113 protein-coding genes and 1 pseudogene (2 of these 114 only partly in view) are annotated in these 109,752 nt (G+C 60.2%); 52 read left to right on the top strand and 62 right to left on the bottom strand.

The features are described from left to right. Positions 1-327: the beginning of a flagellar brake protein gene (locus tag EDC28_RS14170; protein WP_123422036.1), read on the bottom strand. It extends 417 nt beyond the left edge of the window; only the first 327 of its 744 coding nucleotides appear in the window; the start codon lies at positions 325-327; its stop codon lies beyond the left edge, outside the window. A gap of 209 nt (positions 328-536) precedes the next feature. Here EDC28_RS14170 and EDC28_RS14165 point away from each other — a divergent pair, with 209 nt between their 5' ends. Continuing rightward, complete coding sequence (locus EDC28_RS14165; protein ID WP_123422035.1) at positions 537-1,604, top strand: peptidase M42; 1,068 nt, start codon at positions 537-539, stop codon at positions 1,602-1,604. On the opposite strand, the gene EDC28_RS14160 is transcribed toward EDC28_RS14165, so the two are convergent. Then, the gene (locus tag EDC28_RS14160; protein WP_123422034.1) at positions 1,601-1,864 is read right to left on the bottom strand and encodes a DUF2164 domain-containing protein; all 264 of its coding nucleotides are present in this window, start codon (positions 1,862-1,864) and stop codon (positions 1,601-1,603) included. The two genes, EDC28_RS14165 and EDC28_RS14160, sit on opposite strands and share 4 nt — an antisense overlap. Positions 1,865-1,952: 88 nt before the next feature. Here EDC28_RS14160 and EDC28_RS14155 point away from each other — a divergent pair, with 88 nt between their 5' ends. Both EDC28_RS14155 and EDC28_RS14150 read left to right on the top strand, forming a co-directional pair. Then, positions 1,953-2,378, top strand: a complete 426-nt coding sequence (locus EDC28_RS14155; RefSeq protein WP_050659514.1) for an EF-hand domain-containing protein — start codon at positions 1,953-1,955, stop codon at positions 2,376-2,378. Between the two features lie 96 nt (positions 2,379-2,474). Beyond that, entirely contained in the window at positions 2,475-2,864 is a 390-nt protein-coding gene (locus EDC28_RS14150) for a glutaredoxin family protein (protein WP_123422033.1), read from the top strand. A gap of 31 nt (positions 2,865-2,895) precedes the next feature. Here the strand turns inward: EDC28_RS14150 and EDC28_RS14145 are convergent, their stop codons facing one another. From EDC28_RS14145 to EDC28_RS14090, 12 genes are all read right to left on the bottom strand, one after another. After that, complete coding sequence (locus tag EDC28_RS14145; protein WP_123422032.1) at positions 2,896-3,537, bottom strand: SDR family oxidoreductase; 642 nt, start codon at positions 3,535-3,537, stop codon at positions 2,896-2,898. A gap of 78 nt (positions 3,538-3,615) precedes the next feature. Next, positions 3,616-4,107 (bottom strand): GNAT family N-acetyltransferase, encoded by a 492-nt coding sequence (locus tag EDC28_RS14140; RefSeq protein WP_123422031.1) that lies wholly within the window; start codon positions 4,105-4,107, stop codon positions 3,616-3,618. A gap of 59 nt (positions 4,108-4,166) precedes the next feature. Beyond that, positions 4,167-4,742, bottom strand: coding sequence for a DUF1287 domain-containing protein (locus EDC28_RS14135; RefSeq protein WP_123422030.1), 576 nt, complete (start codon positions 4,740-4,742; stop codon positions 4,167-4,169). Positions 4,743-5,035: 293 nt separating this feature from the next. Beyond that, positions 5,036-6,787, bottom strand: a complete 1,752-nt coding sequence (locus EDC28_RS14130; protein ID WP_050659519.1) for a DUF885 domain-containing protein — start codon at positions 6,785-6,787, stop codon at positions 5,036-5,038. 94 nt (positions 6,788-6,881) lie between these two features. Further along, positions 6,882-7,508, bottom strand: coding sequence for a TetR/AcrR family transcriptional regulator (locus EDC28_RS14125; RefSeq protein WP_050659520.1), 627 nt, complete (start codon positions 7,506-7,508; stop codon positions 6,882-6,884). 62 nt (positions 7,509-7,570) lie between these two features. Then, positions 7,571-8,923 (bottom strand): amidase family protein, encoded by a 1,353-nt coding sequence (locus EDC28_RS14120; protein WP_123422029.1) that lies wholly within the window; start codon positions 8,921-8,923, stop codon positions 7,571-7,573. 24 nt (positions 8,924-8,947) lie between these two features. Continuing rightward, positions 8,948-9,667 (bottom strand): proteasome-type protease, encoded by a 720-nt coding sequence (locus tag EDC28_RS14115; protein WP_050659521.1) that lies wholly within the window; start codon positions 9,665-9,667, stop codon positions 8,948-8,950. Between the two features lie 10 nt (positions 9,668-9,677). After that, the gene (locus tag EDC28_RS14110; protein ID WP_050659522.1) at positions 9,678-10,496 is read right to left on the bottom strand and encodes a transglutaminase family protein; all 819 of its coding nucleotides are present in this window, start codon (positions 10,494-10,496) and stop codon (positions 9,678-9,680) included. Then, positions 10,496-11,437 (bottom strand): alpha-E domain-containing protein, encoded by a 942-nt coding sequence (locus EDC28_RS14105; protein ID WP_050659523.1) that lies wholly within the window; start codon positions 11,435-11,437, stop codon positions 10,496-10,498. The genes EDC28_RS14110 and EDC28_RS14105 overlap by 1 nt, the downstream gene beginning before the upstream one ends. Before the next feature lie 14 nt (positions 11,438-11,451). Continuing rightward, positions 11,452-12,843, bottom strand: a complete 1,392-nt coding sequence (locus EDC28_RS14100; RefSeq protein ID WP_050659667.1) for a circularly permuted type 2 ATP-grasp protein — start codon at positions 12,841-12,843, stop codon at positions 11,452-11,454. 160 nt (positions 12,844-13,003) lie between these two features. Then, on the bottom strand, positions 13,004-14,572 hold the full coding sequence (locus tag EDC28_RS14095; protein WP_050659524.1) for a DHA2 family efflux MFS transporter permease subunit: 1,569 nt from the start codon (positions 14,570-14,572) through the stop codon (positions 13,004-13,006). A gap of 3 nt (positions 14,573-14,575) precedes the next feature. Next, positions 14,576-15,580 carry an HlyD family secretion protein gene (locus EDC28_RS14090; protein ID WP_123422028.1) on the bottom strand — a complete coding sequence of 335 codons (1,005 nt, stop codon included), beginning with the start codon at positions 15,578-15,580 and terminating at the stop codon, positions 14,576-14,578. Between the two features lie 137 nt (positions 15,581-15,717). Between EDC28_RS14090 and EDC28_RS14085 the strand changes: the two genes are divergently transcribed. Further along, on the top strand, positions 15,718-16,746 hold the full coding sequence (locus EDC28_RS14085) for a LysR family transcriptional regulator (protein WP_050659526.1): 1,029 nt from the start codon (positions 15,718-15,720) through the stop codon (positions 16,744-16,746). Here the strand turns inward: EDC28_RS14085 and EDC28_RS14080 are convergent. After that, positions 16,743-18,956, bottom strand: a complete 2,214-nt coding sequence (locus tag EDC28_RS14080) for a DUF6351 family protein (protein WP_244946596.1) — start codon at positions 18,954-18,956, stop codon at positions 16,743-16,745. The genes EDC28_RS14085 and EDC28_RS14080 overlap by 4 nt on opposite strands. Before the next feature lie 259 nt (positions 18,957-19,215). Here EDC28_RS14080 and EDC28_RS14075 point away from each other — a divergent pair, with 259 nt between their 5' ends. The 3 genes from EDC28_RS14075 to EDC28_RS14065 all read left to right on the top strand — a co-directional run bounded on the left by EDC28_RS14075 (position 19,216) and on the right by EDC28_RS14065 (position 21,335). Next, positions 19,216-19,521, top strand: a complete 306-nt coding sequence (locus tag EDC28_RS14075; protein WP_050659527.1) for a hypothetical protein — start codon at positions 19,216-19,218, stop codon at positions 19,519-19,521. Positions 19,522-19,645: 124 nt separating this feature from the next. Further along, entirely contained in the window at positions 19,646-20,302 is a 657-nt protein-coding gene (locus EDC28_RS14070; protein ID WP_050659528.1) for a cupin domain-containing protein, read from the top strand. Between the two features lie 40 nt (positions 20,303-20,342). After that, positions 20,343-21,335, top strand: coding sequence for an MASE2 domain-containing protein (locus EDC28_RS14065; protein WP_123422027.1), 993 nt, complete (start codon positions 20,343-20,345; stop codon positions 21,333-21,335). A 50-nt stretch (positions 21,336-21,385) separates the two neighbouring features. Here EDC28_RS14065 and typA read toward each other — a convergent pair whose 3' ends face one another. Beyond that, positions 21,386-23,227 (bottom strand): translational GTPase TypA, encoded by a 1,842-nt coding sequence (gene typA, locus EDC28_RS14060; protein WP_123422026.1) that lies wholly within the window; start codon positions 23,225-23,227, stop codon positions 21,386-21,388. A gap of 331 nt (positions 23,228-23,558) precedes the next feature. Between typA and glnA the strand changes: the two genes are divergently transcribed. Both glnA and EDC28_RS14050 read left to right on the top strand, forming a co-directional pair. After that, entirely contained in the window at positions 23,559-24,968 is a 1,410-nt protein-coding gene (gene glnA / locus EDC28_RS14055) for a glutamate--ammonia ligase (protein WP_050659531.1), read from the top strand. 160 nt (positions 24,969-25,128) lie between these two features. Continuing rightward, the gene (locus EDC28_RS14050) at positions 25,129-25,674 is read left to right on the top strand and encodes a DUF4124 domain-containing protein (protein ID WP_123422025.1); all 546 of its coding nucleotides are present in this window, start codon (positions 25,129-25,131) and stop codon (positions 25,672-25,674) included. On the opposite strand, the gene EDC28_RS14045 is transcribed toward EDC28_RS14050, so the two are convergent. Beyond that, positions 25,671-26,414: a MipA/OmpV family protein gene (locus EDC28_RS14045; RefSeq protein ID WP_123422024.1), complete on the bottom strand. Its 744-nt coding sequence runs from the start codon at positions 26,412-26,414 to the stop codon at positions 25,671-25,673. The genes EDC28_RS14050 and EDC28_RS14045 overlap by 4 nt on opposite strands. A 185-nt stretch (positions 26,415-26,599) precedes the next feature. On the opposite strand from EDC28_RS14045, the gene glnL reads away from it, so the two are divergent. The 4 genes from glnL to EDC28_RS14025 are packed head-to-tail and all read left to right on the top strand — an operon-like array spanning position 26,600 to position 31,034. After that, positions 26,600-27,619 (top strand): nitrogen regulation protein NR(II), encoded by a 1,020-nt coding sequence (gene glnL / locus EDC28_RS14040; protein ID WP_123422023.1) that lies wholly within the window; start codon positions 26,600-26,602, stop codon positions 27,617-27,619. Further along, positions 27,619-28,983 (top strand): nitrogen regulation protein NR(I), encoded by a 1,365-nt coding sequence (gene glnG, locus EDC28_RS14035; RefSeq protein ID WP_123422022.1) that lies wholly within the window; start codon positions 27,619-27,621, stop codon positions 28,981-28,983. The genes glnL and glnG overlap by 1 nt, the downstream gene beginning before the upstream one ends. Before the next feature lie 60 nt (positions 28,984-29,043). Further along, positions 29,044-29,712 (top strand): response regulator transcription factor, encoded by a 669-nt coding sequence (locus EDC28_RS14030; protein WP_050659536.1) that lies wholly within the window; start codon positions 29,044-29,046, stop codon positions 29,710-29,712. Next, positions 29,709-31,034: an ATP-binding protein gene (locus tag EDC28_RS14025; protein WP_123422021.1), complete on the top strand. Its 1,326-nt coding sequence runs from the start codon at positions 29,709-29,711 to the stop codon at positions 31,032-31,034. Before EDC28_RS14030 ends, EDC28_RS14025 begins: the two co-directional genes overlap by 4 nt. Here EDC28_RS14025 and fieF read toward each other — a convergent pair. Both fieF and EDC28_RS14015 read right to left on the bottom strand, forming a co-directional pair. Further along, positions 31,018-31,920 (bottom strand): cation efflux pump FieF, encoded by a 903-nt coding sequence (gene fieF / locus EDC28_RS14020; RefSeq protein ID WP_050659538.1) that lies wholly within the window; start codon positions 31,918-31,920, stop codon positions 31,018-31,020. The two genes, EDC28_RS14025 and fieF, sit on opposite strands and share 17 nt — an antisense overlap. Then, complete coding sequence (locus EDC28_RS14015) at positions 31,913-32,371, bottom strand: Spy/CpxP family protein refolding chaperone (protein ID WP_123422020.1); 459 nt, start codon at positions 32,369-32,371, stop codon at positions 31,913-31,915. The genes fieF and EDC28_RS14015 overlap by 8 nt, the downstream gene beginning before the upstream one ends. A gap of 84 nt (positions 32,372-32,455) precedes the next feature. On the opposite strand from EDC28_RS14015, the gene trmL reads away from it, so the two are divergent. After that, positions 32,456-32,920 (top strand): tRNA (uridine(34)/cytosine(34)/5-carboxymethylaminomethyluridine(34)-2'-O)-methyltransferase TrmL, encoded by a 465-nt coding sequence (gene trmL / locus EDC28_RS14010; RefSeq protein WP_123422019.1) that lies wholly within the window; start codon positions 32,456-32,458, stop codon positions 32,918-32,920. Here trmL and EDC28_RS14005 read toward each other — a convergent pair. From EDC28_RS14005 to EDC28_RS13985, 5 genes are all read right to left on the bottom strand, one after another. Beyond that, positions 32,917-33,390 (bottom strand): hypothetical protein, encoded by a 474-nt coding sequence (locus tag EDC28_RS14005; protein WP_123422018.1) that lies wholly within the window; start codon positions 33,388-33,390, stop codon positions 32,917-32,919. The genes trmL and EDC28_RS14005 overlap by 4 nt on opposite strands. 120 nt (positions 33,391-33,510) lie before the next feature. Then, complete coding sequence (gene gpsA, locus EDC28_RS14000) at positions 33,511-34,527, bottom strand: NAD(P)H-dependent glycerol-3-phosphate dehydrogenase (protein ID WP_050659542.1); 1,017 nt, start codon at positions 34,525-34,527, stop codon at positions 33,511-33,513. A 9-nt stretch (positions 34,528-34,536) separates the two neighbouring features. Next, positions 34,537-35,019, bottom strand: coding sequence for a protein-export chaperone SecB (gene secB, locus EDC28_RS13995; protein ID WP_050659543.1), 483 nt, complete (start codon positions 35,017-35,019; stop codon positions 34,537-34,539). A gap of 47 nt (positions 35,020-35,066) precedes the next feature. Then, entirely contained in the window at positions 35,067-35,327 is a 261-nt protein-coding gene (gene grxC, locus EDC28_RS13990; RefSeq protein ID WP_050659544.1) for a glutaredoxin 3, read from the bottom strand. A gap of 11 nt (positions 35,328-35,338) precedes the next feature. Next, complete coding sequence (locus tag EDC28_RS13985) at positions 35,339-35,770, bottom strand: rhodanese-like domain-containing protein (protein WP_050659545.1); 432 nt, start codon at positions 35,768-35,770, stop codon at positions 35,339-35,341. A gap of 138 nt (positions 35,771-35,908) precedes the next feature. Here EDC28_RS13985 and gpmM point away from each other — a divergent pair, with 138 nt between their 5' ends. From gpmM to EDC28_RS13960, 5 genes are read left to right on the top strand one after another with little or no spacing between them, the layout of a single operon-like run. Continuing rightward, a complete protein-coding gene (gene gpmM, locus EDC28_RS13980) occupies positions 35,909-37,435 on the top strand; it encodes a 2,3-bisphosphoglycerate-independent phosphoglycerate mutase (RefSeq protein ID WP_123422097.1) in 1,527 nt (508 codons plus the stop codon). Then, on the top strand, positions 37,432-38,553 hold the full coding sequence (locus EDC28_RS13975; protein WP_123422017.1) for a murein hydrolase activator EnvC family protein: 1,122 nt from the start codon (positions 37,432-37,434) through the stop codon (positions 38,551-38,553). Before gpmM ends, EDC28_RS13975 begins: the two co-directional genes overlap by 4 nt. A 15-nt stretch (positions 38,554-38,568) precedes the next feature. Continuing rightward, complete coding sequence (locus EDC28_RS13970) at positions 38,569-39,777, top strand: S41 family peptidase (protein WP_050659547.1); 1,209 nt, start codon at positions 38,569-38,571, stop codon at positions 39,775-39,777. Positions 39,778-39,791: 14 nt separating this feature from the next. After that, positions 39,792-40,523, top strand: coding sequence for a divergent polysaccharide deacetylase family protein (locus tag EDC28_RS13965; protein WP_123422016.1), 732 nt, complete (start codon positions 39,792-39,794; stop codon positions 40,521-40,523). Positions 40,524-40,534: 11 nt separating this feature from the next. Further along, on the top strand, positions 40,535-40,912 hold the full coding sequence (locus EDC28_RS13960) for an acetyl-CoA sensor PanZ family protein (RefSeq protein ID WP_123422015.1): 378 nt from the start codon (positions 40,535-40,537) through the stop codon (positions 40,910-40,912). 35 nt (positions 40,913-40,947) lie between these two features. Here EDC28_RS13960 and rpoH read toward each other — a convergent pair whose 3' ends face one another. The 4 genes from rpoH to ftsY all read right to left on the bottom strand — a co-directional run bounded on the left by rpoH (position 40,948) and on the right by ftsY (position 44,929). Next, positions 40,948-41,799 (bottom strand): RNA polymerase sigma factor RpoH, encoded by an 852-nt coding sequence (gene rpoH, locus EDC28_RS13955; RefSeq protein WP_050659550.1) that lies wholly within the window; start codon positions 41,797-41,799, stop codon positions 40,948-40,950. Positions 41,800-41,880: 81 nt separating this feature from the next. Beyond that, positions 41,881-42,861 (bottom strand): permease-like cell division protein FtsX, encoded by a 981-nt coding sequence (gene ftsX / locus EDC28_RS13950; protein WP_050659551.1) that lies wholly within the window; start codon positions 42,859-42,861, stop codon positions 41,881-41,883. Further along, positions 42,858-43,532: a cell division ATP-binding protein FtsE gene (gene ftsE / locus EDC28_RS13945; RefSeq protein WP_123422014.1), complete on the bottom strand. Its 675-nt coding sequence runs from the start codon at positions 43,530-43,532 to the stop codon at positions 42,858-42,860. The genes ftsX and ftsE overlap by 4 nt, the downstream gene beginning before the upstream one ends. Further along, positions 43,529-44,929 (bottom strand): signal recognition particle-docking protein FtsY, encoded by a 1,401-nt coding sequence (gene ftsY, locus EDC28_RS13940; protein ID WP_336391545.1) that lies wholly within the window; start codon positions 44,927-44,929, stop codon positions 43,529-43,531. Before ftsY ends, ftsE begins: the two co-directional genes overlap by 4 nt. Positions 44,930-44,999: 70 nt before the next feature. Between ftsY and rsmD the strand changes: the two genes are divergently transcribed. Both rsmD and EDC28_RS13930 read left to right on the top strand, forming a co-directional pair. Beyond that, positions 45,000-45,575, top strand: coding sequence for a 16S rRNA (guanine(966)-N(2))-methyltransferase RsmD (gene rsmD, locus EDC28_RS13935; protein WP_123422012.1), 576 nt, complete (start codon positions 45,000-45,002; stop codon positions 45,573-45,575). Continuing rightward, positions 45,575-45,823, top strand: a complete 249-nt coding sequence (locus EDC28_RS13930; RefSeq protein WP_050659555.1) for a DUF1145 domain-containing protein — start codon at positions 45,575-45,577, stop codon at positions 45,821-45,823. The genes rsmD and EDC28_RS13930 overlap by 1 nt, the downstream gene beginning before the upstream one ends. Before the next feature lie 5 nt (positions 45,824-45,828). Here the strand turns inward: EDC28_RS13930 and EDC28_RS13925 are convergent, their stop codons facing one another. The 4 genes from EDC28_RS13925 to EDC28_RS13910 all read right to left on the bottom strand — a co-directional run bounded on the left by EDC28_RS13925 (position 45,829) and on the right by EDC28_RS13910 (position 47,766). Further along, positions 45,829-46,428 (bottom strand): YhgN family NAAT transporter, encoded by a 600-nt coding sequence (locus EDC28_RS13925; RefSeq protein ID WP_123422096.1) that lies wholly within the window; start codon positions 46,426-46,428, stop codon positions 45,829-45,831. A gap of 158 nt (positions 46,429-46,586) precedes the next feature. Next, positions 46,587-47,156: a YjaG family protein gene (locus EDC28_RS13920; RefSeq protein ID WP_050659556.1), complete on the bottom strand. Its 570-nt coding sequence runs from the start codon at positions 47,154-47,156 to the stop codon at positions 46,587-46,589. A 55-nt stretch (positions 47,157-47,211) separates the two neighbouring features. Further along, positions 47,212-47,406 carry a hypothetical protein gene (locus EDC28_RS13915; protein WP_148049857.1) on the bottom strand — a complete coding sequence of 65 codons (195 nt, stop codon included), beginning with the start codon at positions 47,404-47,406 and terminating at the stop codon, positions 47,212-47,214. Between the two features lie 111 nt (positions 47,407-47,517). Beyond that, positions 47,518-47,766: a GlsB/YeaQ/YmgE family stress response membrane protein gene (locus tag EDC28_RS13910; RefSeq protein ID WP_123422011.1), complete on the bottom strand. Its 249-nt coding sequence runs from the start codon at positions 47,764-47,766 to the stop codon at positions 47,518-47,520. A gap of 296 nt (positions 47,767-48,062) precedes the next feature. On the opposite strand from EDC28_RS13910, the gene EDC28_RS13905 reads away from it, so the two are divergent. The 3 genes from EDC28_RS13905 to EDC28_RS13895 all read left to right on the top strand — a co-directional run bounded on the left by EDC28_RS13905 (position 48,063) and on the right by EDC28_RS13895 (position 50,256). Further along, positions 48,063-48,593 carry a dihydrofolate reductase family protein gene (locus tag EDC28_RS13905; RefSeq protein WP_123422010.1) on the top strand — a complete coding sequence of 177 codons (531 nt, stop codon included), beginning with the start codon at positions 48,063-48,065 and terminating at the stop codon, positions 48,591-48,593. 3 nt (positions 48,594-48,596) lie between these two features. Then, entirely contained in the window at positions 48,597-49,934 is a 1,338-nt protein-coding gene (locus EDC28_RS13900; RefSeq protein ID WP_050659560.1) for a DNA recombination protein RmuC, read from the top strand. 118 nt (positions 49,935-50,052) lie between these two features. Continuing rightward, positions 50,053-50,256, top strand: a complete 204-nt coding sequence (locus EDC28_RS13895; RefSeq protein ID WP_050659561.1) for a DUF1107 family protein — start codon at positions 50,053-50,055, stop codon at positions 50,254-50,256. An 11-nt stretch (positions 50,257-50,267) separates the two neighbouring features. Here the strand turns inward: EDC28_RS13895 and epmA are convergent, their stop codons facing one another. Together epmA and EDC28_RS13885 are read right to left on the bottom strand one after the other, a co-directional pair. Continuing rightward, complete coding sequence (gene epmA, locus EDC28_RS13890) at positions 50,268-51,248, bottom strand: EF-P lysine aminoacylase EpmA (protein WP_123422009.1); 981 nt, start codon at positions 51,246-51,248, stop codon at positions 50,268-50,270. 37 nt (positions 51,249-51,285) lie between these two features. Next, the gene (locus EDC28_RS13885) at positions 51,286-52,080 is read right to left on the bottom strand and encodes an RMD1 family protein (RefSeq protein WP_170164132.1); all 795 of its coding nucleotides are present in this window, start codon (positions 52,078-52,080) and stop codon (positions 51,286-51,288) included. Positions 52,081-52,132: 52 nt separating this feature from the next. Between EDC28_RS13885 and add the strand changes: the two genes are divergently transcribed. Next, positions 52,133-53,125, top strand: coding sequence for an adenosine deaminase (add, locus tag EDC28_RS13880; protein WP_123422007.1), 993 nt, complete (start codon positions 52,133-52,135; stop codon positions 53,123-53,125). A 24-nt stretch (positions 53,126-53,149) separates the two neighbouring features. On the opposite strand, the gene hemN is transcribed toward add, so the two are convergent. The 5 genes from hemN to EDC28_RS13855 form a co-directional block, all read right to left on the bottom strand. Then, positions 53,150-54,508: an oxygen-independent coproporphyrinogen III oxidase gene (gene hemN, locus EDC28_RS13875; RefSeq protein WP_123422006.1), complete on the bottom strand. Its 1,359-nt coding sequence runs from the start codon at positions 54,506-54,508 to the stop codon at positions 53,150-53,152. A gap of 67 nt (positions 54,509-54,575) precedes the next feature. Continuing rightward, positions 54,576-55,016, bottom strand: coding sequence for a DUF2489 domain-containing protein (locus EDC28_RS13870; RefSeq protein ID WP_050659566.1), 441 nt, complete (start codon positions 55,014-55,016; stop codon positions 54,576-54,578). Next, positions 55,013-55,516 (bottom strand): Der GTPase-activating protein YihI, encoded by a 504-nt coding sequence (gene yihI / locus EDC28_RS13865; RefSeq protein ID WP_170164131.1) that lies wholly within the window; start codon positions 55,514-55,516, stop codon positions 55,013-55,015. Before yihI ends, EDC28_RS13870 begins: the two co-directional genes overlap by 4 nt. A gap of 15 nt (positions 55,517-55,531) precedes the next feature. Then, the gene (locus EDC28_RS13860) at positions 55,532-56,164 is read right to left on the bottom strand and encodes a class I SAM-dependent methyltransferase (RefSeq protein ID WP_050659568.1); all 633 of its coding nucleotides are present in this window, start codon (positions 56,162-56,164) and stop codon (positions 55,532-55,534) included. Positions 56,165-56,662: 498 nt separating this feature from the next. Beyond that, a complete protein-coding gene (locus EDC28_RS13855) occupies positions 56,663-57,286 on the bottom strand; it encodes a c-type cytochrome (protein ID WP_050659569.1) in 624 nt (207 codons plus the stop codon). A gap of 200 nt (positions 57,287-57,486) precedes the next feature. On the opposite strand from EDC28_RS13855, the gene yihA reads away from it, so the two are divergent. Next, positions 57,487-58,143, top strand: coding sequence for a ribosome biogenesis GTP-binding protein YihA/YsxC (gene yihA / locus EDC28_RS13850; RefSeq protein WP_050659570.1), 657 nt, complete (start codon positions 57,487-57,489; stop codon positions 58,141-58,143). Between the two features lie 538 nt (positions 58,144-58,681). Here yihA and polA read toward each other — a convergent pair. Then, positions 58,682-61,447 (bottom strand): DNA polymerase I, encoded by a 2,766-nt coding sequence (gene polA, locus EDC28_RS13845; protein ID WP_123422004.1) that lies wholly within the window; start codon positions 61,445-61,447, stop codon positions 58,682-58,684. 420 nt (positions 61,448-61,867) lie between these two features. On the opposite strand from polA, the gene elbB reads away from it, so the two are divergent. The 4 genes from elbB (at position 61,868) to EDC28_RS13825 (ending at position 67,515) form a co-directional block, all read left to right on the top strand. Continuing rightward, the gene (elbB, locus tag EDC28_RS13840; RefSeq protein WP_123422003.1) at positions 61,868-62,518 is read left to right on the top strand and encodes an isoprenoid biosynthesis glyoxalase ElbB; all 651 of its coding nucleotides are present in this window, start codon (positions 61,868-61,870) and stop codon (positions 62,516-62,518) included. Positions 62,519-62,565: 47 nt separating this feature from the next. Next, positions 62,566-65,067, top strand: a complete 2,502-nt coding sequence (locus EDC28_RS13835; RefSeq protein ID WP_123422002.1) for a diguanylate cyclase domain-containing protein — start codon at positions 62,566-62,568, stop codon at positions 65,065-65,067. Between the two features lie 225 nt (positions 65,068-65,292). Further along, positions 65,293-65,907: a helix-turn-helix transcriptional regulator gene (locus EDC28_RS13830; RefSeq protein WP_336391539.1), complete on the top strand. Its 615-nt coding sequence runs from the start codon at positions 65,293-65,295 to the stop codon at positions 65,905-65,907. Positions 65,908-65,925: 18 nt separating this feature from the next. Further along, a complete protein-coding gene (locus tag EDC28_RS13825; protein WP_123422001.1) occupies positions 65,926-67,515 on the top strand; it encodes an EAL domain-containing protein in 1,590 nt (529 codons plus the stop codon). Here the strand turns inward: EDC28_RS13825 and EDC28_RS13820 are convergent. Next, the gene (locus EDC28_RS13820) at positions 67,430-68,071 is read right to left on the bottom strand and encodes a 7-cyano-7-deazaguanine/7-aminomethyl-7-deazaguanine transporter (protein ID WP_050659576.1); all 642 of its coding nucleotides are present in this window, start codon (positions 68,069-68,071) and stop codon (positions 67,430-67,432) included. The two genes, EDC28_RS13825 and EDC28_RS13820, sit on opposite strands and share 86 nt — an antisense overlap. 101 nt (positions 68,072-68,172) lie before the next feature. On the opposite strand from EDC28_RS13820, the gene EDC28_RS13815 reads away from it, so the two are divergent. The 3 genes from EDC28_RS13815 (at position 68,173) to EDC28_RS13805 (ending at position 70,901) form a co-directional block, all read left to right on the top strand. Next, a complete protein-coding gene (locus EDC28_RS13815) occupies positions 68,173-68,856 on the top strand; it encodes a phosphatase PAP2 family protein (protein ID WP_123422000.1) in 684 nt (227 codons plus the stop codon). Between the two features lie 103 nt (positions 68,857-68,959). Then, positions 68,960-69,946, top strand: a complete 987-nt coding sequence (locus EDC28_RS13810; protein WP_123421999.1) for a response regulator — start codon at positions 68,960-68,962, stop codon at positions 69,944-69,946. Between the two features lies 1 nt (position 69,947). Then, a complete protein-coding gene (locus EDC28_RS13805) occupies positions 69,948-70,901 on the top strand; it encodes a GGDEF domain-containing protein (RefSeq protein WP_123421998.1) in 954 nt (317 codons plus the stop codon). Between the two features lie 10 nt (positions 70,902-70,911). Here EDC28_RS13805 and EDC28_RS13800 read toward each other — a convergent pair whose 3' ends face one another. Both EDC28_RS13800 and EDC28_RS13795 read right to left on the bottom strand, forming a co-directional pair. Beyond that, on the bottom strand, positions 70,912-71,187 hold the full coding sequence (locus tag EDC28_RS13800; RefSeq protein ID WP_123421997.1) for a DUF3630 family protein: 276 nt from the start codon (positions 71,185-71,187) through the stop codon (positions 70,912-70,914). A 19-nt stretch (positions 71,188-71,206) separates the two neighbouring features. After that, a complete protein-coding gene (locus tag EDC28_RS13795) occupies positions 71,207-72,640 on the bottom strand; it encodes a protein adenylyltransferase SelO (protein ID WP_123421996.1) in 1,434 nt (477 codons plus the stop codon). A gap of 147 nt (positions 72,641-72,787) precedes the next feature. Here EDC28_RS13795 and EDC28_RS13790 point away from each other — a divergent pair, with 147 nt between their 5' ends. After that, positions 72,788-73,468, top strand: a complete 681-nt coding sequence (locus tag EDC28_RS13790; protein ID WP_050659582.1) for a pirin family protein — start codon at positions 72,788-72,790, stop codon at positions 73,466-73,468. A 44-nt stretch (positions 73,469-73,512) separates the two neighbouring features. Here the strand turns inward: EDC28_RS13790 and EDC28_RS13785 are convergent, their stop codons facing one another. Together EDC28_RS13785 and recQ are read right to left on the bottom strand one after the other, a co-directional pair. Continuing rightward, entirely contained in the window at positions 73,513-74,415 is a 903-nt protein-coding gene (locus EDC28_RS13785) for an FAD-dependent oxidoreductase (protein WP_244946595.1), read from the bottom strand. A 374-nt stretch (positions 74,416-74,789) separates the two neighbouring features. Beyond that, positions 74,790-76,616: a DNA helicase RecQ gene (recQ, locus tag EDC28_RS13775; protein WP_050659671.1), complete on the bottom strand. Its 1,827-nt coding sequence runs from the start codon at positions 76,614-76,616 to the stop codon at positions 74,790-74,792. Between the two features lie 116 nt (positions 76,617-76,732). Here recQ and EDC28_RS13770 point away from each other — a divergent pair, with 116 nt between their 5' ends. Then, complete coding sequence (locus EDC28_RS13770) at positions 76,733-77,212, top strand: thioesterase family protein (protein ID WP_050659584.1); 480 nt, start codon at positions 76,733-76,735, stop codon at positions 77,210-77,212. 49 nt (positions 77,213-77,261) lie between these two features. Here the strand turns inward: EDC28_RS13770 and EDC28_RS13765 are convergent, their stop codons facing one another. Then, entirely contained in the window at positions 77,262-77,522 is a 261-nt protein-coding gene (locus tag EDC28_RS13765; RefSeq protein WP_123421993.1) for a RebB family R body protein, read from the bottom strand. Positions 77,523-77,779: 257 nt separating this feature from the next. Here EDC28_RS13765 and EDC28_RS13760 point away from each other — a divergent pair, with 257 nt between their 5' ends. Further along, complete coding sequence (locus EDC28_RS13760) at positions 77,780-78,517, top strand: sulfite exporter TauE/SafE family protein (RefSeq protein ID WP_336391538.1); 738 nt, start codon at positions 77,780-77,782, stop codon at positions 78,515-78,517. A 37-nt stretch (positions 78,518-78,554) separates the two neighbouring features. Here EDC28_RS13760 and EDC28_RS20470 read toward each other — a convergent pair. From EDC28_RS20470 to EDC28_RS13745, 3 genes and pseudogenes are all read right to left on the bottom strand, one after another. Next, positions 78,555-78,923 (bottom strand): annotated as a pseudogene (locus tag EDC28_RS20470) (phosphatase PAP2 family protein); the annotation flags it as partial. 146 nt (positions 78,924-79,069) lie between these two features. Continuing rightward, entirely contained in the window at positions 79,070-79,447 is a 378-nt protein-coding gene (locus tag EDC28_RS13750) for a diacylglycerol kinase (RefSeq protein ID WP_050659588.1), read from the bottom strand. An 87-nt stretch (positions 79,448-79,534) separates the two neighbouring features. Further along, positions 79,535-80,302, bottom strand: a complete 768-nt coding sequence (locus EDC28_RS13745; protein ID WP_123421991.1) for a class I SAM-dependent methyltransferase — start codon at positions 80,300-80,302, stop codon at positions 79,535-79,537. Positions 80,303-80,394: 92 nt separating this feature from the next. On the opposite strand from EDC28_RS13745, the gene EDC28_RS13740 reads away from it, so the two are divergent. Next, positions 80,395-81,171, top strand: coding sequence for an MmyB family transcriptional regulator (locus EDC28_RS13740; RefSeq protein ID WP_050659590.1), 777 nt, complete (start codon positions 80,395-80,397; stop codon positions 81,169-81,171). Between the two features lie 24 nt (positions 81,172-81,195). On the opposite strand, the gene ftn is transcribed toward EDC28_RS13740, so the two are convergent. Beyond that, positions 81,196-81,660, bottom strand: a complete 465-nt coding sequence (gene ftn, locus EDC28_RS13735; protein WP_050659591.1) for a heteropolymeric bacterioferritin subunit Ftn — start codon at positions 81,658-81,660, stop codon at positions 81,196-81,198. 250 nt (positions 81,661-81,910) lie between these two features. On the opposite strand from ftn, the gene EDC28_RS13730 reads away from it, so the two are divergent. Then, the gene (locus EDC28_RS13730; protein WP_050659592.1) at positions 81,911-82,462 is read left to right on the top strand and encodes a cytochrome b; all 552 of its coding nucleotides are present in this window, start codon (positions 81,911-81,913) and stop codon (positions 82,460-82,462) included. Positions 82,463-82,574: 112 nt separating this feature from the next. Here the strand turns inward: EDC28_RS13730 and EDC28_RS13725 are convergent, their stop codons facing one another. From EDC28_RS13725 to EDC28_RS13700, 6 genes are read right to left on the bottom strand one after another with little or no spacing between them, the layout of a single operon-like run. Further along, positions 82,575-83,879, bottom strand: a complete 1,305-nt coding sequence (locus tag EDC28_RS13725; RefSeq protein ID WP_050659593.1) for a sensor histidine kinase — start codon at positions 83,877-83,879, stop codon at positions 82,575-82,577. Next, the gene (locus EDC28_RS13720) at positions 83,869-85,206 is read right to left on the bottom strand and encodes a sigma-54-dependent transcriptional regulator (RefSeq protein ID WP_123421990.1); all 1,338 of its coding nucleotides are present in this window, start codon (positions 85,204-85,206) and stop codon (positions 83,869-83,871) included. Before EDC28_RS13720 ends, EDC28_RS13725 begins: the two co-directional genes overlap by 11 nt. A 9-nt stretch (positions 85,207-85,215) precedes the next feature. Next, positions 85,216-86,418, bottom strand: coding sequence for an ABC transporter permease (locus EDC28_RS13715; RefSeq protein ID WP_123421989.1), 1,203 nt, complete (start codon positions 86,416-86,418; stop codon positions 85,216-85,218). A gap of 10 nt (positions 86,419-86,428) precedes the next feature. Further along, entirely contained in the window at positions 86,429-87,760 is a 1,332-nt protein-coding gene (locus tag EDC28_RS13710) for an ABC transporter permease (RefSeq protein ID WP_123421988.1), read from the bottom strand. A gap of 9 nt (positions 87,761-87,769) precedes the next feature. Then, complete coding sequence (locus tag EDC28_RS13705; RefSeq protein WP_050659597.1) at positions 87,770-88,459, bottom strand: ABC transporter ATP-binding protein; 690 nt, start codon at positions 88,457-88,459, stop codon at positions 87,770-87,772. Between the two features lie 11 nt (positions 88,460-88,470). Continuing rightward, positions 88,471-89,739: an efflux RND transporter periplasmic adaptor subunit gene (locus EDC28_RS13700; protein WP_123421987.1), complete on the bottom strand. Its 1,269-nt coding sequence runs from the start codon at positions 89,737-89,739 to the stop codon at positions 88,471-88,473. A 298-nt stretch (positions 89,740-90,037) separates the two neighbouring features. On the opposite strand from EDC28_RS13700, the gene EDC28_RS13695 reads away from it, so the two are divergent. Continuing rightward, positions 90,038-90,454 (top strand): DUF4431 domain-containing protein, encoded by a 417-nt coding sequence (locus EDC28_RS13695; protein WP_123421986.1) that lies wholly within the window; start codon positions 90,038-90,040, stop codon positions 90,452-90,454. Positions 90,455-90,501: 47 nt separating this feature from the next. Here the strand turns inward: EDC28_RS13695 and rimK are convergent, their stop codons facing one another. From rimK to EDC28_RS13670, 5 genes are all read right to left on the bottom strand, one after another. Beyond that, positions 90,502-91,377 (bottom strand): 30S ribosomal protein S6--L-glutamate ligase, encoded by an 876-nt coding sequence (gene rimK / locus EDC28_RS13690; protein ID WP_123421985.1) that lies wholly within the window; start codon positions 91,375-91,377, stop codon positions 90,502-90,504. A 63-nt stretch (positions 91,378-91,440) separates the two neighbouring features. Continuing rightward, a complete protein-coding gene (locus tag EDC28_RS13685; protein WP_050659600.1) occupies positions 91,441-91,797 on the bottom strand; it encodes a MaoP family protein in 357 nt (118 codons plus the stop codon). 91 nt (positions 91,798-91,888) lie between these two features. Beyond that, positions 91,889-92,755 (bottom strand): DUF3014 domain-containing protein, encoded by an 867-nt coding sequence (locus EDC28_RS13680; protein WP_123421984.1) that lies wholly within the window; start codon positions 92,753-92,755, stop codon positions 91,889-91,891. 9 nt (positions 92,756-92,764) lie between these two features. After that, entirely contained in the window at positions 92,765-93,502 is a 738-nt protein-coding gene (locus EDC28_RS13675; RefSeq protein WP_123421983.1) for a ferredoxin--NADP reductase, read from the bottom strand. A gap of 9 nt (positions 93,503-93,511) precedes the next feature. Continuing rightward, entirely contained in the window at positions 93,512-93,898 is a 387-nt protein-coding gene (locus tag EDC28_RS13670; protein WP_050659603.1) for a SirB2 family protein, read from the bottom strand. Positions 93,899-94,051: 153 nt separating this feature from the next. On the opposite strand from EDC28_RS13670, the gene EDC28_RS13665 reads away from it, so the two are divergent. From EDC28_RS13665 to EDC28_RS13640, 6 genes are all read left to right on the top strand, one after another. Next, complete coding sequence (locus tag EDC28_RS13665) at positions 94,052-95,992, top strand: hypothetical protein (RefSeq protein WP_123421982.1); 1,941 nt, start codon at positions 94,052-94,054, stop codon at positions 95,990-95,992. A 13-nt stretch (positions 95,993-96,005) separates the two neighbouring features. Further along, on the top strand, positions 96,006-96,566 hold the full coding sequence (locus EDC28_RS13660; protein ID WP_123421981.1) for a lysophospholipid acyltransferase family protein: 561 nt from the start codon (positions 96,006-96,008) through the stop codon (positions 96,564-96,566). 75 nt (positions 96,567-96,641) lie between these two features. Then, positions 96,642-97,613 (top strand): DUF4382 domain-containing protein, encoded by a 972-nt coding sequence (locus EDC28_RS13655; protein WP_123421980.1) that lies wholly within the window; start codon positions 96,642-96,644, stop codon positions 97,611-97,613. A 58-nt stretch (positions 97,614-97,671) separates the two neighbouring features. Continuing rightward, on the top strand, positions 97,672-98,829 hold the full coding sequence (locus tag EDC28_RS13650; protein WP_123421979.1) for an RsmB/NOP family class I SAM-dependent RNA methyltransferase: 1,158 nt from the start codon (positions 97,672-97,674) through the stop codon (positions 98,827-98,829). Between the two features lie 148 nt (positions 98,830-98,977). Next, on the top strand, positions 98,978-100,204 hold the full coding sequence (locus EDC28_RS13645; protein ID WP_050659608.1) for an MFS transporter: 1,227 nt from the start codon (positions 98,978-98,980) through the stop codon (positions 100,202-100,204). Positions 100,205-100,278: 74 nt separating this feature from the next. Then, entirely contained in the window at positions 100,279-101,025 is a 747-nt protein-coding gene (locus EDC28_RS13640) for a head GIN domain-containing protein (RefSeq protein ID WP_050659609.1), read from the top strand. A gap of 6 nt (positions 101,026-101,031) precedes the next feature. Here the strand turns inward: EDC28_RS13640 and EDC28_RS13635 are convergent, their stop codons facing one another. Beyond that, complete coding sequence (locus EDC28_RS13635; RefSeq protein WP_123421978.1) at positions 101,032-101,460, bottom strand: YybH family protein; 429 nt, start codon at positions 101,458-101,460, stop codon at positions 101,032-101,034. Between the two features lie 65 nt (positions 101,461-101,525). Between EDC28_RS13635 and EDC28_RS13630 the strand changes: the two genes are divergently transcribed. From EDC28_RS13630 to EDC28_RS13600, 7 genes are all read left to right on the top strand, one after another. Further along, positions 101,526-101,969, top strand: a complete 444-nt coding sequence (locus EDC28_RS13630; protein ID WP_123421977.1) for a hypothetical protein — start codon at positions 101,526-101,528, stop codon at positions 101,967-101,969. After that, positions 101,966-103,981 carry a tetratricopeptide repeat protein gene (locus tag EDC28_RS13625; RefSeq protein ID WP_050659612.1) on the top strand — a complete coding sequence of 672 codons (2,016 nt, stop codon included), beginning with the start codon at positions 101,966-101,968 and terminating at the stop codon, positions 103,979-103,981. The genes EDC28_RS13630 and EDC28_RS13625 overlap by 4 nt, the downstream gene beginning before the upstream one ends. A 72-nt stretch (positions 103,982-104,053) precedes the next feature. Further along, positions 104,054-105,238: a YjgN family protein gene (locus EDC28_RS13620; RefSeq protein ID WP_123421976.1), complete on the top strand. Its 1,185-nt coding sequence runs from the start codon at positions 104,054-104,056 to the stop codon at positions 105,236-105,238. Then, a complete protein-coding gene (locus EDC28_RS13615) occupies positions 105,238-106,275 on the top strand; it encodes a M48 family metallopeptidase (RefSeq protein WP_123421975.1) in 1,038 nt (345 codons plus the stop codon). Before EDC28_RS13620 ends, EDC28_RS13615 begins: the two co-directional genes overlap by 1 nt. Before the next feature lie 296 nt (positions 106,276-106,571). Next, entirely contained in the window at positions 106,572-107,858 is a 1,287-nt protein-coding gene (locus tag EDC28_RS13610) for a cation:proton antiporter (protein ID WP_123421974.1), read from the top strand. A 119-nt stretch (positions 107,859-107,977) separates the two neighbouring features. Further along, a complete protein-coding gene (locus EDC28_RS13605; RefSeq protein ID WP_148049856.1) occupies positions 107,978-109,081 on the top strand; it encodes a PepSY-associated TM helix domain-containing protein in 1,104 nt (367 codons plus the stop codon). Positions 109,082-109,136: 55 nt separating this feature from the next. Next, on the top strand, positions 109,137-109,752 hold the 5' portion of the coding sequence (locus EDC28_RS13600; protein WP_050659617.1) for a glycerol-3-phosphate dehydrogenase/oxidase. It continues 461 nt past the right edge of the window; only the first 616 of its 1,077 coding nucleotides appear in the window; it begins with the start codon at positions 109,137-109,139; its stop codon lies beyond the right edge, outside the window.

Below are 109,752 nucleotides of genomic sequence, written 5' to 3'. Positions count from 1 at the left end.
CTGGCTGCGAAAGTGCAGCTCGGCCCCTTCGCCACGGGGCGAGATGGCCCGTACGTTTATCCAAAAGCCGTCTTGGAAGAAGTAGTTGAAGTCGTCGGCGGGAATATCCGGCACTTCCAGCAGCAGGCAGCGGGTACCGTGTTTGCCAATCAGCACCGTGGAGCAATGGTATTGGCTGCCCACCGGGGTGGTGATGTGCAAATCCAGCGCGCCGCCGTGCTCAATCATGGCAAAGGCGTCGGTGCTGTTAACGGTGGTAACGGTGGCGTTTTGTATAAAGGCCTGGCCCGCATTGCGCCGGGGTGACCCTGTGGCTGCTTGTGGCATCTTCCTGCTCTATTCCCTGATGGCGCCAGCGCGCCTTCTAACTACATGATTTATCAAAGCCTGAATCAAAAGAAAACCGCCAAAGGCCAATTTTTTGACGCACCGTGCATAGCGCCTTGCCACCGCGGCGCTGGCGCTAAAAAGTCGCTGGCAAAAAGGCGCCGGCTGCTTATGCTAGAGGCACCTTTTTCCGGCAGCAGGCAGCCCTTGTGAACCCATCCGTGCAATTGAATGACGTTTTTGACTTGCTCAAGGTGCTGATCCGCGAGCCCAGTGTGGTGGGCGCCGAGCATGCGTTTTTCAGGGTGCTACAGCGTGAGCTGGAAGAGCGGGGCGCCAAGGTGACTTGGTATGAGGGGCTGCTGGTGGCTCAGGGTAGCCGGCCGCAATCGGCGATGTTCTCGGCCCACATCGACCGCCATGGCCTGATTTGCACCGGCCCCAACGAGTTTCAATACGCCGCCTTTGTGGCCGGTAACCGCTCCGATCTGCTGGGTAACTCGGTGTCTGAGCAGCTGATGGCGAAAATTGTGGACCGCTTCGACGCCACTCCGGTGATGGCTTACGAGCCATGGTCCGGTGCTTACCGGGGCAAGGGGCAGATAGCCTCGGCCCATGTCTGTGAGCGGCGCAACAACCTGATTTTTACCCTCGATGGCCTGGAGCATCTGGTGGCGGGCACCCCGGTGGCCTTTGCCGACCGCCTGACTGTTGGCCCCGATACCATCTCAGGGCAGCTGGACAACGTGCTTACCGCCGCCTTTTTGGTGCATCTTTTTAGCCTGGGCTTTGAAGGCACCGCCTTCTTCACCGCCCAGGAAGAGGCGGGCAAGAGCTGGCGCTACCTGCTGGAATGGTTCCGCCGCTTTGGCAGCAGCACCAACCGGCTGGTGGTGGTAGACACCAGCCCCTACCCGGACCGCGCCGCTGCCGACCAGCAGCATCTGGTGCTTCGCAACAAAGACGCCAACGCCGCCTTTGATTTGGAACTCACCGGGCAATTGCAGCGGCTTTGCCAGCAAAGCGGCTACCAGGCAAGTTTCAAAGACCAGTTTATCGAGCAGCATAACCGCGAGTTGCAGGCCCAGGGCCTTGAGCCCCAGTCGCTGGGCAGTACCGAGATGGGCCGCATTGTGGCCGCCTCTAACGGCATGGTGACCGGCACCACCTTGCAGATCCCCACCACCGGCTATCACACCATGGAAGAGACCGCCGCCATCGCGGCCTGCGAGGCCTTCTTGCAGGTGCTTTGCAAGGTGGCGGAGATCCCCGCTTAGCCGAGCGGCTTTTCCAGCTCAAAAAAGCCGTCGTTGAGGCTGTCGAGACGGGCCGCGATAAGCGCCTGGGCATCGGCCAGGGCCTGGTTGTAAAAATACGGGCCCATTTGGGCGGCGATAAAATCGAGCAGGAATTCGGCATCAAACTGGCCCAGCTCTTGGTCCAGCTCCTTGTCGAACCAGTCTTGCAACAGGGTGAGCAGTTCGCTTTTTTGCGCATTGGGAAAACGGATCAGGGGCGGTGCACTTTTGCTGCTCATTTGCGTATTTTCCTTTGCAAATCTTTACCGCGCCGCGTCTGGCCCGGGTTTACTGTCGGTAACGGGTAAATCACAGGACCACCATACCATGCAAAAACACCATCTTCTGGCGCTGGCCTCTTTGTTAGCGGTCAGCACCGCCTGGGCCGAGGACCGCCCAGCGCCTCCCGCTCCGCCTTCGTTCAGCAGCCTCGACAGCAATGGCGACGGCGAGATAAGCAGCAGTGAAGCCGCCAACGACCCGATGCTGAGCCATATGTTCAGCCGCATCGACACCGACGGCAGCGGCACTCTCAGCGAAGCCGAGTTTAAAGCCGCCCTCAGCCATGGCCCGGGAGACCGCCACGGGCCGCCGTCCTTTGCCAGCCTCGACACCGACGGTGACGGCATGATCAGCACCAGCGAAGCAGCCAGCGACCCGATGCTGTCGCAGATGTTCGACAAGCTTGATGCCAACGGCGATGGCGTGATCAGCGAAAACGAATACCGGGCGCCGCCGCCTCCGCGCCGCTAACCGGGCGCCCCCGGCCTCGCCCGGGGGCCGCCTGGCTGATAAACTGCACGGGTTTTCCTTTCTTTGCGGTATGCCCAAGGGCATGAGGAAGAGGCTATGAGACCCGTTATCCGTTTGTTTTTTATCGTCCTTCGCCGAGTGTTGATGCCTTTTATGCTGATCTACGCGGCCCTTTCCAAACCCAAAGCCATTAAACGTGACGCCGCCAAACAGGCCAAAGTGGATGCTGCCTGTCGCCAGCTGACTCTGTATCAGTTCAATACCTGCCCGTTTTGCATCAAGGTGAAAAAGGAAGTGCACCGCCTGGCCCTGCCCATCGACATGGCCAATGTCCGCCGTGACCCCAACGCTCGCCAGGCTCTGGAAGCCGGCGGCGGCAAGGTAAAGGTGCCGTGCCTGCGGATCACCCACGCCGATGGCGAGGTTGAGTGGATGTACGAGTCCAGCGACATCAACCGTTACCTGCATCAGCGCTTCGCCGCCTGATAACGAAAAGCCCCGCAATGCGGGGCTTTTTTCATAGTGCGGCCAGGGCTTGTGGGATGGGGGTTTCGCCGCTTATCAGGTCAAAGGCCTGGCCTTGGGTGTGGGGCGTATCGAGGCAGGCGGCCAGCACCCTGGCGACATCCTGGCGGGCAATGGCGCCGCCGCTGGTGATGTCTTTGGCGGCCGTTATCAGGCCGGTGCCGGGCTCATCTTTTAGCAGCGCCGGGCGCACTATGGTGTAGGCGAGGCCGCTTGCCATCAGCTCGCGGTCGGCATAGTGCTTGGCGGCGTAATAGGGCAGCAGGCTCTCGTTCCAGTTGGGGCGGTGGTGGGCCTGGATGGCGCTCACCATCAAAAAGCGGGTGGCGCCGCTGGCCTTGGCCGCCTCCATGGCTTTAACGGCGCCGTCGAGGTCTATCAGCAGGGTCTTGTCGCTACCGGTAGCGCCGCCGGAGCCGGCGCTGAACACCACCGCATCCATACCGGCCATGGCGGCGGCCAGTTGGTTGACCGGTTGCTCAAGGGAGGCGGCGACCGCGTCAACGCCCTTAGCCTCAAAGGCGGCCAGTTGCGCGTCGCTACGGGCCATGGCCACCACTTGGTGCTGGTTTGCCAAGAGCGGCAGCAGGTGTTTACCGACGCCGCCGGTGGCGCCTATAACCAAAACGTTCATCTCTACTCCTTTGCGATGCCGTGAGCCCCCAGTAAAACAAAGGCTCCGGGGCCGGTGCAAAGGCAGGCCGGGGTGGGTTCAGCTTCTGGGCAGTTGCCGGCGATAAAAGCGGCTGTCTACCGCCATCACCGGAAAACGTGCCGGCAGCGCCTCTTTGGCCACCAGGCTAAAGCCGTGTTTCTCGTAAAAGCGGTGGGCCGCCAGAAACTGGGCGGTGGTGCCAAGGTAAATGTCGCCAAGGCCCTGCTGGGCGCACCAGTGGAGCAGGGTATCAAGGAGCTGGCCTGCTACCCCCTGGCCCGCGCCCCGGTGGCTGGCTTTGACAAACATCTTGCGAAGCGCCCCCTGACCGGCGCCGATATCCAGCACCGAGATGGAGCCCACCACCTGCTCGCCGTCCAAAGCCACCCAGAAATTCCCGGCGCCCTGGCGGTAAAAACCGGGGATATCCAGCAGATCGCGCTGGCGGGCGATATCGATGTCGATACCAAATTCGCGCTGCTGAATGGGCAGGATAAGCTCCACCACCCCTTGTTGGTGGTGGGGCTGGAATGGGGTGATGGTCAACATGGCTCGCTCTCCTTCAATCACCGGTTACGTTACCGCAACCGGCTGATTTGAAAAGCGCTTTATTGCGGGAAGTAGCGATAATGCCCGGTGATGGGAAAGCGCAGCAGGCTGTCGTCCTGCTCCGGGCCCCGGCCGATGTTATGCACCACCATCAGGTTGCCCGAAGGGGCGCGCTGGTCGCTGACAATACCGATATGAGGCAGGTTGCCGGGCAGCATCCAGGTGACTAAATCGCCGGGGCGATAGGCGGCCGGGTCTTGGCTGACGGGCAGCGACTGGCCGTGGCGGCTGAAAAACACTTGCAGGTTGGGCACTCGGCGGTGGTCGATATTGCTGTCGGGGCGGCTAAGGCCCCAGATCCGTTTGGACGGATACAGCGCAAAGTGCTGGGCCATGTCCTCGTGCACCTTTTGCTGCAAGTCGACCCCTAGGCGCCGGTAGCTTCTGATCACCACATCGGTACAGACCCCAAGCCCGGCAGGCACATCGCCGCCAGGGTAGCCGATGGTGAAATAGCGGCCGTCGTAACGTACCGCCTGCTCGGTGCGGGCCTTGGCCGCCGCCACCAGGGCTTCGGCTTCGGTGGCCTGGGCGCCGCTGGCCAACAATAACATCAGCGGAAAAAGGCACTTCATGGCAGCACTCCGTTGCTGGCAAAAAAGCGACTATCACCCACCCTGACCCAGTGGATGCTGAACGAGCGGGCTTAGGGTTTCCAGTAGCAAAGTGACGGTCGCGGCCTTTCGTCGGCGATGCCGCTTTGTGCTCGATGGAATGAACCGCTCTGGCACCCTTTTGGTTTCCTGACCTCAAGGTCACGCAGGCCTATTTCCAGCCTGTCATGTCCATTGCTTTGATTTAAAATGCTTTTCTCAAATCTGGCCAGCGCGGTACTGATAAAAAAGCCCCGCTGGGCGGGGCTTGGGGGTTAGTCCTTGCGGGCTTGCTCGGTGGCAATGAATTGGTCTATCTGCTGCTCCAACACCTTGAGAGGCACGGCGCCGTTGGCCAGCACCGCGTCGTGGAAGCGGCGGATATCGAATTTATCGCCAAGCTCGGTTTGGGCCTTTTCACGCAGCCGCAAGATGGTCAGCTCGCCCATCTTGTACGACAGCGCCTGGCCGGGCCAGGTGATGTAGCGGTCGGTCTCGGTTTGCACGTTGTGCAGGCTAAGGCCGGTGTTGTCGGCCATGTATTTCTGGGCCTGCTCGCGGCTCCAGCCGTACCAGTGCACCCCGGTGTCCACCACCAGCCGGGCGGCGCGCCAGGCGTCGAAGATCAGCCGCGCAAAGTGCTCGTAAGGGGTCTGGTAGAAACCGGCCTCTTCGCCGAGGTATTCGCTATACAGACCCCAACCTTCGCCAAAGGCGCTGATGTAGCCATTGCGGCGAAAGGCGGGCAGACCGGTTTGTTCCTGGGTAAGGCTGATTTGCAGGTGGTGGCCCGGTACCGCTTCGTGCAGTGTCAGCGGCGCCAGCTCGTAGATGGGGCGCACCTTGAGGTTGTAGGTATTGACCCAAAACTCCCCTGGCCTGTCGTCGGTGTAGGAGCCGGAGTAACGGGCCGAGGTGTAGTTGGGGGCAATGTCTGCCGGCACCGGGGTAACGGTGTAGGGCTTGCGAGGCAGCTTGCCAAAATAGCGGGGCAGGATGCCGTCGGCCCGCTTGGCGTAGTAGGAGGCGTCTTTGAGCAGCTCCAGCGGGGTTTTGGCATAGAACTGCGGATCGGTACGCAGGAACTGCATGAAGTCATGCAGATCGCCCTTGAAGTGCAGCTGCTGGATGATGGCGTTCATCTGCTCGTGGATGTGCTTCATCTCGGTCAGGCCCAGCTGATGCACCTGTTCTGGGCTGATATCCAGGGTGACGTAGTGCTTGACCCGGTTTTTGTACCACTCCCGGCCATTGGGCATTTCGGACATGCCGATGCTGGTGCGGGCGTTGGGAATATAGGTGTTGACCATGAAGTCGTGCAGCTTGTTAAAGGCCGGCAACACCGCCTTGTCTACCACCTCGTTGGCCTTGGCCCGGCGCGGGTCGCTTTGCGGCAGGGCATCAAAGGGGCTCAGGAACTGCTCTTCGTTGATGTAGGAATTGATGTTGCTGCCCACCAGCCCCAGCACCGCCTTGGGTTGGGTGATGCCCTTGGCCAGGCCTTCTTTCATCCAGGCGATTTGCTGGTCGATGTAACGGGGCACATCGCCAAGGGCGGTGAGGTAGGCGTCAAAATCGGCATCTTTTTGAAAACGCAGATAATCCTTCATGCCTGCCAGGCCCACCCAGAAGCCGTACTCGGAGGTGAGCGGCATCAGGTGATCGCCAAAGCGGTAGTTGTCGATGCGGTTGTCGAGCTCGTAGATCAGCATGGTTTTGCTGATCTGGTCCTGGTTGCCAAGGCTGGCCGCTGGCACCGCTTCGACCTGGCGTTTGAACTGCTGCCAGTATTGGTCCTCGGCGGCCAAGGCTGCCGGGGAAAGGTCCGGCAGGTGGCCGGCGCCGCGTCTGGGGTTATGGCTGCCAGCCAGCAGGCTGTCGTATTGGTTGCTGGCCTGCCAGTACTGGTCCATCAGGCTATTGAAGTTGGTTTGAACGCTTTGGGCCGGGTCGGCGGGGGAATGGGTTTGGGCACAGCCGCCTAAAAGGGCGAAACAGAGGGCGGCGACAGGGGTGAGACGGTTCATGGCACTTCCTATGGCGTTTTTTGTTCAGTGTCCCTTATTTGGCGCCAGGCTCAACGGCCGGCACGACCACAAGACCGGCAGGCAGGGTGAACGCTCAGTGGCGGTGCTTGGTCAGCCAACCTTGCCACAGGGCAAACAGCGCCTGGCGCACCGTGTTGGAAAAATCCGGTACCAAAAGGCCGGTGGCGTCGGGCAGGGCGCGAATGGCGGCCGGCGGGTTGGCGGCCTGCCACAGCCCTACCACCATGGCGTGGCTGGCCTGAATAAGGGCCTGGATACTGCGCTCTTCCATGGCGGCGGCCTTGGCCACCCGGGCGGCGCAGCGGGCCACGGCATCGGCCATGTGGCGCTTGAAGGTCTGAATGGCGTCCAGATCGTCGCAGTGCTCAATCAGGCCGTGGGCCAGAGCTGCCAGGCGGCAGCTGTCTTCGTCGCCGGCAATGTGGCGGCACAAATCGTCTATGGCCTGAGGCAGCGGCAGGGTATCCACGGCGGTCTCCAGCCGCTCCAGCCAGCTGCGCATGTCGTCTTCCAGCAGGGTCAGGAAAATGGCTTCGCGGGAGCGAAAATACAGATACAAGGTGCCTTTGCCCAGGCCCAGGTGCCCGGCCATTTCGGCGGCGGTGGGCAGGCGCTGGAAATCACGGTGCAAGGTGCGGGCGCAATCGAGGATCTGCCGGTAGCGCAGGGCTTTGTCGTCGGGGTTGTTGGCGCGTCGCATGGCGTGGGCAAATTCCTTGTAATGGGGGCGCTACTGTAAAGAGCGGGCCGCCTTGATGCAATCTAGCGGCTGGCCTGTTGCCAGGCCTTGGCGATGGCCAGCAGTTTAAGGTCGCTCCCCGGTGGCCCCAGTAGTGACAAACCGATGGGCAGGCCGTCGATATCACCCATGGATACGGTGACATGGGGGTAGCCAGATACTGCTGCCAGGGTGGAGGTACCGCCCCGGTAGAAGTCGCCATTTACGGTATCAATCAGCCAGGCCGGGCCATTGGTGGGGGCAATCAGTACGTCTTGGCCTTTGCTGAAGAAGGCATCGAGGGTTTGACGCGCCAGTGCTCGTGCACGTTGGCGGGCCTGGCTGCCATCGGGTGGGCTTAAGGCCTGCTCCAGGGTTTGCTGGCCAAAGTAGCGTAGCTCTTTGGCGGCATGTTGGTCATTAAAGGCCACCAACTCTTGGAGGCTGTGCACGGCAGCGGTCTTGGGCAGGGCCGCGAGGTAGGCATTGAGGTCGTGATGAAACTCCCACACCAGGGCGGTAAATTCGTCGTCGCCCAGGGCCGCCAGCTCTGGCAGCGCCGCGTTATCCACCTCGGCGCCAGCGCTTTTAAAGACTTTGGCCGCCTGTTCCAAAAGGTCGGCTACCCGGCCGTCAAACCCGGCCTTTTCGGTCAATACCCCCACCTTAAGCTCAGCCAGCGCCACCTGGGGCAGCGCCTTGGCGTGAAAATAGCCCGGCTCGCTCATGGCCAGCAGCAAGGCTGTGGCATCGTCCACGTTGCTGGCGATGGGGCCGGCGCTGTCTTGCTCGGCAGAAATGGGGGCAATGCCCTGCTGGGAAACCGCGCCTAAGGTGGGTTTGACCCCCACCAAGCCGTTCATGGCCGCCGGGCAGGTGATGGAGCCGTCGGTTTCGGTGCCGATGGCGGCATCGGCCATCCCGGCTGCCACGGCCGCCGCCGAGCCTGATGATGAGCCGCAGGGGCTTCGCAGCCTGTCCATGGGCAGCCGGGTCTGGCCGCCGGTGGCGCTCCAGCCGCTGATGGAATGCTCGCCGCGAAAGTTGGCCCATTCACTTAAGTTACTTTTACCCAGCACCACGGCGCCGGCGGCCTTTAGCCGGGCTACCAGCGGCGCGTCTTGGCTGGGTACGTAGTCTTTAAGGGCCAAAGAGCCGGCGGTATTGGGCAGGCCCTTGACCTCGATATTGTCTTTGATGGCCAGCAGCCAGCGGTGCAGTGGTCCTTTGGGCGCCTTGGCCAGCGCGCTTTGGGCATCAGGGTTGAGGCTGATATAGGCGTTCACCGGCAAAGCCTGGTGCTGGTCGGCCTTGATAGCGGCTTCAAGGCTTGCCAGGTCGCCCTTGGCCAAGAGTGGAGCGGCAAATAAGGCCAGCAGCAGTGGCGTAACGCGCATAAAGAATCCTTTCTTGGTGGCGAGTTAGTCGGGCATATCACTAAAGGCGTGGCGCAGCGCCTGGGACCAAGCGTCTGACAGCGCCCGAAAGTGGCTGTCTTCGGCTTCGATGCGCCGGCGGATGCTAAATTGGCATTGCCCGGCCGGCAGCACCGTGAGATCCAGCGGCATACCCACCGACAAATTGGAGCGTAGGGTCGAATCCATGGACAACAGCACCGCCTTGATGCCGTCGCTAAGGGGGGTGTCTTGGGTTACCACCCTGTCGAGAATGGGCTTGCCGTATTTGTGCTCGCCAATCTGCAGGTAGGGGGTGTCTTCGGTGGCCTCAATGTAGTTACCGGCGGCGTACACCAAAAACAGCCGCGGCTGGCCGCCCTTAACCTGCCCGGCCACCATGATGGTGGCGGCGGAGTTCTCGTTACGCTGCTCCAGAGTCTGGTGATATTTGCCCTGCACCTGCTGCATGGCATCTCCCACCATCTGCGCCACCTTGTGCATGGTGGGGGCGCTGAGCAGGGTGCCCTCGGCGTCGCTGGTGTCGATGGCTTCTTGCAGCCGGTTCATCACCGCCTGGGTGATGGCCAGGTTGCCGGCGGTAACCATGGCAATGGCCCGCTCGCCGGGTTCTTCCCAAGTGAACATCTTGCGAAAGCGGGCCACGTTGTCGAGGCCGGCATTGGTGCGGGTATCGGAGAGCAGAACCAGGCCCTCGTTGAGCTTGAGTCCGACACAGTAGGTCATGGCGCGCCTGTTATTGCTGTGATTGTTTCACCACCACTGATACATCAAGTTGTTCCTCGCTGCCACCGGAATGTATGCCGCGGATGGGGGCGGCGTCGCGGGCATCGAGCCCCGAGCCCAGGCGAATGTAGTACTCGGTGGGGCAGCAGCGGTTGGCGCAATCAAAGCCCACCCAGCCGAGGGTGTCGATATAAATCTCGGCCCAGGCGTGGGCCGCTTCATGGGGCACGCCGTCGGCGTCGGCAAACAGATACCCCGACACATAACGGGCCGGCAGGCCGACGCTGCGGGCCATGGCAATCAGTACCTGGGTATGGTCCTGGCACACTCCCTGGCCCTCGGCCAGGGCCTCGGCGGCGCTGGTGTGGGCGTGGGTGCTGCCGGGGGCGTAGCGCACCGCGTCGCTCACCGCCTGGGAAAGGGCGTGGGCAATATCTAACTGGCTGGCCTGGGCATTGTCGGCTTTCACCTTTTGCGCCAACGCCAGGATGGCCTCGTCGGCCCGGGTGGCGGCGGTGGCGCGCAAAAACACCTGGGGCGAGGCCTTTTCCCGGTGGCCCTTGAGCACCCCGGCGTGGTCTTGGGTGGTGACCGTGCCGGTTACCAGCACTTCCAGGCTGTCCAGGGGGCCGCTGGCGGTGAGGGTAAAGACGGTATCGCCAAAGCCGTCGACAAAAGGGCTGCCGATGGTGGCGCCTTCGGCGGTGATGTGCCAGTTCAGCACCTGCTGGCCGGCAAAACGGCTGGCGCTGAGTTTGAGGCTCTGGGTGACGTTTCGCACCGGCGGGTCGTAGCGGTAACGGGTGCTGTGGCTAACGGTCAGGCGCATCATTGGCCTCCGAAGTAATAAGACTCGGCGATACTGCTGGAGAGCGCCGCGTTACGGACCAAAAAATCACTCAAAAAGTCGTGCAGCCCGGCGCTGAAAATATCTTCCATGTCGCCGTGCAGCAGTATCGAGTAAGTCTCCAAGGCCTCGGCAGCAGCGCTTGAGCGGCGCCCGTAATGGCGGGCCAGCCGTTGCAGGTGGTCGGTGATGCCGGCGTAGCAGTGGGTGAGGGAGCGCGGGCTGAGCGGATTTAAAATCAAGAAATCGGCAATCAGCAGCGGCGTGTAGTTGTCCTTGTAGACCCAATGAAAGGCCCGCAAGGCCGACACCGCCCGCAGCACCGTGGTCCACTGGTAGCTGTCGCGGCTGTCTCCCACTACCGAGGTCTCCGGCAGTAGCACGTAGTATTTCACGTCCAGCAGGCGGGCGGTGTTGTCGGCCCGTTCCAAGAAGGTACCCAGGCGCAAAAAATCGTAGCCGTCGTTACGCAGCACTGTGGAGTCGGTGGCGCCGCGAAACAGCGCGCCCTGGCGTTTCACCCAGTCGAGAAATTCCGGCAGGTTGTTGCGCACCATGTAGCGCAGTGCCGGTTTTTTCAACTCCATATGGGCACTGTTGATGGCGTCCCACATGTCGGCGGTGATGGCGGTACGCATGGCGCGGGCGTTGTTACGGGCCTGCTCCAGGCAGTTGCTCACCGAAGAGGGGTTGGCTGGGTCGAACACCAGGTAGTCGGCCACTTCGGCCTGGGCCAGAGGAATGTAGTCGGTGGGGCTGAAACCGGCGGCGGCCAGCACCGATTGCCACTCGCTGCGATAGCCCTGACCCGCGGCGGGCATCATGGCCATGCGGTGGCCCATTTCCATGAGCCGGGCCATGTTTTCGGCCCGCTCCACATAGCGGGAAAGCCAGAACAGGTTGGCTGCGGTACGACTTAACATAATGGCGCCTCCTGTTATTCGGCCATGATCCAGGTGTCTTTGACACCGCCGCCCTGGGAGGAGTTAACCACCAGAGACCCTTCCTTAAGTGCCACCCGGGTCAAACCGCCTGGGGTAAGCCGTATTTTGTCCCCCACCAGGCAAAAGGGCCGCAAGTCCACATGGCGCGGCGCGATGCCGCTTTGTACAAAAGTGGGGCAGCTGGACAGGCTTAACGTCGGCTGGGCAATGAACTCGCCGGGGTTGGCGCGGATGCGCCCGGCGTAGGCGTCGATTTCCTCGCGGCTGGCGGCAGGGCCCACCAACATGCCGTAACCGCCGGAGCCGTGTACTTCCTTAACCACCAGCTCTGACAGGTGGGCCAGCACGTATTGGAGATCGTCGGGCTTGGCGCACTGGTAGGTAGGCACGTTGTTGAGGATGGGCTCTTCGCCGAGATAAAAGCGGATCATCGACGGCACATAGGTGTACACCGCCTTGTCGTCGGCCACGCCGGCGCCCGGCGCCGAGCAAATGGCCACGTTACCGGCCCGGTACACGTTCATCAGCCCGGGCACTCCCAGCACCGAGTCGGGGCGAAAACACAAAGGGTCCAAATAGGCGTCGTCAATGCGCCGGTAAATCACGTCCACCCTGGCTGGGCCGCGGGTGGTGCGCATGTAAACGTGGCCGTTTTCCACAAAGAGATCCTGGCCTTCCACCAGCTCCACCCCCATCTGGTCGGCCAGGAACGAGTGTTCGTAATAGGCGCTGTTCATGGCGCCTGGGGTTAGTACCACGATGCAGGGGTCACCGCCGCAGCCCTTGGGTGCGATGCTTTTGAGGGTTTTGAGCAGGCTTTCGGGGTAGCTGTCTACCGGTTCGATGCGCAGCTGAGAGAACAGCTCCGGGAACATGCGCATCATGATCTCGCGGTTCTCCAGCATGTAGGACACCCCGGACGGCGTGCGGCAGTTGTCCTCCAGTACGTAAAACTCGTTTTCGCTGACCCGCACGATATCAACGCCGATAATGTGGCTGTAAACCTTGCCGGGCGGGTCGATGCCGATCACCGAAGGCTCGAAGGCGGCGTTGTTGAACACCAACTCGCCGGGGATGACCCCGGCTTTGATGATCTCGGCATTGTGGTACACGTCGAACAAAAAGGCATTGAGCGCCCGGGCCCGCTGTTCGACGCCCCTTTTCAGCAACCGCCATTCGGCGGCGGTGAAGATACGGGGAATAAGGTCGAAGGGAATAAGCCGCTCTGGGTCGCCACCGTCGCCATACACGGCGAAGGTGATGCCAATCTTGCGAAACAGGGTTTCGGCTTCCTCGCGCTTTTGGGCCAATTGCTCGGGGCCTGTGGCTTCCATCCATTCCACCAGGGCCTGGTAGGGCTCCCGGACCTTGTCGTCGCTCATCATCTCGTTGAACACCGCACACCCCTTGAATAAATCCGCATCCTTTGTGGGATTAATTGCAGGCGGCGATGGGGTTGGTCAATAGCTGAACAAGGCTTTGGCGTTTGATGGCGACTTTTCGTGACCCACAGCAATAAAAAAGCCCTCGACTGAGGGCTTTAGGTCAGGCGGCCTGTTCCAGGGGCTCGGTCTTGGGCGCCGGTTTGGCCGGCTTGGCAGCCTGCTGGCGGATCGGGCTGATGGCCAGCACCGCCAGGGCGGCAATAAACAGCATGCAGCCCATCACCAAGAAGGCCTCGTTGTAGGCCATGACGCTGGCCTGGCGGTTCACTTCCTTAAACAGGAGGCCATATGCCTGGGTGGCGTTGCCGCCCTGGGCCTCCAGCAACTGGCCGGTGTGGCTCAGCCATTGGGTCAGGTTTTGGCTGCCGTTCACCAGGGTTTCGCGCACCTGCCACAGGTAATGGCGGGTGCGCACGTCCATCAAGGTGGCCAGCAGGGCAATGCCCACGGCGCCGCCCATGTTGCGCATCACGTTCAGCAAGGTCGAAGCCGAGGGAGCGTCTTTCTTGTCTACCCCCTGGGTGGCGATGATGGACAGCGGCACCATCATAAAGGGCTGGGCCATGGCCCTGACCAACATTGCCGGGATCAGGAAGGCGCCATCGTAAAGCACCGTCATGTTGACGTTCATCCACATGCTGATGGCAATGCCCACGAAGCCGGCAAACACCAAGTAGCGCGGGTCTACCTTCTTCACCAGTTTGGGGATGAGCGGAAACAGCGGCAGCTGCGGGAAGCCCACCCACATCAGCACCAGGCCGATTTGCATGGCGTTGTAGTCGTGTATTTGCGCCAGGTACAGCGGTACCAGGTACACCGAGCCAAAGAGGCCGGCGCCCAGGGCAAAGTAAGCCAGGCAGGCCTTGGAGAAATCCGGGTTCTTAAAGAGCCGCAGGTTCACCAGTGGCGCCTTGGCGGTGAACTGGCGCCAGACAAACACCGTCATGCTGACCACCGCGATCACCGACAGCCAGCGAATGTACTCGGCGTCGAACCAGTCGTCGCGGGAGCCCTCTTCCAGCACCACTTCCAGGGAGCCAAGGCCAAGGGCCATGGTCACCATGCCGAACAGATCTATGGTCTTGAGCTGGTCGTCGTCACGGTCTTGTTTGTCCAGGCCCATGGCCAGCAGCACCATCACCAGCAGGCCGGGCAGTACGTTCAGGTAGAAGATGTAATGCCAGCTGAAGGTGTCGGTGAGCCAGCCGCCAAGGGTTGGGCCGATAGAGGGGGCGAAGGTGGCGGTGACACCGAATAGCGCCATGCCCACCGGTTGCTTCTCCATGGGCAGCTGGGTCATCACCAGGGTAAAGGCCATAGGAATGAGCGCGCCGCCGGTAAAGCCTTGCAGGGCCCGAAAGGCGATCATCGATTCGAGGTTCCAGGAGAAGGAACAGGCCAAGGATGCCAGCACAAAGCCGGCACTGGTCCACAGCAAAAAGCGCCGAGGGCTCAGCCAGCGGGTGAAAAAGCCGGTCAGGGGGATGGCGATCATCTCCGCCACCAGATAGGCGGTGGCTATCCAGGAAGACTCGGTCAGGGTGGCCCCCAAGGCTCCCTGAATCTCCTTGAGCGATGAGTTGGTGATCTGGATATCCAAAATCGCCATGAACGCGCCCACCAGGGCGCCCATCACCGCCAGCCAGTTTTTCGGTATGCGCGATAGCATCCCTTACTCCGTGTGGACCGTGGCCAGCACTGACATGCCGGGGCGCATTACGCTCAAGTCCTGGCCGTTATCAAAGGCCAGGCGAACCGGCAGGCGCTGTACCACTTTGGTGAAGTTGCCGGTGGCATTCTCGGGAGGCAACAGGGCGAACTCGGAGCCGGTGGCACCGGCAAAGCTCTCAACGTGGGCCTTGAAGGTCACCCCGGATTTGGCGTCGGCCACGATATCGACCTGCTGGCCAATCTTCATGCCGGCAACCTGGGTTTCCTTATAGTTGGCTTCTACCCAAATTTTGGGCGTCACCAGGCTCATCAGCCGCGCGCCGGGGCTAGCGGTTTGGCCCAGCTGCACCTGGCGGCTGGTCACAAAACCGTCTCGAGGGGCGGTGATGGTGGTGTAGGAAAGTTGCAGTTCGGCATTTTCCACTTTGGCTTTGGCAACGTCGACGGTGGCTTGCAGTTGCGGCTGCTCACCCAGAATGACCTGCAATTGCGCCTGTTCGGAGGCAATTTGTGCCTTGGCTTGGGCCAGGCGAGCCTTGGCGGCGTCGCGGTTCAGCTCGGCGGCGTCCAGGTCATCTTGAGAGACATACTGCTTGCCAGACAGGCGAGAGAGACGGTCTACCTGTTGCTGGGCGCGTTTAAGCTCGGCGTTGGCGGCATCAAAGCTAGCCTGGGCCGATTCCACCAGGGTTTGCTGGGCATTCTGGCGGTCAACCAAGTGGTCGAGTACCGATTGCTGCTCGGCCAGATCGGCCTTGGCTTGGGCCAGGGCGACCTGATAATCCCGGGGGTCGAGTTGGATAAGGGGAGTGCCGGCGGTCACCTTTTGGTTATCGGCAACCAGTATCTGTGTCACAGTGCCGTTGATGCGGCTCATCACCGGCACGATGTCAGCTTTGACATAGGCGTTGTCGGTTGTCTCCTGGCCCTGATGCAACCACCACCAGGCCCCACCACCTGCGGCCAGAGCTACCACTACAAGCAAGAAAATAATGCGTTTGGACATTGGACCTCCAATCTGAGGCTCGACATTCTAGCGTCGTTACATTATTTTTATTAGTCGCTCTGTATAACACGTACTGTTTCTAGTTTTATAACAGTTCGTTATGGCGTTATAACCGTTCAACCGGCGTAGGAGGCTTCATGGATCTCAATGAAATTCAGGTATTTACCAAGGTAGTGGAAGTCGGAAGCTTTACCTCGGCTGGTGAACGATTGAACATGACCAAGGCCACGGTCAGCCGCAAAATCGCTGACCTCGAAGAGCGGCTCGGGGTACGGCTTTTAAACCGCACCACCCGCCAGCTCAATCTCACCGAAACCGGCCAGGCGTTCTATGAGCGCTGCTCGCGGATCATGACCGACCTTGGCGATGCCCAGGCACTGGTTACCACCCGCGCCGAGCAGGTACGGGGCAAGCTGAAAATCGTGATGCCCATCGAGCTGGGCCAAATGCTGATGGGCCGCTTCCTCGGCCACTTCATGCGGCGCTACCCCGATGTGGAAATTGACGCCGAGCTTACTAACCGCCGCATCGACATGGTGCAAGAAGGGGTGGATGTGAACATCCAGGTGGGTCTTGGCCAGGATTCCAACCTCATTGCCCGGCGTCTGAGCTCCACCCGCAAGATTTTGGTGGCCAGCCCCGAATACCTGGCTGGCAACAGCCCGCTGCTGCACCCCGAAGACTTAGGCGATCATGAGAATATCTTGCTGAAGATGTCCGGTGATGCTTACGAACCGCTGCGATTTTCCAAAGGCAAGGAGCAGGTAACGGTGCAACCCAAAGGCCGTATGCACTGCAACAACGTCACCTTCGCCCGCGAAGCGCTACTGTCAGGGCTGGGAGTCGGTTCTTTGCCGCTGTTTATGGCCCTGCCCTACGTTAACGAAGGCCGCCTGGTGCGGGTGCTGCCTGACTGGACCATGGAAAGCGGTGAGATGTACGCGCTTTATCAAAGCCGCCAGTACATGCCCAAGCTGCTCAAAACCTTTTTGGACGAACTCAGCGAAACTATGGCCGAGATGGACAAGCTCAAAACCAGCGCCTGCCTGGACCGCGAGGAGATCCTCGACCAGATGATGGCCAGCAGCAGAAAGCTCTCCGAGAACGGCCTGGTGGAAAAAGTGCTGGCGAAAATCGACAGCAAAGCCCGGGACGCCGTCGCCTAAAACCCCATGGCAAGCTCGCTGGGCCGGGCGACATCCCCCTGGCGATAATCGCAAACCCCATCGGGGAAAATGGCCTCCAACCATGACTGGTAGGGGGCCATTTCTTTGGTGCCGTAAAAGCCCTGCGCCATGGCGTCTTGAACGCTTACCCGCGCGCATTTGAACAGGTCCCCCGCCAAAGGCGAGCCGGCCCTGTTGCGCGGTGAACTGTGGGCCGGGTAGATGGCCATACAGGGGCCGTCGGCTTGTTGGTTCCAGCGGCCGTTCCACACCGTGTCGCCACTGGCCAATACCTTGCCCTCGCCGTCAAAACAGCTGTCGCTCACCGGGCGCCTGCCGCTTTCTAGCCATTGCTCCATGGCTCTAAGGGCCTGGGGCGTGGGGTCGAAGGGCTTGGCCGCCACCCAGATCACCAAATTGTCGCTGTTGCCCTGCTGGCGAAGTAGCCGCTCCCGGACCGACAGGCTGGCAAAGGAGTGATGCATGTTGAGTGCCGGGTCCAGGTAGTGGCGCAGATCGATGGTGGGCAAGGTGAGGCGGCCCAAAAACACCTGGCCGCCCAGGTAGGCCGCAGCCATGGCTTGTGGGTGCCCCTGGTTGCGAGGGGCGGGCTCGAACCCGGCCGGCACCGGGCCGTTAAAGGCCGCCAGGGGCAGCAGGCCGCCGGGCCGTTTTTGCATGTTGTGGTCCCCCCACAGGGACAGACGCCTTAGCTTTTGGTCGCCGGACAGCACCCAAAACCGCTCTTGCTGCATCTGGGCCGGGGGCTTCCAACCGCCGATATGGGCGTTGAGGTGCAAAAATTCTGCCGGGCTTAGCGCGCCTTCTTTCAAGGCTTCAAGGCCATACTGCACGCCGATGTTGTCAAAGGTGCGGTTGGCGTAGCCGGCGGCGTCTTGCCCGTAAATATCCCCCAAGTCGTGCCAATAGCTGAAGTGGCTTTGGGCGGCCAGGGCGTCACTGAACAGCGGCGCCCGGTGGTAGTAACGGGGGTTGTTGGTGAGCGGAGTTAGCCCCCGCCAGGAGGCGCTGCATTCGGTGGCACCGGGGGGCAGGCGGCTGGGTTTGAAGTTGAGCCAGCGGGACCAGTCATCCATGCGCCGAAAGCGGTGGCCTTGGCTGTTGGAGGCAGTTAGCCCCTCCACCAGTGGCCGCTCGGTCTGAACCTGCCAGCGTGGGCCGCCCAGCTCGTCGAAGTAATATTCCAGCAGCTCGCAATCGAGGGCCCAGATGGATTGGGTCACCATGTCCGGGTAGCTGTATTGGGGTAGCAGGCCGTTGAGCAGACCTGGGGCGATTTCGGCAAAGATATACTGCTGCACCGCGCCGCCCGAGCCGCCGATACCGATGGTCCAGCGCGGCTCGCCGTAGCGGGCCACAAACTGCGCCTTGACCAATTGCGCGGTGCGGGCGCCGCGCCAGAGGTGGTAATGGGTGCTGGTAACGTTGCCGCTGGACGCCAGGATGGCGTAACCGGCCTTGAGCAGGGTGAGGTTGTCCTCGGTCAGGTCGGACAGCCGCAGCTTGCCCTGGTACTTGCCGATACCTACCCCGCCCTTAAAGGCAAAAATCACCTTGTGATTCCAAAGCTTGGCGCTGTTGATGGGTTCTTGTGGCATGACCCGCATGGCAATGCCGTAGAGGTAACGGTTCAGGCTGCCGCGCTCGACCCGCACTATCACCGGGCCTTGGGCATCATTCTGGGCATCGGTTGGCAGCGCACCTGGCGGCAGAGGAACGGGTTGCTCCGCCCCCTCTTGCAGGTAGAAGTAATCAACCCGGGTGGCTATTTGGCAATCCTGGCTAAACCCCAGGGCCTCACCGTCTGCGCTTGTGACCAGGGTGCCAGCGCCCTGCTGGTTATCCACCAGGGGCTGGCCAAGGCCCGAGTCTTCGGTAGCGCAGGCAAAGGGGTAATCCAGCGGCCACAGCTGGGTGTCCACGGGGCCGGTGTCACCTATTGCCACCGGCAGGGAAAAGGCGCTGAGATCCAATGGGTTAAAGGCTGGGTGTGGACCCGGGTAGGGCGCTTTGGCCTGGCTGGGTTGGTAACCTGCGGGCAGGGCTAGCACTTGGTGGCTGGGTTTGGCAGGGGCGATTTCGTCCCCCAGCCAGTCGAGGGTCAGTTCCCTTGCCGACCAGCCCAGCAGCATCACCACCGCCAGGGTACCCAAACCGGGTTTGATAAAACCGCGTCCCTTGTTTCGCATAACACCCCCAAACAAGGCATTTCATGTTCAGCCTAGCAAGGGCCAGCGCCATGGCGCCCAAACTGCGCAAAAAAGTTGTGATATAGCCTGCATTACTGAATGCTCATTAACGGTGTGCCAAGTTTATTTAACCTTTTAAAAACATATAGATATATCGACTGTTTAAGCATTATTCAGTGTTGCGCTGGTGTTAATGCCTTGGAAGGTGAATGCTCCCTGAATCAATCTGTAGCCACGGGTTAACGAGAGGGGAAATGCAATGCACCACATGCTCTGCGGTATTCTGGTTGCGTTGGCAGGGATGCCCGTCTTGGCGGAGACCACCGCACAACCAGAACCTGTTACCAGTTGGTATCAACACCTGATGGCGGAACCTGCTCCGCAGCAGGGCAAAGTCTTAGAGCCGTCGCTGCTCAAGGTTAAGCTCAACCAGGCGCTGACCCTGGGTCTGAGCAGCCAATTCGAAAAGGCCGAACATCAGCGTGTGGAATTCAAACAACCGGCAGCATTTGATGGCGGCCAGTTCAGCAGTTCCTACCATCTGAGCCTTAACTGGCGCTTCTAAAACCAATATAAAATTATCTTGCTTGCACAATTCAGGGGCGCCTCGGCGCCCCTGCCGTATTTTAACGGACTTCTCAGCGCCCCTTTTCTTGCCTAAATTTAAAGCTCCCCCAAGGAGTTATTGCATGTTTGTACCCTTAAATATGGATTTCGGTGAAGCGGTCACCGTCGATTCGGCCAGTGCCAACTGGCTACCCAGCCCGAAAAAGGGGGTGTACCGCTGTCCCCTTGAACGCCAACAAGCCGAAGAAGGCCATGCCACCAGCCTGGTGCGCTACGAGCCCGGTTCGAGGTTCAGCCCCCATACCCACCCGGGCGGGGAGGAGATCCTGGTATTGGAAGGCACCTTCAGCGACGAAAACGGTGACTACAAGGCCGGCACCTATCTTCGCAACCCTCCTGGCACCCGCCATGCGCCTTTCAGCGAGCAAGGTTGCAAGCTGCTGGTTAAACTCAATCAGTTTCGCCCGGGCGACAGCCGGCGTTTTGCCGTCGATACCCGGCCATGGTGCTGCGAGCCGGGGTTGCCGGTGGAGTTGCCGCTGCACAGTTTTGGTGGTGAATACACCGCTCTAATTCGTCTGCCCCAGGGGGCCGACACCTGCCTGCCTTGCCTTGATGGCCGGGTTGAGGCGCTGGTGCTGGCCGGTACCCTGCTTGATGCCCGGGGCAGATACCGCGCCGGTACCTGGCTCAGAAGGCCGGATTGGCATGGTGACAAACTGATGACCGCACAGGACACGGTGCTTTTTATCAAGCAGGGCCATTTTCCCGGCAGTTGAACTGGACTGTTCGCTTCAGGGTGGTATCTGGAGACGTGGGATGAAAGGCAACAGTCTGGATCTGGCCAGGCGCGCTTATCTGCTGCGCATCATGGGCTTGGGACTGGGGGCGCTGGCCATGGCCGCCGTGCTGTGGGAAGGCGCCACCGCCTGGTGGCTTTGGGGGCTGTTGTTGCTGCACGGCTTTATCTGGCCGCACCTGGCCTTCCTTCGAACCTTGCTACGCCGCAGCGCCCTGCGAGCCGAGCGCCAGCATCTGCTGGCCGACGCCTTGCTGGGCGCGGCCTGGTTACCCCTGATTGGCTTTAACGCCTTGCCCTCGGTACTGGTATGGGTGCTGCTGGCGGCTAACCTGCTGGTGGCCGGTGGCCCGGTGCTGCTCGCGAAAGCCGTGGCCGGCCAGCTGTTGGTGGTGGGCGCTATGCTGCTGGCCGGAGTGGGGCATTGGCAGTGGCAGACCTCGGCTTTTGAGCTTTTGAGTTGTCTGCCACTATTGCTGTGCTATCCCCTCCTTTGGGCCTTGCTGAGCTATCTTGGCGCCGACAAACCCGGTAATGGCGAGCTGGCCATAGAAGGCGGACCGGCCAGCATTTACCCCATGAGCGATTGGGAGCGGCTGGTAGAGCTGCGTTTCTTGCAATGCCAAGGAGATCTGGCAGCGGCCAGTATTATCCTGCTGGATATGAGCCAAGCCCGGCGACGAAGGGGCGAGCAGTGGAGCAGCACTCAGATGCGCCAATTGGCCAACATCCTGGCGCTACAGATGCGCGGCGGCGACAAACTGGGGCTTTGGGGGAACAAGGGGTTGGGGCTGCTGCTACCGGGGACCCGGCTCGATGCGGCGGTGGTGATCGCCGAGCGTATCCGCCAGCAATTAACTGAACTGAGCCGTGACCAGGGGCAGCTAGGGCTGTGCGCCGGGGTAGCCGGTTTCAGCCCGGCCCTGCGGGACCATCACGGCTGGTTGGCTCAGGCCGAACTGCGACTGTCCAAGGCCAAAGAGGCGGGGCGAAACCGGGTGGTTGCCGCCTGACTGGTATAAAAAAACGGCGCCCTTGGGCGCCGTTTTTTGCTGGCCGGAACTTAGTCCTTGGACGCGCGGGAAGCGCGCTTACGGTCGTTCTCGGTCAGGTGGCGTTTGCGGATACGGATGCTCTGCGGCGTCACTTCCACCAGCTCGTCGTCGTCGATGAATTCCATGGCGCGTTCCAGGGTCATCTTGATCGGCGGAGTCAGGGTCAGGGCTTCGTCGGTACCGGCGGCACGCATGTTGGTCAGCTGCTTACCTTTGAGGCAGTTTACGGTGAGATCGTTGTCACGGCTGTGGATACCGATGATCTGACCTTCGTATACCTCAACGGCGTGGCCGATGAAGAGGCGGCCGCGCTCTTGCAGGTTGAACAGGGCGTAGGCCAGGGCCTTGCCGGTGGCGTTGGAGATCAACACGCCGTTGTTGCGTTGACCAATGGTACCGCCTTTGAAGGGGCCGTAGTGGTCAAAGCTGTGGTACATCAGGCCGGTACCGGAAGTCATGGTCATAAAGTCGGTCTGGAAGCCGATAAGGCCACGAGCCGGGATCATGAAGTCGATACGGACACGGCCCTTGCCGTCGATGTCCATGTTGCGAAGCTCTGCCTTACGCAGGCCAAGGGCTTCCATGACGCTGCCCTGGGACTGTTCTTCAACGTCCACGGTCAGGGTTTCCATGGGCTCCTCCTTCTCGCCTGCTTCGTTGGTGCGCATGATCACCTGAGGGCGGGAAACAGCCAGCTCGAAACCTTCGCGGCGCATGTTCTCAATCAACACGCCCAGGTGCAGTTCGCCACGGCCGGAGACGCGGAAGGTATCAGGGTCTTGGGTTTCTTCGACGCACAGGGCCACGTTGTGCTTGAGCTCCTGGGTCAGGCGGTCAAGGATCTGGCGCGAGGTAACGAACTTGCCTTCCTTACCGGCGAAGGGTGAGGTGTTAACCAGGAAGTTCATGGTGACGGTGGGCTCGTCCACGGTCAGGGCAGGCAGGGCCTCGGGGGCGCTGGTGTCACAAACGGTGTCGGAAATTTTCAGCTCGCCAAGGCCGGTGATGGCGACGATGTCGCCCGCGGTGGCTTCGGTGGTCTCGAAGCGGTCCAGGCCCATGTAGCCCAGTACCTGGCCGACTTTGCCGTTACGCTTGGAACCGTCGGCACCCAGAATAGTCACCTGCTGGCCAAGCTTAACTTTGCCGCGCTTGATGCGGCCGATGCCGATAACGCCCACGTAGGAGCTGTAGTCGAGCTGGGAGATCTGCATTTGCAGGCCGCCGTCCAAGTCCACGTCAGGCGGGGAAACCTTGTCAACGATGGCTTGGAACAGCGCCGTCATGTCGGCGCCCACTTCGCTGTCGGAATCGCTGGCCCAGCCGTTCAGGGCAGAGGCGTAAACGATGGGGAAGTCCAGCTGCTCGTCGGTGGCGCCGAGGTTGTCGAACAGGTCGAAAACCTGGTCGATAACCCAGTCAGGGCGGGCGCCGGGCTTGTCGATTTTGTTGATAACCACGATGGGCTTCAGGCCCTGGGCGAATGCCTTTTGGGTCACGAAGCGGGTTTGCGGCATCGGGCCTTCTTGGGCGTCAACCAGCAGCAGTACTGAGTCCACCATGGACAGTACGCGCTCTACTTCGCCGCCGAAGTCGGCGTGTCCGGGGGTGTCCACGATGTTGATGCGGAACTCTTCGCCAGCAGGAGAAGTCCAGCGGATGGCGGTGTTCTTGGCGAGGATGGTAATGCCGCGCTCACGCTCCTGATCGTTGGAGTCCATTACGCGTTCGGCCATTTCGCCGCGGGTTTCCAGGGTACCGGACTGGGACAGCAGCTTATCCACCAGAGTGGTTTTGCCGTGGTCAACGTGCGCAATAATAGCGACGTTACGAAGTTGTTGAATTTGCATGACTTTTCCAGGAGTGGTGTGAGTGCGCCACAGTTCGGCACTGGATCCGGGACCCAAGGCCCCAGATGAAAAAATGGCCGCTATTGTACTCAAGCCACATGACTTTAACAGTACTAAGCGTAAACTGATTTTCGCACCGGACATTTCGGCCTGCACCAATCTGGTGCAAGCGCCGTTCCAATCTGGTGCATTGTCCGTCTGGAACCCCAAGGGAAATGGGTAGATTAGTCATGTAAAACAATCTCTTGTGAAGTTGGCGCGAGAATTGTAGTGGTAGTGCCAGCGACGCCCCAGCCAGGCGACATCTACTTAAAATCGGAGGCTAATTCGAATGTCCGTTGAGCAAATCCTCGACCTGATCAAAGAACACGAAGTCAAATTTGTCGACCTGCGTTTTACCGATACCAAAGGTAAAGAGCAGCACGTAGCCATCCCCCACCACCAGGTGGACGCCGATTTCCTGGAAGACGGCAAAATGTTTGACGGCTCTTCCATCGCTGGCTGGAAAGCAATCAACGAATCCGACATGGTGCTCAAGCCGGATCTGACCACCGCTGTTCTGGACCCCTTCGCTGAAGAAGTGACCCTGAACCTGCGCTGCGACATCCTCGAGCCTGCCACCATGCAAGGTTACGACCGTGACCCCCGCTCCATCGCCAAGCGCGCCGAGGCCTACCTGGTCTCCACCGGCATCGCCGACACCGTGCTGTTTGGCCCTGAGCCCGAATTCTTCATGTTCGACGACGTTCGTTTCGGCGCCGACATGTCCGGCTGCTTCTACAAGCTCGACTCTGAAGAAGCTGCCTGGAACTCCGGCCGTGAATACGCCGAAGGCAACAAAGGCCACCGTCCCATGGTTAAAGGTGGTTACTTCCCGGTTGCCCCGGTTGATTCCTCCAACGACATCCGCGCCGCCATGTGTATGGTGATGGAAGAGATGGGTCTGGTGGTTGAAGCTCACCACCACGAAGTGGCTACTGCCGGTCAGAACGAAGTGGCTACCCGCTTCAACACCCTGACTGCCAAGGCTGACGAAATCCAGATCTACAAGTATGTGGTGCACAACGTGGCTCACGCCTACGGCAAAACCGTCACCTTCATGCCCAAGCCCATCGTTGGCGACAACGGTTCCGGCATGCACTGCCACCAGTCTCTGAGCAAAGATGGCAAAAACATCTTCGCCGGCGACAAATACGGCGGCCTGTCTGAAGACGCCCTGTACTACATCGGCGGTATCATCAAGCACGCCAAGGCCATCAACGCCTTCACCAACGCTTCTACCAACTCCTACAAGCGTCTGGTGCCCGGCTTTGAAGCCCCGGTCATGCTGGCTTACTCTGCCCGTAACCGTTCCGCTTCCATCCGTATTCCCCATGTGTCCAGCCCCAAGGCTCGCCGCATCGAAGTTCGCTTCCCTGACCCGACTGCCAACCCCTACCTGGGCTTTGCTGCCCTGATGATGGCCGGTCTGGACGGTATTCAGAACAAGATCCACCCTGGCGATGCCATGGATAAAGACTTGTACGATCTGCCTGCCGAAGAAGCGGCCGAGATCCCGACTGTTGCCTCCAGCCTGGAAGAAGCCCTGGCCTGCCTGGACGCGGACCGCGAGTTCCTGACCCGTGGCGGCGTGTTCACCGACGAAGCTATCGATGCCTACATCGAGCTAAAAGCGGCTGAAGCCAAGCGTATCGCCATGACCACCCACCCGGTGGAATTCGAGCTCTACTACAGCGTTTAACAACACTGAAAGTTTGCTGCTTTGCGTGTTGGGCCCACCGTCAGGTGGGCTTTTTTATTGCGGCAACGGCGATGTTGGTAGAAGATTTTTAAGGTATTGCCTTGGACAAGGCCCAAGCCTTGTCCAAGGCTCAAAACAGACCCTTCTACGGACCCGGAATATGAAACAGGCTCTGCTGATATTGCTGCTTGCCGCGTCGACCGCCATGGCGGCCGAGTCCGGCAAGATATACACCTGGACCGATGCTCAAGGCGTGGTGCATTACTCCGACAAACCCCACCCTGGCGCCAAGGAAACCAACGTGGCCTTGTCGCAGCAGTACGACATGCCCAAGGCCGACCCCAACATCCTCAAGCAGGCGCCCAAGGCCGCCGAGCAAACCCGTTGGAGCATCACCATTCTGAGCCCCGCTGACGAGGCCACTTTGCGCGAAAACGACGGTGAAATGTCGGTGTCGGTGCAGACCCAGCCAGCTATGCTGCCTGGCCAGCGGGTACAGCTGTTCATGGACGGCAAACCCGTGGGGGCGGCCAGAACCGTGAGCAGCTTTGTGATAAGGGATGTGGAGCGGGGCGAACACAGCATCAAGGTGCAGCTGATTGATCGCAGCAACCAGATCATCGCCGAGAGCGAACCCCATACCATTTATATGCACAGGGCCAGCATCTTCAGTCCCAGCCGTCAGCCGGCCGGTGGCGGCGGTTAAAAGCGGTACACCAGCCCTAAATAAGCCGAGGTGCTGTGGTCTTTGTCGACAATGGGGCTGTCTGACAAGCTGTCGTCCAGCCAGGTGTAGCGCAGGGACGCCACTGCCAGCCACTGGCTGGCAAACTTCCAGTTCATATCCAAGGTGGCAAAGCTGTTGGTAGCCGAGCCGGGGTGGTACTCGGCAAAGCCGCTGCGCAGGCTCTCGCCACCGCTGACGCCATAGTAGTAGTCGGCGTAGTCGTCCGAGTAGTAAGCCAGGCCCAGGCCGGGGGTCAGCTGAAAGCGGGCGTTACGGATCACCGGGTACTTATAGGCGAGCTCTGCATACTGGCCGTCATGGCGGCCTGACACATCGGTTGCCAGTGTCCCTTCCAACAGACCCCATTTGGCTTTGTGGGTCGCTCTGACCCCGCCCAGCACACTGAACTTGCGATCATCGAGGCGTTTCATCCGCTGGTCGTCGGATTTATCCGGGTCCAGCCGCGATGGCCCCAACTGCAGGCCCAGGGCCAAGGACCATTGCTCGTCCTTGGCCAGGTAATAACCGGCAGAAGGGCCGCGCAGATAAAAATCCTTACCCTCGTAACCCACTGCCGGGAACACCAGGTTCTGGTTGTCGACGCCGATATAAGGAGAAGGTGACTGGATAACGCCGATACCGGCTGACCAGCGCGAGGCCTCCTCGGCCATGGCGGTGCTACTAAGGGCCACCAAAGCTAGCGTGAGAGGATATTTCATGGGCACAACTCCTTTGCAATCAAAGCGAATCGTCAAAGAGTACCAGTAGCGGATGACAGCTCAAGTAACAGACTGTCCGACAATAACGGCCATTGGTCACAAAGCGCCGGCCCACTTGCCTTAGCCGGGAACTTTTCCTTTACTTGTCTTGGCTTTTGCACCAAATTGGTGCAATTGGAGGGGCGATGGAAAAACAACAGGTTCTGGACAACTTGCTGACCGGCGTGCTGGTGGTGGACGAGGCCATGAAGGTGACGTACCTCAATACCTCGGCCGAGTCGCTGCTGGGGGTTTCAAGGGTCAAAAGCCAGGGACAGCCTCTGGCGCACTTGCTGGGGGAATACCTGAGCATGAGCCGGTTTGAGGAGATCCTGGCCACCGGCCAGGGCTTTATCGACGCCGACTGCAACCTCGGCCAAGTGCATGTGGAGCTGGCGGTGTCGGTGCTGGAAGGCGACAGCCGCCGGCTGGTTATCGAGCTCACCCCCATCGACCAGCTAAAAAGGCTCTCCCAAGACGCCTTTCACCAGGTGCAGCAACAAGCCAGCCAGGAGATCTTGCGCGGCCTGGCCCATGAGATAAAAAACCCCCTCGGCGGCCTGCGCGGCGCAGCGCAGCTGTTGTCACTGGAGCTGACGCCCGAGCAGCGCGAATACACCGACCTCATCATGGCCCAGGTTGACCGGCTGACTGACCTTGTTGACCGGCTGCTTGGTCCCAAAACCGGGCCTCAGCGCAGCCTTATCAATATCCACCAGGTGCTGGAGCGGGTCCGCACTTTGGTGTGCCTGCAGGTGCCGGAGGGCATTCGCATTTTGCGCGATTACGACCCGTCCCTGCCGGACATGGCCCTGGATGGCGCCCAGATTGAGCAGGCGGTGCTGAATATTTTGCAAAACGCCGCCCAGGCTCTGGGGGAGAGTGGGCAAATTATTCTGCGCTCAAGGGTCGCTTCAGGGGTGACCTTACAAGGCAGCCGCCACCGTATGGTGGCCCGTATCGATATTGAAGATAACGGCCCTGGCGTGCCCGAGAAGCTCAAAGACACCCTCTTTTACCCGCTGGTTACCGGCCGCGCCGACGGCTCCGGCATGGGCCTTGCCATCGCCCAGTCCCTGGTGGCCCTGCATGGTGGCCGTATCGAGCTGGACAGCCAGCCCGGTCGCACCCTCTTTACCCTGTATCTGCCAATGGAGGAGGCCTGATGAAAGCCTGGGTCCTGGACGACGACGCCGCTATCCGCTGGGTGCTGGAGCGTGCCCTTAGCCAGCAAAAGATGGAGGTCACCACCTTTGTGGATGCCCGCAGCCTGCTGGACGCCCTGGAAAGCGACCAGCCCGACGTGGTGCTGACCGACGTACGCATGCCCGGCATGGACGGCCTGGCTCTGACCGAGTCGCTGCGCCAGAGCCACCCCAAGCTGCCGATCATCATCATGACCGCCCACTCGGATCTGGACACCGCCGTCAGCGCCTACCAGACCGGGGCTTTTGAGTACCTGCCCAAACCCTTTGATTTGGACGAAGTGGTGGCGCTCCTCAAACGGGCGGTTAAAGACCAGCCCGAAGCCGAGGTGGCCGCCAGCCCCCAAGGCGCCATGCCTGACCTTATCGGCGAGGCGCCGGCCATGCAGGCGGTGTTTCGGGCGGTGGGCAGGCTGTCTCGCTCCTCGGTGTCGGTGCTGATTAACGGCCAAAGCGGCACCGGTAAGGAGCTGGTGGCCCGGGCCCTGCACCGCCACAGCCCGCGCAGCAAGGCGCCTTTTGTGGCCATTAACATGGCCGCCATTCCGGCCGACTTGATTGAGTCGGAACTGTTCGGCCATGAAAAGGGCGCCTTTACCGGCGCTGCCGGACGCCGCGAAGGGCGTTTTGAACAGGCCGACGGCGGCACCCTGTTTTTGGACGAGATCGGCGACATGCCGCTGCCCGCCCAAACCCGGCTACTGCGGGTGCTGCAAGAAGGGCAGTTCTACCGGGTTGGCGGCGCGGTGGCGGTGAGCGTTGATGTGCGCATCATCGCCGCCACTCACCAAGACTTGGAAAAAGGCGTCAAAGAAGGGCGTTTTCGGGAAGATTTGTTCCACCGCCTCAACGTGATCCGCATTCAGCTGCCGCCCCTTGCCGAGCGCCGCGAAGACATTCCCAAGCTGGCCGAGCATTTCCTGGCCAGTATCGCCGCCGAGCTACGTACCCCGGAGCGGCGCCTGCACCCAGAGACGGTCAAGCTGCTCACCAAGCTGCCCTGGCCCGGCAACGTCCGCCAGTTGGAAAACACCTGCCGCTACCTGACGGTGATGGCCGCCGGCCAGGAGATCTTGCCCTCGGATCTGCCCGACAACCTGGAGCTCAAGGAAGCGTCCCTCGACTGGGTGGAAGAGCTTAAAGTCTGGGCCGACCAGCTGATGGTGGCAGGTAACCAGGGGGTAGCGGCCCAGGCCCAGCAGATGCTGGAAGAGGCCCTTATCGAGGTGGCGTTGCGCCGCTCCAACGGCCACAAGCAAGACGCCGCCAAAAGCCTCGGCTGGGGCCGCAACACCCTCACCCGCAAGCTCTCTGGGCAGGATTGAGGCTTTGCAAAGAACGGTAAAAACAGTTGGTTAAAATAAGGACTCAGTTAGGATGCCGCTATGACCAGAATCCTTATTATCGATGACGACACCAGCCTCTGTGAGCTGTTGGGTGACTACCTGACCAGCCACGGTTTTGAGCTGCAAAGTGCCCACACCGGCCCCGATGGGCTGGCCCTTGCCTTGGATACCAGCCCGGATCTGGTGCTGCTGGACGTGATGCTCCCTGGCCTCGACGGTTTTGGAGTGCTGCGTGGCATCCGCCAGAAAAGCCAGGTGCCGGTGCTGATGCTCACCGCCCGAGGCGACGAAGTCGACCGGGTGCTGGGCCTGGAGCTGGGGGCCGACGATTACGTAGGCAAGCCCTTTTCTCACCGCGAGCTGGTGGCCCGTATTCAGGCGATTTTGCGGCGGTTGTCGCCGCCGAGCCAAGCCATGGGCGCCCTGGATCTGCTGCCCGAGCGCCTCGAAGCCCGCTACCATGGCCAGGTGCTTGATCTCACCGCCGCCGAGTTTCGGGTGCTGGCAGTGCTGTTTGAGCGCTGTGGCGAGGTGGTGAGCAAAGAAGACATCTGCCAACAGGCCTTTGGCCGCCACCTGCAGCCTTTTGATCGCCACATCGATATCCATGTCTCTCATATCCGCAAAAAAATGACCGAGGTAAACCCGGCCCAGGTGATCCGTACCTTGCGCGGAGTCGGCTACCAGCTGATCGCGGAGCCCCAATGAGGCGCCTGGGGTTGGGATGGCTGACCGGCTTTGCCGGCCGCCTGTTTCTGTGGTTCTGGCTGGTGCTGACGCTGATGTTGGTGGCCAATGTGCAACTTAGCCGCCACCTTCGCTCAAACGAGGAGCTGCGCCCGGCCATACCTCAGGAGCTGGAAGAGCTGGCTGGCCTTCGCGACCACCTGCGCCGCTTTGCCGAGCGCCCCAAAGACGCCCTTATTCACAGTAAATCGGCCCGCTTTCTGGTGCTGTTTGACGCCCGCAGCCTGCAACCTTTGGAGCGGCGCCGGCCTCGCCATTGGCGCATACCTGAATTGGTGGCTTCCGATAACGGCGTGCAGGTGCTGGAGCAAGGCGACATGCGCGCCATAGGCCCTTTTGATATTCAAACCCTGGACGGCCCGGTGCTGGCGGTATGGATGATGCCGCCACGGCCCATGGGGCCCTGGGAGCGGTTCTGGCAGGGCCCTGCCTGGATACGGCTGAGCGTGTCGTTGGTGGTGGTGTTGCTGCTGAGCCTGGGGCTGGCGGCCTGGCTGGCGGGGCCGGTGCGCACCTTGTCGCGGGCGGCTGCACGCTTTGGTGATGGCGATTTGAGCGTGCGGGTCAAACCCGGCGGTGGCGAGCTGGGTAAACTTGGCCGCGACTTCAACACCATGGCCGAGAAGCTGCAAACCCTGCTGGCCTCGCAAAAGCGGCTGCTGGCGGACGTATCCCATGAGCTGCGCTCGCCGCTCACTCGCCTTAAATTGGCGGCAGCACTGCTGGGCGACCAGCACCAAGACAACAAATACGTGCCCCGCATCGAGAAGGAGTGCGACACTCTTGAGCACCTGATTGACCAGGTGCTGACCCTGTCGCGCCTGGAAGCCACCCTCAATCAGGAAGAGCCTGAAGAGGGTGACCTGGGCGAACAGGTTAACTCCTCGGTGCAAGACTGGCGTTTCCAGATGCCCGGCAAAACCATCAACCTGGCCGCCCCTGCCGAAGCGCCGGGCAGCTTTAAGCCACGGCTGCTGCAACGCATTCTCGACAACCTGCTGTCCAACGCCTGCCGCTATGCTGACCGCATCGATGTGGGCTTGGAAAAGCGCGGCGCTCAGTGGTTTTTAACGGTGGACGATAACGGCCCTGGCGTGCCGGAAGAAATGCTCGACAAGATCTTCGAGCCCTTCTACCGGGGCGACCCGGCCCGTGGCCACCAGGGCAAAACCGGGCTGGGCCTGGCCATTGCCCAGGCGGCGGCCAAGGCCATGGCCGGGGAATTGAAGGTGAGCCGTTCGGCCCTTGGCGGCCTGCGCTTTGCGCTCAGCCTGCCGGCTTAGCCTTGCGAGAGCGAGGGGTCACTGACAGGGGGTCTTGGTGGATGATGACATCGGCCCCCGGAAAGGCGGCCTCCAGGGCTTTTTCCACCTCATCGGCAACCCGGTGCGCTGCTACCAGCGACATATCGTCGGGCAGCTCCAGGTGCATCTGGATAAAACGGGTAGGGCCGGCCTGGCGGGTACGCACTTCATGGGCGCCGTGGACCTGCTCGAAGCCGTGCACGATGCGCATGATCTGCGCCTTCTCTTCCTCCGGCAGTTCTTTATCCATCAAGGTGTTACCTGCCTCGATGGCAATGCTGCCGGCCGACACCAGAATATAAACCCCAATCACCAGCGCCAGGGCGCCGTCGGCCCACATCAGGCCAAAACCGCCTGCCACCAGGGCAATCAGCACCCCCATGTTCAGCAGCAAATCGGAGCGATAGTGCAGGGCATCGGCCTTGACCGCCTGAGAGCCGGTTTTTTTAACCACATAGCTCTGATAGGCGATAAGCCCGAGGGTGAGCACCAGGGCCAGCAGGGTAACGCCAACGCCGATACTGGTTTGGGTCAGCGGCATGGGGTTTATCAGCCGGTCGGCGGCGTTGAAGATCAGCAAAATAGCGGAGCCGGCAATAAAACCGGACTGGGCGATACCCGCCAGGGATTCGGCCTTGCCGTGGCCAAAACGGTGCTCTTCATCGGCCGGTTGTACGGCATAGCGCACTGCAAAGAGGTTGATAAGGGATGCGGACACATCCATCAGCGAGTCGGTCAGGGACGCGAGCATGCTGGCGGAACCGGTCATGATCCACGCCAGCAGCTTGCTGATGATAAGAAGGGTGGCGACAAAGGTAGAGGCCATTGTCGCCTTTTTCACTAAATTGGCGTATTGCTCAGTCATGTTTTTTGAAGTGACGGGACATCATTTTCTCTCTCATGTCCGCCAGTGTATCCCGCTGCTCCTGAGTTAGCACCTGCATTACGTCGTGACCCAGTTTCATGCGGTCGAGCTCGTGGTCCACCCGCTCTTCGAGAAGGGCGCGCGCCTTGTTCTCGTCGAAGGAGGGGGCTGCCATCAGCGCTTTGAACTCGGCCATCTTGGCTTTCATTTCATCGCGGCTGGGGCGCTCGCCCTTATGGGCTTCCAGCAGGCTCTTGATTTGCGCTTTCTGGGTGTCGGTGAGGGCCAGTTTTTCGGATACGCGGTCTTTAAGCAGCATGTGCAGCGGCATCATGCCAGGGCCTTCCGGGCCGCCGTGACCATGGCGGGGACCGGGGTTGTCGCCTGCCATGGCTTGGGCAGACAGCACCAGCGCAGAGGCCAGGGTCAGAGTACGGAAAAGGCTTTTCATGGGGTGTCTCCTGTGATTGACTTCGCCTCTAGATTAACCCGCGCAATGCAAAGGGGCGTTTAGCCCCGGTAAAGAAGCGTAAACATGCTCAATATTGTCTTATTCCAACCGGAAATCCCGCCCAATACCGGCAACATCATCCGCCTTTGCGCCAATAACGGCTGCAAATTGCATCTCGTCAAACCCCTGGGTTTTGTCTTTGAAGATAAGCGCTTGCGCCGGGCCGGCCTGGATTACGACGAATTTGCCACCGTCACCCAGCACGACAGCCTGGCCGATTGCCTGGCCTCCTTGCCGGGTGCCACCGTCTACGCCTGCACCACCAAAGGCAGCCGCAGCTTTCACTTGCCGGCCTACCAGGCAGGAGACGTGTTGCTGTTCGGCCCCGAGACCCGCGGTCTGCCCATGAAGGTGATTGAAAGCCTGCCCCCCGAGCAGCGCATCCGCATTCCCATGCAGCCTGATTCGCGGTCCCTTAACCTCTCCAACGCCGTGGCCATCATCAGCTATGAGGCGCTGCGGCAACTGGGCTACCCAAACCTCGGCTAATCGGCGCCGCCAAGGGCAATACTCACCGACACCAGGGTACGAAAAGGGGTCAGGGCGTCGTCCAGGGATTGGTTGCTGACCAAGAGCTCCACCTGGCCCTGGGCGTAGGTCACGTCATCGGAGAGGTCTTGTAGACTAGGCTTTTTGGGCAGTTGCGCCAACAGTGGCTTGGCGAGGGTCACCTTGCTTAGCGGCGAGGGCGCCAGCAGGGCCTGGATACGGGCGCTGTCGGTGCCGCCCTGGGTGCTGAAGTAGTTAACGCTGTAGTTTTCCATCTCGCAGCTTCGCGACTCCACCACCGCCATGTCGCTGTCTTTATAGAGCACCAGCGCCCGGATAAAGGGCTCTTCGCTGTCTTGGCGTATGCCTTGCTGGTAGGTGACTGAGGCAATGTCGGTGCCGGTAAAGCTCGGCTTAACGGGCGCCAGGGTACAAGCGTTGGCGGCGGGGGCCAGCAGCACAGTCAGCACATCGGGAGTTTCATATTACGCCCTTGTAAGCGGCAACCTAGAGGCTGGGTTGATTTTGCTTAACAGCCTATCCACAAAGCAAAAAACAGAAAAAGAAAACCGGCCAGAAGGCCGGTTTTTTTATGCCAGGGATTCGGATTTTCGTTCCCGGGCTAAGAGGTTTCGCGCCGCTTCTTTGGGGTCGCGCCCCTCGTAGAGCACGGCGTAGATTTGCTCGGTGATGGGCATTTCCACCCCCAGCCGCCGTGACAGCGCAAACACCTCTTTGGCGTTGCGATAGCCTTCCACTACCTGACCTATATCGTCCATGGCCTGCTGGGCGTTCTTGCCTTGGCCCAAGGCCAGGCCAAAACGCCGGTTGCGTGACTGGTTGTCGGTACAGGTCAGCACCAGATCGCCAAGACCCGACATGCCCATAAAGGTGGCCGGATCGGCTCCCAGGGCGGCGCCCAAGCGCGACAGCTCGGCCAAACCACGGGTGATAAGGGCAGTACGGGCGTTGGCCCCAAAGCCCAGACCGTCGGCCATGCCAGCACCGATGGCGATGACGTTCTTCACGGCGCCACCCAGTTGCACCCCGATAAAATCGGGGTTGGCGTAGGTGCGCAGCCGCTTTTCGCAGTGCAGCAGGTCGGCCAGGCGATGCATGAAGTCTTCGTCGGTGCTGGAAATGGAAATGGCCGTGGGCAGGCCAGCGGCCAGCTCCTTGGCAAAGGTGGGGCCAGACACCACAGCCAGCGGAATTTGCTCGCCCAGCACTTCCCGGGCGGCGTCCTGCAGCAGGCGGCCGGTATCGGGCTCCAGGCCCTTGGTGGCCCAGGCAACCCGAGCATCGGGCCGCAGGTGCGGCTTCATCTGCTTGAGCACGTCGTCAAAAGCGTGGGAAGGCACCACCACCAGGATATCGCGGCAGCTCGATACCGCCTTGGCGAGATCGGGCGCCATTTCCAGGCTGTCAGGGAAGGCAATACCGTCGAGGTAACGACGGTTCTGGCGATCTTTGGCAAGGTCGGCCAGGTGCTTGGGGTTGTGGCCCCACAGCAGGGTACGGTTGCCATTGCGTGCCAGAGAAATGGCAAGGGCGGTGCCGTAAGACCCCGCCCCCAGTACGCAAATGGCCGGTTGTTCGGCTGTCATGCGCTAATCTCAGGCTTCGGCCTGGGCCTCACCGTTGGCAGCGGCGCGCTGCTGTACGTATTGGGCGAACAGGGCGTCGAAGTTGACCGGTGCCAGGTTCAGCGGCGGGAAGGTGCCACGGTTAACCAGGTTAGACACCGCTTCGCGGGCATAAGGGAACAGGATGTTCGGGGCAAAAGAACCCAGGGTGTGGGCCAGTTGCGGGTCAGGCATGTTGCCGATGGTGAAGATACCGGCTTGTTGCACTTCGGCCAGGAAGGCGGTTTCTTCGCCAACGGTAGTGGTAACGGTCAGGGCCAGTACCACTTCATACACGTCGTCAGCCAGCTTGTTGGAGCGGGTGTCGATGTCCAGCTTCACTTCCGGGGTCCAGTCTTTCTGGAAAATGGCCGGAGAGTTAGGGGTCTCGAAGGAGATGTCCTTGGTGTAGATGCGCTGGATGTTGAATTGCGGAGCTTGCTGCTCGGCGGCGTTGTTCAGTTCTTCAGCCATGATATAAACCTGTTTTGATTGTGTATTTGTCGTTATTAGGTGTCTGCTTAGGCGCTCAGCAGGGCGTCGAGTTTACCTTGGGCCTCGAGGGCTTCGAGGTCGGAACAACCGCCGATGAGTTGGCCATTAATGAAAATCTGGGGCACGGTGTAACTTTGGCCACCGGTCAGTTCCAGCATCTTCTCGCGGCGCTCGGCCGCGTTGTCATTGCAGATTTCTTCGAACGCTTGCTGTTTTTCACTCAGCAGAGCCTTGGCCCGTACACAGTAGGGGCATCCGGTTTTGGTGTAAATAACGATATCCGCCATGTCATAACTCCTTAACCTTTGACGGGCATTCCGGCGTCGCGCCAGCCCTGGAGACCACCGCTGAGCACATAAAGGGACTTAAAGCCGGCTTTGCTGAGCGTTTTAGCAACTTGCTGAGCGTTATGGCCCGCGTCGCATACCAGGATAATGGGGGCGTCTTTGTGCTTTTCAAGGCGAGTTGTTTCACCTTTTAACAATTCATCCTTGGAAAGGCTCAGGGCATTGGCGATATGCCCTTTTTTAAAGTCCGCTGCCGGGCGGATATCCACCACCACACTGCCTTCCTGGTTCATCAGGAATACCGCCTGTTGAGGCTTGACCCGCTTGATGCTGGAGAACATGCCCTGGACCAGCGCCGCTATCAGCAGCACCAGCAGCACAACCCAGGCGGCGCTGAGATAAGGGTGATGGGATAAAAAGGTTGTCAGTTCTGACGCGTTCATCGATGCCTACCACGAATTTCGAGGGCCTTGAGTATACCTGTGTGCCCTTTCAAAGCCAGTCCCCCCTGCTGGTTTGTGACCGGCCTTTGTGTTTAAACTACCGAGGTTTGATAGATGAATCTTTATGTGGGTGATGTCATGGCTAAGAAACCGCTGGTACTGATCATCATGGACGGCTGGGGCTACCGGGAAGAGGCGGAAAACAACGCCGTTCTGGCTGCCAGAACCCCCAACCTTGACGCGCTGTGGGCTGAGCGGCCCCATTCGCTGATCTCCGGCTCCGGCCTGGATGTGGGCCTGCCGGCCGGGCAGATGGGCAACTCCGAGGTGGGCCATGTCAACCTGGGTGCTGGCCGCGTGGTCTACCAAGAGCTCACCCGCATCGGCAAAGAAATTGGCGAAGGCACCTTCTTTACCAACCCGGCTTTGTGCGGCGCCGTGGATAAAGCCGTCAGCCAGGGCAAAGCGGTGCATATCATGGGCCTGCTGTCGCCGGGCGGCGTACACAGCCATGAAGACCACCTCCTGGCGATGATGGAACTGGCAGTAAAACAAGGGGCCGACAAGGTCTACCTGCACGCCTTCCTCGACGGCCGCGATACCCCGCCCAAAAGCGCCAAAGCCTCCATTGAAGCGGTGAACGCCAAATTTGCCGAGCTGGGCAAGGGCCGGCTGGTCAGCCTGGTGGGCCGCTACTTTGCCATGGACCGTGACAACCGCTGGGACCGCGTTGAAGCCGCCTATAACCTTATTGCCAGGGGCGAAGGGGCCTTCACCGTAGACGACGCCGTTGCCGGCCTCGAGCAGGCCTACCAGCGCGGCGAGACCGACGAGTTTGTCAAAGCGACCCACATCGGCGCCCCGGTGGCCATTGAAGACGGCGACGCCCTTATCTTTATGAATTTCCGCGCCGACCGGGCCCGGGAGATCACCCGCGCCTTTGTTGAGGACGATTTCACCGGTTTTGCCCGCCAAGAGCGCCCGGCCCTGGGCGACTTTGTGATGCTGACCCAATACGCGGCCGACATCCCCGCCAGCTGCGCCTATCCGCCAGAATCGCTTAGCAATACCCTGGGGGAATGGCTGGCCAAGCACGACAAAACCCAGCTGCGCATCTCTGAGACCGAGAAATACGCCCACGTCACCTTCTTCTTTAATGGCGGTGTCGAGCAGACCTTCCCCGGCGAAGAGCGCATCCTCATTCCTTCGCCCAAGGTGGCTACCTACGATCTGCAGCCTGAGATGAACTCCACTGAGCTCACCGACAAACTGGTGGGCGCCATCGAGTCCGGCGATTTTGACGTCATCATCTGCAACTACCCCAACGGCGATATGGTTGGCCACACCGGTATCTTTGAGGCCGCCGTCAAAGCCTGTGAAGCGGTAGACCACTGCATTGGCCGGGTGGTTACGGCGCTGGAAAAAGTCGGCGGCGAGTGCCTTATCACTGCCGACCACGGCAACGCCGAGCAAATGGCGGACCCGGCCTCCGGCCAGCCCCACACTGCCCACACCTCCGATCCGGTGCCGCTGATTTATTTTGGCCGCAAGGCACGGGCGGTTGAGGGCGGGGTGCTGTCGGATATCGCGCCGACCATGCTGACCCTGATGGGGATGGACGTGCCCGCCGAGATGACCGGCAAACCACTGTTTATTGTTGAATGATCAAAGCGGCTATTGCCCTGCTGATCATGGCGGCCCAGGTGGCCGCCTTTGGCTGTTTAGCGGCTGACAACGACCAGAACAAACTCAAGGCGGTGGACAAGGAAATTGCCAAGACCCGCCAATTGCTGGAGCAGCAAAAGGCGCAGCGCACCAACCTGCAAAACGCCCTCAAGAAAATCGACACCGAAATCGGCAATCTCAGCGCCCAGCTCTCGCGCATCAACGACCAGCAGGCCGAGCAAAACCACAAACGCCAGGCCTTGGCCGGGCAATTGGACGCGCTCAGGGAAAAGTCGCGCCAGCAGCAGGCGCTGCTGGTGAAGCAGCTTAGGGCTGCCTACGCCGCCGGCCAGGACGATTACCTCAAGATGATGCTCAACCTCCAGTCGTTGTCGGATCTGGAGCGGATGATGGCCTACTACCAGCGCTTTAACGGCGTGCGTATGGACGAGCTGGAATCCCTCAAAGACACCCGCACCGAGCTGGAAGCCACCCAGGCCCAGCTGGACCAAGCCCTGGCCCGGCTGGCCGACCTTAAAGCCCAGGCCGAGGCCCGCCAGGCCAGCCTTAGCGAGCAAAAAGACCAGCGCCAGGGCACCATCAAGCAGCTCAGCGGCCAAATTCAAAGCCAGTCCGGCGAGCTGGAGCAAATGGTGGCCGACCGCAAGGCGCTGAACGACGCCATCCGTGAGGCCGAGCGCAAAGCGCGGATGGCGGCCGGCAAGCAGACCCTCAAGGGGCAGCAGGGCAAGCTCTCCTGGCCGGTGGACGGCAAGGTACAAAAGCTGTTCGGTAGCCAAAGGGCGGCTGGGGTTGAATGGCGCGGCGTTATCATCAATGCCGGTGAAGGCAGCAAGGTCCGGGCTGTGGCCGGTGGCGTGGTGGTTTACGCCAACTGGGTGCGCGGTTATGGTTTGCTGATGGTGGTGCAGCATGGCGACGGTTACATGAGCCTTTACGGCCAGAACCAGGCGCTGCTCAAAGGGGTGGGTGACGAAGTGGCCCAAGGCGAGCAAATCGCCCTGGTGGGCCGCTCCGGGGGCCAGAGTGACCCGGGGCTATACTTCGAGATACGCCACCAGGGCAAGGCCCAAGACCCCGCCAAATGGTGTCGTTAATCCAAGGAGGTTTGCATGTCCAAGATGTCTTGGCTGGGCGGTATGGTTACCGGCAGCCTGTTGACGGCAGCAGGTCTCGCCTTGGCCGGGCAGATGGGACAAGGGCCTCTTAACCCCAACCGCCTCTTTAGCGAGACCCTGGCTCAGATCAGCCAATATTATGTCGACCCGGTGGATGAAGACCGCCTGGCCGACACCGCCCTCAAAGGGCTGGTCTCCTCCCTCGACGACTACTCCAAATACCTTGAAGGCGACGATATCCGCGAGCTACAGGAAATGGCCGACGGCCATTACTCGGGCCTGGGCCTGGAAGTGGATTTTGACGCCCAAAAGCACCTAATAGTGACCTCGCCCATCAAGGACTCGCCGGCGGCCAAGGCCGGTATCAAGGCCGGTGACAGGGTGCTGGCCATCAACGGCCAGGATGTGGAGGGGAAATCCCTTAAAGCCCTGGCCCACGAGCTGCGCGGCGCCCCACAAGACAAGGTCAAGCTGCTGGTTAGCCGCAACAGCCACCAGCTGCGGTTTGCCATTGCTCCGGCCGACGTGCAGGTAGACTCGGTGACCAGCTACCCCCTGGACCACCACCGGCTGTGGCTGAGGATCAGCCAGTTCCAGTATTCAACGCCCCTTGAGGTGAGCCAGGCCATCAAATCGGCCCGGCCTCAGAGCGTGATCATCGACATGAGGGGTAACCCCGGCGGGGTGTTCCCGGCGGCGGTGGACGTGGCAGACCTTTTCCTGAGCAAAGGCACCATCGTCAGTACCCATGGCCGCGCCAGTTACGCCAACCAGTCCTTCGAGGCCAAGCCCGGTGACCCGTTTGAGACACTGCCCTTGCTGGTGCTGCTGGACAAAGACTCAGCTTCGGCGGCGGAGATTTTGGCCGGCGCTCTTAAAGACAATGGCCGGGCCAAGGTACTGGGGGTGCAGAGCTTCGGTAAGGGCAGCGTGCAAAGCCTTATTCCTCTGGGCGACGGCGAGCGGGCCTTGAAAATCACTACCGCCAAGTACCTCACGCCCAGCGGCGTGTCCATTCAGGGCAAGGGCATTACCCCGGACATCAAGGCCGGCACCATACTGGCCGACGCCAAGGCCCGGTCCTTGTTGAAAAGCCACTACCCCCTGACCCGCAAGGCCGAAACCACGGTGGAAGGAAACTGGGCAGACGATGCCTTGCTGTGGGAAGCTACCAGCTACCTCGACAATAACCACCTCAAATAACAACAAGGAACACCGTGCGCCTTATCGCCCTGCTGTTTGGGCTGTTGCCCTTGCTGGCCCTGGCCCAGCCCAAGATCGCCGTGATTGTCGATGACATCGGTTACAACAAGCACGACAGCCAGGCGTTGATGCTGCCGGACGCCGTTACCTTGAGCGTACTGCCCCACACCCCTTATGGCGCGGCCCTGGCCGCCCGGGCGCGCCAGCCGGTGATGTTGCATTTGCCCATGGAGCCGCTGTCTACAAGACAGCCGCTGGAAGCGGGCACCCTGACCGTACAACAAGACGAGCAGCAGATGGCCACCATTCTCGACAGCGCTCTCAAGGCGGTGCCCGAGGCTAAGGGGGTCAACAACCATATGGGCTCGATGCTTACCGAAGATCGCCAGCGCATGGATTGGTTGATGGCGCTGCTGGCCGGCCGGCATCTGTATTTTGTCGATTCCCGGACCACCGCCAAATCCCAGGCCCTGGCCGCTGCCGAAGCAGCCGGTGTGCCGGCGGTGGCCCGCAACGTTTTTCTGGATAACAGCGCCCGGGATCTGCAACACCAGTGGCAGCGGGCGCTGCGGCTGGCCAAACGGGACGGCCAAGTGGTAGTTATTGCCCACCCCCATGCCACCACCCTGGCCTTTCTGCGCCAGGCCCTAACGGATCTCCATGGCGCAGACTTGGTACCGGTTTCGGCGCTGATGCCCAAGGTCAGGGTGGCGACTTCTGGTAAAATCACGCCAAACAGAGGTTAAGGACCTTCACAATGCGTTTGACTATCCATGACAATCCGCCGGTTTCGGCGCAGATGGAAATCGACCTGGGTAAGCTCTACGGCCACCTGCCGGCCGATCTTCAGGCCCCTTTCTGGTTTATCGCTACCTTCAACGACCGCCATATCGCCGCGCTGCGCCTGGACGGCGACCGTATCGTCAACTTAGGGGTGCGCAGCGAGACCCGCCGCCGCGGTGTGGGTAAATACCTGCTGCAAAAAGCCCTGGAAAGGGCCCGTGAGCTGGGGCTGACTGAAGTCAGGGCGCTGGCCAGCGACTACCCGGTAGAGAACCGAGCCATGGTGGGGGACTTCCTGCTGGCCCAGGGCTTTGCCGCCGTGGACGACAACCAGTGGCGCATCGCCCTGTAAAACCCCATTAAAAAAGCCGGCTTCCGCCGGCTTTTTTAGTTGAGCATCGCGCCCTTGAGTTTGGCCAGGGCGTTCTTCTCAAGCTGCCGTACCCGCTCGGCAGACACCTGATATTGGTCGGCCAGTTCTTGCAGGGTGGCTTTGTCGTCGGTGAGCCAGCGGCGCTGCAGGATATCGCGGCTGCGATCGTCCAGGGCGCTCAGGGCATGGCCAAGGCGGGCATGGGAAGCGGCTTCCCACTGCTCTTCTTCCACCGCCTGGGCAACGTCCGAGGCGTTGTCTTCCAGGTAATGCACCGGGGCGTAGCTGTCGTCGTCATCGTCGTTGGCCAAGTCAAAGGCTTGGTCGGGGGAGCTCATTCTCGCTTCCATCTCGCGCACTTCGGCGGCGCTGACACCCAGCTCTTGGGCCACCATCTGCACTTCGTCATGGCTGAACCAACCCAGGCGTTTCTTCTTGGAACGCAGGTTGAAGAACAGCTTGCGTTGGGCCTTGGTGGTGGCGATTTTGACGATACGCCAGTTTTTCAGAACGTATTCGTGGATCTCCGCTTTGATCCAGTGCACGGCAAAAGACACCAGGCGCACACCGACACCCGGGTCGAAGCGTTTAACCGCTTTCATCAGGCCGATGTTGCCTTCCTGGATAAGGTCTGCCTGGGGCAGGCCGTAGCCGGAATAGCTGCGGGCCACATGCACCACAAAGCGCAGATGGGACATGATCAACTGTTTAGCCGCCTGCAGGTCACCTTCTTCCTGGAGGCGGGTTGCCAGGGCACGCTCTTCCTCGGCGCTCAGCATTGGCATGCTGTTCACCGAGTGGACATAAGCCTCAAGGCTGCCACTGGCAGGAACGGTTAAGGCCATGGATTGCAGATGGTCAGTCATCTCACTCCCTCAGAAAAAATCGATATGGATCACAAAAAACCACATCTAAGAGTCCCACTCTAAGAAAAAGTTTCGTCGGGATCAAGCCGGTTCCATGGCTTTGAGGTGTCGCCAGACCGCCAGATAGGCGCCGCTGAGCCCCAGCAGCACCGACAACCCCAAGACCGCCAGCATTTCGCTGCCGTCCAGGCCGTTGAGACGGAACTGAGAGCCGTAAAGGTCCACCACCCGGGCAACACTCTGTTCCAGCCACAGGACCCCCAAAGTCACCAGCAGCAGCGACAAGCAGCCTGCCGCCAGGCCGTACCACAGGCCGGTATAAAGGAAGGGGCGGCGCACAAAGGCGTCGGTGGCGCCCACCATTTTCATCACGTTGATGCTGTCGCGCCGGTGCTCAATCATCAGCCGGATGGTGTTGCCCACCACCAGCACCATGGTCACCAACAGCAGCAGCGCCACCAAAGACACCCCGTCGCGGGCCATGGACACCAGGGCGTCGAGGCGTTTGAGCCAATCGAGGTCGAGCCGGCCTTGCTCCACTTCCCGCTCGCCCCGCAGCTTGTCCAGCAGCGCCTTGGCGGCCTGGGGGCTGGAGTTACGCTCGGTGGGCTCCACCACGATGACATTGGGCAGCGGGTTGCTGTCCAGATAATCGAGGGCTTCGCCAAAGCCGCTTTTGGCGCGAAATTCGGTCAGGGCTTCGTCGCGGGTAATGAGCTTGGCTTTGGCCACTTCCGGGTACAGGCCGATGCGGGTAGCGGCCTTGGCGGCGTCATCGGTGCTCACCGAGTCCTTGAGCAGCAAGGTGATTTCGGAGGCCTTCTGGAACTGGCTGGACACCGACTCGATGTTTTTCAGCAACACATAAAAGGTGCCGGGCAGGGTCAGGGAAAAGCCCAGTACCGCGATGGTAAGCAGGCTGGCCAGCGGCGTGCGCCAAAGCTCGCCGAGGCTGCCGGTGGCCTGCTGGGCATGGCGCACAAAATACATGGCCAGGCGGCTTAAAAAGCCGGGCCGGGCAGCGCTGGCCGCGGCGGTGCGGTTTTCAAACAGCAGGCTCATGCGCTGCCTCCAAGGGAGTCGCCCAGCATGCGGCCGTTTTTAAGGGTAAAGGTGTGGTGGCGCATCCGGGCGATAAGGCCCAGGTCATGGGTGGCCACCAGCACTGAAATGCCCAGGCTGTTGAGGTCTTCAAAGAGGCGCAGAATATCCATGGACAGCTTCGGGTCCAGGTTACCGGTGGGTTCGTCCGCCAGCAGCAGCGGCGGCTTGTTGACCACGGCGCGGGCAATACCGACCCGCTGCTGCTCCCCGCCGGAAAGCTGGATGGGGAAACAGTTGGCTTTGTCGGCCAGGCCCACCCAGCCCAGGGCCGTTTGCACCCTTTTACGCACTTCCCCGGCGCTGAACCCCACCACGATCAGCGGCAAGGCGACGTTTTCGAACACGGTTTTGTCCATCAGCAGTCGGTGATCCTGAAAAATGATGCCGATATCGCGGCGCACATAAGGGATCTGGGACGATTTAAGGCGGCTGATGTCGTGGCCGTTGATACTGACCCGGCCGGCCGATGGCCTTTCTTGCAGGGTAATAAGACGGAGCAGGGTACTTTTCCCTGCGCCCGAATGGCCGGTCAAAAAGGCCATCTCCCCCTTTGCCAGGTGGAAATTCACGTTTTGCAGCGCCTGGGCGCCGCCCGCGTAGGCCTTTGAAACCTGCTCGAAGCGGATCATTTTTCCTCTGTTCCGAAGAGGGCGTCCACGAAGTCCTTGGCGTTGAACGTACGCAGGTCTTCGATGCCTTCACCCACACCTATGTAACGGATAGGAATACCAAATTTGTCGGCGATGGCAAAGATAACCCCGCCTTTGGCGGTGCCGTCCAGCTTGGTAAGGCTGATGCCGGTCAGGCCCACCGCTTCGCTAAACAGCTTGGCTTGGCTAAGGGCGTTCTGGCCGGTGCCGGCATCCAGGGTCAGCATCACTTCGTGAGGCGCCTCCGGGTCCAGTTTTTTCATTACCCGGACGATTTTCTTGAGCTCTTCCATCAGGTGCGCTTTGTTTTGCAGGCGCCCGGCGGTATCGGCAATCAACACATCGGCGCCGCGAGCCTGGGCGGCCTGCAAGGCGTCAAACACCACAGAGGCTGAATCGGCGCCGGTATGCTGGGCGATCACCGGGATATTGTTGCGCTCACCCCATACCTGCAGCTGCTCGACAGCAGCGGCGCGGAAGGTGTCGCCAGCGGCCAGCATCACTGACTTGCCCTGGTCTTTGAACTGGCGGGCCAGTTTGCCGATGGTGGTGGTTTTACCGACCCCGTTCACGCCCACCATCAAAATGACATGGGGTTTGTGCTCCAGCACCAGCGGTTTGGAGACCGGCTCCAGCAATGCCTGCATTTCCTGCTTGAGCAGCTCATAGAGGGCTTCGCCGTCCTTTAGCTGGCCAAGGTTGGCCTGGCGGGTCAGCCGCTCGATAAGGCGGCCGGTGGTTTCGACACCCACGTCGGCCATCAGCAGCTGGGTTTCCAGCTCTTCAAACAGCTCGTCGTCGATTTTCTTGCCACGGAAGATGGCCAGGAAGCCGGCGCCGATATTTTCGCGGGTCCGTTTGAGGCCCTGGCGCAGACGGGCAAAAAAGCCCGGTTTTTCCCGGCCGGCATGGACAACGGCGGCCTGGGTAGCCAAATCGGCCTTGATTTCTTCAACAGCCAGCGCAGCATCCTGTTCGGCTTCGGCTTCGGCTTCGGCTTCGGCTTCGGCTTCGGCTTCGGCTTCGGCTTCGGCTTCGGCTTCGGCTTCGGCTTCGGCTTCGGCTTCGGCTTCGGCTTCGGCTTCGGCTTCGGCTTCGGCTTCGGCTTCGGCTTCGGCTTCGGCTTCGGCTTCGGCTTCGGCTTCGGCTTCGGCTTCGGCTTCGGCTTCGGCTTCAGGCTCTGGCATCGGCTGCTCAGGCAGGGCGGATTCCACCTCAAGGGTCAGGGTTTCGGCGCTGGCCAGTTCGGCCTCGGGCAGTTCCTCGGGGGAGGATACGGGTGTTTCGGGGGTCTTGTTTTCATCCTCGACGACTTCGGCTTTGTTACGGCCAAAGCCCATCCAAGACAGGAAACCTTTCTTTTTGCTCATGGCAATCTGCAGTCTGGCGGCTAGAATAGCGGGATTTTTAAAGGCGTTAGTCTAACCCGGAGGGCAAAGAACCGCCATGGCAGTCAAAGGCAATAGCGGACAAATTCGCATCATTTCCGGCCTTTACCGGGGACGCAAGCTACCGGTGCAGGATCTTGAAGGGCTCAGGCCCACCACCGACAGGGTCAAAGAAACCCTCTTTAACTGGCTGCAAGGCCAGACCCAAGGCGCCAAGGTGCTGGACTGTTTTGCCGGCGCCGGCGCCCTCGGTTTCGAGGCCCTGTCCCGGCACGCCGCCAGCCTGGTGCTGGTGGAAATAGATAAAAATGCTGCCCGCCAACTGGTCGACAACCTGGCGCGCCTGGATGCCAAAGCCGGGCATGTGGTGCAGGCCGATGTGCTGGACTGGCTGGCCAATACCCCGGCCGAGCCGGCCGACCTGGTGTTTATCGACCCACCCTTTGGTAAGCAACTGGCTGCCCCGACCCTGTCCCTGCTGGAATCCGGTGGCTGGTTAAGTGATGGCGCCTGGGTCTATGTGGAAGTGGAGAAAGGGCTCGATTTCACCTGGCCATCGAACTGGCGGCTGCACCGCGAACTCAATGCCGGCCAAGTGCAGGCCAAACTGTTTCAACGAGAGGTAACTGAATAATGCTGATGGTTAAAAAGCTGATGATGCTGGTGGTCTGGGCGGTGTGTTTTATCAACCTGGTTCACCCCTTCGAAGCGCCCCTTAACACCTTGTTTTACATCGTGCTGGCGGTAGTTACCGTGCTACACGCCGTGCTGGTGGCCCTGGTCAGCAAAGCCATCACCCTCGATGGCAAGGCCAGGTTCAACCTCTTTGTGTTTGGCAGTATTGCCATGGCTGCCATGAAGAAGGACTTACTGGGTAAGTAAGCCCGTTAGCCCGCTATCGGGTTGTCCAGATAGTGGGCTATGCCATCGAGCAGCATCTGCACTGAAATCATCACCAGAATCATGCCCATCAGCCGTTCCATGGCGGTGAGGCCACGTTCACCCAGCACTTTCATCAGCACTTCCGAGCACAGCAGTATCGCGGCGTTGACCGCCCAGGCGCCGACCAGGGCCAGGGTCAACAGCCCCAACTGGTTGGGAACCTGGTTGGACATCAAGATCAGTGACGCCAGGATGGAGGGGCCAGCCATCAGTGGTATCGCCATGGGCACCAGGAAGGGTTCTTCACCCACGGCAAGGCCGGTCAGGCCGCCTGGGCTTGGGAAGATCATCTTGATAGCGATAAGAAACAGGATGATACCGCCGGCAATGGACACCGATTCCTGCTTGAGCCCCATGAAATGCAGCACCGTGTCGCCACCGAACAGGAACACCAGCATGATGATAAGGGCCAGGCACAACTCGCGGATCAAGATGATGCGGCGGCGCTTGGGGGGCAGGTGTTTGAGGATGGAGATAAACACCGGCATGTTGCCAAGGGGGTCCATGATCAGAAAGAGGGTGACGGCGGCGGCGAAAAAGTCCATGTAATTCAGGGTCTGCAAGGCTGGGGGCTGACCAAGATGGTAAATGAAAGCCGCCGAAATTGCGTCCCTATCTGCGCAGACTGTGGTTAAAGCGACATAGAAAATTTTTAAGGGCGGGGCGGGACAAAGGTAAGCCGCCGGAGCGGCTTGAACCTCTTTTACTCTTCCAGGGCGATGCCGAGGTTGGAGATGCCGTCGTTACGGCCCAGTTGCCGGGCCTGGCGGAAGCTGTCCTCGTCGGGGTCATCGGTCAGCAGCGCCAGCAGTTGATCCTGAAAATCGCGCTCTTCAAGCCACAGCGGCTCTTGGTCCAACTGGCTGTAGTCGAGGGTGGTCTCGGCCTGGATATTCAAATAGAACTGCACCGAGCCACGGGACAGGCGGCTGACATCCAGCGCCGGCTGTTCGTCTTTGTCCTGCATCGCTGCCAGTACCGCCAGCACCGCCATGTAGGTGTCCAGCGCCGGGTAAACGCCGAAAAAATCATGGTCGTCGGGCTGTGGTTCAAGCTCTTCGAGCTTGAGCTGCTGCTTTTCAAAGTTGATTTTGGCTTTGGGGGTCAGCAGTTTTTCCCAGACCGTATCCAGGGCGGATTGCAGGGCGTGGCCGGCTTCCGATTGCTCGGTGAGCTCGGCGAACAGGATGAAATTGGGCATCATCCGTTGGGCCAGGGCGGCGGCAAAGGCCCGTTGGGCCAGGGGCGTCAGTTGCTCTAATTGTTTTTCCATGGGCACGGCTCTTGAAAGTCGCCGACCATTGTAGCCGCTGGATGATGCCTTGTCGTCAATGAGCTCGGCCGCGGCGCAATAGGTGCTGGTAGCCGAACCAGCAAGCGCTGATGGCAAAAATCACTGCCAAAGGCAGCCAGGCAGCAACCGAGGCCTCCAGCACCGCCACCACCAGCAGCACAAAGCTCATGGACAGCAGGGTCAGGGTTTCAAAGTAATCGAGTTTCAACCGTTGAAGCCAGTTTTTCATGGGCAGTACCTCCTCTTTGGGTGCCGCCATTGTCCTTACTTTGTACTGGCCGTTTTTTGCGCTGGCGCAAGAGAAGTTCTGTTATTGAGTTGTTGCCGCCTTTGTTGGGGCTTAGCGTTTGATGCCGCGATAAATGGCCAGCAGTACCAGGGCGCCTACCACGGCGGTGAAGATGCTGCCGAGGTTAAAACCGGTTGCCGGGCCAAAGCCCAAAAAGGTGCCTACCCAGCCGCCCACAAAGGCGCCGGCCACACCCAGCAGCACCGTTATTACGCAGCCACCACCGTCGCGGCCGGGCATGATCCACTTGGCCAGAATGCCGGCCACCAGGCCGAGAATGATCCAGGTAACGATCCCCATTTTTGCTCCTGTCCTTTAGGGTAAGGTAATGAGTTAACGCAACTATTTTGCCTAAGGCAAGCGGTGGGCGCAGCCTGTTCAGCCCCCTGGTCATCTGGCTGGCTTCGAAGGAGTGCTCTGGCAAGTCGCGCCTATTCATGTAAAAAGGCGGCTGGTGATTGGCCCAAAGCCGCTATGGCCGCCCGGGGTAAGCCTAGGTGCACTATGGCCGCAAAACCGCGCTTTGTGGGGCGGCAGCCAGAAAAACCTATAAATAAAACATCAACTTAGCCATTGATGCACGGAGCATAGCAAAGATGTCTACCCGCCCTGTCGTGACCCTGTATATCGCCATCAGCCTCGATGGTTACATTGCCGGCCCCAAGGGCCAGCTGGAGTGGCTGGCCCAGGTGGAAACCCCCGGCGAAGACTACGGCTACAGCGCCTTTGTCGCCGGTGTCGACGGCCTTATCATGGGGCGAAACACCTATGAAGAGGTGCTGACGCTTGGCGCCTGGCCCTATGAAGGCAAACCGGTTTACGTGCTGACCAGCACCGACAATCTACAAGGCGGTCCGGTGAGCCCCTTTACCGGTAGCGCCGCTGAGCTGCTGCAAGGCCTTGAGGGCCAGCACCGTCAGTTGTGGCTGGTGGGCGGCGGCCAGACCCTCAAAGGATTCCTGGACGCCGGCTTGGTGGACGAGGTTATCCTGTCGCTGATCCCGGTGACGTTGGGGGAGGGCATACCGCTCTTTTTACCCACCGGCCGCCAGCAGCAATGGCAGCTGGCCGGTATCAAGACCTTCGATAGCGGCCTGGTGCAACTTCATTATCACAAGCAGGATTGACCCATGACCGAGACCCAATGGCTGGCTGCCACCCTGACCCTGGGGGCTTTGGCGCTGCTGCTGGCCCTGGCTTTTTGGCAAAGCCGGCGCGCCCTCCATGCCGGCAACCTGGCCCTTGGCAGCCTGCAAAGTCGTTATGAGGCCCAGTCTGAGCGGCTTGAGGCCTTGCAGGCCGAGCGCGACGCCCAGCTCGACACCCTTGAAGAAACCCGCCTGGAGCTGGCCCGCAGCCAGCAGCACCGCGCCGAATTGCAGGCCCGGCTCGAAGAGCAGCAAAAGGCGGCCCAGGAGAAGCTCGCCACCTTACAAAACGCCGAGCAGCGCTTGTCCGAGCAATTTCAGAACCTGGCCCAGCGCATTTTCGAGCAAAAGGCCGAGGCCTTTTCCAAGCAAAACAACGACAGCCTGCAAAACCTGCTGGCGCCCCTTCGCCAACAACTGGGGGACTTTCACAAGAAGGTCGACACCGTTTATGACAACGAGCGCCTGCAGCGCCAGGGGCTGATGAACGAGCTTAAGGCCCTCAAGGAGCTGAACCGGCAGATGAGCGAGGAGGCCAGCAACCTCACCCGCGCCCTCAAAGGGGACAAAAAACTCCAGGGCAACTGGGGCGAGATGGTGCTGAACCGGGTGCTGGAAGAGTCGGGGCTGCGCAAGGGCCACGAATTTGATGTGCAGGTGGCCCTCAAAGACGAAGCGGGCGAGCGCTTTATCCCCGATGTGGTGGTGCACCTGCCCGACGACAAAGACATCATCATCGACTCCAAGGTGTCGCTGGTGGCCTATGAGCGTTATTTCAGCGCCGAAGACGAGCTGGAAAAAGAAGCGGCCCTGCGCACCCATGTGCAGGCCCTTCGCCAGCATATCCGCAGCCTTGGCGGCAAGGATTACGAGCGGCTCAGCGGCGTTAACGCCCTGGATTACGTGTTGATGTTTATCCCCATTGAGAGCGCCTTTTTTGCCGCCATGGAGGCTGACCAAAGCCTCTTTACCGAGGCGCTGCAAAAAAACATCCTGATGGTCAGCCCCACCAATCTGCTGGTGGTGCTGCGCACCATCAAAAGGGTGTGGAGCTACGAGCAGCAGTCGCGCAACGCCCAAGAAATAGCTGGCCGCGCCGCTGCCTTGTACGAGAAATTTGTCGGCTTTGTCGAAGACTTAGAAAGGGTTGGCGCCGCCCTCGACAACACCCAAAAGCGCTATGGCGAAGCCATTGGCAAGCTGTCGGCCGGCAAGGGCAACCTGGTGCGGCAAACCGAAATGCTGCTGGAATTGGGGGTGGAGCCAAAGAAAACCCTGCCAGAGGATCTGCGCCAGCGGGCCAGGGCCTTGGATAACTGAAAACTGACCAAGGCCACATTTACCAAAAACGCGCTGAACCGGGCCGGTTTGACGCGGTCCATAACACTGTCATCTAGGGCCGTTAGGCTTTGGCCGTCTTTCCTGGGAGGAGCAGGTTGTGCGTAGGTTTCCCCAATACCATGTCAAGCAAGTTGCCAAACATGTCGCTGCCTTTTTTGAAGGGGTTATCTGGATCAAGGGTGTGGGCGCTTTTCGGTTTCAGCGTGGCCGAATGTTGCCGCCGGGGCGCCCCAGCACCGAAAAGTTGCGGGTAGTGGCGGAAGTGAACCGCCACATCACCAGTTTGCGAAGCCCCGCCTGAGCGGGGCCGCCTCAGGCCCTGGCCAGGGTAAAGGGCATCACCTGGCTGATGTTGCTGGCGCCCAAAATCACCATCAGTAGCCGGTCTACCCCCAGCGCCACCCCGGCGCATTCCGGCATCCCGGCGGCCAGGGCATCGGCCAGGCGCAAGTCGGGATTATTATAGGGCCGCCCCAACTGGCGGCGCGTTTCTCCATCGGCCAGCAAGCGCCGGCGCTGCTCGGCGGCATCGGTCAGCTCGAAATAGCCGTTGGCCAGCTCTACCCCCTTGATAAAAAGCTCGAAGCGGCAGGCAACCTGATGGCCTTCATGGTCGGTTGCGGTGCGGGCCAATGCTGCCTGGCTGGCGGGGTAGTCATATAAAAAGCTCGGGCCCTGCTGGCCGAGGCTGGGCTCGATAACAAAGCTCACCAGGAGGTTCAGCAGGGTGTCGCGGTCGGTCTCGGCCTCGCCGTAATGGGCGTGCTGCTGGGCCAGCTGTTGCAGCACTTCCAGGCTGGCGGTGTGGGGGTTGATGCCCAAGGTACGTTCAAAGGCTGCCAGGTAGCTGACCTTTTCAATGCTGCCGGCGTCGATGCCGGCCACCGCCACCAGCAGCTCGGCAATCTCAGCCATCAACTGGTGGTGGTCCATCCCCAACCGATACCATTCGAGCATGCAGAACTCGCTGTTGTGGCGGCTGCCGGCTTCTTCGTTACGAAACACCTTACCCAACTGATAAATGGAGCCCGCGCCTGCGGCCAGCAGCCGCTTCATGGCAAATTCCGGCGAGGTTTGCAGGTAAAGGGTCTGGCCCTTGGGTGCCAAGGGGCCGGTGTAGGTGGTGGTCATCACCTCGATGTGGGGGTCGGAGATACTGCCTTGGGACAAGATCGGTGTGTCCACTTCCAAGACGTCGCGGGCGGCAAAGAAGGCGCGGATATCGGCGAACAGCCGGGCCCGGCGCTTGAGGGCGTCAAGGGTACATTGGGGTTGCCACTGAGTGTCTAACATGGCCGGGGCTCCAGAAAGGGGCGCACAAGATAGCGCATCAAATCCAGCCAAGGTAGTCGTGGAAGATAAAGATGAGGATCTCGCTGCTGATAAGCCAAATGACAATCCACTCTAGGAAGCTCGAATGCTTGTGGTGCTCCTCATCGGCGAGGATCTCCAGCAGCTCGCCAATCACTTCCAGGCGTTTGTTGAGGATCTCCAGGCGGCTGTCCAGCTCCTGGTTGGCGCGGGTCAGGTTGTAATAAGGGTCCAGCTCCGGGTGGTCCCAGAAGAAATCGGGCTTATCCAGCAAATCAAAGTGCAGGTTGACCTGGCTTTTGGCGAGATACAGCCGCCCGCGCAGCACCGCCAGCTTGCGCCGGGGCAGGCGGATCTTGCCCTTGCTGGCCAGGGTTTCCGGGATGGGCGAAGTTTCTTTGATGGTGGCGGCAACCTGCTCTTCAAAGGCCTCCAGTTTCACCGACTGCGCCAGGGCGTGGCTGACCGCCAATTTATGGAGCGGGTCGTCTTCGGGAAACTGGAAGTGGTCATGCTTGATGGTCAGGCGGTCAAGCTGGGGGTTGCCGGCAAAGCTGATCTCGTCGCGGGTGGCACGGATGGGCCCTTCTACCGCCGGGCCCAGCTCTTTACAAATGGCCAGGGCGTTGTCTTCTTCGATACCCCAACAGACCAGTACCCCGTAGTGGAATACCACGCACTCGCCTTGGCGCATTTTCACCAAGAAGGCATCGCGCAGCCGCTGAACCTGGCCGATGGTGGCCAATTTTGGCGATAAAACATCCAGATCGAAGCGATCACCCAGACAATAGCTAAAGCAAGCGCTGTGGCTCATAAAAGGCATCCGTTACACTGTGGCTATCCACAAGCATAAGCGGATACCCGTGATGATTGATAAGACTTTTCCTCTGGTGGATATCCACCGGCACCTGGATGGCAACGTCCGCCTTGGCACCATAGTGGAGTTGGCCAGGCGTTTTAACGTGCCGTTGCCCGCCCAGGACGAAGCGGGCATGAAGCCGTATGTGCATGTGATTGAAAACGAGCCGAGCCTGGTGGCCTTTTTGGCCAAGCTGGACTGGATGGTCAAGGTGCTGGGCGATGTGGATGCCTGCTACCGGGTGGCTTACGAGAACGTCGAAGACGCCGCCAAGGTGGGCATTGACTACACCGAGCTACGCTTTAGCCCCTGGTATATGGCCATGAGCCATAACCTCGACCCCAACGCGGTGGTAGAGGCAGTAGCCGCTGGCGTTGCAGCCGGCAGCCGCGACTTTGGCGTTAAAACCAACCTGATTGGCATTATGAGCCGCACCTTCGGCACCGCGCAGTGCCAGCGCGAATTAGACGCTATTTTGGCCCACCGCGACCAGCTGGTGGCGGTGGACTTGGCCGGTGACGAGCTGGGTTTTCCTGGCCCCCTTTATGAGCCGCACTTTCGCCAGGTGCAAGATGCCGGGCTCAAGGTCACGGTTCACGCCGGTGAAGCGGCGGGGCCGGAGTCGGTGTGGCACGCCATCCGGGAGCTTGGCGCAGTGCGCATCGGCCATGGCGTGAAAGCGGTAGAAGACCCGAAATTGCTGGCCTATCTTGCCGAGCACCATATTGGTATCGAGTCTTGCCTGACGTCCAACATCCACACCTCCACCGTGGCAAGCTACGCGGTGCACCCCATTACCACCTTCCTGGCGAGCGGCATCAAGGTCAGCCTGAACACCGATGACCCTGGGGTCAGCGCCGTGGAATTGGATCACGAGTATGAGGTGGCGGCCCCTAAAGCGGGCTTGAGCCTTGAGCAAATACAGGCTTGCCAGCGCCATGGCCTGGCCATGAGCTTTTTGAGCGAAGCCGAGAAAAAGGCGCTTATCGCCGCTAAATAAAGAAGGGGCCGGTTGGCCCCTTCTTTATATCACCCGAGAAAAGCGGTGCTGCTGCACCGTCTTGCGAAGGTGAACATCAAAGGCGGTGGCAATGGTGCGCACCAGCAGCCGGCCTTGCTCGGTTACCCCTAGGCCCTGTTCGTCTACTTCCACCAAGCCATCGCTGATAAAGGGCGCCAGCAGCGCGCAGTCATCACTAAAATAATGCCTGCTGTCGATACCGAAGCGGGCATCAAGGGCTGCCCAGTCGAGCCTAAAATGGCACAGCAGGTTGTGAATGGCAGCGGCGCGAATGTGGTCGTCCTCGCTCATCTGGTAACCCTTGGCCCGGGCATGGCCCTGACTGGCGGTGGCGTCTTGGTAATCCTTGATGCTCTTCTCGTTCTGCACGTAAAGCCCCCCCACCTTGCTGATGGCAGAGGCCCCCAGGGCCAGCAACTCGCAGTCGCCGTCGGTGGTATAGCCCTGGAAGTTACGGTGCAGCCGACCCTGCTGCTGGGCCAGAGCCAGCTCGTCACCGGCCTTGGCGAAGTGGTCCATGCCGATAAAGTGGTAGCCGGCGTTGGTGAGGGTTTCGATGGTCACCCCCTGCATGCGCAGCTTCTCCTGTGGCCCGGGCATGGTGTCTTCTTTGATGCGGCGCTGGGCCGGGAAGCGCTCGGGCAGGTGCGCGTAGTTGAAGATGGAGAAGCGGTCTGGCGCCAGGGCTAGGGCATGGTTCAGGGTGTGGCCGAAGGACTGGGCGTTCTGGTGGGGCAGGCCGTAGATGAAATCCAGATTGATGGAGCTAAAGCCCAAGGTGCGGGCGCGGGCCATGATGGCGGCGATTTTCTCGGTGCTTTGGATGCGGTTGATGGCCGCCTGCACTTTGGGGTCAAAGTCTTGTGCGCCCATGGACAGGCGGCTAAAGCCGAGCTCTGCCAGCCAAGTAAGGTCGTCCACTTCCAGCGCCCTTGGGTCTATTTCGATGGCGCCGATAAAGTCGTCGGCAAAGTGGAAGTGGCCTTTTAACAGGCCAATCAGCCGGCGCATCTGCTGCTGGCTCAAGAAGGTCGGCGTGCCGCCCCCCAGGTGCAGGTGATGCACGGTAAAGGGGCCAAACAACTCGGCCTGGTAGGCAATTTCTTTTGCCAGGTGGTCGAGGTAGATATCGGCCTTGTGGCTGTGGCGGGTGACTATCTTGTTGCAGCCGCAGTAGTAGCACATCTCCCGGCAGAACGGGATGTGCACATAGAGGCTGAGCTTGCGCGAGGGGGCGGCCTGGATGGCGGCGCGCCACTGATCGCCCCGCACCGCGCCATCAAAACTGAGCGCCGTGGGGTAGGAGGTGTAGCGGGGAGCGGCCATATCGTAACGGCGGATAAGGGCAGGATCGAATTGCATGGACGACTCCTCACAGTAAAGAGGGCGCCAGTATGGCGCCCTCGGGTCGGAGTCGGCTTGATCTGACTCAATGAGTCAGGTTTTTGAGCACCCGGGCTTCTTCCTTGATAGCAGCGGCCAGCTCTCGCTCCCAGGCTTCCCGTTGGCGGTCCTGCTGGCGGCGCTCTTTTTTGTCCATGTTGTTGCGGGCTTCATGGGTAGGCATGTCCTTGACCCTGTCGTAGAGGTCAAAGAGTGCCGGGAACTGCTCCTGGTAAGACTTATAGGGCAGCAGGTGGTCGGTCAGCACTCTAATGCGGATGGCGCCTTCGGAGAAGTCGCATTGCTCTTCGAGCATGGAGGCGGCGATGATGCGGATGCTTTTGAGCAGCTTCTCGTTGTGCTCGGCCAGGAACGCCTCTTCTTTTTGTTTTTGGGCTTTGAGCATAAACAGCAGCTTGCCGGCGTAGAACGCCAGGCCAATCACCACCAGGGTGCCCACCAGGGCTGCTATGGCCCAAAAACTCATACCGGTTGCTCCTCGTCATCCCAGTCGATGTCGTCCATCAGCTCGTCGTCGTCATCGACGATACCAAGCTCCGCCATCAGCTTCTCGATTTTGGCGGTGGTCTGCTCGACGTAACTTTCGTCTTCGCTGCTGATCTCTTCGCCCTCGTCGAGCATGTCCAGCAGGGTGTTGAGCCGCTCGTCGTTCTCCAGGCTCTCCAGCAGGGCCGCTTTGGCGGCTTGGTCCAGCTCAGGCTTTTGCTGCTGCGGCTTGGCTTTGGCCTTAGGCGGCTCAGCGGCCTTGGGGCTGACCAGCGCCACCGGCTTGGTAGAGCCGATGCGTTTGTCTTTGTTCTGGCCTTTGGCATTAGAGCTGCCACCTGTCGCTGTGGCATACCCATGGCGACTGCCAGACTTATTACCCACCTTGTGCTTTTTGCCTTTGGCGGTGCTGAGCTGGGTGTTGCCGGTATCGACTTTCTTGGAGGCGCCCGACTTACCTGGGGCCCGTGTTTTTTTCATTCGGGTCATCTGTGCCTACCTTTTTTGCAGCAGCAACACATCGTTATCCACCCGCTGCCAGGTAAAGCCAAAACGCTTGGCCAGCCAGGCAAAGGTGGCTTCACTGTGGAAGCTCACGTGGGTGGGGTCATTTTTGTAATGCCAGTTGGCAAAACGTTGTTGATTGATCACCAGTTTGGTCATCACCCCAAGCCAGCCGCCGGGTTTAACCAGGCCAGCCAGGGTTTCCCAGCTTTGGGCCGGGTGATTAAAGTGCTCCACCACCTCGGTGCAGGTGACAAAGTCATATTGCCTCGTTAGCGGTTCTGGGTGATTGGCGTAAAACGGATCGTACAGCGCCATGGTCATGCCCGCTTCGCGCAGCATGGCTGCCAGGGCAGGGCCGGGGCCACAGCCAAAATCTAGCCCACCGCTGCCTACTGCCACCTTGGCCAGCAGCGGCGACACCAGTCTTGATAAGAACCGGCGGTAGCCGGGGTCATCAGGCTGGTTGTCGTGAATGTCATACAGTGCCTTTTCCCCTGCCGCATCAAGATGGCTGGCCGGATCGGCAGACACCAGCGCGCAATCGCCACAGCGAAAATATCGGCGCTTGGCGTCACTATGGAAGTCGGTAACCGGGCTTTGGCAGAGGGGGCATGAGTGCATGGGGGTATTTTACGGGAGTGCGGAATAAAGAAAAAGGCGATGCTCATGCTATCGCCTTATCCCTTGTGCCTAATATTGACACCTTTCCCATCGTGTTTGACCGCTATTGTTATTTTTCGGTCTAACGGGCTTCCATCTTTTTGTTTCCAGCTTTCCTTGCATGATTATTATTTTTACGCCGCTCCTGGCGCTTTCTCTGTCATCCCTGGAGGCTTGGGACCTTCATGGTCGCCTTACCCCTTTTTCTCGGTTGATTAGCGCTTTTCCCACAGGTTTGTCGATGCTGGCCATCCTGACCTTATTACCGTTTCCTTCGCTTGGGCGCCCGTGCCGTGGGCAACCCTGCAAACCTTGCGACGCGGTTGAAGTTACTCCCAGCACCCTGGGGGTTCAACCCTTGAAATAGGCATATTGTTAAAGCATTGCCAAAATTTCGTACTGGATCACAGTTATCGGAAACGTCACCGAAGGTTGGCTTTTCATCCGATCGCAAATGCCTTAATGGAGCCCTGCGAGGTAATTTGCCAACAGTTGGATGTCATTATCCGTCAACTTGGCTGCAACATCCCGCATCACGTGGTTGGGGTCATTTTGACGCTGCCCAGCCCGGAACTTTTCCAGCTGCGCTTTGATGTATTCAGGGTATTGCCCTGAAATATCGGGATATTTAGCAAGGCCAAGGCCGTTGCCATCGGGGCCGTGGCAGGCGGTGCAGGCGGTGATGCCTCGGGCCAGATCGCCGCCCATATACAACTGGCGGCCTTGGGTCACGTCGGCTTTTGGGGTTTTGCCCTGCACCGGCTTCTGGCTTTCAAAATAGGCAGAGATGTCGGCCATATCTTGGGGCGACAGCGACGCAGCCATGGCGCTCATCACCGGGTCATAACGGCCTTCCTTGCCCCCTGAGGTCAGGCCGAGTTTGAGATCGGCCAATTCCTTGATCATGTAGCTGGCATGTTGGCCGGCCAGCCGTGGGTACATGGCAACCGGGCTGTTGCCATCCACACCGTGGCAGGCGCCACAAACGGCAGATTTGGTTTGTCCAGCCTTGGCATCGCCGTCGGCGGTCGCGGTGCCCGAGAGGCCACCAAGCATCAAAGCGGCAACGAGGAGTTTTTTCATACTGTCCACATTCGCGGTGTTGGCAGATGCACACCGTGCAGCCTTTTGTGGCTCTGCCATGTTAGAATTCTGGCCATTGGCCCAAGGCTCGTGATAACGAACCCGGCCCTGCTGCTAAGCCTCTGATACAACAACCAGAGTTGCCCGTAAGTGTACACAATATTTACCGCCTGTCTTGATGGCCGGGCGCCGGAGTACTGATGAATCCAATCCCTGAAATCGACTTTCGCCAAGCCAGATTTATCACCTCTGCGCCTGATATTCGCCACCTGCCCCGTAATGAAGGGGTGGAAATAGCCTTTGCCGGGCGCTCCAACGCCGGTAAATCCAGTGCCCTGAATGCCATTACCGGGCAAAAGCAGCTGGCCAGAACCTCCAAAACCCCGGGCCGTACCCAGCTTATCAACCTGTTTAGCCTGGCCGACCCGCGCCATTGCCTGGTGGATTTACCCGGCTACGGTTTTGCCAAGGTGCCGCTGGAAATGAAGGAAAAGTGGCAGGCGAGCCTGACCGAGTACTTGGAAAAGCGCGAATCCCTCTGTGGCCTGGTAGTACTGATGGATATCCGCCATCCCTTCAAGGACATCGACCAGGATCTCATCTTCTGGGCGGTGGAGTCTGGCCTGCCGGTGCTGGCGATTCTCACCAAGGCCGACAAGCTCAAAAGCGGTGCCCGCAAGGCTACCGTACTGCAATGTAAGGAAGCAGCTCTGGCGTTTGGGGGGGATGTAACGGTGATGGCGCTGTCTGTGCTCAAGGGCTTGGGCATCACCGAGGTGCGCCGTCATCTGGCCGGCTGGCTGAGCCAGGTGGATGCCGACCCGGAAGCGGAAGACGAGCCGCAACACGAAGAGTAATAACGAGAAAGGGCCCTTCGGGGCCTTTTTTGTGGCCGGAAAAAAAGCAAAAAAAACCGGTGGTCGAGACCACCGGAGAGAAATATTAGCTTATTGGGGGAGAAGCTAATATGTCAGCAGAAAATCACCACAAGCTTGCAGAACAAGCATTGAGGTTATGCAGCAACTTCAAGGTACAACACTTTTTCGCCGATTTGAAGTATTTGCTCTAAAAAAATTCATCCAACCGGGTTTATACCGCTACAGGCCAGTAAAGACGGGGCCTGTTTCCGTGAAAGTTTTTTGGGCGCCAGGCAAAAAAAACGCCCCGCTCGTTTGAGCGAGGCGGCTTATGTAGCCAAATCCACTACGTGAAACAAAGACCCGTTACTAAGAAGGGGCCTTCTGTACCCTACGCCACGCAGTGTAGCGATCCCCTGTTCAGATTAAAAGCACTTTTTGTAGTTAATTTTCATCTTTGCGCCATATATGAAAATTTTAACCGGGTTATTGAGCTGCTTTCTCAGTAATCAGTAAAAATATTACAGCCTTAGGTAAGTTAGTGAGCTTCATCCCAGGTGGCACCCATACCTGGTTCGACCACTAACGGCACCTTCAGCTCGGCGGCTTGCTGCATCAGCTGGCTTACCTTGGCGCCAGCCTGCTCGGCAAAGTCGGCGTCCACTTCCAGCACCAGTTCATCGTGCACCTGCATCAGCAGTTTGACCTTATCGGCGGCCTCCTGGGTAACCCAGGCGTCGACGGCGATCATGGCCTTTTTGATGATATCGGCGGCGGTGCCCTGCATGGGCGCGTTGATGGCGGCGCGCTCGGCGGCCTTTTTACGGGCCTGGTTGCGGGCTTTTATCTCTGGCAGATAGAGGCGGCGGCCAAACAGGGTTTCCACATAGCCTTTTTCTTCGGCTTTTTGGCGGGTGCTTTCCATGTACTCCAGCACGCCGGGGTAGCGCTCGAAGTAGGTGTTCATGTAGCCCTGGGCTTCATTGCGGCCAATATCGAGCTGGCGGGCCAGGCCAAAGGCCGACATGCCGTAGATAAGGCCAAAGTTGATGGCCTTGGCGCGGCGGCGCTGCTCGCTGGTTACGGTATCCAGCTCGACTCCGAACACTTCGGCGGCGGTAGCGGCGTGAATATCCTTGCCTTGGGCAAAGGCATCTAACAGGCCCTTATCGCTAGACAGGTGCGCCATGATACGAAGCTCAATCTGGCTGTAATCGGCGGCCAGCAGCACCCGCCCTTTTGGGGCCACAAAGGCCTGGCGGATCCGCCGCCCTTCTTCGGTGCGAACCGGGATGTTTTGCAGGTTCGGATCGGAGGACGAGAGCCGGCCGGTAGCGGTGACTGCCTGGTGATAACTGGTGTGGACCCGGCCGGTTTTGTCGTGGATCAGCAGCGGCAGTTTGTCGGTGTAGGTGGATTTGAGCTTGGCCAGGCCCCGGTACTCGATGATCACCTTGGGCAGCGGATAGTCGTGGGCCAGTTCCTGAAGTACTTCTTCGGCCACCGACGGCACCCCGGACGGAGTCTTTTTCAGCGGTTTGATGCCCATTTTGTCAAAGAGGATGGCCTGTAGCTGCTTGGGGCTGCCGAGGTTGAACTCTTCACCGGCTATTTCAAAGGCTTGCTGCTCAAGGGCGGCGATGCGCTCGGCCAGCTCTTCGCTTTGCTTGGCCAGCAGGGTCTTGTCGATCAGCACCCCATTGCGCTCCATGCGCGACAGCACCGGCACCAGCGGCAGCTCGATATCGCAGAGCACCGATTTGAGGCTGGCGTCCTGTTCCAGCTTTGGCCACAGATGCTGATGCAGTCGGAAAGTGACATCGGCGTCTTCGGCGGCGTACACGGCGGCGTCGGCGATGGCGACCTGGTCGAAGGTCAGCTGTTTGGCGCCTTTGCCGGCGATGTCCTCAAAGCTGATGGCTTTGTGAGACAGATACTTGAGAGACAAGCTGTCCATGTCGTGGCGGCCGGCCACGGAGTTGAACACGTAGCTCTCGAGCATTGTGTCAAAGGCGATACCGCGCAGGGTAATGCCGTGGTTGGCCAGCACGCTCATGTCGTACTTGAGGTTCTGGCCCACCTTTTTATGCGCGTCGCTCTCCAGCAGGGCGCGAAAGGCGTCCAGTACCTGGCTGCGGTCCAGCTGCGGAGTTTCATCCAGCAGGCTGTGGCCGAAGGGAATGTAAGCCGCTTCGCCGTCGGCCAGAGCCACGGAAAAGCCCACCAGATCGGCCACCATGTAATCCAGGGCGGTGGTTTCGGTATCAAAGGCAAATAGCGCGGCCTTTTCCAGCTTGGTTATCCAGGCACCAAGGGCGGCCTCGGTGTTCACCAACTCGTAGCTGCTGCGGTCAATGCCGGCGGGGTCGGCCACGGGTTCCTCGGGCTCGGCCGCCGGGGCAACAGCCTGCTCTGGGGCCTTGCCGTCCAGCACGTCGGCCAGCCAGCGGCGAAACTCCATCTTGCCGTACCATTCCACCAGGGCGTCGCGGTCTTCGGGTTTGATGGTCAAGTCCAACTGGTCTTCGCTCAAATCCACGTCGGTTTTGATGGTGGCCAGCAGGTAAGAAAGGCGCGCCTGCTCTTCGTTTTCTTCGAGCTTTTTGGCCATGGTCTTGGCGCCACGAAAGCTCAGCTCGGCGATTTTGTCGAGGTTTTCATAGAGCGCGTCCATGCCGCCAATGCCTTGCAACAGGCCAAGAGCGGTCTTCTCGCCAACCCCGGGCACGCCGGGAATGTTGTCTACCTTGTCGCCCATCAGTGCCAGGAAATCGATGATGAGTTCGGGGCCAACCCCGAATTTGTCCACCACCCCGGCCGGGTCCAGCACGGTATCGGTCATGGTGTTGATCAAGGTCACCTTGTCGTCCACCAATTGCGCCATATCCTTGTCGCCGGTGGAGATCAGCACGTGGCGGCCTTCAGCCGAGGCTTTTTTGGCCAGGGTGCCGATGACATCGTCCGCCTCGACCCCTTCAATGATGATCAGCGGCAGCCCCATGGCCTTAACCAAGGCATGCAGCGGAGCCACCTGGCTGCGCAGGTCATCGGGCATGGACGGGCGGTGGGCCTTGTACTGCTCGAACAATTCATCGCGGAAGGTTTTGCCCTTGGCGTCAAATACCACCGCCATTTCACTGGGCTTGAATTGGCGCAGCAGGCTTTTGAGCATGTTGACCACGCCATAGACGGCGCCGGTGGGCTCGCCCTGGGAGTTGGTCAGGTGCGGCGGCGCGTAGTAGGCGCGGTAAAGATAAGAAGAGCCGTCGACCAGAATAAGGGGGTTTTCAGGGATGCTTGCCATGATGGAGTCCAGATGATCCTTGTTTGCGCCAAGGATGCCATAGGGGCGCCATGGAGGGAACGTGAAGGCACCATCAACCGGCCTTGCTCGGCAGCAGCTAAATCTGTGGATAAGTCTGTTGAATAACCACGACACCAGCCACCTGCTAAGCAAGTGTCTGCTTAATGTACTGCTTGGAAAGGCCCGCCACAGCTGGGCTGGAATTTGCACTTGAACGAGATGGGGAAGTGTGGATAGCCGTTCCCTGCTTGTGAATAACCTCGTTCCATCAAGTCACATTTTTGTTATGGCTGGCACCACAACAAGAGACCAGTCTAGCATTGCCCAAAAGATGTGCAATAGGCATTTGGCAAACTTTGCGATCAGTGACAGTGATCCGGTCAAGTGGCTACCATACGAGCTGAGACTAGGGAGGCTGAAATGAAAAAAGTGGCTGTTATTTTAAGCGGTTGCGGTGTTTTTGATGGCGCCGAAATTTACGAGTCGGTGCTGACGCTACTGGCCTTGGCCGAGGCTGGCGCCCAGGTGCAGTGCTTTGCGCCCAACATGGCCCAGCATCATGTGATCAACCACATCACCGGCGAAGAAATGCCCGAGCAGCGCAACGTACTGGTGGAAGCGGCCCGTATCTGCCGTGGCAATATCCAGGATCTGGCGGGCCTCAAGGTGGCCGATTTTGATGCGATTATCCTGCCCGGTGGCTTCGGTGCCGCCAAGAACCTCAGCGATTTCGCTTTTGAGGGCGACGACTGCCAGGTGCAGAGTGATGTGTTGGCTGCCTGCCAGGATTTTGCCAAGGCCGGTAAGGCCGCAGGTTACATCTGCATTGCTCCGGCCATGTTGCCCAAGGTATATGGCCCCGGCGTAAAAGGCACCCTGGGTAACGACGCCAGCACGGCCGATGCTTTCAACGCCATGGGCGGTGAGCACCAGGTGCGGGCTGTTAACGAGATCTGTGTCGATGAAGCAAACAAAGTGGTATCTACCCCCGCCTACATGCTGGCCGGCTCCATTCTTGAAGCGAAAAGCGGCATCGACAAGCTGGTGCACAAGGTTTTGGCGCTGGCATAGGCTAAGCTACCTTACTTGGCCCTAAAAAATGCAAGGAGCACAGTGACTTGAGTACGACTTACCTGCAAAGGTTGTTGATTGTCACTTTTGCTTATTGGGCCGCCGGCCTGCTAGGTTCCTACCTGTCGCTGCCCGGCGACGCCGTTTCTCCGTTCTGGCCTGCCGCCGGGGTGGCTCTGGCCGCCCTACTGCTGTGGGGGCCGGGGATGTGGCTTGGCGTGTTGGCCGGCGGTTTGTTGATCCAGTTTCAAGTGGCCCATTTGGCTGCCCTGCAGCAGGGCTGGGAGCCGGTGCTGCTGGCCTTTTGTGCTGTGGCGCAGGGCCTGGTGGGGGCTTGGCTACTTGGTTTTCAGCGCCAGTGGCAACTGCTGTCTGGTAGCGAGATCTTTCGGCTGATGGCCAGAGGTGCACTGCTCAGCGCTGCGGTGGGGGCCAGTCTCGAGCTGCTGGTTACGCTGCTGAGTGCGGCGCCATCCAGCCATGGCAACTTGCCGGCGTTGGTGATCAATTGGACCGGCAACGCCCTTGGCATCGCCTTGGTCGCCCCTATCTGTTTGTTGTGGGCCAACGGGACGGCGCTGGGCCGCCTGCTTTGGACCTCCATTCCCATGGTGCTGGTCAGTGCTGCCTTGATATGGGGCGTACAACAATTGGTGGACAGCCGGGTCAAGCAGGTCAGCATCGAGCTTAATCGCCAGGCCGATGTATTGTCTGAGGCGCTTAAAGCCCGCTGCGACCACTACCTGCAGTCTCTTACCGGCCTGATGCAGATCTTTCGCGGCTCTGAATATGTCTCCCGTGAGGAGTTTCGGGTGGTGGCCGACGAACTGCTGGCCGAGTTACCGGCGATCAATGCCATTGGCTGGTTGCCGAGGGTGGAGGTGAGCCAAAAAGCGGCGTTCGAGGCCAGCGCCAGCCAGGAGCTTGGCAAGGCTTATCGTATCCAGCCCCCGGCCGATGACAGTCACTGGCTGCAGGAAGCCAGCAGCAGCGTGATTTACCCGGTGCTCTATATCGAACCGCGCCAGGGCAATGCCGCTGTGCTGGGGTTCCTGCCCGGCACTTCGGAGGGTGCCGCCATGGCCATGACCCAGGCCATTCGTTCCGGCAAGGTGGCCATGGGCGAAGTGGGTGAGCAAAACATCGGCTTGGTGTTCCGGGCCGCCATGGGACAGGACGGCAAGGTGATGGGGCTGGTGTTTGCCAAGTTGGATGTCGGCCTGCTGTTGGCCGCCACCGAAGAGGCGATACGCAACGCCCCGTTGCGGCTGTCGGTACAGGATGACAACACCCGCCAGTTTATCCTGGGCCAGGCCGAAGTGGGCGGTGGCCTGCATGCCCACCGCAGCGTTCAGGTGGGTGGCCGGCTGTGGCGCCTGGATTTTCAGTATCAACAGCCTTATGTGCTTGACGTGGTGCAGGCTGGCCTCGGCCTGATGTTGATAGGGGGCCTGCTGCTGGTGGTGGTGATTGGCAGCACCGTGCTGCTGGTAACAGGCCAAACGAGCTTGGTGGGCCAGGAGGTAGCCAAGCGGACCCGCGAGCTGCAGGCGGTAAACCAGCAGCTGCGGGAGAACGAACACTTTTTGAATTCACTGGTGGACAATCTGCCCCTGAGTCTGCAGGTAAAAGAGGCCAAGGGGCTGCGCTTTAAAAGGGTCAACAAGGCCTGCGAGACGCTGTTTGGCCAGTCTCGCCAGGCGCTGGAAGGCCAGGATGATGCCAGCCTGTGGCCGCCGGAGGTGGTGGCCTCCCTCAACCGGGATGACCGCCAAGCCTTGGCTGGCGAAGAGCGCACCATGGTCAGCGAGGAAAGGCTGCCCACGGTCAAAGGCGAGCGCTGGTTTCGCACCTTGCGGGTACCGGTGCTGGAGCCCGATAACGCCAGCAGCCACCTGCTGATTTTGCGTGAAGACATCACCGAAGCCCTCAACAACGAGGCGCGGGTGCAGGAGCTGAATGTGGCCCTGGCCGAGCGCAACAGCGAATTGTCGGCGGCCAACCATCAGCTGGAGCAGCTGTCGCGTATCGATGCTTTGACTCAAGTCGCCAACCGCCGGGTGTTTGATGAAGAGCTGGCCAACGAATGGCAACGCTGCGCTCGCCATCAGTTGCCCCTAGGAGTGATGATGCTGGATGTGGATCACTTCAAGCGCTTTAACGACGCTGTCGGCCACCTTAAAGGAGACGTCTGCTTGCAGCGCATCGCCCAGTTGCTGAGTGCGGCTATCCAGCGCAGCAGCGATCTGGTGGCCCGCTTTGGTGGTGAGGAATTTGCCGTTATTCTGCCGGGCTCAGACCTTGCCGAAGCACAATCGCTGGCGGAAAAGGTGCTCGACACCGTGCGTCAGGCGGCACTGGCGCACCCCGACTCGCCCCTGGGGCCTCATGTCAGCGTGTCAATCGGCATTGCCTGCGGTTACCCGGTGCAGCACGACGGCACCGAGCGCCTGCAGCTGCTGGCCTTGGCCGATAAAGCGCTTTACCGGGCTAAGGCAACCGGGCGGGACCGCTGCCTGGCCATGGCTTGGCCAGAGAGTCACAGCTAAAAAAGAAGCCGGCTTGAGGGCCGGCTGTATTCCAATAGGAAGCAATGTGAGCAATGTCGTGCGATGCTGCCAAAGCGTCTGGACTGCATCAGTGCGTAGTGAGAACGCGATTCAAATAATAATTGTTCTCATTTAATTGTCAAGGGTGCTGCAGAGTTTTTCGCCAAGGGGCCAAGGTCGTTGAGTCTTTTGAGTGTTCACCCGCATAATGAGCCCATGCCCAGTATGAATCGCATCCTTTACCTATTGAAAACCCGGGGAGATCAGACCGCCCAAGCGCTGGCGGCTGACCTGGGAATGACCGCCATGGGCGCCCGCCAACACCTGCTGCTGGCCGAGCAGCAAGGCTTGGTGGAAAGCGTCATGGAAAAACGCAGTATTGGTCGCCCGGCCAGGGTCTGGTACCTCACCGAAGAAGGCCATGCCCGTTTCCCCGAGCGCCATGCCGACCTCACTCTCACCCTGATTGAGGGGGTTAAAACAGTGTTTGGCGAGCAGGGGCTCGACGCCCTCATTAGCCACCGTGAGCAGCAGATGGGCCAGGTTTACCAGCAGGCCTTGGCGGCAGAGTCCGGCCTTGAGGCCAAGATCCAGCGCCTGGCCGAGTTGCGCACTGCCGAGGGCTACATGGCAGAAGTTGAAGCGGACGGCAGCGAGCAGTGGCTGCTTATCGAAAACCACTGCCCCATCTGCACCGCAGCCCAGCAGTGCCAACAGTTCTGCCGCTCAGAACTGGCCCTGTTCAGCCAGTGCCTGGGCAGTGACGTGGAGGTAAGCCGCATCGAGCACTTGTTGCTGGAAGGGCGGCGCTGCGTTTATCGGATAGCGCCCAGACGCTAGCGACCAAGGGGGAGCCTGATGCCAAATCCGCTGAATGTGCTGAGCTCTCCCACCCGCCGCCGTGCTTTATTACTTAGCATGGTTGTCACGCTGATTGCCTTTTTGCTCCTTGGCTGGCTGATGAGTCAGCTTAGCAAGGCCGACGAGCGCCAACTGGCCATGGCCTCGGCCAGCCGCACCGAGCAGCTGTTCAACGACATGGTGCTGCCAGCTCGCCGCCAGTTGCTGGCGCTGGATAAACTCCGTCACCTGCCCTGTAGTGAGCTCAAGGACAAGCTGGCCAAGATGGCCGCCCTGGAAAAATACACCCGCTCCATCGCGGTTTTTTACCCCGACCATGTCTGCCACTCCTTCCTTGGCCGCCTCGACGAAAACCGCCTGGCCACTTGGGCACCACCGGAGCTTATCCATCAGCCCCTGACCCTGGTTGCCAGCAACCCCATAGTGCAAGACCGCCCAGCACTGCTGCTGTGGCGCGGCGAACCCGATTTGTCCCGGGGCGTGCTGGTGGTGATTGAAGGGCTGTATTTTTACGACTTGCTGGGCCAGGCGTCGCGGTTCTCCAACGATCAAGTGGCGCTGGTGGTGGGTAGCAAAGCCATGCTTGGCCTGCAAAAACAGGTGGTGGACGCCGCCAGCCTAGCGCCGGCCCTGGCGCGGATAAAAAGCCCCCAGGGGTTTGAAGTGCAGATCAGTGATGGCCACAGCCATAGCAGCGCCAGCCACTGGCGCTGGTTGCTGGCGGCTTTGGTGGCTGGGCTCTTGGGGCTGTTTTGCTACTTTGCCTTAAACCGCCGGGAAGGACCGAAGGCCGAGCTGAAAAGGGCCATGGAAAGGAACGAATTCTTCTTGCACTACCAGCCGGTGCTGGCCTTGGAGGACTTGTCGGTAACCGGCGCCGAGGTATTGATGCGCTGGCGCCACCCGGTGCAGGGCCTCATTGCTCCCGATATTTTTATCCGGGCGGCGGAAGACACCGGCCTAATCGTCGAGCTGACCCGGCACCTCTTTACCCTGCTTGAAAAGGAGCTGGCTCAATGGGAAGGGGGCAGGTTCAAGCTAGGAGTGAACCTGGCGGCCGAGCACCTGCACGATGGCACCCTGACCCGCGATCTGCTGGCCCTCAAGGGGCGGCTGCCAGCCAATATCCAACTGGTGGCCGAGCTCACCGAGCGCCAGCTTATCGGTGAAGATCCATTGGTGCTCAAGCAGCTGCAAGACTGCCGCGCCGCCGGTATTCAGATAGCCATAGACGATTTCGGCACCGGCCACAGCTCCCTTGCCTACCTGGAGCGGCTGCCGGTGGATTATCTGAAAATCGACAAAAGCTTTGTCTCGGCCCTCGATAGCGGCTCGGTGCAGGCGCCGGTGCTGGAGGCCATTATCCAATTGGGCCACCGCCTGGGTATGGAGTTACTGGCCGAAGGCATAGAGACCGAGCGTCAGGCCCAGTTTTTGCGGGCCAAAGGGGTAGAGTACGGCCAGGGGTATTTCTACGCCCGACCGATGCCAGCCCCCACCCTCAGGCAGTGGCTGGCGACCGCTGGCTCAGCCGCAGCAGCCAATTTAACAGCACTCCGTAAAGAGGCAGGAAAAAAGCCAGACTGATCAGCAATTTGAAGCCGTAATCCATCCAGGCGATTTGCAGCCAATGGGCGGCCATAAAGGGATCGTTGCTCTGGTAAAAGGCGGCCGAGAAGAACACCAGGGTGTCAAAAAGGTTACCCAGCACTGTCGAGGCGGCCGGGGCCAGCCACCAAGGGCCGTGGCGGCGTAGCCGGTTGAACACCTGCACGTCCAGCACCTGGCCCAGCACATACGCCAGGAACGAGGCCAGGGCAATGCGCGCCACAAAGAGGTTAAGGGCGCCCGCTTCGGCAAAGCCGGCGAAACTGCCTTGGGGAAACAGCACGCTGACCCCGTAACTGACAAAAAGCGCCGGCACCATCACCCAGAAGATCACCCGCCGGGCCAGCTCGGCCCCCAGCAATCTGACCGTCAAGTCGGTGGCCAGGAAGATAAAGGGGAAGGTAAAAGCGCCCCAGGTGGTGTGCAGGCCCCATAAGGTAAAGGGGATTTGGACCAGATAGTTGGAGGCGGTTATCACCAGGATATGGAAGGCAGCCAGCCAGCCAAGGGCCTGGCCTTTGGTTTGGATAAACATGATGCACCTTTTTGATATCGGGGTGAGGGAACCCGGGTTAAGGTTGTTGCCCGCTTTTTGGGCGGGGCGCTAGGTTAGTGCCAGTTACCAAGGAGATCAAGATGCCCGTTGTTGCCAGGCTGCTGTTGTTGACCCTGCTGCTGGCGCTATTGCCGATATTGACCTGGCTGTCCGGCTGGCACTGGCAAGTGGATGACGCCTCACCCTGGCTAAGGCCCCTTTACTGGCTGACCCTCACCGGTTCTGCGCCCTTTGCCATCGGCACCACCGCCCTGGTGCTGGCGCTGTTGTACCGGCGGCTCGGCTGGCGCCCGGCTGAGCTTGGCCGATACGGCCTTTGCCTGTGCCTGGCGCTGCTAGCAGGGCTGGGGGCAAAAGCGCTACTGAAATGGCACTTCAAGGAAGCCCGGCCCTACGTGCAGTATCTGGATAACACCCACGATACCGATTTCTACCAAGACGGCATTGCCACCCAAAAGCGCCTTATCGACACCGCCCCGGTGCCTGCTTGGCTCAAAGGCCATTGGCGCCATGAGCGCGGCTACGCCTTTCCCTCCGGGCACACCCAGTTTGCGGCCATGCTGGCGCTGTTTAGCGCCATTTTGCTGTGGCAGGCCAGGGCTTGGCTGGCGATGAGCCTGGTACTGGCCTGGGCGCTGCTGGTGATGGCATCGAGGTTGCTGCTGGGCATGCATTGGCCGCAAGACCTGCTGTTTTCCCTAAGCTTTGCCTGGTTGCTGGTGTGGCCGGCTCTGGTATTGGCGGGCGGAAATAAAACTTCCTAGGCAAAAATTAATATCCAGGTCACGCAAATGCTTTTTTTGGTTGACTGTCGCTGTATAAAGAACCGACACTATTGCACGTTTTTTGTTTAGGAAATGTTGACCTTTGGGACACAACGTCATCCTCTGTGACGATTCCCGCCTGGCTCGGAATTTTCTGGCCCGTTCTTTACCCAGCGGTTTTGCTGAGCAGCAGTACTTTGCCACCAGCGGCAAAGAGGCCCTGGATTTGGTTACGCAAGGCAAAGGGGATTTACTGTTTCTGGATCTGAACATGCCGGACCTGGATGGCTATCAGGTGCTGGCGCAGTTGCGTGCCCAGAATATCGACTGCCAGGTCATCGTCATTTCCGGAGATGTGCAGCCCAAGGCGCGCGAAAAAGTCATGGCCCTGGGGGCCCTGGCTTTCCTCCCTAAACCCTTAAGCCGCGAGCAGCTGCTGCAAGAGCTGCTCACCCTCGGCCTTATCGGCGAGAGCGATCTCAACGCTCCTGCCAGCCCCGGCGGTGAAGACCCGGCCATGGTCGACCGCATCGAAGTGCTGCGGGAAGTGGCCAACGTGGCCATGGGCCGTGCCGCTGGCACCATGGCTGGCATCTTCAATGTCTTTGTGCAAATCCCGGTACCCCGTATTCAGGCACTGCCGGCCCATGAAATCATCGCCCTTATCGACCAGTGGCAAGGCCAGCCCGGCCACCAGGTGATAAGCCAAGGCTTTGTGGGAGCGGGGATCTGCGGCGAAGTACTGGTGGAGCTATCCAGCGACGAAGCCCACAGCATGGCGGCGCTGATGGGCCTTGATGGTCAGCAGTCCCAAGAGCAGGCCTTGCTGGTGGAGCTGTCGTCCATCCTTACCGGGGTGTGCATTAAAAGCATCGCCTCGCAGCTGGAGCTGGCCTTCAGCCATGGCCACCCCATTATCCTTGGGCGTAACGAGCGGCGGCTTTTAAACGACATCAGCGATCAGTCGGTGCTTTGCATCCGCTTTGGCTACCAAATTCCGCAATACGATTTGAACCAGCAACTGATGCTGCTGGTCACTCCCTCCTCCCTGAAGAACCTGGAACGGCACCTTAGCCAATTGGTGAACTGAGATGATGAGCCTGTCCCTTGGTGAACTTCAGCAGCTGCTGGACGTCCTGCAAACTCTGGATGTTGGGCTGGTGATCATCGATCGCCAGCATAAAGTGCAGTTCTGGAACGATTTTATGGCCAACCATGCAGGCCAGGGGAGCGAGCAGGTTGCAGGTAAATCCCTGTTCGAAATTTTCCCGGAGCTGCCGCGCCAGTGGCTGGAGCAGAAAACCGAGACCGTGATGGCGCTCAAGACCCTGGCCTTTTCCGGCTGGGAGCAGCGCCCGCACCCGTTTCCGTTCTTCTCCTACCGGGCTTTGACCGGCCGTTCGGCAGTGATGTACCAGAACCTCACCTTTATGCCCATCGCCTCAGGTAACGGCAATGTCGACAAGATGGCCATCATCGTTTACGACGTCACCGAAGCGGCCAACAACCGCCTGGCGCTGGAAGAGATGAACCAAAAATTGTCGGTGCTGTCCCGTACCGACCCCCTGACCGGCCTGCTTAATCGCCGCTCCTGGGAGCTGGCCCTGGCTGAAGAGTTTGCCCGCTGCCGCCGCTCCGGGCGTACCAGCACCCTGATGATGTTCGATATCGACCACTTTAAGCAGGTTAACGACACCCACGGCCACCAGGCCGGCGATCAGGTACTGCAACACACCGCCACTTTGCTCAATAACAAGCTGCGCACCACCGACAAGGCTGGCCGCTACGGCGGTGAAGAATTCGCGCTGCTGCTTGTGGACACCGATGCTCAGCAAGCCTGCCAACTGGCCGACCGGTTGTGCACGGCGCTTAGTGAGCAGCCGGCACTGGTGGGTGATAAGCGCATCAGCGTAACCATCAGCGCCGGTGTGGCTGAGATAAGCGAGCAGATGGAACAGGCCCAGCAGTGGATAAAAGCGGCGGACGACGCCCTTTACCAGGCCAAAAGCGCCGGGCGTAACACCATCCGCTTGGCCTCTTCCTAACCGAGACGGGTTACTTCAAGCCCGCCCAGCCGGCCAAAAAAGTCAGTACTTCGATGCCCTCTTCATCTTCAGCCTCCAGCCAGGTGGTGGCGGCCAAATCTTCATATTCCAGGCGCAGCTCGGTGCCTTCAAACTCCACCCACCATTGATGGCGGTCGGCGCCGCTTTCCTTGCGCCGCACCGACAGCTCAAGGCGCGCCAGCCAAGGGGCGATATCGGCTTCAAAGTGTTCCCAATCGGTATTTACCGGCAGGATAAGGGTGCCATGTTGGCTATCTAGGGCCATGTTCGTCTCTTTTGAAAAGTTAGCTTGAGCAGGACACTTCCAAATGTCGGCCCCAGTCGGGTGGGCGCTTGGCGTAATCGTCCATGCCGGGCTGCTGGGTAAAGGGGGTTTTGAGCAGGCTATAGAGCCGGTTTAGCTCGCTGTGGTCCCCTTGCTCGCTGGCGGCAATAGCGTTTTGGGCCAGGTAGTTACGCAGCACATAAAGAGGATTGACGGCGTCCATGGCTTGCTTGCGGGCGCTGTCGTCACTGTCTTGCCGGTTTAGGCGTTTAAGGTACTGCGCGGCCCAGGCGTCAAAACGCGCCCTATCGAGGTAGTGGTCGCGGCAGGGAATAAGCGTATTGGCGCGCTCGGCGTCGCTTAGCCAGCGAAAGGCGAGGCTGTAGTCCTGGCGCTCATCAGCCAACAGCGCCAGGAAGCTGTTGATAAGCTCGGCATCGTCTTTGCCCACCTGTTCCAGGCCCAGGCGTTTACCCATCAATTTGAGGTAGTGGCCGGCCAGGGCTGGTTGGAACTGCTTGAGGGCCGCCACCAGATCGTCCGACTCAATCATCGGGCTCAGGGCCATGGCCAGGCAGTTGAGGTTCCAAAGGGCGATGCTGGGCTGGGCGTCAAAGGCGTAACGGCCGTTGTAGTCGGAATGGTTACAGACAAAGCCTGGCTGGTAGTCGTCCAAAAAGCCGTAGGGGCCGAAATCGAAGGTGTCGCCGAGGATGGAGAAGTTGTCGGTGTTCATCACCCCATGGGCAAAACCGTAAGCCTGCCAGTAGGCAATCATCTGCGCCGTTTTGTGTACCACCCGTTCAAAGAACAGCTTATGGGGCTGGCCTTGTAGATCGGGCCAATGGCGCTCAACCACGTATTCTTTGAGGGCAATCAGCTCGCTGCCTAGGCCCCGGTGAAAGCAATGCTCAAAATGGCCAAAACGGATATGGCTGCGGGCCGCTCGGGTAACCATGGCGCTGCGCTCTACGGTTTCACGCTGCACCGGCAACTCGCCTGCCACCAGGCACAGGGCGCGGGTGGTGGGAAAGCCTAAATGGTAGAGCGCTTCGCTGGCCAAAAATTCGCGGATGGAGGAGCGCAGCACCGCCCGGCCGTCGCCGCCTCTGGCATAAGGAGTGGGGCCGGCGCCTTTTAGGTGCAAGTCCCAAAACTGCCCTTGAGTGTCTTTTATCTCCCCGAGCAGCAGGCCGCGGCCGTCCCCCAAGGCGGGGTTATAGACCCCAAACTGGTGGCCGGCATATTTCTGGGCCAGGGGCGCGGCGCCAGGAATGGCCTCGGGGCCGCCAAACCACCGGGCTATCTGGGCATTATCGGCGTCCAGGCCAAATTGGGCGGCGAGCTCCGTATTGAGCAGCAACAGCTCCGGCTGCTCGAAACCGGCGGGGGGCTGGGCGCTGTAGATCCTCGGGAAATCCCGCGCAAAGCGGTTGTCGAACGTCAGGGCCATGCTACCTCCTGCAAAGTAGCGCCTAGTGTCCCACGAAGGTCGAAAGAGGGATAAATCAACTTTATCGAAAGGTTGTGTCTATTTTAGTCGCTTTTTGTTCGATTATTCTTGGTCCACTATGAGCCCATCACAGTTAAGGAGGTTCCCATGCGTATTCGTAAAGCCCAAGACCGTCTGCCTACCAACATCGGCTGGTTGGACTCCAAGCACACTTATTCCTTTGGCCACCATTACGATCCTAACTGGACCGGCAGTGGCGCCCTGCTGGTAATAAACGATGACACCGTCGCTCCGGCCGGTGGCTTTGGCACCCACCCGCACCGCGACATGGAAATCATCTCGGTGGTGCTGGAAGGCAAGCTGACTCACAAGGACTCAGAAGGCAACATCGGCCATTTGGTGCCGGGTATGGTGCAGCGCATGTCGGCTGGTACCGGCATCCGCCACTCCGAGTACAACGGCTCTGACAGTGAACCAGTGCACTTCCTGCAAATCTGGATAGCGCCTCACACTCAAGGGCTGCCGCCCAGCTATCAGGAAGCGGAAGTTCCTGAGCAAAAAGGCAAAGTGGTGTTGGCCGGTGAAGGTGGCTTGTTGGCCATCAACCAACACGCCGAGCTGGCCCAATATCGCCTTGATGACGGTGACCAAGTGAGCTTCAAGGCCGAGAGCCGCCGTAAACGCTACCTGCACGTTATCGATGGTGGCATCAAAGGTGGCGATCTGGACCTTGGCCCGGGCGATGGCCTGGAGCTGAGCGCCGGCGAAGAAAAAGCCTTCGTGGCCAAAGACGGCACCCGCTTCCTGGCCTTTGATATCCCGGCCTAAGCGAAGCGCTTTCACCAAAACGGCAACCCAAGGGTTGCCGTTTTTTATGCCCGCATCCCGGCCATCAATGCGGCAAGCTGGGTGACGGCCTGGCGCGACTCTTCTAAATCCACGGTGGCGTGCTGTGCCCCAAAATCGCCTTGGGCCTGGGTTTGTACCAAAACCCCATCACGGCGCGGGTAGGCCGACACGCCGCTGTCCCAGTCTCGTATTCCATAGCACACCGCCAATTGTGGCGGTAGCCGGCAGGTTTGGCCGCGCACCGGCAGCAGCGCGTCGTCTCCCAGCAAGGCTTTGGCGCCAAAGCCAGTGCAGTTGATCACCAACTGGCTCCCGAGTCTTGCAAAGTCCTGCTCGCAGCTAAGCTCGGCGGCAAGCAGGCGCCCACCGGCGGCGCGAAAGCGGGCCAGCAGCCAATCGCCATATTGGCTGAGGTTAAACATCAGCAGCTGTTCGCGGCGCACATGAGGCTGGCGAAAGGGGCTGGCGCCAGGGGCAAGGGGTTGGTCGGCAGGCCTTAAGCCATTGAGTAGCTGCGCTTCCCAATGGGGGTAGTCGGGTTCGCCGGGCAGGGCGTGGCGGTTTGCCTTATCAAAGGGCAGGCTGGAGAGGTTATAGACCGGCAGCCATTCCACCGGTTTGGCCGAGTGGCCCAACAAGGCCTGGTAGCGGGCAAAGGAGATGCGGGCCATTTGCTGCCAGCGCGGTGCGAGGGCATCGCCGTGGGCCTTGGCTACGATACGTGAGTCGGGAGACCAAACCCCGGTGGCAAAGGCCGAATTGGCTTGGGGTAGCTGGGCCTTGGCGTAGATGGTCACTTCAAAGCCGGCCTGCTGGGCCTCGATGGCGGTGGTAATGCCAATGGCGCCGCAGCCTACCACCGCGAGTTGCCTGGTATCGGTTTGCCGGGCCAGCTTGACCGCTTCGGCCGCCGCTCCCCAAGACAATGACCAGCCACTGCCGCCGTGGCCGTAATTGTGGATAAGGTTAAGGCGGCCGCGCCGCTCCAGCTCGATGCGCGGGCCGGTCAGCCGAAAAGGCCGGGTGCAGGCGTTAACCGTGACGATGTCCTTGGGGTCGGCCTAGATAGGGATAAAAGGCGCGGCGGGTTCCATAACACCTCGAATGCAGGAGTTGTTACCCGACTCTACGCGGTGGCGGATTTTATTCAAAAGGTGAAAGCTAACCCTTTCTTTAGATTCTCTTTCCCCATAAGGGCGCCTGCGAAGCTGGCTGGGCAAGGCGAGAGCCTCCTTGGCCCGCGCCGCTCGCTGTAAATGAGCAAGAGATGGAGGCTTTCAACGCCGCACAGGCGATGCCGCTAGCCCTTATTGAGGTAGTCGGTGATAAGGCCCAAAAAGGGCTCGCCGTAGCGTGACAGCTTGGTTTGGCCCACCCCGCTGATGGCTAAAAGCTCGGCGTCGGAGGTGGGGAAGTGGCTGGCCATCTCCGCCAGGGTGGCATCGTTGAATACCACGTAGGGCGGCACGTCGAATTCGTCGGCCAGTTGCTTTCTGAGCTTTTTCAGGCGGGCAAACAGCACTTTGTCGGCAGCGCTATTGTCGGTGGCGCGGCTGCTTTGTTTAACCCGGGTAACCAGGCGCGGCACCGCCAGCAGCAACGGCCGCTCGCCTTTTAGCACCGGCCGGGCCGCCTCGGTGAGCACCAGGGCGCTTTGGCGGGTGATGTCCTGCATCACCAGGCCGTGGTGAATAAGCTGGCGGATGATGCTGACCCAGTAATCGTGGCTTTGGTCCTTGCCCAGGCCCCAGGTGCTGAGCTTGTCGTGGCCCAGCTCCTTGATACGGGCCGTCTGGCCGCCGCGCAGCACCTCGACAATATGGCCAACCCCAAAGCGCTGGCCGGTGCGGTAGATGCAGCTCATGGCCTTTTGGGCCAGTTCGGTACCGTCCAGGGTCTGGGGTGGGTCCAGGCAGATATCGCAGTTGCCGCAGCGCTCGCCGCTGTACTGGCCAAAGTAGTTTAAAAGCACCTGGCGCCGGCAAGTGAGCCCCTCGGCAAAACCGGCCATGGCATTGAGCTTCATCAGCTCCACTTTTTGCTGAGCCTCGTTTTCAGAAAGCTCAATCAGGCTGCGCACCCTGGCCACATCGCCCGGTTCAAACAGCATCCAGGCTTCCGACGGCAGGCCGTCACGGCCGGCGCGGCCGGTTTCCTGGTAGTAGGACTCGATGTTCTTCGGCAAATCGAAATGCACCACAAAGCGCACATCCGGCTTGTTGATGCCCATGCCGAAGGCCACGGTGGCCACCACGATATCCACTTCGTCTTTTTGGAAAGCTTCCTGCACGAACTGGCGCTCGTCGCTGGACAGGCCCGCATGGTAACCGGCGGCGTTAAAGCCCTGGCCGCGCAGCTTTTGGGCGATGTCGTCTACCCTTTTGCGCGAGCCGGCGTAAATGATGCCACTCTGGCCGCGCTGGCCTTGCAGGTATTGCAGCAACTGGTTGATGGGTTTGAATTTTTCCACCACCAGATAGCGGATGTTGGGCCGGTCGAAACTCGACAGGTTAAAGTGCGGGTCCACCAGCCCCAGGCGCTGCTCGATATCCTGGCGGGTGGCTTTGTCGGCGGTGGCGGTCAGCGCCATCAGCGGCACCTGGGGGAAATGCCTTTTGAGCTGGCCAAGGGCCATGTACTCGGGGCGAAAATCGTGGCCCCAGGCGGAGATGCAGTGGGCTTCGTCCACCGCAAACAGGCTGATGGGGATCTCCAGCAGCCGCTGCTGAAAATCCACCTGGCTGAGGCGCTCGGGGGAGACATAAAGTAAATCCAGCTCGCCGTGGTGCAATTGGTTCAGCACCTGCCATTGTTGGTCTCTGGGCAGCGCCGAGTTCAGGTAAGCCGCCCGCACCCCCATGGCCAGCAGCTGGTCTACCTGGTCTTTCATCAGGGAAATCAGCGGCGAAATAACAATGGCGGTGCCGGGGCGCACCAGGGCCGGTACCTGATAACAGAGGGATTTACCGCCGCCGGTGGGCATGATCACCAGGGCATCGCGGCCGGCCAGCACCGCCTCTACCACGGCCTGTTGGCCGGGCCTGAAGGCGTCGTAGCCGAAAACTGACGCCAGCACGGACTGCGGCGACTCATCGGAGGACTTCACAAAGACGGGGGCTTGGGACATGCTCATAGCGCCGGCCATTGTAATGGAAGGAGGAAGCCTTGTCTTTCTGGTGGGCCGTGATACTCCGGCTAATAAAAATAAAAGTCAGCAGAATCAAACGAATGGGTTGGAAGGAAATGACATCTTTAACCGATACCCCCTTGAGCCGTGAAGAGATTTTGGCCTTTGTTGGCGATCTTTTCACCGCTCAGATGCCCTTTAACAAGGTGCTGGGCCTGAAGGTAACCCGCTACGAGGCCGACGCTGTGGAAGTGCGTTTTGCCATGAAGAACGATTTGCTGGGTAACCCGGTGCAGAAAATTTTGCACGGCGGGGTGACGGCCTCGGTGCTGGATGTGGTGGGGGGCCTGGCTGCCATCGCCTCGGTGACCGACAAGTTTGACGGCGCCACCGTTAAAACACTGGCCGAGAAGTTTGGCAAGATGGGCACCATCGACATGCGGGTCGATTACCTGCGCCCCGGCCGGGGCGAGGCCTTTGTGGCCACCGCCACCATCATCCGCGCCGGCAACAAGGTGGCGGTCACCCGTATGGAGCTGCACAACGAGGCTGGCGATCATATCGCCTTCGGCACCGGCACCTACATGGTGGGTTGATAAGGGGGCTGCTGGCGGCCCTCGAGGTGGCGATAGCACCAGGGCGGCCTCAGGGCCTGCCGATACCCTCCTTGTCAGTGGCAGCGTCGATGCTGTAAAGCGTGTCAACGCCTTGGGTCAGCGCCGCTTGGGCGGCGACAGCATCGTCTTGCTGCGCTGTTGTGGCGTTGTGGGCGGCGTTGGCAAGTGCCTGGCTGGCGGCCATCATGAGATTGCCGGTTGCCATGGCCGGTGCATCGCCCAAAACCTGGGTTTTTTCCTGGGTAACCGCATCGGTCACTTTCTCGTTGACTGCTGTGGGAGTAGCCATAATTTCCTTCCTTTTCAATTATCTGGTGGATCTGGGCTGCCTTTTTGTAGCGGAGCTTTTAGCGTAGAGCAAATCCTCAGCCATGGTCGTGCCGCAGCGCCGCGCTTTGTGGCCTAACGGCCTTGGTGCTATTGGGGCATAGGTACAAAAGACAGAGATCTGCGGCCAAGGATATGAGAGGGGGTAAGGGCGGCTGGTGTAGGGCGCCTTTGGTGATAAACTCGGCAACCTCAATGGCCGGCCACAGGAGTCGTTAGGTGTCGGATCTGAGCTTTTGGGGGCTGACTGCCCTTTCTGCCTTTACCTCGTTTATTACCGCCTGCATGGGCGCCGGTGGTGGCGCCATCCTCATCGCCGCCATGGCGCTTATCCTGCCGCCAGCAGCGGTGATCCCGGTTCATGGCCTGGTGCAGCTGGGCTCCAATGTGGTGCGGGGGGTCATGTCCTGGCGCCATATCAACTGGCCGTTGCTGGCAGTATTTGTGCCCATGAGCTTTGCCGGAGCCTGGCTTGCCAGCTGCTTTTTGGTGCAGCTGCCCAGCGAGGCGCTGCAACTGGCCATTGCTGCCTTTGTGCTGTACCTGTGCTGGGGGCCGCCGCTGCCCAAATTTACCAGTGGCCGTTTGGGTTTGGCCCTTGGCGGCTTTGGTACCGGCTTTATCACCCTGTTTGTGGGGGCGTCAGGGCCGCTGGTGGCGGCTTTTATCAAGCCGCAAAGCCGCGACCGCTTCGCCGCCATTGCCACCTTTGCCGGGGCCATGAGCTTTCAGCATGCGGCCAAGGCCGTGGCTTTTGGCATGGCCGGCTTTGTGTTTCGCGACTGGTGGCCGCTTATTATCGCTATGTTCCTGGCGTCTATTGTGGGGAATTGGCTTGGGCTGCAGATGCTGGGGCGGATATCGGAGCAGCGCTTTCATCGGCTGTTTCAGCTGGTGCTGACACTGCTGGCAGTGCAACTGCTTGTGGAAGCAGCACGCGGGCTGTCAGGTAGCTGATGGTCAGGCTCAGCATGATGGTCCAAAGATCATGGGACAAAAAGTGCGCGCCGCGCAGCTGCTGGGCAATGCCGAAGGTCAGGCCAATCATAATGCCGGGCAGCAGCGCCCAGGGCTTTTTGCCGGGAATGGCGAAATACAGGGCCAGCCAGGCATAGCCGCTGCTGGCGTGGCCGGCAGGGAAGCATTGGCTGGCGGGCAGGTCGGCGGGGCGATGGGCAAACAGGGCGATAAAGGGCCGGTCGCCGCCAAAGTCCAGCAGGCTCCAGGGGCAATCCATGGGCACTAGGTGCTTGATGGTGCTGACCACAATCACGATCAGCGGCGCGGTAACTGCCAGGTACACCCAGCGGCGGCGTGAGGGCTTTTTCCAGTTCCAGGCCAGGCCCAGGAACACGGTTACCATCATGGCGGCCGTCAGGTGGCGGCCTTGGGTGTGGATGATGCCTTTGGTCAGCCAGTTGTTTTCAAGGGCCCAGTGGCCCCCTTCCAGCTGATACCAAAAATGGGCCAGCGCAAAGTCCGGCCCATGCCACAGGCTCAGCAGCAGGGTCAGAGCCCAGCCGAGAAATAACCCCAGAGAATACTTAGCCATACCAGTACCGCCAGCAAGAGGGTGACGAGTACTGCTGCCGAGCCAATGTCTTTGGCTCGCCCGGACAATTCGTGGTGTTCAGGCCCGATGCGATCCACTACTGCCTCAATGGCGGAGTTAAGCAACTCCACGATGAGGATCAGCATCACCGAGGCCACCATCAGCGCCCTTTCCATGCCGGTAACCGGCAACAGACAGGCGCCGGGCACGGCTACGGCGATTAGGATCAGCTCTTGGCGCACCGCGGCTTCACTGCGCCAGGCGGCGCGAAGCCCCTGCCAGGAATAGCGGCTGGCCAACCAGAGGCGTTTCACACCCGTGTGTCCAGGTTTCATTCAGTACTCCACAAAGAAGGCGGTGAGCTTGGCGCCATCATCTTAGGAGAACCTTAAGGCAATGAAAATCCGCCTTTCCCTGAAAAGTTATCCTCCCTTGGCAACAAACAGCCGGGTATCCACCACAAAGCTGCCGTCTTCGCCAAAGGCAAAGTAGTCGCTTACCTCCCGGCTGGCCTGCTGCTGCAAGGCGCGAATGGCTGCCACCTGCACCGCCGGGGTTTGCATGCGCGCCACCCAGGGCGCAAAGGCCAGGGGCAGTTTGAAGCCTTGTTCAGTGGTGATGGCAAACCCCGCCTCGGTCAGTAGCCGGCGCCACTGGGCAGGGGAAGCGTTACGTACATGGCTGGGGTCGCGCAGCAGTTCGATGCCTTGCAGCCAGGTGTCCAAAAGCGGCTTGCCGGGGCTTACCACATCCATGAACAGGGCGATGCCTCCGGGCTTTAACACTCGCCGCATCTGCTTGAGGCCAGCTGCCATGTCCTGCCAGTGGTGGCAGCTGTAGCGGGTGATCACCACATCAAAGCTGGCATCGGGGTAGGGCAGAGTTTCTGCCGCGCCCTGTTGGGTGACGATATTGCCAAGGCCGCGGCGTTCGGCTTCGGCTGCCACCACTGCCAGCATCTCGGCGCTAAGGTCGTAGGCCACCACCTTGGCCACATGGGGCGCCACCTGAAAGCTGACATGGCCGCCGCCGCAGCCCATGTCCAGCACCACTGCCTTGGAGCGGGTACGGACCGCCTCTACCATCAGGGCCAGATCAGCGCCAGTGGCATGGGTACTACTGTGCAAATAGGCTTCGGCCTGGGGGCTGAATTGGCCGCTGACAACGGCGTTATGGTCTTGATGTGCCATGGGTTTCTCCCTGTTGTTCGGTAGGCAGGGCCATTGTTGGCAGGCAAGTAAACTGGTACAAGATAGGTTTTTATACTGGTACAAATGCTGCCATGACACCCGACGCCGCCCGCCTGCTGGGCCAGTTTATCCGCGCTCACCGAGAACGCCTGGCGCCACCGGCCCGGGCTTTTGGCCGCCGCCGTACCCCCGGCTGGCGCCGCGAAGAGCTGGCCGATGCCGCCGGGGTCAGCATTACCTGGGTCACGTTTTTAGAGCAGGGCCGCCAGGTCAGCGCCTCGGCCAATGCCTTGGCGCGCCTGGCTCTGGCGCTACAACTGACGGCGGCCGAGCGGGCCACGCTTTTTGAACTGGCCGGGCGGCGCGACCCGGAGCTGACCGACCCGCCCGCTGCCGCCTTGTCGCCCTCGCTGCTGGCTCTGCCGGGATTATTGGTGGTGCCGGCCTATCTGTTGGACCGCTGCTGGTACATCCAGGCCTGGAACAGCGGCGCAGAGCGGCTCTTTGCCCCCTGGCTGGACCAACAGGCAGAGGGCCACAACCTCTTGGAGTTTGTGTTTCTCTCGCCCCTGGCCCGGCATCTTATTGCCGACTGGCCGGTGCGCTCCGAGCGATTGGTAGCAGAGTTTCGTAATGATTTTGCCCGCCACCCCGGCGACCCGGCCCTGCTGGCGCTGGTGGAGAGATTGAGCGCCCAAAGCGCGGATTTCAGCCGCTGCTGGCAGGCGCAGGCGGTGCAGTATCGGGAAGGGGGCGAGCGCGGCTTTTGCCGCCAGGGTAAGGTGCTGAACTTTATCCAAACCACCCTGGTGCCAAGCGCCGCGCCGGATTGCAAACTGGTGTGCCTAAGCCCGGTGGCGGGCCAATAAAAAAGCCGCGTTGCGCGGCTTTTTTCACATCTGGGACTGAATGTAGTTTTGCAGCCCCACCATGTCGATAAGCCGCAACTGCTTTTCCAGCCAGTAGGTGTGGTCTTCTTCGGTGTCAGACAGCTGCTGGCGAAGCAAATCGCGGCTGATGTAGTCGCCTTTTTTCTCGCAAAGGGCGATGCCCTTGGCCAGCTTCTCGCGCACCTCGTATTCCAGAGCCAGGTCGGCCTTGAGGCAGGAAACCACATCGGTGCCGACATTGATGTCATGGCGGTTCATGTCTGGGGTGCCCCCCAGGAACAGCACCCGGCGGATGATGGCGTCGGCGTGCTCGGCCTCTTCCTGCATCTCGTGGTCGATGCGCTCGTAAATGCGGTTAAGGCCCCAATCCTCGTACATGCGGGAATGGATAAGGTATTGATCCCGCGCGGCCAGTTCGCCGCCGATCAGCATATTCAGGTATTCAATGACTTCAGGGTTGCCGCGCATGGTGGGTGCTCCTTTCCTTGTGGCTAAAGGATGCAGCAGTACGGCCAGAAAAGCAAAAAAGCTATCAAGAAACTGTATTTTTATCGATAAATAAGAATGACTTTGATTTCCTGTTGGATCTACTACCAATGAAGGTTCGTTTTCTTGGTGTTAAATGGCCGTAATTATGCAGTTTTACAAAAAACGGACCCCGAATAAGGTTCCTTTAACAACAACAGGCTTTATTTGCGTTTTTCGGGAGAGACAGCACATGGCAAGCGCGCTCAGCAAAACCACCATCAGGCTGCACTGGATAGTCGCCATCACCATGATTTTTTTGTGCATCGTCGGTTTTTACATGACCAACTGGCACGACTACGGCTATTACGACCTGCACAAGGCCATCGGCGTGCTGATCTTGCTGGTGGTGGTGCCCCGGGTGATTTGGCGCATCAAGATGGGCTGGCCCAAGCCGCTGGGCAAAGACAGCCCCTTGCTGCACGTTATCGCCATGCTGGTGCACTGGGTGCTTATCGTCTCCACCCTGTCGATGCCGGTGTTTGGGTTGTTGATGTCGGCGGTGGGTGGCCACGGCGTTGATATCTTCGGCTGGCAGATGATAGACACCCATTTTGCCCCCGGCACCCACGACGCCGTGCCCTACTCGCCGTTCTGGGCCGAAGTTGGTGAGCAAGGCCATGAGATAAACGGTTACCTGTTAATGGGCACCATAGTGCTGCACGTCCTTGGCGCCTTGAAGCACCACATCATCGATAAGGACGGCACCCTCAGGCGGATGCTGGGGCATTCGATAGAGAGCTGAACAAGCGGGGCCAAGGCCCCGTTTTTCATACGCAAAAAAGACCGTCAACCCGGGGTGAAGGCCACCCCGAAACTGACGGTCAACCAGACATGATGTCATCGTTGATGCCCGGTCAGGGCTGAGGCAGCGGCAACCACAGCCTGACCCTCAGGCCACCGTTGGCGCGGTTTTCCAGGTGCAGGCGGCCGCCGTGGGCCTCGATGATTTCGCGGCACAGCGCCAGGCCAAGGCCGGTGCCTTCTTTCTTGGTGGAATAGAAGGGCAGCAGCGCCTGGGTGAGCACTTGCTCGCTCATACCGCTGCCCCGGTCGGTGACTTCCAGGCAATGCCAGCCGGGCTGGGCCTTGATGGCAAGCTCGGTATCCTTGGGCTCGGAGCCCGCTTCGGCGGCGTTTTTCAGTAGGTTCACCAACACCTGGCTCAGTTGGGCGGCATCACCCCAGCCAGCGCTGGTGGGCAGCACCTCACGGACCCGAAACGCCACCACCCCTTGCAATCTTTCCAGCAATTCGTGCCAGTCGATGGCCTGGCATTGGGGCTGGGGCAGGCGGGCAAAGCGCACATAGCCTTGCAAGAAGCGGTTGAGGTGGTCGGCCCGCTCGCTGATGGTGTCAAACACCTGGGTCAGCAGCGCCGGGTCGGGATTGGCCACCAGCTTCTGGCCGGAATGGGCCATGGAGGCAATGGGTGCCAGGGAGTTGTTAAGCTCGTGGCTTATCACCCGGATCACCTTCTTCCAGGTGCCCACTTCGGCGCGGCTGAGCTCGCGGGTCAGCTGCTTGAACAGATACAGCTGATGCTGCTGGCCGTTAAGCTGAAACTGGCTGCGCGACAGATGCCAGATCTGTGGCTCATCGCTGGTGGGCAGGGTAAAAAGCCCGTCCTGGGGCGCGGCCATGGCCTCTTTGATGGCCTCAGGGAGCTGCGCCAACAAGGTGGCCAAGGCCAGGCCGTTGATGCCTTTACCCTCCAGCAGCAACTGCCTGGCCGCCGGGTTGGCATAAAGCACCCGCTGGTCCTGGCTGGTGAGCACCAGGGCGGTAGGGGAGCTTTGCAGCACGGTGTCGAGCATCAGCTCGCGCTGGTAGATATGGGCCCGTTCGGCGCGAAGCTTAAGGGCTGCATCGTTATAAAGCGTGGCCAGGCGCGCCATTTCGTCGCGGCCCTGATGGGTCAGGGACACCGAAAAGTCGTTGTCCTTGAAGTTCAGTAAACCGGTGGTGAGGGCGTCGAGGCCCCGGTTAAGGCGCCTGGTCACCATTCTGCCCAGCACCAAGCCCAGCAGCAGCGCCGCCAGTAAGCTCAGTTGCAGGGCAAGCCAAAGGCCAAAACCCAGTTGCAGCAGCGCACCTAAGGCCAAGGCCATGGCCAGCAGGCTGGCCACCAGTACCGCCGTGAGCTTGGCTTCAAAGCTCATTGAGGACGATTCCGTATTTCTCCAGGCGCCGGTAGAGCGCTTGGCGCGACAGCCCCAGGGTGCGGGCTGCCTCGCTGATGCTGGAGGCTTCACTCAATACATCGCGCAGCTGCTGCTCACCGGGCTCAAAGGCAGCCCGGGGGCGGCTTTGCCGTGGCGGCGGCAGCTTTAAATCTACCGCCTCGATGCGCTCCCCTGGCGCCAGCAGCGCGGCCCGTTTGAGGCAGTTTTCCAGCTCTCGCACATTGCCAGGCCAGTCGTGGGCTTCAAGGGTGCGCACCGCGTCCAGGCTTAAGGGGCGCCCCGCCAGAAAATGGCGGGCCAGGGGCAGAATGTCCTCGGCGCGCTCTTTAAGTGGCGGCAGGGAAAGCTCGATAACGTTAAGCCGGTAGTAGAGATCTTCGCGAAAGCTGCCGCCCTGGATGGCACTTGGCAGGTCGCTGTTGGTGGCGGAGATCAGCCGCACCCGTACCTTGCGGGTCTGGGTGGAGCCAAGGCGCTCGAACTCGCCGGTTTGCAGCACCCGCAGCAGTTTCATCTGCCCGGAAAGGGAGAGATTGCCGATTTCGTCCAAAAACAAAGTGCCGCCGTCGGCGGCCTCAAAGCGGCCGATACGGGTTTTATTGAGGCCGGTATAAGCCCCCGGTTCGGCGCCGAACAGCTCGGCTTCCATCAATTCCAGCGGCAGGGCGCCGGCGTTGACCCTGATAAAGGGCCCGGCGGCTACCTGGGAGTTGCGCTGGATGATTTCGGCGATCTTTTCCTTACCGGCGCCGTTGGGGCCGGTGATCAATACCGGCACGTCGGCACGGGCCACCTGCGCCGCCATTTCCACCAGCCGCTGCATGGTGTCGGACTGGTACACCAGGCCGGCCAAATCGAATTTGTCGGCAAGGGCACGGCGCCGCTGAGCCTGGGCCAGGGCTTGGGCTTGTTGTTGCTGGCTGAGCTCGGCCAGCTCCAACAGGTTTTGCACCGTGGCGATAAGCTTGGCGTCGTCCCAGGGTTTGCCTAGGTAGTCGGCGGCGCCGGCTTTAACCAGGCTGACTGCGCTTTCCAGCTCGGTCCAGGCGGTGAGCAGGATGATGGGCAAGTCCGGGTGCTGCTCACGGATGGCGAAGAACAGCGCTTTGCCTTCTTCGCCACTGGTGGTGTCGCTGCTGAAATTCATGTCCTGGATAACCAGGCTGATGTCGCCCGCCTCAAGCCTGGTAAGGCCGGCCTGGGGGGTCAGAGCGGCGTCGCTTTGCAGACCGCTGAGCTTCAACAACAACCCCAGGGCCTGGCCCACGGCGGGGTTGTCGTCGATGATGAGGATCTTGTCCATACAATCCTTTTACACGCTACGGGTAGCCAGAGACGGCGATACCTGGGCGGCGCGCCAGGCGGGCATCAGCGCCGCCAGCAGGCCCAGCAGCCACACCGCTACCACGCCACCTGCCAGATAGCCGACCTCAAGGGCCTTCATCTGGTAATGCTGCACCATCAAGTGGTTAGCAAACAAGGCCAGCGCGCAACCCAGCACGATGCCGGCGCCAATAATGATGCCGTTTTCCACCAGGAAGTAACGCACCACCATCAGCTTGGTAGCCCCCAGGGCGCGGCGGGTACCGATTTGCTTGCGGCGCTGATTCACCCACAGCAACGTCAGGCCGACAATGCCAAGGCCGGTCACCAGGCTTATCAGCACCATGGTTACGCTGAGCATGGAGATGGTGGCTTGGTCGCTGCGGTAGGCCGAGCGTTTGTAGCTCAATAGGCTGCGCACGCTGGTGATCACCCGTTGGTTATCGAGGTTGTTGAGCACGTCGGGCACCTTTTTCATCATGGCGTCCAGTTGCCCCGGTTTAACGCGGATGAGGTAGCGCAGGTTGAAGTTGGTATAGAACTGCGGCACCAGTACCACGTCCCCTGCCACGTCCGAGTTGGGGTAGGCGCCAATGGTGTCGGAGGCCACCCCAATCACCTGCACGCCGGGGGTGACCAGCTTGCCGATGGGGTCGACCCCTTTGCCGAACAGCTTGTTGGCCAACTGGCGGGTAACGATGCAAACGGTGGGGGTTTTGCCGTCCAGGCTGGAGGTCACCGTCATGTCGTTGGCGGTGAAATTACGCCCCGCCAAAAGCTTCAGGCCAAAGGTGTCCAGGCCGCGCTGGTCGGTGTTAAAGACGTTGGACTCCACCTCGCCAATGCCAGGTTTATTGTCTTCGGCGCGCATGGTGTTGGTGGAGCCGGAGCTCGACAGCGGCGCACTGTTGACAATACTGGCGCTCACCACATCGGGCAGTTGGTTCAGGGCAATCATGTCCCGCTCCACGTCGGCGTAGTGTTTATCGCCGGCCTGGATGGGGATCACCGACAAGGTAAAGGTGTTGGCTTCATCAACGCCGGTGGGCCTGTCTATCTTGGCCTGGCGCTGGGTGATGATAAAAGCGGCGTTCACCACAATGGCCAAGGTCAGGGCGGTTTGCAGCATGATCAGCAAAGCGCCGGTTTTGTTGCGCCACAAGGTGCGCAGAATAGGTCCGAATTCAAACATGGTGCGCTCCTTACTGGGTTTTGAGGTAGTAGGCCGGGGTGGTGGTACTGATGCGCCAGGCCGGATACACCCCGGCCAAAAGGCTTGCCACCAGGGCCAGGCCGGCGGTAACACACATCATCAGCGGGTCCATGTGGACGATGGCGGCCATGCTTGGCGCCACCAACTGGCGGATGGCTACCAGCCCCAGCAGGGCCAGGCCAATACCCAGCAAGCCACCTATCACCCCAACCAGGGCGCTTTCAATCAGGTGTTGGGTAAAGACGGCGCTACGGCTGGCACCCAGGGCGCGGCGCACCCCGGCTTGGGGGGCCATACGCAGGAACTTGGCCAGCAGCAGGGCGATGGTGTTGATGATGCACACCAGCAGGAAGGCAAAGGCCAGCCAGGTGAGCAGTTGGGTGTCGTTACCTACCACCCGGTTTTGGTACAGCCATTGGGCCGGGGTGGACAACACCGCGCCCTGGTCACGCTCAAAACGGCCTTGTTTATGCTGGTCTTTAACGTAATTGGCCAGGAACTGCTGGTAGCGGGCTTTTTGCTCGGGGCTGTCCAGTTGCACCCAGTATTGCAGCCAGATGCAGTTTGATTGCAGCAGGCCTTCGTAGCCTTCGGTGTTGCCATTGTCACTGCCGCCGCCCATGCAGCTCATGTTGCCCCAGGGCATTAGGCTCAGTGGCCGGTGCAAGCCAAAGGGCACGTAGGCATCGGCGTTGCCGCCAAAAGAACCGGTGGTGAGATCTTGCACCGACGGCGCCGGCTCAAAGTCGGCAGCAACTCCTACCACTTCATAGGGCTGGCCATTGATCTCTACCGATTTACCCACCGGGTTTTCTTCGCCAAACATCTGCTGGCTGGTGCGTTTGCTTAGCACCACCTGATACTGGCCCTGGGTGTCGGCGCTTTTGTCCCAGACGGTGCCATAGAGCAGCGGCACATCGAACAAGGAGAAAAAGTCGCGGGTGGTGACCCGCATCGAGATAAGGGCCGGGCGGATGTCCGGGTTGGGTGAGGTAATGGTGCCGCCCCATTGGTGCATGGCCACCTGCCGGGTGGGAATATCTGATTGCAGCAGCGCTTCGGCATCGGGATAGGCCAGTTGGTCCGGTATACCGTTGCGGGTGTGCTGCGGCCCGCTGTTATCGCTGGGGCGAATATCCAGCTGCACGTAGTAGAGCTGGTCGTTTTTGTCGGCCAGGGCGTTGGACGACATCACGTATTGCAGGGTCAGGGTGCTCATGGCCACCCCCACCCCCACGGCAATGGCCAGCACCATCAGGGCAGACATCACCGGTGAGCCTTTGAACGACAGCCAGGCCAGGCGTAGGTAATAACTGAACATGCTGGCTCCTTAGGCGCGGCGGCTCTGGCCGAAGTCAAAATCGGACACTTGGCCGTCAACGATCTGGATATTGCGCTGGGCGCGGCGGGCCAGGTCGGGGTCGTGGGTCACCATGACGATGGTGGTGCCGTCCTTGTTGATGGATTCGAGCAGCTCCATCACCTGGCGGGCCATCAGCGAGTCGAGGTTCCCGGTAGGTTCGTCCGCCAGCAAAAAGGCCGGTTTGCCAGCCAGTGCCCGGGCGATGGCCACCCGCTGCTGCTGGCCGCCGGAGAGCTGCGACGGCAGGTGGTGGCGGCGCGCCGCCAGGCCAACCTTCTCCAGCGCCTCGTCGATACGGGCCTTACGCTCTTTAGCGTTAAGGCCCCGGTAGCGCAGCGGTACGTCGACGTTGTCGAACAAGGACAGGTCGGGAATGAGGTTAAAGCCCTGGAAGATAAAGCCGATTTTCTCGTTACGCAGCTTGGAGCGGGCGCTGTCGCCGAGATCTCGCACGTCGATGCCATCCAGCTGGTACTGGCCTTCTTCAAAGGTTTCCAAAAGCCCGGCAATATTCAAAAAGGTGGTTTTGCCGGAGCCCGAAGGGCCGGTGACCGCCACGAATTCCCCTTCCTTGACGTACAGGCTGAAGTCGCGCAGGGCGTGGGTGGCAACGGTGTCGGTGCGGTACACCTTGGCGATGTTTTCCATTTTCAACATGTTGGCGGTCCTTATTGGGTAATGAGCAATGTGTTTTGGTTTTTAAAACGGCTGGTGTCCGAGGTGATGATGGTGTCGCCGGCCTTGAGGCCATCCACCACTTCGGCCTGGCGGCTACCGATGGCGCCGAGGGTAATGGGCACCCGCACCGCCTTGTCGCCGCGCAGCACAAAGGCGCTGCGGCCCTGGTCCACGTCGATAAAGGCGCCACGGGGCACGGCCAGTACCTGATTGCGGTTTTCCAGCAAAATGCGGGCGGTCAGGCGCTGGTTCTGGCGCAGCTTGTCGGGGGTATCACCCTTAAAGCGCAGCCGTGCCACCACCTGGCTGTTTTGAATTTCCGGGCTGATGGCGGCTACTTCGCCCTGCCATTCGCGGCCATTGACCTTCACCGCCACGGGCATTTTGAGGCCCAGATCGTCGGCGTAGCTCTCCGGTACCAGCACTTCCACTTCAAAACTGTGCAGGTCTACCACCGTCAGCAGCGCTTCGTGGGCGCCCACCGCGGATTTCTGGTTCAGGGCCAGGTTGCCCACCAGGCCTTCTACCGGCGAGCGCACGTTCAGCTCGTCGCTCTGGCGTTGTAAGTCCGCCACCAGCAAGGCCTGGTGCTGCACCTGCAACTTGAGGTTCTTGGTTTCAAAGCTGGCCATTTCCACCGCCAGGCGGGCATTCTCGGCGCTCTGGTGCGCCCGCAGCCTGGCGCGGGCCAGCTCGTCCTTGGCTTTCTCGTAATCGATTTGGCTGATCACCTTTTTCTGCCAGGAAAGCTCTGCCCGGCGCATTTCCCGGTCAGCCGCTTCCAGGTCCACCTTGGCCAGATCCGCCGCCTGGCGGTTTTCCAGGGCGTCACGCTTGGCCTGGATCTGCTGGCGCTCCGACTCCCCCTGAATACGGGCGAGGTTGGCTTCTTCCTGCTTGAGCTGGTTGGTCAGGGAAGGGCTGTCGACGGTGGCGATCACCTGATCTTTTGCCACGCTGTCGCCGGCTTTGATGAGGTAGGTAACGATACCTTGGGCAGGGCTGTACAAGGTGGGGCTATTGGCTGCCACTACCCGGCCCTGAACGTTGATGTCGCGCGCTATGTCGGCCACTTCGGCGGTGCCCAGTTGCAAAGCTGCCTTCGATACCACGGCGTCGGCGCTGGCACTGGCTCGCCAACTGGTGACCACCCAGCCCAGGGCGACCACCAGCAACACGGCAGCGCCAAGCCCGGCCCATTTGCGATAAGGGCGGCGGTTATCGAGGATAACGTCTTGCCCTGAGGTGTCTCTGATCATGAAAAACTCCTTGGTTTGCAGGAGTTTTATCAAGTTGCGTGCCAGTTTTTATTTCTTTGATTTTAAATGGTTTTTTGTTTTTCTTTGTGATGGGGGCTGTCCGTTTGAGGTGTCCGTTGTCCGGGGGTGTCCGAGTGTCCGGTTTGGGGAATGGCTGTGCTGTGGCCTTGCTTTAGTCGCTGAAAGGTTGTTTTAACGGCTTGGCCCGCTGATTAATACGGGCCGTTAGTCGCCTTTATGAAGGCGGCTGCGGTATCTTTTGGAAGCAAATCAATCATAAGAACGGAAAGGGGTAAGGATGCTGACCACTGTTGCTTTGCTGGCGGCTATGGCGAGCGGGTCTGCCGGAGAAGATGGTTGTTACCGCTATGGATCCGCGCTCAAACTGCCCGGGACCTTGACGGAACGGACCTTTGCGGGACCGCCAAACTACGACAGTGTTGCCGATGGTGACAGGCCGGAGAAGGTCTTGGTGCTGCATCTTGCCACCCCAATGTGCACCCAGGCCGATAACAACGATGCCATTGACGCGCCGGTCGCCAAGGCTACCGATGTTCAACTGGTCTTTACCGGTGACGCCGCCGCTCGTTATCGACACCTTCAACCCTTGCTGGGCTCACTCGTCCAATGCCAAGGCACGTTGTTCTCGGCTATCTCCGGGCACCATCACACCTCAGTGTTGATGCAAGCAGCTTCGTGCCGGTTAGTGGATTAATGGCTTTGGGCTTTTTCGTCAGCCAAACAGGCTATGAAAAGCTGGTATTACTGCAAGTTAGCCAATACAAAATCCACCATCAGGCCGGCGATATCAAGGCCGCAGGCCTTTTCGATGCCTTCGAGGCCAGGGGAGGAATTGACCTCCAACAGCAGCGGGCCTCGGGCTGAGCGCAGCAGGTCGACGCCGGCGATGCCAAGGCCGAGGGTTTGGGCGGCTTTGATGGCGATGGCGCATTCTGCGTCGGTTGGGGTGATGGCGTGGGCCTGGCCGCCGCAGTGCAGGTTGGCCCTGAAATCGCCGTCCTGGGCCTGGCGGGCCATGGCGGCTACTACTTTTTCGCCTATCACCAGCAGCCGGATATCCTGGCCGGCGCACTCACTGATGAATTCCTGCACCAGCACATTGACCTTGGCGCCGAGAAAGGCTTCGAGGGTGCTGCGGGCGGCCTGGGAGCTGTCGGCGAGGCTGACCCCTATGCCCTGGGAACCTTCCAGCACTTTTATCACCAGTGGCGCGCCCCCAACCTCGGCCATCAGCCGCGGTATTTGCTCAGGACTGCTGCCAAAGGCGGTGGCGGGCATGGGCAGCCCTTGTGCCAGCAGCAGTTGCAGGGCGTGGAATTTATCGCGGGCACTTAATAGCGCCGCTGCGCTGGTGGGGCTGTAGCTGCCCATGGTTTGCAACTGGCGAAGCACTGTGGCGCCCAGCAGGGTCAGCTCGTGGCCAACCCGAGGCAGCACGGCGGCAAAGGTGGGCTGGCGCTCGCCCTGATAATAAAGGGCCGGGCCTTCGGCGTTTAAGGTCAGCTGGCAACAAAGGGGGCTGAGCACATGGGGCTCAAGGCCACGGGCGGTGGCGGCGGCAACCAGGCGCTGGGTTGAGTGCAGTTCGGCTTTGGCGGACAAAATGGCAAGGCGCACCGGGTGCTCCTTAGAAAGAGGAACGGGGGCAACAACGCGTTGCCCCCGCAATGTGGGCCGGGGTTAGTCGTCGTCCAGCGGCTCGTCTGGTTCGTCGATGCGGGCAGTGCCGCTTCGCACACTCAGCCAGTCGTTGCAGACGGTAAAGACCCGTTTTTTCTGGTCGAGGATCTTCTGGTACTTGGCCCAGACCTTTTCCAGTGCCGTTACCGGCGGCCGGGTGCCCTGGCAGCTTTCGAGGAACTGAAACTCCTCGGCGCTGACCGGGCTGCTCAGCCCACTGGCCAAGGCCTGCAGGGCCTGGCCATGGTTTTCCAGCAGCGTGGCTTCGGCTTTGGTGAAGTCGCCGCTGCGGGCAAAACCGTGGGGAAAGTGCTTCTGGTCGAAAAAGCGTTTTGTACTGACAAAGCTCTGATCCATAACCCACCTCCAAGGCGCTTTCGGGTCGGAGTATTAGCCAAGGCCGGAGGTGGGTAAAACAAAACATTTTTATCGACGAAATAAAGCGCTGTTATTGAGCATCAAGGGCGCTTTTCAGCGCCTCAAGCTTGGCTTTTACCTTGGCCCTGTTGTCCGGCCCCATGCGAATGAGGATCTTCTGGATGGGCTTGAGATTCTCCAGCGCCGGGTCGGCAAACTGGTACAGCACCTTGGGCTGGCTGAGTTTGATGGGCTCGGCCGGATCCGGGGTGGCCAGGGCAAGATTGATGATTTGCACCAGGTTGGGCTTGAGGTTGTCGCCGTCCAGGCCCAGTTGGCTGTAAGCCTCGCTAAAGAGCGGCTGGTATTTGTCGAGGAAGGCCAGCAATTTAGTGTCGTCCAGGCCGACAAAGATGGCCACGTAAGGGTCGAAGCGGTGATAGCTGTCGCTGTCCAGATAAATGGTGTCGCCGTCTCGTACCACTTCAAAGGCTTTGTCGGGAGAGGCAATCAGACGCTGGCGCTCCGGCAGGTAGCCCTCAACGGCGGTAGCGAGAATTTGGGTGACCTTGTCAATCAGCTGCGGCTCCTGGGTTTTGACCACGCTTTGCGAGGGCATCAGGGCGTTGAGGTCGTCACGGACCATGGGGTCGCTGTCTTTGAGGGCGGGCAGTTTTACCGGCTCGGGCGCAGGAGTGGCTGGCTCAGCTTCAACCTGTTGGGGTTCGGGCTCGGCGGCGCTGTTGTCTACCGGCGCCGGCTCTGGCTCGGCGGCGGGTTGGGGTTGCTGCTCCACCACCGGCGGCGGCAGGTTGTCCTGGGCCGGTTTGGGCGCTTCGCCTTTGGGCCAGAAGACCCAGGCCAACACGGCGGCCACTGCAATCACCACCACAATAGCGATGGGAACAAGGGGAGAACGGCCTGATTTGGGCGGACGGGTTTGCGGATCGGCTTGCATTGTGGCTCCTTACCAATACTGCTCAACGGTGACGTGACCTGGCTGGCGGCGCAGGTTTTTGTTTAATCCTTTCTCGGCCAGCACCTTAAGGCTATCGCGGATCATATCCGGGTTGCCGCAGATCATCAGCTGGCTTTCGTTATTCAGTTGGTCAGCCAGGGCGCGCTCCAGTTCCCCTGAGCTGAGCAATTGTGGCAAACGGCCACTCAAGGCGCCGGGGTAGGGCTCGCGGGTAACCACCGGCTGGTAGCGAAACTGCGGCCGGCTGGCGGCCATGGCCTGCAACTGCCCGGCGTAGGCGAGGTCATTGCCCAGGCGAACCCCGTGCACTAGATGGATGCGCTCAAACCGTTGCCAGGGCGCCTCGGTGCCCAGTATTGAAAGATAAGGCCCCAGACCTGTACCTGTTGCCAACAGCCACAGGCTTTTGCCGTCCGGCACCTCATCGAGCACGAAAAAGCCACTGGCCGGCTGGCTCACCTCGACGCTGTCGCCGGGTTTTAATGCCGCCAGCAGCGGCGTCAGTTTGCCGCCGGGCACCAGAGTGACCATGAAATCCAGCACCTCATCCTGGGGGCTGTTGACCAGGGAATAGGCCCGTTGTACCCGGCCATCGGGGCCGTTTAGGGCCAGGCGCACAAACTGGCCGGCGGTAAAGGCAAAGGGCGGCGCTTTAACGCGCAGGCTAAAGAGCGTTGGGTTCCAAGAGTGGTTTTCCAGCACCTTGGCAGTAAGCCATTGAGCCATAACACCTCCTTAAACAGCAGAGAACCAAGCCCAGGGGGACTTGTAAATGGCGACCCCCACAATATAGATAAACACCAGCACCGCCCCCACTGCCGCCAGGGCCCGGGCTTTGGGGGTACGGCCGCGTTTGATGGCGAAGGTGCCAAGAGCGATATACAGCACCAAAGCGATGATTTTGGCGGCAAGCCAGCCGCTATGGAGCGGCGACAGCCCCAGTTGCACCATCAGCCAAAGGCCAGCAGCCAGCAGGGCGGTGTCAATGATATGGGGCAGCACCTTGGCCCAGCGCGGCAGGCTGCCCGGGGCGACGATACTGCGGCTGGCGCGCCAGATGAAAAAGACGATGGTCAGCAGCGCCAGTCCTTGGTGTAGCTGCTTAACCTGCAGGTAATCCACGGTGACTCCCGGGGGTGATTGAGGCGGCCAAAAAGGCGGCAACGGCTGGGACTTTGACACTAGCACCGCACCATTTTCCCAGCAATCAGAAAAGGTTGCTGACTCCGCCGGGATAAGCCGATAAAATTCGCCGGTCGGCCCTTGGATGTGTTTATGAAGTACAGTCTTCTGCTCCTCTTTGGGTGCCTTATTACCTTTGGCGCCCGGGCAGAAAAGGACCTCGCCCTTCTACTTACGCAAGCGGATCATGCCACAGCCCAAGCGGACTACCCCTCCGCCCGCGCGCTGTTATCTCAAATCCCCGAATCGGCGCTAAGCCAGCTACCTGCCCCCCAGCAGGGCCTTTACCTGTGCCTGAAGGCAGAAATGATGGCGCGGCTTGACCGCCAGGTAACTGGCTCCTTAAGCCTGTTCGAGCAAGGCATCCAGTTACTTAAAGATGCCCATGCCGGCGACTTGCTGCCCAACTGCATGCTGACCTATGGCTTGGCCCTTGGAGGGACTGGTTATTGGAGCCGGGTTATCGACAACGCCGAACAGGTGATGGCACTTGCCCAAAAATCCGGCAGCAACGGTTTGCAGGCAAAAGCGTTGGTGGAGCTTGGCCATGCTTACCACTCCCTGCAAATGGACGCCCAGGCCCTTGCGCCCCTTGAGCAAGCTGTGACCCTCAGCCAAGCCGGTGGGGATGTACTGACCGAATTGAACGCCACCGCCGACCTTATCGTGGTCAAGCAGCAGTTGGGCCAACCCTTCATGGAGCTGGCCCTGAAGAACTTTGAGCTGGCCCAAAGCAAAGGGGACTTACAGCAGCGGGCTAGGGCGGCGTCGGTGCTGGCTACTGTGGATTTTGCCAATCAGCGCTACGACGAGGCTTTGGACGCGCTGCTGGCAGTTTACAAGGATGTGGAGACCAGCAAAGACGACGGCTGGCAAGGCACCATGGCCAGCAACCTCGCTGAGGTTTACGCCGCCATGGGCGACAACCGCAAGGCGCAGTTTTATATCGATGTTGCCTTGGACAAACTGGCCAAAGCCAAGTTAGTGAAGCAGCGCATGGCCGCCTTGTTGACCGCAGCCGATTTGGCTGACAAAGAAGGCGACTGGGCCCGGCGCAATACCTTGCTAAAAAGCGTGGTGGCGGCCCAGGCCACCACCGACAGCCCGCGCCAGAACGAGCTGGCCGCCAAGGCACTCAAGCAGCTGGCCCAGGTAACAACGGGCGACGAGCAGCGCCGCTACTGGGACCGTTATGCCCAGCTGATGGACGACAGGCTAAAGCAAAGCGACGCCGCCAAGCAGGAGATGGAGCGCAGCCTAAGCCTTGCCAAGCAGCCGACGCCAGCGCCTGCTCCTGCGCCCTGGCGGCCAAGTAGCCTCGGCCTTGTGTTGGCTGGGGCGCTGCTGTTGGTGCTGGCTTTAGCCCTGGCGCTGTGGCGCTGCAAACACAAAAAGCGGCTTGCCCTGGCCCAAAGCGCCGGTTTACGCCGCCATTCCGAGCTGCCCTACAGCCGCCAGACTCTGGAGCGGCTGGAACAGCTATTGAGCCAGGGGCTGCACTGCCAAGTGCTGTATTTTCGGGTCGGCTTTGCCCGCCAGCCCTTCTACCAGGGCGGCTTTCGTGCCGGTAACGCCATGCAGCAGTGCATTGCCGCCAGGCTAAGGCAGCTGTTTCCCGGCGCTTTGCTGATTGGCGAGCCGGATAGCTTTCATTACCTGGTGGTGCTAGACGCTGGCCGGAAAATGGCGCCCCAGGCGGCCTTTGATGTGCTGGACGAGTCCCTGCAGGCGCTGGGTGGCAACGGTCTGCAACTCACCTGCCTGAACTTCCCCAATTTCCCGCAAATTAGCCGGGTGGCCGATGTCGGCCCGCTGTGCGAGCTGTTGCTACTGGGGCTGCAACTGGCCAGCGAGACCGGCCCCAATGCCTGGGTGCAGCTCAGCCCCTTGCCGGTGGCGGCCCGGGCCATGGAAGCGACTGATATTCGCGCCGCGCTGCTGGCGGAGCTGAAAAAGGGTTACATCATCGTGACCGCCGGGGGCAGTGCCTTGACCTCGGAGCCAGACTGGGCTTTGCTGGCAGAAAGTCTCTAACAACATCAGCACCATGCAGCGATTTTCCAAGTGGTTGCTGGCCCGCCTGGGCTGGCGCATCGAGGGGCAGATGCCGGCGGCGGACAAGTTCCTGGTGGTGGTGGCGCCCCACACCTCCAACTGGGATTTTGTCTTCGGGGTCTTGGCCCGCAGCGCCCTGGCGCTGAAGATAAATTTCCTCGGTAAACACCAGCTCTTTGCCTTTCCCCTCGGTTACCTGTTTCGGGCCATGGGCGGCTTTCCGGTGCGCCGGGACAAGGCCAACAACATGGTGGAGCAAGTGGCCGCTTACTTTACCGGCCTGCCACGGTTCGTGCTGGCGGTTACCCCCGAAGGTACCCGTAGCCAGGTCAGCCGCTGGAAGCTCGGCTTTTACCATATCGCCGCTGCCGCCAAGGTGCCCTATGTGCTGGTGGGTATCGACTACCCCCGCAAGCGTTTTGTGATCGGTGAGGCTCTGCACCCCAGCGGCGATATCCGCGCCGACTTGGCCCGTATCCAGGCTTTTTACCAGCAGGTGCAGGGCCGCTTCCCCCAGGTTATTCCGCCGCTGCTGGGCTGGAAGGACCAGTAGCCACCCCTGTTGTCAGCCAACTGACAGTCAGCATCGCCATACTTTGTGAGCACCTACTTACCAGAGGGGAGTGTAATGACAAAAACAAAGTTTGCAGTGCTGATTTCTTCCATCTTTGTGCTGAGCGCCTGTGGCGGCGGTGGGGACGATACCCCCACCCCGGCAACGGCCAATTTGTCGCTGTCCATCGGTGACGCGCCGGTCGATGGCGCCGACAAGGTGGTGGTGACCATCGACAGCATCATCCTCAAACGCGACGGCGACAGCGACGTGGTATTGCCCGTTCAGGACGCCAGCGGCAACCCGGTGACCCTGGACTTGCTCGACTACCAAGGCGGTAACACCTACCTTGCCATCGACAGCGCTGCTATCCCGGCTGGCACCTACACCGACGTGCGCTTGGGGATAGAAGACGAAGACACCAGCAAGAGCTACGTGGAGACCGGCGACGGCACCTTCGAGCTCAAGGTACCTTCTGATGAGCTGAAACTGGGCGGCTTTACCGCCAGTGCCGGTGGCCAGTTGGCCTTCACCCTGGATTTCAACCTGCGCAAAGCCATGACCTACAACCCGGGCCCACAGCGCTACATCCTCAAACCCCGTGGCGTCAGCCTGGTGGACAGCACCATCCTCGGCCAAATCGGCGGTGAGGTTGACGCGGCCCTGGCCGAAAGCTGCAACACCGGCACCGACAACGTCAATTACGGCTTTGTCTATCTCTACAGCGGCCACAGCCTGACTAACCTGGGCGACGATTTTGACGACGGCGCCGCCGGCGCACCGGCCGATGCCTCCATTCCGGTGGCGTCCATGGCGGTAACCCTGTCTGATGACGCCGACCCAAGCACTACCGACCCTTACCGTTACCAGTTCGGGCTCATTCCGGCAGGGGATTACACCCTGGCCTTCTCTTGTGACGGCATCAACGATGAGCCAGAAACCTACGAGGGCCTGACCATCCCCAACCCGGCAGGTCTTAGCTATGAGCTGAGCCTCGCCGAGGGCCAGGGTCTGGAGCAGGATATCGCCCCGGTTACCGGCGGCTGAGCTTGCTCAAAACCCGGCTTTGCCCTAGCATGCCCCGCCATATTGGCGGGGCTTTTTTATGATGCAATCAGCGCTTATTTCCATACTGCAATCCGTGCTTATCGAGGATCACCCTCTGGATAAGGCGCTGGCCCGCGCCGAACTGGACGGCCGCCATAAATCCGAGACGGTGCAAGCCGCCCAGCACTTGGTGCGCTACGCCCGCCGTTATGGCGCCCTGGCCGGGCGCAGCTGGCCGCTTAAAAGCGGCGACTTGAGTGCGCTGCTGGCCGCCTGGGCGGCCCTCGAATCCCCCAGCCTGCCCCTTAAACTCAAGCCCTTTACCCAGGACAAAGCGCTGCTGGCCGAAGTAAAGGCGAACCCGGTGCTGTGGCAAAGCTACCCCGATTGGCTCTATGAGCTGATGAGCGAGCGCTTGGGCGATGCCTGGCCAGCCCTGGCCGAGGCCCTGAACCGGCCACCGGCTCAATACCTTCGCGCCAATACCCTGCACGGCGATGCCGGCGCGCTGAAAAAGCGCCTGGCCGAAGAGAAGGTAGCCACCGACGTAATCAGTGACAGCTGCCTTAAACTCAAGCGCTTTGCCAACGTCTTTCGCACCCAGGCCTTTAAGGAAGGGCGCTTTGAGCAGCAGGATTGGGGCTCCCAGCAAATTGCCCAGCTGCTGGGCGCCGCGCCGGGAATGACGGTGATTGACGCCTGCGCCGGTGCCGGCGGCAAAACCCTGGCCCTGGCTGCCCAGATGCAGAACAAGGGCCGGCTGCTGGCCATGGACATTTTTGAAGGCAAGTTGCAGGCGCTTCGCAAGCGCGCCCGCCGCGCCGGGGTGCATAACCTGGAAACCCGGGTTATTGAAGGCTCTGCCACCATCAAACGCCTTAAGGGCAAGGCCGACCGCCTGCTGCTGGACGTGCCCTGCTCGGGGCTGGGGGTATTGCGCCGCAACCCCGACGCCAAATGGACCATCGCCCCCGAGCATCTTGATAACCTCATTGCCATTCAGCGCGAGATCCTCGACAGCTACCCGCGCATGCTCAAGGCTGGCGGCAAGCTGGTCTACGCCACCTGCTCGCTCCTGCCGCAGGAAAACCAGCTGCAAGTGGCCGATTTTATCGCCCGTTCGGCCGGCCAATTTGTGCTGGAAAGCGAGCACACCTTGAGCCCGGTCGAGGGGAACACCGACGGCTTCTACATGGCCCTTATAAGCCGTCAATAATAGTTGACGGCTTTACGGGCCAGCCCCATAAAAAAACCGCAAAACCCTCCTGACATTGTCATATTCCGCTGGTAGATTGCGCGCCGTTGGCAGGATGCTGACGGATTAGTTTTTTTTATCCTTTTCCCTTACTTTTAAGGTGTGCGTAATGCGTTCGCCATCATTGCGACTGTTTTTGTTGCTTATGGTGACTTTGGCTGCCGTTGGCCAGATGTCCCAGACCCTTTTTGTACCCGGCCAGAGCGCCATCGCCCAAACCTTTGGGGTCAGCCCCGGCATGACCCAAGGCATTATGGCTGCTTATCTGTCCATGTACGGATTATCCCAGTTTTTCTATGGCCCGCTGTCTGACAACCTGGGCCGGCGCCCCGTGACGCTGGCTGGCCTGGTGTTGTTTCTGGGCGGCTCGGCCCTGGCTTGGCAGGCCAGCAGTTTTGCTGCTTTGGTTACCGGCGCCCTGGTACAAGGGCTTGGTGCCGGGGTGGCCGGGGTCATGGTGCGCACCGTGCCCCGTGACCGCTTCGAAGGCCCGGCCCTGACCCGAGTCAACGGCCTGCTGAGCATGGCCCTTATCCTGTCGCCGATGCTGGCGCCGGTGCTGGGTGGGGTGTTGGTGTCGCAGTTTGGCTGGCGGGCCTGTTACCTGTTTCTGTTGGGCCTGGGCGGCGCCGTGCTGGCGCTGCAGTTTGTGGCCTTCAAGGAAAGCCGCCCCGACGACCCTGAACCCAAGGCGCCGGTGCTGGTGCGTTATCGCCGCACCTGGCAAAGCGCCAACTTTCGCCATCACCTGTGGCCGCTGCTGGCGGTATTCAGTGGTGTGGTGGTGTTCGAAGCGGCGGCGGGGGTGTTGCTGGGCGAGCGCCTGGGGTTTGATGCGGCCACCGTCAGCTGGCTCTATATCGTGCCGCTGCCGCTCTATATTGCCGGCTCTTTCCTGGCCGCCGCCCTGGCCCATCGCTGGCGCCATAAGGCCTTGTTGCAACTAGGCACCACTTTGCTTTTAAGCGCTGCCCTGGCGCAGTTGCTGCTGGCCTGGCTGCTGCCCCTTAATGCCTGGGCTTTGCTGGCGCCGGTGAGCCTGTACTTTATGGCCGCGGGCCTGTTGGGGCCGGTTGCCACCAGCGGCGCGCTTAGCGATTTCAAAAAAGGCGCCGGTACTGCCGGGGCCCTGCTGGGAGGGCTGCAAAACCTCACCGCCGGTATTGCGGCGGCGCTGTCGAGCCTTATTCCTCAGCACACCGCTTTGCCGCTGGGGGCCTTGCTGACCCTGTTTGCGGTGCTGGCGTGGTGGCAGGCTCGCCGGGTTGGCGAACTTGGCCAGAGTTTGGCGAAAAGCACTACTGCGGTTTCGCAGGCGTCTCCGCCAACCCAGTAAAAACGGGCGGGGCAGGGTTGGCATAGGGGTTGCTAAAGTCTTGGCAGGAAAACTGATTCAAGGAATTTAGCCAAATGAAACCCAAGCACCTCATCATTGCCACCGCTGCCCTGTTGTTAGTCGGCGTCCAAGCCAGCGCTTATGCCAGTTGGTGGAGCAGCGACGACGACGTCAAAGGTAACGGTAATGTGGTCGAACACAGCCAGAACCTGGACAAGGTTGACGAGCTGGACCTGGCTCTGCCGGCCAAAATCAAGGTGGTGCGTGGCGAGAACAGCATCACCATCAAGGCTGAAGAAAACCTGCAAGCCTATATCGTGGTCAAAACCGACGGCGACGAATTGGAAGTCAGGGCCAAAAAAGGCTACGACTTGCACCCCACCAAACCCATTGAAATAACCATCAGCGTCGAGACCCTAAGCGAGCTGTCTCTGGCGGGCTCCGGTGATGTCAAAGTGGCGGCCTTCAGTGGCAGCGATGATTTGAAACTGGACCTGTCCGGCTCCGGCTCCATCACCATGGACAGCGCCGAGTATCCCAAGGTCAGCATTGATATCGCTGGCAGCAGCGGCGTTACCATCCATGGCGGCAACACCGACAAGCTCAGCGTGGACATTGCCGGCTCCGGCGATGTGGACACCCACAAGCTGGCGGCCCGCGACGTGAAAGTGGATATCGCCGGCTCCGGTGACGTAGCAGTACGCGCCAGTGGCAGCCTGGATATCGACATCGCCGGCTCCGGCGATGTGGACTACTACGGCAGCCCCACCATCAAGCAAAGCGTGATGGGCTCCGGCGACGTATCCCGCAAAGGCGACTAACCCGCTCTACCCGGCGGACGAGGTATGGTCCGCCGTGATGTACCAGTTCCCATCCAGCTTGGCCAGCAACAGGGTGAAGAGTCCCTGGGGCTGGTCCTTTTGCCTGTATAGCTGCCAGTGCCCGAACACCACCGCATGGTCGCCATACAGATGCACCTCCCTGATATCAAACTGCAACCTGCCCATGGCAGCCTTATCTCGGTAGTGGCTGCGATATCTGTCCAGGGTTTGCTGCCAGCCGAAGGTCACCTCGCCGCCCGATGCAAAACGCAATTGGGGGCTGTGCCAGTAACCGGCCATAAAGCCGTCCAGGTCGCCCCGGTTCCAGGCTTGCTGCTGACCGGCTAGCAGCGCGCGGATCTGGGTTTGATCGTCCGGTGCGGCGAAAAGCTGCGAGCTGGCTAGCAAAAACAGCATAAAAATCAGGTTCTTCATGGTGTTCCTTGATTGCGATAAGGGCATGCAGAGGGCTAACATGCCAGCAAAGGAAAAGGAAGGCCATGTACTATTACGTGCTCTGCCTGCACCTGATGGCGGCCCTGCTGGTAGCAGGAGCCCTGTTGCTACTGGTGTTGGCGCTGCTGCCGCTGGGCTTTAAACGTGGCCAGTGGCAACCCCTGGCGGATTTCTCTTTGGCGTTTGACACCCTGGCTTGGCCGGCGCTGTTGCTGCTGGCCGGCTCCGGCGCGGCGCTGGGGGTGCTGGACGCGCCGGATCTGCGGGTGGTGGGCGGCGGCTTTGTGGCGCTCAAGGGGGCGCTCTGTGCCGTGTTGGCCTTGCTGTGGTGGGGCTGGCGTTACCGGTTGCTCACCGGCCTTGGCGAGGGCGCGGTGGCGCGCTTCATTGCTTACCTTGGCCTGATGGCGCTGCTGGCGCTGGTGCTGGCGTTGCTGGGCACCCTGCACGGCAACGGATTCTTTTCACCCGACAGGCATGTTCTATGAAAGTCTGGTACTGGCTGTTGTTTCTTCCCTCCCTGGCCTGGGCGTCCGCCGTGGACGACCTGCGTTATGCCATGGATCACCGCACCGAACCCCAGTACCGCAAGCAGCTCACCGCCTTGGTGGACCCCGCCGTCGACGAAGCCAAACGCCAGGGTGACCCTTTGCTGCTGGGCGAAATGCTCTACATCAAAGCCAATATCCAAAGCCGGGTGCGGCGAGATTACCCAGGCTCCTTAAAAACCCTGCAACTGGCAGCCGATGCCCTGGCGCCGCTGCAAGGCAAAGACGCCCTCAAGGTGCAGATGGAGGTGTGGCTCGAGCAGGGTTCGCTCAATCAATACCTGGGGCATTTTGACAAGGCCGAGTTCTTTTTCAGCCATGCCCTGGCCCAGGCCAAGCGGCGAGACTCCCCCAAAGCCGAGGCCATGGCGCTGTATCGCATCGGCTATCTGCAATATCGCAAGAACGACATAGTTCAGGCCCTGTCGTTCCTCGACGAAGCGAGCCTGCGGCTACTCAAAGAAGACGACCCGGCGCTGCGCCTGGAGATCCTCTCCACCAAGGGCCGCATCTTCAGGCTCAACCACGCTTACGACAAGGCGCTGACCTTTTTGCAACAGGCGCTGGCTCTAGCCCAGCAGCTCAAAGACGACACCGCCATTCCTGACCTGCTGGTGGGCATTGCCGTGACCTACCAGGAAAAGGGCGACACCAACAGCGCCCTGATTGAGTCCATGCATGCCCTGGATTTATACCGCCAGCAGAACCGGCCGCTGTCTGAGGGCAAGGCCCTTATCAATATCGCCAGCCTCTATATCGACGACCCCAACCAGCAGCAGCGAGCCCGTGAATATCTCGACAGCGCCGTGGCCCTGTACACCAAGAACAAGGTGGATTTTTATCTCGGCACGGCGCTGTCGATGCGGGCCCAGTTGCTGGCCGACAAGCACCAGGCCATCAAGGATCTGCAGCGGGCGTTGACGCTGCTGATGGAGCGCGACTCGGTGTCGTCCTGGCAGGAGCGGCAAAAGGCCCAGCAGCGCCTCGCCGACGCCTATCAGGCCTTGGGAGACCAAGACAACGCCATCGACGCACTGCGCCAGGCCATGGCCTTGCAGGCCAAGCTCACCAACGACGATATCCAAGACGGCCGCCAAGCCCTGGAGCGCCTTACCGAGCAGCTCAACCAAGCCGACCGCCTTCGCCAAAGCGAAGCCGGGCGTCTGCTGGCCGAGGAGCAGCGCCAGCACTGGCGCCAGGGCAGTGCTGCGTTGCTGGTGTTCGCGTTGGTGCTGATGCTGGTAGCGCTGCGGCTGTGGCGCCACAATCGCCAGCTGGCCGGTAAATTGGCCGGGCAAAACCAGCTGATGACCATACATCCCCTGTCAGGGTTGCCCAACGCCCTGGGGCTGGTGGCGCAGCTGGAACCTTTGATGGACGAGTACCAGCAGGCCCATAACCACAGCCGAGAGGCTGGCCTGCCGCCCGGCGAGCCCTTGGTGCTGTTGAGCCTCAACGCCCTTTTTATCCATCACCTGCCGATGCTGGCCGGTATTGAAGAGAGCAAGGCCATCCTTGGCCGCTTTGTGGATAAGCTCAAGGCGGCGTGCAGCCACTGCGTGATAGTGGCGCAACTGGCGGACGACCACCTGCTGCTGGTGATCCGCGACGAGCCCAAACTGCTTACCGAGCTCTATGAGAATTTGCGTGAACTGACCGCCCGTTTTGTAATTGCCGAAGGGCTGGAGGACGTGCGCCTGGCGGTGGGGTTTAACCTGGTGCCGACCCTGACCCAGCGTTCGCGGCCGCTGCCGGTGTCGGCTGTCCTTGAGCTGACCCGTTTTACCCTGGCCCAGGCCGATACCCTGCTAAGCGAAACCCGGCGCAGCGCCTGGGTGTCTATTCAGGCCTTGGAGCTGGCGCCGCCGTCGCTGTTGGACGGCGATGACATTCACCAGCAGCTGCTGCAAGCCTTGGACCGTGGCCTGCTGCAACTGCGCAGCGGACACTGATGTCACAAAGGTGAATATTGTGTGAACAGCGATTTGCTGTTTCAATATGGACACTTTGCTAAGGAGAGCCCCGTGTCTGAACGTCCTGAAACCCTGCAACAACCCGAAACCACAGCTGTGCACCACATGCGTTTTACCGGTAGCGCCGGCGAGTATTTCGGTATCTGGATAGTCAATATCCTGCTGTCCATTTTGACTTTGGGGGTTTATTCCGCCTGGGCCAAGGTGCGTAACCAGCAGTATTTCTATGGTCACACCCGCCTTGATGGCCAAGGTTTTGAATACCTGGCCACCCCGGTGCAAATTCTTATCGGCCGCCTTATCGCCGTGGCGCTTATCGTGCTGTGGACCATTCTCAACACTGCGCTGCCGGTGCTGGCCCTGGCCTTCTTGATGATCTTTTCCCTGGCTACCCCTTGGCTTGCGGTGCGCAACCTGCGTTTTGATGCCATGGTCAGTCGCTACCGCAACGTGCGCTTTAATTTTGTTGGCAGTTACGGTGACGCTTACCTCAACATGCTGGTCAAACCCATGGCGGTGTATTTTGGGCTTTCCGTGGTGATGGTGCTGGCCATTGTGCTGGGTGTGGCGCTGGGGCCTGTGGTGGGTGTGGTGATCGGCGTGCTGCTGGCCGCCGCTCTTGCGGTGGTGGGCTATGCCTTCATTGCCAGCAGCGTGGCCAGTTATGTCCTTAACAATTACCGCTACGGCAGCAAGGTGTTCAGCGCCACCATCGAGTATCGCCAGTACCTGAAAATCGGTGCTATCGGCGCCGGTATCTTCTTTGGGTTACTGCTGGTTATCGGCCTGATTGGCGCATCCGGGCTTGGCGCTGTTTACGCCGTTTTCAAAGACGCAGAGGCGCACACCAAACCCGATGCGGCGGCCGGCCTTGCCGTGATCGGCTTTTACCTCGCTTTCTTTGCGGCCGGTATCTTCACCTCCACTGTGGTACGGGTACTGGTACGTAACTACCTGTTTAGCCGCGTGAAAATCGATGGTGAGCTGCAACTGGGCTCCCATTTCACCGTCGGCGGTTATCTGGGGTTGGTGGTTACCAACCTGCTGTTGGTCATTTTCACTCTGGGCCTGGCCTCTGCGGTGGCGAAGGTGCGCTATGCCCGTTATCTCGCCGAGGGCACCAGCGTCGCTGGCGATCTGGCGCTGGTGGCGGTGCAAGACCATGACCAGCAGGTTGACGTAGCGGTGGCCGATGAAGTGGCCAGCGCCTTTGACGTGCAGATAGGCGCCTTTTAATGGCGACGGTGGCCGGTTACCTGCTGGCCCCTCGCTCGGCGATGCGTCACCCGGCCACCCTGGCGCTGCTTGCCGGTGGCCGGCTGCAGCTGGCGAGCGATATTTGGCAGTTTGAAGGGCAGGTGGCGGATGTCGAGGTATCCAAGGCCCTTGGCAACCAACCCCGTAACCTGCGTTTTGCCGAGGGCTGGAGTTTTTACCCCATTGACGCAGAGCCTCTGAACGGCTGGCTCAAGGCGACCTTGGGTCTGCCATGGATAGCGCGGGTGGAACGCCACCTTGGCTGGATAGCCGCCGGTGTGGTGGTGGCGGTGGCGGCGGTTTTTGCCACCTACCGCTATGGTTTGCCAGCCGCTTCACGGCTGGTAGCCACTCAGGTGCCGGTGGTGGTGTATCAGCAACTGGGCGAGCAGAGCCTGAAACTGCTGGACCAAGCCCTGTTCGCCCCCAGCACTTTGCCCAAAGAGCGCCGCCAACAGCTGCAACAGCAATTTGAGGCCATGCTGGCCACGCTCTCTTCGCAGGGCATTAGCTGGCGGGTCAAACCAAAGCTTGTGTTTCGCAGCTTCAGCGCCGGTCCCAACGCCATGGCCTTGCCGGACGGCACCGTGGTGATGACTGACCAAATGGTGGCCCTGGCTGACAACGACCCGCAGCTGCTTGGGGTGCTCTACCACGAGCTTGGCCATGTGCATTACCACCATTCCATGAACTTGCTGGTGCAAAACACCTTGATGTCGGTGGGGGTGGCGGTGGTCATCGGCGATGCCAGCTCCATCGCCGACAGCCTGGCCGGTGGCGCGGTGTTCCTGGTTAACATGAGCTATTCGCGTGATGCCGAGCGCCAGGCCGACGGCTTTGCCGCCCAGTCGATGCTAAAAGACCAGGGCACTACCGAGCCCCTGACCAGCCTGTTTGAGAAACTGCAAAAGCAGCATGGCGGCGAGGAGGCCGGGCCCGGTTGGATAAGCAGCCACCCCGACCTTGAAGAGCGCATCCGTACCCTTCATGAAAGCAATAAAAAACCAGGCAAATAACGCCTGGTTTTTTATTTAAGCGACCATTTTTTACGCCAAAAGAGACAATCTATTTCAGGTTTTCTTGATCTCAATACTCAGGAAAAGGCGAATTTGATGGTAACTTATGTTGCCACTTTGAAAGCCCTTCTGCCGCCGGTGCTTACCACCTCGGCTCCGGCTAAACAGTAAGTGGCAATCCGAATTCAGGCATTTCGCCCAACGATATTGGCGCAGTGCCGGCGGGTCAGATGTCAGACCCCTGCTGACCAAGCCGCCCGCCCATACCGCTTTTCTTTTTGTTCAGGATGTACTCCATGACAGCATGGTACTTGATTTGTTTTCTCTCGGCCCTGGCCGTGTTCATTGCGTTCAGCAACCAATATATTCTTAAACTTCAAACGACTATCGCCATTACTACCGGCTCGGTGGTGATCTCCTTGCTGTTGATTTTGGCGGTGAAACTGTCCGGCGACAGCACCGCCATGGCCATCACCAAGGTGGTGTCGGGGCTTAACTTCAACGATCTGCTGCTAAAAGGGATGCTGGGCTTCCTGCTCTTTGCCGGCGCCCTGGAAATAGACCTGCAGGCCATGAAAAAGCAAGGGTGGGAAATCGCCATACTGGTGCTGTTCTCCACTCTCGCCTCCACCTTTATCGTTGGTTACTTCAGCCACTGGGCCCTCGATCTGCTGGGCTGGCAGGTGCCTTTCATCTACTGCCTGCTGTTTGGCGCCCTGATAAGCCCCACCGACCCTATCGCGGTGCTGGCCATCATCAAGCAGATGAAGGCCCCCGAGGGTATTTCGGTGCAGGTGGAAGGGGAGTCGCTGTTTAACGACGGCGTTGGCCTGGTGGTGTTTACCACCATTTTCGCGGTGGCCTTCTCTGGCACTGAACCGAGTATTGGCGGCGTGTCAGAGCTGTTCTTGACCGACGCCGTGGGCGGCGTGGCCTTTGGTTTTGTACTGGCCCTGATTGGCCATGTGCTGCTGCTGCACTCCAAAGACGCCAACATCCGCCTGCTGGTGAGCATGACCATCCCTTCGGCCGGCTTTGCTCTGGCTAACCTGATGGACATCTCAGGCGCCCTGGCCATGGTGGTGGCCGGTATCTTTATCGGCAACGTAACCCGTTCGCGGCTGCAACACGGCGACGAGCATGCCAAGCTCTACGTGCAGCACTTCTGGCACGCCACCGACAGCTTTCTCAACGCCTTGCTGTTCCTTATCATCGGCCTGTTGCTGGTCACCATGCCGGTTACTTTGACCGAGGTGATGATTGGCCTGTTGATGGTGCCCTTGGTGCTGCTGGCCCGCTTTATCAGCGTCGGCCTGCCCTATATTGGCTTTCGCCGCTTCCGCCAGTACGACCTTAATTCGGTAAGGATCCTCACCTGGGGCGGCTTGCGCGGTGGCCTGGCCCTGGCCATGGCGGCCTCCATTCCCCGTGGCCAGATGTTCGTCAACGACGTGGATATCCACAGCCTGCTGGTGATCATGACCTACGTGGTGGTGATCTTCTCCATCGTGGTGCAGGGGCTGACCATTTCGCCGCTTATTCGTAAAAGCATCGACGCTGCCAAAGCACGCAGTGGGCAGTGATAGCCAGTAAACGACAAAAACCGGCCAGTGGGCCGGTTTTTTTGTGCCTGGCGTCGACATCTGCAAAGTGGCTCTTCACAATACTCAAATGAGAATGATTGGCAATATTGGGTTTGGCCATGCGTAAATCCCTGTTCAAACTGCACTCCTGGTTGGCGCTGTTTGCGCTGCTGCCGCTGTTGGTGATTTCCCTAAGTGGCAGCCTGCTGGTGTTTAAAGACGAAATAGACGCTCTGTTACGGCCAGATGAGGTGCGTTTGGCGGCTCCCGGCGATTTGGCGCGCCAGCCCCTTGAAGCCCTGGCGGCCAAAGTGGCCAACGCGCATCCGGCTTTTGAGCTTGGCTCCTGGGAGATCTTTGACGACGGCCACACCGCCGACAGGGTGTATCTGGTGCGCCGCCACAGCAGCGACTGGTTCAAGCTCTATCTCGACCCCTACCGTGGCCAGCTGTTAAGCCAGCCGGTGCCGGTGGAGGAGCCTTTTACCGACTGGCTGCTGGAGCTGCATTTCAAGTTGCTGCTGGGGGATGGCGGCATGGCCCTTGGCGCTTTTTACGCCGCGATATTGCTGTTTCTGGGGATCTCGGGGCTGGTGCTCTATCGCCAGTTTTACCGGCGCCTTTTTACCCTGCGCTGGGGCAAAGATCTGCGCCTGGCGCTGAGTGATACCCATAAATTAGTGGGCACCCTGGCCTCGCCGGTGCTGTTGGCCCTGGCCTTTACCGGCCTGTGGTGGAACATCCAGTTTGTGGCCCATGAGCTGGAACATGAAGACCTGCCAGTCAGTGAACGACTCTACAACGACCAACTGCCGCTAGAGCAGCTGCGCCAGGACGCGCAAGCGCGGCTGCCGGGGTTCAAAGCCACTTACCTGCTGATGCCGCTGGAAAAGGGCTTTGCCATCAGCTTTTACGGCGCCGTTCCCAGTGCCAACCCCCTGGCCTCGGCTTACGGCAGCGGGGTGAGCTTTGATGCCCATAGCGGCGCCTACCAAAGCCATTGGGATATCCGCGAGCTGGGCCTTGGCACCGCCATTCTCGACAGCTACCGGGAGCTGCATTTTGGCAGCTTTGGCGGGCTGATCTCCAAGGTGCTGTGGGCGCTGGTGGGAGCAATGCCGCTGATTTTGGCGCTGTCCGGCAGCTATCTGTGGTGGCATCGCAAACACAAGCAACGCGGCGCAAAACGGCGCCGAATGCAGCTTGCCAATCAAGGAAGATAGCCAACTGGCTGTTTTTGCCTAGAATTTAATCGTTATTGCGCTGGCGGGAGGAGCCATGCGGGTTGCGGTTGTCGGTGGCGGTATCAATGGAGTCTGCATTGCCTGGGCGCTGGCTAAGCAGCTGCATCAGGTTACCCTGTTCGAGCGGGGCCAACTGATGGGGGAAACCAGCAGCGCCTCCAGCAAGCTGCTGCACGGCGGCCTGCGTTATCTGGAGCAGCGCCAATGGCGGCTGGTGCGAGAGGCTCTGGCCGAGCGCCACTGGTGGCTCAAGGCGGCCCCGGAGCTGACCCGCCGTCTGCCCATTCTCTATCCCATCTATCGCAACAGCCGGCGCTCCCGCTGGCTGTTAAAGGCGGGTTTGACCCTTTATGACACTCTCGCTCTCGGCAAGGGCCTGGGCTGGCACCGCTGGCTTAGCCACCAGGCGGTAATGGCCATGGAGCCTGATCTTGAGCGGCGCGGCCTGCTAGGCGCTTACTGCTTTTTCGATGGCCAGATGCTGGACGACCATGCCCTGGGGCTTTGGGCCGCCGAGCAGTGCCAGGCCGCCGGGGTTGAGATCTTCGAACAGCAACCGGTGCTGGCGATAGACCCGGAAGGGCTGGTGGTAATTAATGGCGGCATGGAGCAGTTTGATCAGGTGATCAACGTGGCCGGCCCCTGGAGCC

It is taken from the genome of Gallaecimonas pentaromativorans (assembly GCF_003751625.1).
Taxonomy (GTDB): Bacteria; Pseudomonadota; Gammaproteobacteria; order Enterobacterales; family Gallaecimonadaceae; genus Gallaecimonas; species Gallaecimonas pentaromativorans.
The sequence above is the reverse complement of the archived record's forward strand: the minus strand, read 5'-3'. Positions and strand labels throughout refer to the sequence as shown.

What these genes read in the sequence shown, in the direction of transcription:
- EDC28_RS14135 (WP_123422030.1), bottom strand. Translation starts at nt 4,742, where the DNA reads ATGAAGTGCCTTTTTCCGCTGATGTTATTGTTGGCCAGCGGCGCCCAG.
- EDC28_RS13685 (WP_050659600.1), bottom strand. Translation starts at nt 91,797, where the DNA reads ATGGATCAGAGCTTTGTCAGTACAAAACGCTTTTTCGACCAGAAGCAC.
- EDC28_RS13700 (WP_123421987.1), bottom strand. Translation starts at nt 89,739, where the DNA reads ATGATCAGAGACACCTCAGGGCAAGACGTTATCCTCGATAACCGCCGC.
- EDC28_RS13730 (WP_050659592.1), top strand. Translation starts at nt 81,911, where the DNA reads ATGGCAAGCGCGCTCAGCAAAACCACCATCAGGCTGCACTGGATAGTC.
- ftsX (WP_050659551.1), bottom strand. Translation starts at nt 42,861, where the DNA reads ATGAGCCTGCTGTTTGAAAACCGCACCGCCGCGGCCAGCGCTGCCCGG.
- polA (WP_123422004.1), bottom strand. Translation starts at nt 61,447, where the DNA reads ATGGCAAGCATCCCTGAAAACCCCCTTATTCTGGTCGACGGCTCTTCT.
- EDC28_RS14025 (WP_123422021.1), top strand. Translation starts at nt 29,709, where the DNA reads ATGAGGCGCCTGGGGTTGGGATGGCTGACCGGCTTTGCCGGCCGCCTG.
- EDC28_RS13870 (WP_050659566.1), bottom strand. Translation starts at nt 55,016, where the DNA reads ATGAGTTTTTGGGCCATAGCAGCCCTGGTGGGCACCCTGGTGGTGATT.
- EDC28_RS13815 (WP_123422000.1), top strand. Translation starts at nt 68,173, where the DNA reads ATGCCCGTTGTTGCCAGGCTGCTGTTGTTGACCCTGCTGCTGGCGCTA.
- EDC28_RS14015 (WP_123422020.1), bottom strand. Translation starts at nt 32,371, where the DNA reads ATGAAAAGCCTTTTCCGTACTCTGACCCTGGCCTCTGCGCTGGTGCTG.
- yihI (WP_170164131.1), bottom strand. Translation starts at nt 55,516, where the DNA reads ATGAAAAAAACACGGGCCCCAGGTAAGTCGGGCGCCTCCAAGAAAGTC.
- rsmD (WP_123422012.1), top strand. Translation starts at nt 45,000, where the DNA reads ATGGCAGTCAAAGGCAATAGCGGACAAATTCGCATCATTTCCGGCCTT.
- EDC28_RS13645 (WP_050659608.1), top strand. Translation starts at nt 98,978, where the DNA reads ATGCGTTCGCCATCATTGCGACTGTTTTTGTTGCTTATGGTGACTTTG.
- grxC (WP_050659544.1), bottom strand. Translation starts at nt 35,327, where the DNA reads ATGGCGGATATCGTTATTTACACCAAAACCGGATGCCCCTACTGTGTA.
- gpsA (WP_050659542.1), bottom strand. Translation starts at nt 34,527, where the DNA reads ATGACAGCCGAACAACCGGCCATTTGCGTACTGGGGGCGGGGTCTTAC.
- recQ (WP_050659671.1), bottom strand. Translation starts at nt 76,616, where the DNA reads ATGTCCCAAGCCCCCGTCTTTGTGAAGTCCTCCGATGAGTCGCCGCAG.
- EDC28_RS13675 (WP_123421983.1), bottom strand. Translation starts at nt 93,502, where the DNA reads ATGGCTCAATGGCTTACTGCCAAGGTGCTGGAAAACCACTCTTGGAAC.
- EDC28_RS13640 (WP_050659609.1), top strand. Translation starts at nt 100,279, where the DNA reads ATGAAACCCAAGCACCTCATCATTGCCACCGCTGCCCTGTTGTTAGTC.
- EDC28_RS13900 (WP_050659560.1), top strand. Translation starts at nt 48,597, where the DNA reads ATGACCGAGACCCAATGGCTGGCTGCCACCCTGACCCTGGGGGCTTTG.
- EDC28_RS13745 (WP_123421991.1), bottom strand. Translation starts at nt 80,302, where the DNA reads ATGGCACATCAAGACCATAACGCCGTTGTCAGCGGCCAATTCAGCCCC.
- EDC28_RS13655 (WP_123421980.1), top strand. Translation starts at nt 96,642, where the DNA reads ATGACAAAAACAAAGTTTGCAGTGCTGATTTCTTCCATCTTTGTGCTG.
- EDC28_RS14065 (WP_123422027.1), top strand. Translation starts at nt 20,343, where the DNA reads ATGAAAGGCAACAGTCTGGATCTGGCCAGGCGCGCTTATCTGCTGCGC.
- rpoH (WP_050659550.1), bottom strand. Translation starts at nt 41,799, where the DNA reads ATGACTGACCATCTGCAATCCATGGCCTTAACCGTTCCTGCCAGTGGC.
- EDC28_RS14095 (WP_050659524.1), bottom strand. Translation starts at nt 14,572, where the DNA reads ATGCTATCGCGCATACCGAAAAACTGGCTGGCGGTGATGGGCGCCCTG.
- EDC28_RS14160 (WP_123422034.1), bottom strand. Translation starts at nt 1,864, where the DNA reads ATGAGCAGCAAAAGTGCACCGCCCCTGATCCGTTTTCCCAATGCGCAA.
- EDC28_RS14130 (WP_050659519.1), bottom strand. Translation starts at nt 6,787, where the DNA reads ATGAACCGTCTCACCCCTGTCGCCGCCCTCTGTTTCGCCCTTTTAGGC.
- EDC28_RS14155 (WP_050659514.1), top strand. Translation starts at nt 1,953, where the DNA reads ATGCAAAAACACCATCTTCTGGCGCTGGCCTCTTTGTTAGCGGTCAGC.
- EDC28_RS13830 (WP_336391539.1), top strand. Translation starts at nt 65,293, where the DNA reads ATGAATCGCATCCTTTACCTATTGAAAACCCGGGGAGATCAGACCGCC.
- EDC28_RS13740 (WP_050659590.1), top strand. Translation starts at nt 80,395, where the DNA reads ATGACACCCGACGCCGCCCGCCTGCTGGGCCAGTTTATCCGCGCTCAC.
- EDC28_RS14050 (WP_123422025.1), top strand. Translation starts at nt 25,129, where the DNA reads ATGAAACAGGCTCTGCTGATATTGCTGCTTGCCGCGTCGACCGCCATG.
- EDC28_RS14140 (WP_123422031.1), bottom strand. Translation starts at nt 4,107, where the DNA reads ATGTTGACCATCACCCCATTCCAGCCCCACCACCAACAAGGGGTGGTG.
- EDC28_RS13650 (WP_123421979.1), top strand. Translation starts at nt 97,672, where the DNA reads ATGATGCAATCAGCGCTTATTTCCATACTGCAATCCGTGCTTATCGAG.
- EDC28_RS13975 (WP_123422017.1), top strand. Translation starts at nt 37,432, where the DNA reads ATGATCAAAGCGGCTATTGCCCTGCTGATCATGGCGGCCCAGGTGGCC.
- EDC28_RS14145 (WP_123422032.1), bottom strand. Translation starts at nt 3,537, where the DNA reads ATGAACGTTTTGGTTATAGGCGCCACCGGCGGCGTCGGTAAACACCTG.
- EDC28_RS13905 (WP_123422010.1), top strand. Translation starts at nt 48,063, where the DNA reads ATGTCTACCCGCCCTGTCGTGACCCTGTATATCGCCATCAGCCTCGAT.
- EDC28_RS13925 (WP_123422096.1), bottom strand. Translation starts at nt 46,428, where the DNA reads ATGGACTTTTTCGCCGCCGCCGTCACCCTCTTTCTGATCATGGACCCC.
- EDC28_RS13680 (WP_123421984.1), bottom strand. Translation starts at nt 92,755, where the DNA reads ATGCAAGCCGATCCGCAAACCCGTCCGCCCAAATCAGGCCGTTCTCCC.
- EDC28_RS13960 (WP_123422015.1), top strand. Translation starts at nt 40,535, where the DNA reads ATGCGTTTGACTATCCATGACAATCCGCCGGTTTCGGCGCAGATGGAA.
- ftn (WP_050659591.1), bottom strand. Translation starts at nt 81,660, where the DNA reads ATGCGCGGCAACCCTGAAGTCATTGAATACCTGAATATGCTGATCGGC.
- EDC28_RS13795 (WP_123421996.1), bottom strand. Translation starts at nt 72,640, where the DNA reads ATGGCCCTGACGTTCGACAACCGCTTTGCGCGGGATTTCCCGAGGATC.
- hemN (WP_123422006.1), bottom strand. Translation starts at nt 54,508, where the DNA reads ATGCAATTCGATCCTGCCCTTATCCGCCGTTACGATATGGCCGCTCCC.
- EDC28_RS13715 (WP_123421989.1), bottom strand. Translation starts at nt 86,418, where the DNA reads ATGTTTGAATTCGGACCTATTCTGCGCACCTTGTGGCGCAACAAAACC.
- add (WP_123422007.1), top strand. Translation starts at nt 52,133, where the DNA reads ATGATTGATAAGACTTTTCCTCTGGTGGATATCCACCGGCACCTGGAT.
- fieF (WP_050659538.1), bottom strand. Translation starts at nt 31,920, where the DNA reads ATGACTGAGCAATACGCCAATTTAGTGAAAAAGGCGACAATGGCCTCT.
- EDC28_RS14125 (WP_050659520.1), bottom strand. Translation starts at nt 7,508, where the DNA reads ATGCGACGCGCCAACAACCCCGACGACAAAGCCCTGCGCTACCGGCAG.
- EDC28_RS14150 (WP_123422033.1), top strand. Translation starts at nt 2,475, where the DNA reads ATGAGACCCGTTATCCGTTTGTTTTTTATCGTCCTTCGCCGAGTGTTG.
- epmA (WP_123422009.1), bottom strand. Translation starts at nt 51,248, where the DNA reads ATGTTAGACACTCAGTGGCAACCCCAATGTACCCTTGACGCCCTCAAG.
- EDC28_RS13885 (WP_170164132.1), bottom strand. Translation starts at nt 52,080, where the DNA reads ATGAGCCACAGCGCTTGCTTTAGCTATTGTCTGGGTGATCGCTTCGAT.
- EDC28_RS13930 (WP_050659555.1), top strand. Translation starts at nt 45,575, where the DNA reads ATGCTGATGGTTAAAAAGCTGATGATGCTGGTGGTCTGGGCGGTGTGT.
- glnL (WP_123422023.1), top strand. Translation starts at nt 26,600, where the DNA reads ATGGAAAAACAACAGGTTCTGGACAACTTGCTGACCGGCGTGCTGGTG.
- EDC28_RS13910 (WP_123422011.1), bottom strand. Translation starts at nt 47,766, where the DNA reads ATGGGGATCGTTACCTGGATCATTCTCGGCCTGGTGGCCGGCATTCTG.
- EDC28_RS13625 (WP_050659612.1), top strand. Translation starts at nt 101,966, where the DNA reads ATGAAAGTCTGGTACTGGCTGTTGTTTCTTCCCTCCCTGGCCTGGGCG.
- EDC28_RS13605 (WP_148049856.1), top strand. Translation starts at nt 107,978, where the DNA reads ATGCGTAAATCCCTGTTCAAACTGCACTCCTGGTTGGCGCTGTTTGCG.
- EDC28_RS13665 (WP_123421982.1), top strand. Translation starts at nt 94,052, where the DNA reads ATGAAGTACAGTCTTCTGCTCCTCTTTGGGTGCCTTATTACCTTTGGC.
- gpmM (WP_123422097.1), top strand. Translation starts at nt 35,909, where the DNA reads ATGGCTAAGAAACCGCTGGTACTGATCATCATGGACGGCTGGGGCTAC.
- EDC28_RS13635 (WP_123421978.1), bottom strand. Translation starts at nt 101,460, where the DNA reads ATGAAGAACCTGATTTTTATGCTGTTTTTGCTAGCCAGCTCGCAGCTT.
- EDC28_RS13790 (WP_050659582.1), top strand. Translation starts at nt 72,788, where the DNA reads ATGCGTATTCGTAAAGCCCAAGACCGTCTGCCTACCAACATCGGCTGG.
- EDC28_RS13705 (WP_050659597.1), bottom strand. Translation starts at nt 88,459, where the DNA reads ATGTTGAAAATGGAAAACATCGCCAAGGTGTACCGCACCGACACCGTT.
- EDC28_RS13860 (WP_050659568.1), bottom strand. Translation starts at nt 56,164, where the DNA reads ATGCACTCATGCCCCCTCTGCCAAAGCCCGGTTACCGACTTCCATAGT.
- typA (WP_123422026.1), bottom strand. Translation starts at nt 23,227, where the DNA reads ATGCAAATTCAACAACTTCGTAACGTCGCTATTATTGCGCACGTTGAC.
- EDC28_RS13855 (WP_050659569.1), bottom strand. Translation starts at nt 57,286, where the DNA reads ATGAAAAAACTCCTCGTTGCCGCTTTGATGCTTGGTGGCCTCTCGGGC.
- EDC28_RS13805 (WP_123421998.1), top strand. Translation starts at nt 69,948, where the DNA reads ATGATGAGCCTGTCCCTTGGTGAACTTCAGCAGCTGCTGGACGTCCTG.
- EDC28_RS13710 (WP_123421988.1), bottom strand. Translation starts at nt 87,760, where the DNA reads ATGTTCAGTTATTACCTACGCCTGGCCTGGCTGTCGTTCAAAGGCTCA.
- secB (WP_050659543.1), bottom strand. Translation starts at nt 35,019, where the DNA reads ATGGCTGAAGAACTGAACAACGCCGCCGAGCAGCAAGCTCCGCAATTC.
- EDC28_RS13695 (WP_123421986.1), top strand. Translation starts at nt 90,038, where the DNA reads ATGCTGACCACTGTTGCTTTGCTGGCGGCTATGGCGAGCGGGTCTGCC.
- EDC28_RS13630 (WP_123421977.1), top strand. Translation starts at nt 101,526, where the DNA reads ATGTACTATTACGTGCTCTGCCTGCACCTGATGGCGGCCCTGCTGGTA.
- EDC28_RS13750 (WP_050659588.1), bottom strand. Translation starts at nt 79,447, where the DNA reads ATGAAACCTGGACACACGGGTGTGAAACGCCTCTGGTTGGCCAGCCGC.
- EDC28_RS14085 (WP_050659526.1), top strand. Translation starts at nt 15,718, where the DNA reads ATGGATCTCAATGAAATTCAGGTATTTACCAAGGTAGTGGAAGTCGGA.
- EDC28_RS13920 (WP_050659556.1), bottom strand. Translation starts at nt 47,156, where the DNA reads ATGGAAAAACAATTAGAGCAACTGACGCCCCTGGCCCAACGGGCCTTT.
- ftsE (WP_123422014.1), bottom strand. Translation starts at nt 43,532, where the DNA reads ATGATCCGCTTCGAGCAGGTTTCAAAGGCCTACGCGGGCGGCGCCCAG.
- EDC28_RS13800 (WP_123421997.1), bottom strand. Translation starts at nt 71,187, where the DNA reads ATGGCCCTAGATAGCCAACATGGCACCCTTATCCTGCCGGTAAATACC.
- EDC28_RS13660 (WP_123421981.1), top strand. Translation starts at nt 96,006, where the DNA reads ATGCAGCGATTTTCCAAGTGGTTGCTGGCCCGCCTGGGCTGGCGCATC.
- EDC28_RS13610 (WP_123421974.1), top strand. Translation starts at nt 106,572, where the DNA reads ATGACAGCATGGTACTTGATTTGTTTTCTCTCGGCCCTGGCCGTGTTC.
- EDC28_RS14115 (WP_050659521.1), bottom strand. Translation starts at nt 9,667, where the DNA reads ATGACCTACTGTGTCGGACTCAAGCTCAACGAGGGCCTGGTTCTGCTC.
- EDC28_RS14080 (WP_244946596.1), bottom strand. Translation starts at nt 18,956, where the DNA reads ATGCGAAACAAGGGACGCGGTTTTATCAAACCCGGTTTGGGTACCCTG.
- EDC28_RS13765 (WP_123421993.1), bottom strand. Translation starts at nt 77,522, where the DNA reads ATGGCTACTCCCACAGCAGTCAACGAGAAAGTGACCGATGCGGTTACC.
- EDC28_RS14110 (WP_050659522.1), bottom strand. Translation starts at nt 10,496, where the DNA reads ATGCGCCTGACCGTTAGCCACAGCACCCGTTACCGCTACGACCCGCCG.
- EDC28_RS14090 (WP_123422028.1), bottom strand. Translation starts at nt 15,580, where the DNA reads ATGTCCAAACGCATTATTTTCTTGCTTGTAGTGGTAGCTCTGGCCGCA.
- EDC28_RS13820 (WP_050659576.1), bottom strand. Translation starts at nt 68,071, where the DNA reads ATGTTTATCCAAACCAAAGGCCAGGCCCTTGGCTGGCTGGCTGCCTTC.
- EDC28_RS14100 (WP_050659667.1), bottom strand. Translation starts at nt 12,843, where the DNA reads ATGATGAGCGACGACAAGGTCCGGGAGCCCTACCAGGCCCTGGTGGAA.
- EDC28_RS13725 (WP_050659593.1), bottom strand. Translation starts at nt 83,879, where the DNA reads ATGAGCTTTGAAGCCAAGCTCACGGCGGTACTGGTGGCCAGCCTGCTG.
- EDC28_RS13915 (WP_148049857.1), bottom strand. Translation starts at nt 47,406, where the DNA reads ATGAAAAACTGGCTTCAACGGTTGAAACTCGATTACTTTGAAACCCTG.
- glnA (WP_050659531.1), top strand. Translation starts at nt 23,559, where the DNA reads ATGTCCGTTGAGCAAATCCTCGACCTGATCAAAGAACACGAAGTCAAA.
- EDC28_RS14070 (WP_050659528.1), top strand. Translation starts at nt 19,646, where the DNA reads ATGTTTGTACCCTTAAATATGGATTTCGGTGAAGCGGTCACCGTCGAT.
- EDC28_RS14075 (WP_050659527.1), top strand. Translation starts at nt 19,216, where the DNA reads ATGCACCACATGCTCTGCGGTATTCTGGTTGCGTTGGCAGGGATGCCC.
- EDC28_RS13985 (WP_050659545.1), bottom strand. Translation starts at nt 35,770, where the DNA reads ATGAACGCGTCAGAACTGACAACCTTTTTATCCCATCACCCTTATCTC.
- EDC28_RS13825 (WP_123422001.1), top strand. Translation starts at nt 65,926, where the DNA reads ATGCCAAATCCGCTGAATGTGCTGAGCTCTCCCACCCGCCGCCGTGCT.
- elbB (WP_123422003.1), top strand. Translation starts at nt 61,868, where the DNA reads ATGAAAAAAGTGGCTGTTATTTTAAGCGGTTGCGGTGTTTTTGATGGC.
- EDC28_RS13615 (WP_123421975.1), top strand. Translation starts at nt 105,238, where the DNA reads ATGGCGACGGTGGCCGGTTACCTGCTGGCCCCTCGCTCGGCGATGCGT.
- EDC28_RS14120 (WP_123422029.1), bottom strand. Translation starts at nt 8,923, where the DNA reads ATGCGCGTTACGCCACTGCTGCTGGCCTTATTTGCCGCTCCACTCTTG.
- trmL (WP_123422019.1), top strand. Translation starts at nt 32,456, where the DNA reads ATGCTCAATATTGTCTTATTCCAACCGGAAATCCCGCCCAATACCGGC.
- yihA (WP_050659570.1), top strand. Translation starts at nt 57,487, where the DNA reads ATGAATCCAATCCCTGAAATCGACTTTCGCCAAGCCAGATTTATCACC.
- EDC28_RS14105 (WP_050659523.1), bottom strand. Translation starts at nt 11,437, where the DNA reads ATGTTAAGTCGTACCGCAGCCAACCTGTTCTGGCTTTCCCGCTATGTG.
- EDC28_RS14045 (WP_123422024.1), bottom strand. Translation starts at nt 26,414, where the DNA reads ATGAAATATCCTCTCACGCTAGCTTTGGTGGCCCTTAGTAGCACCGCC.
- EDC28_RS13970 (WP_050659547.1), top strand. Translation starts at nt 38,569, where the DNA reads ATGTCCAAGATGTCTTGGCTGGGCGGTATGGTTACCGGCAGCCTGTTG.
- EDC28_RS13770 (WP_050659584.1), top strand. Translation starts at nt 76,733, where the DNA reads ATGACATCTTTAACCGATACCCCCTTGAGCCGTGAAGAGATTTTGGCC.
- EDC28_RS13720 (WP_123421990.1), bottom strand. Translation starts at nt 85,206, where the DNA reads ATGGACAAGATCCTCATCATCGACGACAACCCCGCCGTGGGCCAGGCC.
- glnG (WP_123422022.1), top strand. Translation starts at nt 27,619, where the DNA reads ATGAAAGCCTGGGTCCTGGACGACGACGCCGCTATCCGCTGGGTGCTG.
- EDC28_RS14030 (WP_050659536.1), top strand. Translation starts at nt 29,044, where the DNA reads ATGACCAGAATCCTTATTATCGATGACGACACCAGCCTCTGTGAGCTG.